The sequence below is a fragment of the Rhodovulum sp. DZ06 genome (genome assembly GCF_050586345.1).
GTDB lineage: Bacteria > Pseudomonadota > Alphaproteobacteria > Rhodobacterales > Rhodobacteraceae > JBOCEF01.
In genome coordinates this window covers 24,415-126,209 of the sequence record NZ_JBOCEF010000005.1, presented here as the reverse complement: position 1 = coordinate 126,209, position 101,795 = coordinate 24,415, and the positions used below count along the sequence as shown (strand labels likewise).

Sequence of the window (101,795 nt, the reverse complement as noted above, 5' to 3'; positions counted from 1 at the left end):
ACGCCGCCACGCCGCCACGCCGCCACGCCGCCACGCCGCCACGCCGCCACGCCGCCACGCCGCCACGCCGCCACGCCGCCACGCCCTGACGTGAAGCCCGCTCGGCCCCCGGCGTCCAGCCCTTTACGCCTGCCCCGCGCCGACCGCGACCAGGCCCGGCCCCATAGCGCCCCCCTCTCCCCCGCGCCCTCCGTTCAGTTCCGAGCGCCGGCCGCCGCGTCCCCTCTCGCGGCGCCCTGCCCCTGCCCACCCCGCGCCCGCGCGCCCCGGGCGCGCGCGGCCTGGCGAACGGGGGGCTTGTCCCCCCTGAGGCGGGCCGCCCCGCCTGGCCCCCGCCGTCCCCCGGCGGCGCATCACTCCGAAGGCCCGCGCCCCCCGAAACGCGAAGCGCCCCGCCGGTCTCCCGGCGGGGCGCTTTTTCGTTCCGTCCCGGCGCGTCAGCCCTGCGGCTGCGGGTTCAGGTCCGGGCCCTCGTCGCCGCGGGGGCGCTTGCCCGCCTTGGGGATCGAGGCGAGGCCGCTCGGCCCCGAGTCCACCGACCCGCCGCCATCGTCCGACCGGTCCAGCCGCTCGCCGCGGATGACCTTGTGGATCTCCTCGCCGGTCAGGGTCTCGTACTCCAGCAGCCCCTGCGCCAGGCGCTCCAGCTCGTCCGCGTGGTCGGTGAGCAGCCGCTTGGCGGTCTCGTACCCCGTGTCCACGATCCGGCGCACCTCGGCGTCGATGATCATCTGCGTCTCGGGCGAGACGTTGGACGGGCCCTGCTGGGCGCCCAGGTAGCTTTCCTGCTGGTTGGCGTAGTCGATATTGCCCAGCTTCTCGGAGAAGCCGAAGCGGGTGACCATGGCCCGCGCGATGCGCGACACCTGCTGGATGTCCGAGGAGGCGCCGGAGGTGACGTTCTCGGCCCCGAAGATCAGCTCCTCGGCCACCTTGCCGCCCATCGCCATGGCGATCTGGCTCTCGTACTTGGTGCGGGTGACCGAGAGCTGGTCGCGCTCGGGCAGCGACAGCACCAGGCCCAGCGCGCGGCCGCGCGGGATGATCGTCGCCTTGTGGATCGGATCATGCTGCGGGACGTGCAGGCCGACGATGGCATGGCCGGCCTCGTGATAGGCGGTCAGCTTCTTCTCGTCCTCGGTCATGACCATGGAGCGACGCTCGGCGCCCATCATCACGCGGTCCTTGGCGGTCTCGAAATCGTCCATGGTGACCATGCGCTTGCCCAGGCGCGCGGCGGTCAGGGCCGCCTCGTTCACCAGGTTGGCGAGGTCGGCGCCCGAGAAGCCGGGGCAGCCGCGGGCGATGACGCGCAGGTCCACGTTCGGCGCCAGCGGCACCTTGCGGGCATGGACCGAGAGGATCTTCTCGCGCCCCGCGATGTCGGGGTTCGGCACGGTGATCTGGCGGTCGAAGCGGCCCGGGCGCAGCAGCGCGGGGTCGAGCACGTCGGGGCGGTTGGTCGCGGCGATCAGGATCACGCCCTCGTTCGCCTCGAAGCCGTCCATCTCGACCAGCAGCTGGTTGAGGGTCTGCTCGCGCTCGTCATTGCCGCCGCCGAAGCCGGCGCCGCGGTGGCGGCCCACCGCGTCGATCTCGTCGATGAAGACGATGCAGGGCGCGTTCTTCTTGGCCTGCTCGAACATGTCGCGCACGCGGGACGCGCCGACGCCGACGAACATCTCGACGAAGTCGGAGCCGGAGATGGTGAAGAACGGAACCCCGGCCTCGCCCGCGATGGCGCGCGCCAGAAGGGTCTTGCCGGTGCCCGGGGGGCCGACCAGCAGCGCGCCCTTGGGGATCTTGCCGCCGAGGCGGGAATATTTCTGCGGGTCCTTCAGGAACTCGACGATCTCCTCGAGCTCCTCCTTCGCCTCGTCGATGCCGGCGACGTCGTCGAAGGTCACCTTGCCCGCGCGCTCGGTCAGCAGCTTGGCCTTGGACTTGCCGAAGCCCATGGCGCCGCGGCCGCCGCCCTGCATGCGGTTGAGGACGAAGAACCAGATGCCGATCAGGATGATCATCGGCAGCCAGAACGAGAGGGTGGACAGCAGGCCCGAGCTCTCCTGCGGCTCGACCTGGATCTCCACGTTCTTGGCGCGCAGGTCGTCGAGGATGTCGGCGCCCTGCGGCTGGATCGTCTGGAAATCGGCGCCCGAGACCATCTGGCCGCTCACGCGCTCTCCGTCGATCGTCACGCGGGTGACCTGGTTGTTCTCGACCCGCGTCAGGAAGTCGGAAAAGGTGATCCGGCTCGCCGACGCGTTCGACCCGCTCTCCTGGAACACGCTGAACAGCGCGACGAGGAGCAGGATCACGACGGCCCAGAAGGCGAGGTTCTTGGCGTTGCCCAAAGGTATCTCCACAGACACGAGGCGTCGGACGGACGCGGCGCGCGGGGGTGTCGCGCGACTCGCGTCCAAGGGGTTCCGCCCAACATAGGGTCGGGGGGCCGGGTTTCAACGCGGCTTTCACCGGCGCATCATCCGCGAAGGGCCCTTAGGGGGCGTTACTTCGTCCCACGATCATCATGAAGGACCGGCCCCGGCGCCGGGTCAGGATACGCCGCATGGGGGCAGCGGAGCAACGCGCCTGCGCGCATCAGCGCCGGGGCGGCGGCGCGGGCGGCGCGCGGCAGGGCCGCCCAGGCGGCGGGCGGGGTCCAGGCGCCATCCGCCCGGGCGCGCTTCAGGGCCGAGAGGCCCGCCGCCCCCAGCGCCCCCAAAACGCACCCCTCGGGCGGATTTTCCACCCGCCAGCGGCCGTCCCAGGCGGCGCCCGGGCGGGCCGGGACCGGGGGCGGCAGGGCGGCGGGCTCGCGGTGGATCAGCGCCGCCCCGCCGGCGGCCGAGGTCAGCGTGCCGGCCAGCGCGCGGGCGGGCATCGCCCCCTCCCCCGCCGCCTCCAGCGCATCGGCCAGCGGACCGAGCGCGCGGGCCCGCGGGCGCGCGCCCCCTGCGACGCGATGCAGCGCCCCGGCGAGGACCCGCAGCCGGATGTCGCGCGGCGCCGTCCGCCAGGCGGACAGATCGAGCCGCAGCGCCCCCGCCCCGGCGTCTTCGAGCGCCGCTGCGCTCAGCGCCTCCGCCTGCGCCTCGAGCGCCGCGCGCTGCCCGCGCAGCCGGTCCGCCGTCGCCGCCAGCCCCGCGGCGTCGATCCCCAGCGGCGCAAGGGCGGCGAGCGCGGCGCGGGCGCGGGGGCGGTCGTGGGAGAGGTCGTCGTTGGTCGGGTCCTCGACCCAGCCGAGCCCGTGGCGGCGGCACAGCGCCCGCAGCCCCTCGCGCGAGGCCCCGAGCGCGGGGCGCAGCAGCGGCAGCCCGGCCTCGGTCCGCGCGCTCTCGGCCATGGCCGAGAGCCCGTCCACCCCCGCCCCGCGGGCGAGGCGCAGCAGCAGCGTTTCGGCCTGGTCGTCCCGCGTGTGGCCCAGCAGCACCGCGGCGCAGCGCCCCGCCGCCCAGTCGGCCAGCAGGCGGCGGCGCGCATCGCGGGCGGCGGCGGCGAGGTTGCCCGCGGGCGCGCCGTCATGCTCCCAGGCCAGGATGTCGTGGGGAATGCCGAGCCCCGCGCAGACCGCCCCGGCATGGGCGGCCTCGGCGGCGCTTTCCGGGCGCAGGCGGTGGTCGATGGTGACGGCGTGCAGCGCCCTGCCCCGCGCCGCGGCCCAGTCCCGGGCGGCGAGGGTCAGCCCGAGGCTGTCGGACCCGCCGGAAAGGGCGACGCCCAGCGCGCCGTCAGGGGCCAGCCGGTCCAGCGCCGCGTGGATCGTCGCCTGCGCCGCGGCGGCGGCCGCGGCGTCCCCGGGGCGGTCCGGCCCCGGGGCGCGCCATGTCGGGGGCGGCGTGGGCGACGCGGCGGTCATCCCGCCCCGCCCGCTCAGCCGTCGCAGCCGAGGCGCGTCGCCTCCGCCGCCGCCCGCGCCAGCGCCTCGGCCGCGTTGGGGTGGCGGCGCGGCGCCTCGGACAGGGTCAGGCAGGCCTCGCCGACCTGGCCGAGCTTCTCGAGCGAGAGGGCGAGGCCGATCAGGCTCTCGGGCGCGCGCGCATTGCCCGGATGCTCGGTGATGTTGCCCAGGTAGACCTGCGCCGCGCGGCGGAAGTCATTGGTCAGGAACAGCGACTCGCCGATCCAGTGCTGCGCCTGGCCGGACAGCGGGCTGTCGGGATAGGCGCGGCGGAAAGCCTCGAGCTCGGCCCGCCCGCCCGCGGGATCGCCGGTCTGGATCATCCGCACCGCGGCGTCGAACTCGGTCTGCTCGGACACCGCCACCACCGGCGCGGTGGAGCCGGTGGCCTGCGCGGCCGTGGCGCCGGTCGACAGATCGCCCAGCGGCGCCGGGTCGCCGAGGATCGAGGGGTCGAGCCCCTGCTGCTCCAGCATCTGCGATTCCAGCGCGCCGATCCGCATCCCGCCGTCGCGGGCGACGCGGTCCAGCCGGTGCTCGAGCTGCTCCAGCCGCCCGTTCAGGCGCCGGATCTCTTCCTCGAGCTGCTGGATCCGCACCACCGCCTCGGAGCCCGCCGCCTGCTGGGCGTGGGCGGGGGCGACGAGCGCGGGGGAGACGGCCAGCGCCAGCAGGGCGGCGCGCGCCCGGGACAGGCCCCGGGCGCGCGCGCTGATCGAAAGGGCGGTCATCAGGACACCGGGCCCGGGCCGGCCATCACGGTCACGGCGCGGCGGTTCTGGGACCAGCAGGCGTCGGCCGAGCACAGCGCCTCGGGGCGTTCCTTGCCGAAGGTGACCGAGCGCAGGCGGGACGGGTCCACGCCCTCGGCCACCAGGAAGTTGCGCGCGGCGGCGGCGCGGCGGGCGCCGAGCGCGAGGTTGTACTCGCGCGTGCCGCGCTCATCCGCGTGGCCCTCGACGATGGCCGAGCGGGCCGGGTTGGCCATCAGCCACTGCGCCTGGGCGCGCAGGGTCGCCTGCGCCTCGGGCGACAGCGAGGAGCTGTCGGTGGCGAACAGGACGCGGTCGCCGATCTCGGTCTCGAAATACTCGATCGAGGTCGGGTCGAGCGCGCCCGCGGCGGCGTTGGCGCCGTTCGCGCCGGCGCCGGCCCCGAGGTTGGACAGCGCGGCGGCCTCCTCCTCGGTGGTGTTCGAACAGGCCGCCAGGCCCAGCGCCAGCAGGGCGGCGAGGGCGGCGCGGGAAAGGGAGATGCTGCTCATGTCTGTCTCCTCGGGGCCGGTCCGCGGGATCGCGGGCGGCCGGGGTTCTTGCCTTGAAAACGCGCCCCTTCCTCCGCCGCCCCGAACGCGGGGGGGGCGCGCGGCGGGGCGCGGGCCTCGCGCGGCTCTTACGGCCGCGGCGGGGACCAGGAGGGGTCGGAGGCCGCGGCGGGCGTGTCGACCCGCTTGAGCACCCGCCCGGTGGCATCGACGCGCCACAGCGCCGGGGCCCCGTTCGGGCCCGGCGTTTCACGGAAGAACATCAGGGCGCGCCCGTTGGGCGCCCAGGTCGGAGCCTCGTCGAGGAACGAGGCGGTAAGAAGGCGCTCCCCGGTCCCGTCGGTGGACATCACGCCCACGTGGAAGCGCCCGCCGAGCTGCTTGGTGAAGGCGATCAGGTCGCCGCGCGGGGACCAGACCGGGGTGCCGTAGCGCCCGTCGCCGAAGCTGATGCGCCGCCCCACGCCGCCGCCCGCGGGCATGACGTAAAGCTGCTGCGACCCGCCGGCGTCGGATTCGTAGACGATCCAGCGCCCGTCGGGGGAATAGGAGGGGGCGGTCTCGATCCCCGGCCCGGCCGAGAGGCGGCGCAGGCGGCGGTCCGAGAGGCGCATCTCGTAGAGGTCGGTGTTCCCGCCCTCGGTCAGCGACAGCGCGACGCGCGCGCCGTCGGGCGAGAAGCGCGGCGCGAAGGACATGTTGCCGAAGGTCCCCAGCGCCTCGTGCTGGCCGGTGGCGATGTCCATGATCCAGACCCGCGGCACGCCGCCCTGGTAGCTCAGGTACACCAGGCTGCGGCCGTCGGGCGAATAGCGGGGCGTCAGCACCAGGTCCTGCGGGCCGGTCAGGTAGCGCACGTTGGCGCCGTCCTGGTCCATCACCGCGATGCGCTTGACGCGGCGGCCCTTGGGGCCGGTCTCGTCCACGAAGGCGACCTGGGTGTCGAACCAGCCCGGCTCTCCGGTCAGCGCCAGGTGGATGGCGTCGGCGATCTTGTGGCCCACGCGGCGCGCGTCGGCGGGGGCGGCGCGCAGGCCGACGCCCGACCCGCTCTCGCGCCCCGACACCACGTCCCAGAGCTTGAAGCGCGTCTCCAGCCGCCCGTCGGGGGTCAGCGAGGCCTGCCCGACGCCGAGCGCGTCGGCGTTGATCACGCGCCAGTTCTCGAAGGCCGGGACGGCGGCGACGCCGGCGGGGGCCGACAGGTAGGCCTGCTGGTCGATCACCCGGAACAGGCCCGCGCTTTCGAGGTCGGCCTTGACCACGCCGCGGATCTCCTCGGCCAGCGCCTGCGCCTCGGGCGTGGCGGCGAAGGCGGGAAGGGCGATGGGCATGGGTTCGACCACGCCCTGGGTGATCTCGATGCGCAGCGGGCCGGGGGCCGCGTCCTGCGCCAGCGCGGGGGCGGCGGGCGCGGCGAGGGCGGCGGCGAGGACGAGGGCGGCGGCGGCGCGGCGGGCGAAGCCGATGCGGGGGGTCGCGGCGGAGGAGGGGGTCACATCGACACTCCGGATCCGGGGTTGAAGGTCACCTCGATCTCGCGCCAGCGGCCGTATTTCCCGGCCGGAAGGTTGAAGGGCTGCGCTTTCTTGAGCGCATCCCGCGCCGCCTTGGCGGCGATGCCGACGGCCGGGCCGGTGGCGGAGGAGGAAATCATCTCGGGCTCGCCCACGATGCGCCCCGCCTGGTCGAGGCGGATGCGCATGGTGACGACGAGGTCGCGGTAATTGGGCAGGCGCTCGAGCATGGAGGTGTTCCACCGCTTCGAGATGGCGGATTTGAGGCCGCCGATCTCGCCCGAGGTCAGCGGCGCGCCCACGGGCACGTCGGCGGCGCCGGCGTTCGCGGCATCGGTCCCCTCGGCGGCCTCCTTCGCGGCGGCGGCGGCGGCCTTCTGTTCGGCTGCCTTGGCGGCGGCGGCCTCGGCGGCTTTCCGCTCGGCCTCCTTCGCGGCGGCGGCCTCGGCGGCTTTCCGCTCGGCCTCCTTCGCGGCGGCGGCCTCGGCGGCCTTCCGCTCGGCCTCCTTCGCGGCGGCGGCCTCGGCGGCCTTCTGCTCGGCTTCCTTCGCGGCGGCGGCCTCGGCGGCCTTCTGCTCGGCCTCCTTCGCGGCGGCGGCTTCGGCGGCCTGGCGCTCGGCCTCTTCCGCCGCCTCGGCCTCGGCGGCGAGGCGCGCGGCCTCGGCCGCGTCCACGCGCTCCGTCGGACGCGCCACCGGCAGGCGCGCGGTGACCGGCGCCTCGGGGTCCGAGGCGATGTCGTCGGACTTCCCGGCCTCGCTGTCCTGCTCGGGGCGGTCGGCCTCGGTGATCTTCTCCTCCGACGCGGCCTCGGGGGCGGCGGCCTGGGCCTCCTCCGGCGCGGCGGCGTCGGGCGCGGCCTCGGGGTCGGGCGTCGCGCCCTCCACCGCCTCGTCGGCGCGGGCGAGCGTGTCGGATTCGGGGGCCGCGTCGGGCGCCTGCCTGTCCGGCGGCGGCGGCGGCGGGGCGGCGTCGGAATTGGTGCTGATCCCCAGCGAGGACGCGCCGCGGCGCATCCCCCCCAGCGACCCGCCGCCCGGCGAGGCGGGCGAGCGCAGCCCGGGCGAGGACATGCCCATCGAGGGCGCGGCCAGCCCCGGCCCCGCGGCCCCCAGCGACGGCGCGGCGGGGGCGAGGTCCGAGACCTCGGCCCGCTTCACGCGCGTGCGCACGATGCCGGTGAGGACGGCGGAAAGGTCCGGGAACTGCTCCTGGTCCGTGACGTCGCCATAGATGAACTCGGTCGTCGCCTCGGGGGCGACGTCGGCGGCGGCGGACATCGGGGTGTCGTCGAAGGTCGGCATCGGCGCGGCCATCGCCGCGACTTCGGCCACCGGCGCCTGGGGCGCCCGCGACAGCTTGGCGTCGAATTCGGCGGCCGAGATCAGCTCGACCTCCTGCATCTGCTCCACCGGCTCCGGCGGGCCCTGGAAGATGGCCGTGCCGAACAGCGCGAGGCCGATCAGCGCGCCGTGCACGGCGCCCGAGGCGAGCAGCCCGCCGCCGAGCGGTTCCGCCCCGCGCCGCCCGGTGATCGGCGGCAGCAGCGAGTCCCAGCCCCCGGGGGGCGGCGGCGGAATGTGGTCGGCCGGGTCCCAGTCCCCGCCCGCGGCGCGCGCGGCGACGACGTGGCTGGGCAGCACGGCGGCCTCGGACGCATTGGCGACGGGCGCGGGGCCGGCCGCGCCCGCGCCGAGGCCCGCCCCGGCGGTCGTCGCGCTCTCCGTCCTCGACTTGCGCCCGCCCCGGCTCACTGCGTGTCCTCCTCCGCGCCGCCCGCTCCCGCGGGATCGGTGACCAGGCCGATGGACCGGAAGCCCCCGGCGTTGAGCTGGCCCATGATCTCCATGACCCGCCCGTACTCGATGCCGCGATCGGCGCGCAGGAAGATCTTGTCATCCGCGCGTTCGGCGACCATGGCCTGCAATGTGGGGATCAAAGCCTCGGGCGCCACCTCCGCGGTCTGCACGAAGATGCGCCCGTCGAGCGCGAGCTGCAGCGACAGCGGCTCTTCCTCGGACTGCGGCAGCGGGTTGGCGTCGGTCTCCGGCAGCTCCAGCGGCACGCCGACGGTCAGCAGCGGGGCTGCGACCATGAAGATGATGAGCAGCACCAGCATCACGTCCACGAAGGGGGTGACGTTGATCTCGGACATGGCGCGGCGCCCGCGGCCCGAGCGTCGCCCGCCCCGTCCGCCGCTGCGCTTGATCAGGGGGCCGGACATGGGGTCAGCCCCGCTCGCGTTCGAGCTGGCGCGACAGGATGGCGCCGAATTCGTCGGCGAAGTTCTCCATCCGCGCGGTCAGCCGGTCGGCGTCGCCGGACAGGCGGTTGTAGAAGATCACGGCCGGGATGGCGGCGAGCAGGCCCAGCGCGGTGGCCAGCAGCGCCTCGGCGATGCCAGGGGCCACGACGGCGAGGTTGGTCGACTGCTGCGTCGCGATGTTCTCGAAGCTGTTCTTGATGCCCCAGACGGTGCCGAACAGGCCCACGAAGGGCGTGATGGACCCCACGGTGGCGAGGAAGCCGAGCCGCTCTTCCAGCGCTTCGGATTCGCGCGCCACGGCGACGGCCATGAACCGCTCGATCCGCGCGCCGGCGCCGGGGACGACGCCGCCCGGCCCCGCGGACTGGGACTTGCGCCATTCGTCCATCCCGGCGCGGAAGATGCGCGCGAGGGCCGAGCCGGGTTCGGCCCCGAGGCTCTCGTCCAGCTCGTCCAGCGGGCGGCCGGACCAGAACGCCTCCTCGAAGCCGCGGGCGGCGCGCAGCGTCTTGCGGAAGGCGATGAACTTGGTGACGACGATGGTCCAGGACCAGAACGAGGCGGCGATCAGCAGGACCATGACCAGCTGCACGGTCGGCGTCGCGCGCAGGAACAGGGCCTGGAGCGAGAAGTCGATCTCGGCCCCCGGCGGGGTTGCGGCGGCTGCGCCGCCGGCGGCGCCGATCGCGAGGACCGCGCCTGCAAGCATCGCGGCGCCCGCGATTCGGAAGTGTCCGGATTTCATGTCGACTGCCCTCACCGCCCATACACGCGCCGCGGGGCTGTCCCGCCCCGTCGGCCCAGCATCGAAACGAATCATGCGCCGCCCGCGCGGACGGCCCTGTTTCGAAGCGTTAATAACACCTCGGCAGCATAACGCACCCGGAACGGTTTCAACAGGTCGGGATGCGAGGTCGCGCTCAGGACGCCCCGCCGCCGCCGGCCTGCAACCGAAGGGCGTCGACCAGCCCCTCGCCCAGCATCGGGGCGAGCATGAGCGCCCCGTGCCGCGTCAGGTGGTTGGTGTCGCGGTAGATCGGCGTCGCGCCGTCGAAGGCGGGGCAGTCAAGCGGCCCGCACAGCGCCTCGGCCGGGTCGAGCGCGACGACGCCGCCGCCGCCGGGCGCCTGCGCCTCCAGCGCCTTCAGCGCCGCGCGCATGGCGGCGCCCCGCGCGGCATGGGCGGCGCGCGCGACGCCGCCGGGCGGCTCGCGCCCCCATTCGAAGGCCCGCGCGGCGACCGAGGCCACCCGGTGCGGCGGCTCCGGCGGCTGCAGCAGCACCAGGGGGACCGCGCCGGCCGCCCGCACCGCGCCGACCGCCGCGGCCAGGGCGTCCGCGAAGGGCGGCGGCGCCCCGACGAGGGAGGGACCGACCGGGTGCAGCGGCCGCGTCCCCGCCAGCGACGCATCCCCGCCCGGGAAGCTGGCCGCGACATGGTCCCAGCGCCCCGCCAGCAGCACCGCGCGCGGGCGCAGCCGGGCGACCAGCGCCTCCATGTCCCGGTTGAACGCCAGGCAGGGGCGGCGCAGCCCGTTCGCGGCCCAGGCCACCCCTGGCAGCGGCGCGCAACCGTTCGCGCTGAGCACGTAGCCCGACAGCCCCCGCGCCGCGGCCGCCCGCTCCAGCCCGGGCACGAGCGCCCCGGCATGGCTGTCGCCCCACACGATGAAATCGGGCCGGTCGCCCGGCGCGCCCAGCGCGCAGCTCACGAAGGCCGCGCGGACCCCGAAAGCGGCGCGCACGCATGTCCCCGGCGCCTCGGGCGCGGCCGCCGCGCCCGGCGCCCGGCCCTCGGACAGCGCGAGGGCGCCGTCGCTCCACCGGGACGGAAAGCCGTCGGTGCGCGCAAGCCCCATCCCGAGGACGAACAGCGTCGCCAGCACGCCCCCGCCGACCAGCAGCGTGCGGCGCGGGCTTCCCCAGCGCGCCCGCCGCAGCGGCCGCTCCACCAGGACCAGCGTCAGCGTCGCCAGCAGCCCCGACAGCGCCAGCGCGCCCAGCGCCCAGCCCGTCCCGTAATCCTGCATCGCCCAGGTGCGGGCATAGGCCAGCACCGGCCAGTGCCACAGGTACAGCGCGTAGGACACGAGCCCGACCAGCACCAGCGGCCGGAGCGCCAGCAGCCGGCCGCCCACCGTGTCGGGACCCGCCGCGATCACCAGCGCCGCGCCGAGGCAGGGCGCGAGCGCGATCACGCCCGGGAAGCGCATCCCCTCGTCCAGCAGCGCCACGGAGCCGAGGATCAGCGCCAGCCCGGCGATCGACGCCGCCTGCCTGCGCCGCCCCGCCAGCGCGGCGTCGACGGCGCCGGGCGGGGCCCAGGCCAGCATCATGCCCAGCCCCAGCTCCCAGAACCGCGTCGGCAGCAGGTAGAAGGCCGAGCGCGGAAAGGTCCAGGTCGCCGCCACGCAGCCGAGGAACGAGAGCGCGCACAGCCCCGCCGCCAGCCGCCAGGCCCGCTTCCCCGGGCGGCGCGCCATGAATGCCAGCAGCGCGGGCGCGACGAGGTAGAACTGCTCCTCCACCCCCAGCGACCACAGGTGCAGCAGCGGCGCCGCGTCCGCCGGCGCGGTGAAGTAGTCCAGCGACTTCATGAACCAGATGTTGGCCGCGAAACCGGCGGCCCAGGCCGCGGACCGGCCGAGCGGCGGCAGGTGTCCGGGCAGGTAGAAGACCAGCGCGGCGGCCAGCGTGGCGATCACCACCAGCGCCAGCGCCGGCAGCAGCCGCCGGGCCCGGCGGACATAGAAGCCGATATTAGGAGAAGGCCCCGCCCTCTAGCTCGCGCTTGATGATCGAGGAGATCAGGAAGCCCGAGATGACGACGAACACGTCCACCCCGACGAAACCGCCCGGCGCCCATCCGGGCATGGCGTGGAACAGCAGGACGGGCAGCACGGCGATGGCCCGCAGGCCGTCGATGTCGGGACGGTAGGCAATGGCGATCATCAGGGCGCAATCACGTTGGCGGCAGAGAATGGACGGAGAATGGGCGGAGCCTAGGCGGCCCCGCCCGCCTTCGCCATCGGGCGCAGGGGCGGCGCGCTCAGCGCATCCGGCCGAGCGCGGCGGCGGCCGCGTCCGGGATCCGCCGCGGCCCGCCGCCCTCTCCCATGCAGGCGATCAGCACCGCGGCGCGGAACAGGGGCTTTGCGCCCCTCAGAACCTCCTGGCGCAGGGTGGCCGAGGCGCGCTTGAGGGTCTCGGTGGTGGTCGTCACCTCGAGCAGGTCCTCGTAGCGGGCGGGGGCGAGCCAGTCGCATTCCATGGAGCGCACGACGAAGACGAGGCCGTCCTCGCGCATGGCGTTCTGGTCGATCCCCGCCTCGCGCAGGGCGTCGGAGCGGGCGCGCTCGATGAACTTGAGGTAGTTGGCGTGGTAGACGATCCCCGCCATGTCGGTGTCCTCGTAGAACACGCGGGTGGTGAAGCGGTGCATGGGGGCCCTCCGGCTGGGTCTGCCCGCCCGACCTGCCACGGGGCGGGGGCGGGCGTCCAGCGGGGCGGAGGGTTCAATCGGATTTGACGATGCCCGAGAAGCCCGCGACGGCGAGGAGCGACAGCGCCCAGCCCGCGGCGATGTGGAGCCAGAGGTAGGTGCGGGCCCACCAGCCGATGCTGTTGTACCACCTCTCGCCGTTCTTGCGCTCGTCCGGGATCCAGTGGGTCTGCATCTCGAGGTCGACGAGCGGGAACAGGGTGTCGACGGAGTAGACGAGGGCGTTGAAGCGCGGCCAGGAGGCGGCTTCGGGTTGCTTGGTGAAACAGTCGAGCTGGGATTGGCCCGGCAGGGCGCGGCCGGACAGCGCGGTCCCGTCATCACGTATCACGGCGCCGCCGAGCGGCGCCGCGCAGGCGACCCATTCGGGCGCGCGCAGCACGAAGGGGGAATTGGGTTTGATCGCGTCCTGTTCGGCGGCGATGAAGAACCCGAGGTCGCCGAGCGCAACGGCGACGAAAAGGTAGCGGAACGCGCGCAGCGACTTGTGCCCGAAGCGCACGGTTCGATCCAGGAGCGCCGTCCAGATGCCGAACGGGATCGTCGTCAGCCAGCCCAGGGGGCTGGCGCGCAGGCGCGAGTCGTGGCGCGCGGTGCGCAGGCGGCGCTCCTTGGCGATGAGAATGCGGCGCGCGTATTCGGGATGCCCGCTGTCCCGGAACACCTTGGCCAATTGCTCGAACGGGCCCGGGTGAAAGTCGGGCCCGGGGCGGGCGGTCGCGCAACCGTCCAGCCATTCAAGCCGGAAGACGGGCCGGAAGCTCCCGTCATCGCATCGTATCGTTCCGTAAGAACAGTCCACGAGCTGGAACCTGCACCAGCAGTCCCGTTCATCCTCGATCGCGCCGAAACTCGCGCCGGTGAAATTCACCACGCCTTTCGCGGAAAACCCGCTGCGCATGCAGACCGCCCCGTCGACACGGGCGCTGGAGAGGTCGAGGGCGGTCCGCCCGTCTCCATCGAAATCACCGCCGTAGCACTCGAGGTTCCCGTTGATCTCGGCGCCGATGAAGCGAACCGAGCCCACGGCGGAGAAGCGCTTGGCCCGCCCGGCGGCGCCCTCTTCGCCGTCTTCCGGCGGCGCGGCCCGCCCGAGGCAAACGGTGCCGGTGATCCGTCCGCGATCCGCGCTGAGGGCGAATTCGCCCTTGCCGTCGAGGCGCGCGCCATTGCAGTTGAGCGTGCCCCCGACCTGGGCCCCGATCAGGCGCACCTCGCCGTGCGCTTCAAAGCCCTCGCGCAGCGACACGTCGCCGGCGATGCAGGCCCGGTCGAGCTGAAGCGCGCGCGGCCCGCCCTCGGCCCCGCGGTCATGCCCGATCATCGTCGCGCCGTCGCAGTCGAGAGAACCGCCGACCTGTGCGCCGGGCAGCCGCACGGACCCTGACGCGTGAAAATCCTCGGACATCGCGATGCCGCCGCCCAGGGTGATCCCGTCGGCCTCCAGCGCCGCGCCGCCGCGGCCGTCGAATTCGGCGCCGGAGCAGTTCAGGGACCCCTTGATGTCCGCGCGCAGCAGCCTGACCGGCGCAGCGAAGACATGCGCGTCGATCAGGAACAGGCTTCCCGAGCACCTGAGCCGGTCGGCCGCGAAGCCCGGCATCGTCGATCCGTGAAAAAACAGCGAGCGGCAGGATGCCCCGCGCAGGTTGGGCGGCGCATCGAAGCTGCAGCTGACAAACCCGAGATCCCCGGAAAGCTCGGCGCCTTCCAGGTCCAGCGCCCCCTCGATGCGGGCGCCCGCGATGCGCAGTCCGCGCTTGGGAAGGGGGGCGCGCGGATCCTTCCGCAGCAGAAGGTGAAGCAGAACCTCGGCCCGCAGGGTGTCGTCGGGGCCCTGCGCGCCCGGCGGATGATCGCTGATCAGGATGACGCCCTGATGATCGACCTCGGCGCCGTCCCTCTGGCCGCGCAGGCGCTTGATCAGGCGAACCTCGGCCGGCAGGAGCGGATCGAAACGCGCTTGATCAGGCGCCTTCAGTCTGTCCCACCGCATCCTGTCACCCCTCGTCGAACAGCCCGCCCTGCTCCGGCGCCTGCGGCGCGGCCAACCCCAGGTGCAGCCACGCCTTCCGCGCCAGCATTCGGCCCCGCGGCGTGCGTTGAATCAAGCCCTGTTGAAGAAGAAACGGCTCGATGACTTCTTCAATGGCGTCGCGGGACTCGGAGAGGGCGGCGGCCATCGTCTCCACCCCCACCGGGCCGCCGCCGAAATTCTCGGCCACCATCGACAAATACCTGCGGTCGGCGCCGTCGAGGCCAAGATCATCCACCCCCAGCCGCGTCAGCGCCCGGTCGGCGATGGCGCGGGTGACGCGGCCGTCGCCCTCGACCACCGCGAAATCCACCACCCGGCGCAACAGGCGCCCGGCGATGCGCGGGGTGCCGCGGGCGCGGCGGGCGATCTCCTCCGCCCCGCCGGGATCGGAGGGGGCGCCCAGCATCTTCGCGCCGCGGGTGACGATGCTGGTCAGCTCCTCGACCGTGTAGAATTCCAGCCGCGTGGGGATGCCGAAGCGGTCGCGCAGCGGCGTGGTCAGCAGGCCGAGCCGCGTGGTGGCCCCGATCAGCGTGAAGGGCTGCAGGTCGATCCGCACCGTGCGCGCGGCGGGGCCCTCGCCGATCACGAGATCCAGCGCGAAATCCTCCATCGCGGGATAGAGGACCTCTTCCACCACCGGCGACATGCGGTGGATCTCGTCGATGAAGAGCACGTCGCGGGCGTCGAGATTGGTCAGGATCGCGGCGAGGTCCCCGGCCTTGGCCAGCACGGGCCCCGAGGTCATGCGGAAGTTCACCCCCAGCTCGCGCGCCACGATCTGCCCGAGGGTGGTTTTCCCGAGGCCGGGGGGGCCGTGGAACAGGGTGTGGTCCATCGCCTCGCCCCGCCGCCGGGCGGATTCGATGAAGACGCGCAGGTTGGCGCGGGCCTCGGCCTGGCCGGTGAAATCGTCGAGCGCCTGGGGCCGCAGGGCGCGGTCCTGGTCGCCGGGCTGTTCGTCCCGGTCCACGAGGCGGGCATCGCCTTCCGGGGGGCTGTCGAACGGGTCGTCGAACGGGTCGGTCATGGGCGGATCCGGGGATGGGCGGCCGGGCGCGGGGCGGGCGCGGCGGCGTCAGGGTCGCCGGGGGCGCGGCGGAAGGCAAGGCGCGGCGGGCGGGCCGCGGCGGCGCGGATCATCCCGCGGGGGCCAGCAGGCGCAGGGCGGCGCGGATCAGGGCGGCGGCGTCGGCGCCCTCCTCGGCCTCGGCGGCGCGGGCCACGGCCTCGGCCGCATCCCCGGGCGCATAGCCGAGATTGCCGAGGGCCGAGAGCGCGTCGGCCTGCGCGGCGGCGGAGGCGGCGCGGGCCGCGGCGGCGGCGTCGTCCTTCGGCGCCTTGGCGCGGCGGGGTTTCGGCGCCGGGGCCTCCTCCGCCGCATCGCCATCATCCAGAACCTCGGCCAGCCCCTCGCCCGCCTGGCGCGCGGCGGCGGCGCCCATGGCCATGACGGACGGGGCCTTGTCCTTCAGCTCGTTCACCACCCGCGCGGCGATCTTCGGGCCGACGCCCGGCGCGCGCTTGATGGAGGCCGCGTCGCCAAGGGTGATCGCGCGCGAGACCCCCTCCGGCCCCAGCACCCCGAGGATGGCCAGCGCGGCCTTGGCGCCCACCCCCTGGATCGAGGTCAGCAGCCGCCACCACTCCTTCTCCATCAAGGTCGGGAAGCCATAGAGCTGCATCAGGTCCTCGCGCACCACCAGCTCGGTATAAAGCGCCGCGCGCTCGCCGGGCCGCGGCAGGGCGCCGAGGGTGCGCGGCGAGCAGTGGACGACATAGCCCACCCCCGCCGCCTCGATCAGCGCGTGGTCGTCGGCCACGTAATCCAGCCGCCCGGAGATCTTCCCGATCATGCTCGTCCCCTTCGACGTGCCGCGCGGGCCCGGGTGCGGGCCGCGCCGTCCTTCCCTGCGCCGCGGCGGCGCCGCGGCGGCGCGCGCCGCCCCTCAGCGCCGCTCGGCCGCCGCCACCGCGGCGTCGAGCCGCCCGCCGAACCGCGCCTGGTGCGCGTGGCACAGCGCGATGGCCAGCGCGTCGGCGGCGTCCGGCCCGGCGATCTCCACCCCCGGCAGCATCATGCGCACCATGTGGTCCACCTGCGCCTTCTGGGCATGGCCGACGCCGACCACCGCCTTCTTCACCGCGTTGGGCGCGTATTCCGCCACCGGCAGCCCGGCCCGCGCCGGGACCAGCAGCGCCATCGCCCGCGCCTGCCCCAGCTTCAGCGTGCCCGCCGCGTCCTTGTTGACGAAGGTATGCTCCACCGCCGCCTGGTCGGGGGCGTGGCGGGCCACCACCTCGGTCAGCCCGTCGAACAGGCTCAGCAGCCGTGCGGCCAGGTCCGCGCCGCTCGAGGCGCAGACGCCGTTGGCGACGTGGCGGATCTTCGGGCCGCGCACATCGACCACGCCCCAGCCGGTGCGGCGCAGGCCGGGGTCCAATCCGATCACGCGGAAACTGTCTGGGGTCGTCCGGGTCATGATGACATGGCTAACACGCGCCGAGTCGGCACGAAAGGGGAACGTCGCGCGCCCGAAACGGCCCGGCGGTGCGAATCCGACTCGTCCCCGCCGGGGGGCGAGTCGCCCCGCCCAGTCCCTGAATCGCCCGCAAAGCGCCGAAACCGGCCCGCGGGCCCGGGAATTATCATTAAAATCTGTTGCGCCCGGCCGTCGAAAATCGATGACCGGTACGAAAAACGACACGCCGCAATGCATGCGCGACGCGCAGCCCCCGACATGCAGGGCGTGCAAGCCAGCCATGCATTCGGCTCCATTGTGCGCCCAGAAAACAGGCAGTAGATGCCCGCTCAGACGCCAGTTGTTGGCGCTCCCGATGACACCCAACACCCTTCCCTTCGTGGTCAAACCACTCGCTGCGGAGACTTCGCCATGACCGTCGCCACCTCCACCTACGCCCCGTTCGGCGCCGAAACCGTCCTCAAGCTCGTGAACGGCGTCGAGCGCGTTCTGCGCCTTGCCGGCCGCGTGTATCGCGGCCGCAACGCCCGCAAGGCGGCGCGCGCGCAGCTCAAGGCGATGAGCGTGAACATGCTCGACGATCTCGGCCTGGCCGGCCGCGCGCTGGACCGCCGCGTCCTCGGCGCCTGACGCCTTCCGGGCGGCGACGCGCGGCGCGCAGGAGGCTTTCCCCCGCGCGCCCGTCCCGTCCGACCCGCGCCGCTGCAGAGTTCGCAGCCGGCGCGCCCGTCCGGCCCGGGTCCCTGCCCCAAGGGTCCCCGGGCCGGACGCCTGGCCCTCCTTCCCATTTGCGAATGGGGGCCGCACGCCTCTCGGTCCCGCTTGCAGGTGCGGGTCGGGGACGGGACGCAAGCGCCCGAAGGCATGAAAAAGCCGGGCCCCCATGTCGGGGACCCGGCTTTTCTGTTGGCCGCGCAAGGCGAGGGGCCGCGACGCCCCCGCCCCCGCTCAGACCAGCGGCGGCTTGCGCAGCACCAGCGTGGTCCAGTCGCCCAGCACGATCCGCTCGGACCGCACGAAACCATTGGACAGGTAGCAGCTTTCCACCCAGGTCGCCTGCGGGTTCAGGATCCCCGACAGCACCGCGTGCCCGCCGGGGGCGATGTGGGCGAACATGTCCTTGGCCAGCCCGCGCAGGGGCCGCGCGAGGATGTTGGCGAACACCAGGTCGAACGGCGCGGCCTCGCGGATCAGCGGCGAGCGGAAGCCGACCGACAGCCCGGTGCGCACCCAGGGCGACAGCCCGTTGTGCTTGACGTTGGCGCGCGCGGTGCGCACCGCCACCGGGTCGATGTCGGTGGCGACGCAGGGCACGCGCAGCGCCTTGGCCGCGCCCATCGCCAGAACCCCGGTGCCGCAGCCGATATCGGCCACCCGCCGCGGGGCCCAGCCCTGGCGGATCAGCCCGTCCAGCGCCAGCAGGCAGCCGCGGGTGGTGCCGTGATGCCCGGTGCCGAAGGCCATCGCCGCCTCGATCTCGAGGCTCAGCTTCTGGCTGTCCACCCCGTCGCGGTCATGGGCGCCATGCACCACGAAGCGCCCCGCCTCGACCGGCGTCAGCTCGCGCCGCACCTGGGCGACCCAGTCGCGATCCTCCAGCTTGCTGACCGCGAAGGCCTTCGCGCCGTGCATGGCCGCGAGGATGTCGAGCTGCACCTCGTCCGGCTTCTCGCCGTAATAGCCGCCGACCTCCCACAGGCCGCTGCCATCCTCGATCTCCAGCACCGCGAGGGCGTGGGGCGCGATCGCGAGCTCCTCCATCGCTTCGCCGAGCGCATAGGCGGGTTTCTCGCCGGGGATGGTGGTCAGGGCGGTCCAGGTGGTCATGGCAGGGCCTTTCGGGGGCGTGTTCCGGGTGCGGAAGGCGGACCCTTGGGCGGTACTCCGCCCCGCGCGCGGGGTCAAGCGGAGGGGGCCGGGGGGCCCGGCCGCCGCACGCCGCATCCCCGGGGGATTTCAACAAGCGCAGCCTTCTTTTCGCCGCCGCCCTGTCCGCGGCGCCTGCCCTCGCCTACGCCGCCGTCACCGTGTCGATCCACGAAGCCGGCCCGGACGTCGTGATCGCCTGTTCCCGGTCGCTGATCCGGCCGACCATGGGCGAGACGCCCGTCCGTCAGCGCATCTCCGTCGTCGCCCCCACCTCGGACGCGCCGCTTCCCGCCGCCGCCCCGCTGCTGTTGTTGGGCCTTGGCGGACTCGCCGGACTGCGCGGGAAGGACCAAGGCCGAGGGCCAGGGCCCGGACATGCGAAGGGGGAGAGCCGCGGCCCTCCCCCGTCTGCACTTCGCCGGTCCCGCAGGTCAGAGCGCGTGCGGCCCCCCGACGCCCACCGGGCAGGACACGCCGGTCCCGCCCAGCCCGCAATAGCCGCCGGGATTCTTGGCGAGATACTGCTGGTGGTACTCCTCGGCATAGAAGAACTCGGGCGCTTCCATCACCTCGGTGGTGATGCTGGGGAAGCCCGCGGCGCGCAGGCGCCCCTCGTAGTCTTCCTTCGCGTGAAGCGCCGCGGCGCGCTGCGCCTCGGTGGTGGTGTAGACGCCCGAGCGGTACTGGGTGCCGACGTCCGCGCCCTGGCGCATGCCCTGGGTGGGGTCGTGGCCCTCGAAGAACACCTGCAGAAGCTCGCCGAAGCTGACCATCTCGGGGTCGTAGACCACCAGCACCACCTCGTTATGGCCGGTCATGCCGGTGCAGACCTCCTTGTAGGTGGGGTTCTTCGTGATCCCGCCGGTATAGCCCACGGCGGTGACCCAGACGCCGGGGGTCTCCCAGAACTTGCGCTCGGCGCCCCAGAAACAGCCCATGCCGAACACCGCCGCCTCGGCGCCGTCGGGGTACGGGCCCCGCAGCGTGCGGCCGTTGACGAAATGCGTCCGGGCGGTGGGAATCGGGTCGTCGCGCCCGGGGAGCGCGTCTTCGGCCGTGGGCATCTTGGGGTCGCGGCGTAGCCAGAACATGGGGGTCCTCCTTTGCCCCGGACCAATTAGGCCGGATGCGCGGGGCGGCAAGACTTTCGGAGGAGGCGGCGAAACCGGCGCGCCGCACCGGGGTACGAAAGCGCGGCCCGGGCCCGGATCAGAGGTATTCGCGCCGCCATTCGGGCCATTCCTCGTCCAGGAACCGGCGCAGCCGCCGCTTGCGCCGCAGCCGCCGGACCTGCGCCGCGACGAGGCCGAGCGGGAACAGCTCCACCCCCGCCGCGGTGGCGAGGCGCCGCCCCGCCATCTCCATCCCCAGCGCGGTGGTCGCGAGGCCCGAGTCGGGGTCGCGGAAGGCCTGCGCCTCGCCCCGCCCGCCGCGCGACTCGCCGCCGACCCACAGGTAGGCGGCCCCGGGCCCGCCATCGGGCATGGCGACCTTGCAGAAGGTCAGCACCTTGCCGGCGTTGGCGCAGGTCAGCTCGGCCGGGCGGTCATAGGGGGTCAGGGCCGCCTGCTGCACCAGCAGGTCCGCCCCCGACGGCAGCCCCAGCAGCCAGGCCGCCGCCGCCATCCCCAGCAGGAACAGGCCGAGGCGCCGCAAGGTGTTCGAGTACGGAACCGCGGCCTCTTCGGCCATGCGGTCGTAATGATCGTCGGCCTTGCTGCTGAAAAACATCGGGAACGCCCCTGGATACGCGTCGAATACTGCACCGGACCGTAGCCGCGCCGCCCGCGACCCACCAGCGTCGAAGCGCCGCCGCGCGCAGAACGAAAGCCGAACAGCCCTTCCCCTTCCGCCCCCCCGGCGCTATTTTGCCCGCCATGACCCATGGCGCGCCCAACGACCCGTATGACGACCTCGACGCCTTCGAAGCGTGGGATGACCGGAGCCTGTCGCAACGCGCGATGGCCGCCGCCCCGACGCCGTGGCTCGAGGGGCTCAACACCCCGCAGCGCGAGGCGGCGGAGACGCTGGACGGCCCCGTCCTGGTCCTTGCGGGCGCCGGCACCGGCAAGACCCGGGCGCTGACCTGCCGCATCGCGCAGATCCTCGCCTCGGGCCGCGCCAAGCCGTGGCAGGTGCTCGCCGTCACCTTCACCAACAAGGCGGCGCGGGAGATGAAGGGACGGCTCGGCCAGCTCATCGGCCCCTCGGTCGAGGGGATGAGCTGGATGGGCACGTTCCACTCGCTCTGCGTCAAGATCCTGCGGCGGCACGCGGAGCTTGCGGGGCTGGAGAACGGCTTCACCATCCTGGATACGGATGACCAGCTGCGCCTGATCAAGCAGTTGCTGGAGGCGGAGCGGATCGACCACAAGCGCTGGCCGCCGCGGCAGCTGGCGAACCTGATCGACCGCTGGAAGAACCGCGCCTGGACGCCCGCGCATGTGCCCGCGGAAGAAGCCTCGGCCTTCAACCGCCGGGGCGTGGAGCTGTACGACGCCTACCAGCAGCGGCTGCGCACGCTCAACGCCGTCGATTTCGGCGACCTGCTGCTGCATGTCGTGGAGATCTTCCGCAACAACCCCGACGTGCTGGAAACCTGGCGCGACCGCTTCCGCTATATCCTCGTCGACGAATACCAGGACACCAACGTCGCCCAGTACCTGTGGCTGCGGCTGCTGGCCGGGCAGCGCGCCAATATCTGCTGCGTCGGCGATGACGACCAGTCGATCTATGGCTGGCGCGGCGCGGAGGTCGGCAACATCCTGCGCTTCGAGAAGGACTTCCCCGGCGCCAAGGTGGTGCGGCTGGAGCAGAACTACCGCTCCACCCCCCATATCCTCGCCGCCGCCTCCTCGGTGATCCATGCCAACGAGAACCGCCTCGGCAAGACCCTGTGGACCGAGGAGGAGGCCGGGGAGAAGGTCCGCCTGATCGGCCACTGGGACGGCGAGGAAGAGGCCCGCTGGATCGGCGAGGAGATCGAGGCGCTGGAGAAGGGCACCCGCGGCCTCGACCCGGTGAACCCCGACCACATGGCGATCCTGGTGCGCGCGTCCTTCCAGATGCGCGCCTTCGAGGACCGGTTCCTGACCATCGGCATGCCCTATCGCGTCATCGGCGGCCCGCGCTTCTATGAGCGCAAGGAGATCCGGGACGCCATGGCCTATTTCCGCTGCGTGACCAACCCGGGCGACGGGATGGCGTTCGAGCGGATCGTGAACACCCCCAAGCGGGGCGTGGGCGACAAGGCGCAGTCGACCATCAACGAGTTCAGCCGCGCGAACGAGATCGGCCCCCTCGACGCCACCGCCACCCTGCTGGCCGACGGCGCCTTCAAGGGCAAGGCGGCGAAGTCGCTGGAAGACCTGCTGGCCATGCTCGCCCGCTGGCGTGCGCGGCTGGAAGCGGGGGAGAACCATGTCGAACTCGCCGAGGCGATCCTGGACGAGAGCGGCTATACCGACATGTGGAAGGCCGACAAGTCCCCCGACGCGCCGGGGCGGCTCGAGAACCTCAAGGAGCTGGTGAAGGCCCTGGAGGGGTTCGAGAACCTCGAGGGCTTCCTCGAACATGTCTCCCTGGTGATGGAGAACGAGCAGGAGGACGGCCAGCCCAAGGTCTCGATCATGACGCTGCACGCGGCCAAGGGGCTGGAGTTTCCTTGCGTGTTCCTGCCGGGCTGGGAGGACGGTCTGTTCCCCTCCCAGCGGAGCATGGATGAAAGCGGCCTCGCGGGCCTCGAGGAAGAGCGGCGGCTGGCCTATGTGGGCATCACCCGGGCCGAGAAGCTGTGCACGATCAGTTTCGCGGCCAACCGGGCGATCCACGGGCGCTGGCAATCCGCCCTGCCCTCGCGCTTCATCGACGAGCTGCCGGAGGCGCATGTGGAGGTGTTGACGCCCCCCGGCCTTTACGGCGGCAATTACGGCGCCGCCGGGCATGGCGCGCAGCGCAGCGGCGGGAGCGGCGGCTTCGGCGGCAATTTCGGCGGGGGCGGGAATTTCGGCGGCGGATCGCGGCTGGAGGAGGCGGCGACGCGCTCCGACGCCTACAACTCGCCGGGCTGGAAGCGGATGCAGGCCAATGCCGGGCGCCGCGGGATGCGCGCCCCGACCGAGGCGCGCAACCTGGTGATCGACGCCGAGGCGGTCTGCCCCTTCAACGTCGGCGACCGGGTGTTCCACCAGAAATTCGGCTACGGCACGGTGGAATACGCCGAGGGCGACAAGGTGACGGTGGCGTTCGAGAAGGCGGGCGAGAAGCGCGTCGTGGCGCGGTTCCTGAGCGCGCCGGACGACATCCCGTTCTGATCGGCGCCGGGCGCGGGTTGATTTCATCTCGCTTTCGTTGCAGCGCAATACTGATATGCAACCTGCGCAAACCGTTGCAGGACCATAATTAACCCTGCGAAAGTCCTGTTATTTCGCCGCACCGCATTGAAAAACGGGTGCGCCGCGGCATAGATTGGAGTCATTCCAGATTTCCCGACTCGGCCGCCCCCTCCCCGGGCCGCCGCGTCCCTATCCCGAGGATGATCCGATGCTGAACCGCCGCGTTCCCGACGTCACCTTCCGCACCCGCGTCCGCGACGAGGCCGTCGGCGGCCCGAACCCCTACAAGTGGGAAGACAAGACCACCGCCGACTATTTCGCCGGCAAGCGCGTGGTGATCTTCTCGCTCCCGGGCGCCTTCACCCCCACCTGCTCGACCTTCCAGCTCCCCGATTTCGAGAAGCTGTACCCCGAGTTCCAGGCCCAGGGCATCGACGCCATCTACTGCGTGTCCGTGAACGACGCCTTCGTGATGAACGCCTGGGGCAAGTCCCAGGGCATCCAGAACATCGGCCTGATCCCCGACGGCTCGGGCGAATTCACCCGCAAGATGGGCATGCTGGTCGCCAAGGATAACCTCGGCTTCGGCATGCGCTCCTGGCGCTACGGCGCCGTGGTCAATGACGGCGTGGTCGAGATGTGGTTCGAAGAGCCGGGCTACGCCGACAACTGCGGCGACGACCCCTATGGCGAATCCTCGCCCCAGAACATCCTCGAGGCCCTGAAGGCCGCGAAGGCTGAGAAAGCCGCCTGATATACGGGCGCAGTCGTCCGAAGCGATGACGCGGCGGCCGCGAAGGGACACCTTCGCGGCCGTTTCGCGTTTGCGGGGGGCGGGGAATGTCCGGGGGACCGGGGGTCAGGCGCCGAACGCCTCGACCAGCCAGTCCATCGCCGCCTGCACCCGCCGCGGCGGCGGGGCCGCGGCGGCCCGCGCCCCAGCCGTTCCGGGCCGCATCAGCCACAGCGCGGCGCCGAAGCGGCTCGGGGCCGCTTCCCAGCCCGGCAGCAGGTCCACGAGGCGCCCGGCCGCGAGGTCCTCCTCCACCAGCCAGTCGGCGAGGGCGGCGGGGCCCAGCCCCTCCACCGCCGCCCGGCGCAAGGCGGCGGCGGAGCTGAGCGCCAGCGGGCCGGAGACCGGGATCCGCCGGATCGCCTCGCCGGGGCGGCGCAGGCTCCAGGCGTCGCGCAGCCCGGCCATGGCATAGAGGAGGCAATCGACGCCGCGCAGCGCCTCGGGCCCGTCCACGGCGCGCCCCGCGGCCCAGGCGGGCGCGGCGCAGACCAGGTGCCGCACCGGGCGCAGGCGGGTGGCGGGGCCCTCCGGCTCCGGCCCCAGCCGCAAGGCCAGGTCCATCCCCGCGGCGGCCAGGTCCAGCGGCGCGTCGGTCAGCGACAGCTCCACCGACAGGCCCGGATGCCGCGCCCGCAGCGCGCCCAGCCGCGGCGCCAGCGCCCATTCCCCGAAGGCGGTCGAGGCGGTGATCCGCACAACGCCCGCGACGCCGCCCGCGCCCCGCCCCTGCCCCGCGATCTCGGCCCGCGCGGCGTCGAGCGCATCGAGCGCCGCCTCCGCGCCCTCCAGCAGCCGCGCGCCCTCGGCGGTCAGCGACATCGACCGCGTGGTCCGGTGCAAGAGCCGCGCGCCCGCCGCCCGCTCCAGCCCCGCGATGCGGCGCGAGAGGGTCGAGGCCTCCATCCCCAGTTCCGCCGCCGCCGCCGCGATGCCGCCGCGGCGGGCGACCACGGCGAAGCGGCGCAGGTCCTCCAGCTCCATTGCTGCGCCCCTCGCATGAATTCCGTGCCATACCTGCCATTTGTCAGGGGCGCGCGGCGGGCTACAAGTCCTTCCGAGGCAAGAACGACGAACGGAGCGAGCCATGGACCCCATCGACCTGACCGGCAAGGTCGCCCTGATCACCGGCGCGAGCCGCGGCATCGGCGCGGCCGCGGCCTGGAGCCTGGCCGAGGCCGGGGCCTCGGTCGTCCTGACCGCCCGCAGCGCGCCCGAGATCGAGGCGCTGGCGGCCGAGCTGCGCGCCGCGGGCTACGCCGCGCTCGCCGTCCCCTGCGACGTGAGCGACTACGCCGCCGTGGAAGCCGCGGTGAAGGCGACGACGGCCACGTTCGGGCGGCTGGACATTCTTCTGAACAATGCCGGGCTGATCGACCCGATCGCGCGGCTGGTGGACAGCGACCCGGCGGGCTGGACCAGGGTGATCGACGTCAACGTCAACGGCGTCTACCACGGCATCCGCGCCGCGGCCCCGGCGATGGTCGATGGCGGGATCGTCATCAACATCTCCTCGGGCGCGGCGACCGGGAACCTCGAGGGGTGGACGCATTACTGCGCCTCGAAGGCCGCGGTGCTGTCGCTGACCCGCGGCGCGGACCTGGAGCTGAAGGGACGCGGGATCCGGGTCGTCGGCCTGTCGCCCGGCACCGTCGCCACCCAGATGCAGCGGGAGATCAAGGCGAGCGGCATCAACCCGGTCTCGAAGCTGGAATGGGAGGACCACATTCCCCCCGAATGGGTCGGCAAATGCGTGGTCTGGCTCTGCGGCGACGCGGGCGAAGAGCACGCGGGCGGCGATGTGAGCCTGCGCGCCGACGCGGTGCGCGACGCGCTGGGGCTGCCGCGGCAGTGACGGCGCCCTCCGCGCCATGCCGAAACGCGAAAGGGCGCGGCCTCGGCCGCGCCCTTTTGCATGTCGCCCGGAAGAAGGCCGATCAGGCCGCGTGGGCGCCGTCGGCCAGCTCCTTGACGAAGGCCAGCACGTCGGCGGGCGCGTCGCCGCGGCCGATCCGGTCGACGATGGCCGAGCCGACCACCGAGCCGTCCGCCACCGCCGCGATGTCCCGGGCGCGCTCGGCCGTCTTGATGCCGAAGCCGACGCAGACCGGCAGCCCGCCGCCGGCGCGGATGCGCTCGACCTCGGGGGCCACCGCGGCGGCCGAGGCCTCGGCCGAACCGGTGATCCCGGTGATCGAGACGTAGTAGACGAACCCGGACGTGTTCTGCAGCACCTTCGGCAGGCGCGCGTCATCGGTCGTCGGGGTCGCGAGACGGATGAAGTTCAGGCCCGCGGCCTGGGCCGGGATGCAGAGCTCCTCGTCCTCTTCCGGCGGCAGGTCGACCACGATCAGCCCGTCGACGCCCGCTTCCTTCGCCTCCTCCAGGAAGGCGTCCACGCCCTTGGAATAGATCGGGTTGTAATAGCCCATGAGCACGATGGGGGTCGTGTCGTCGACGGCGCGGAAGTCGCGCACCATCTGCAGGGTCTTGTTCAGCGTCATGCCCGCTTCGAGCGCGCGCTGGCCGGCCAGCTGGATCGCCGGGCCGTCGGCCATCGGGTCGGTGAAGGGCATCCCGAGCTCGATGATGTCGGCGCCCGCTTCGGGCAGCCCCTTCACCACTTCGAGGCAGCGGTCATAATCCGGGTCGCCCGCCATGACGAAGGCGACGAACGCCTTGCGGCCCTCGTCCGAGAGACGCTGGAAGGTGGCGGGAATGCGCGACATCGGAACTCTCCGTCGATGGACCGGGGGCTGGAAAGCGCCGCCCGGGCAGGCTCGTCAGGTTGGAAAAGGGGCGCCCGCAGGCAGGCGCCCCCCTTTGTCGATCACTCGTCGTTCGAGCGGAAGTATTTCTTCTCGCGCGGGCGGCCGTCATAGCCGCGGTCGCCGCCGCGGTCGTCCCAGCCGCCGCGCTGCGGGCGGTCGCCCCGGTCGCCGCCCTTGTTCCAGCCGCCGCGGTCGCCGCGGTCGCCGCCCTTGTTCCAGCCGCCGCGGTCGCCGCCACGGTCGCCGCGATCGCCGCCCTTGTTCCAGCCGCCGCGATCGCCGCCCTTGTTGAACCCGCCGCGGTCGCCGCCGCGCCCGCCGAAGCCGCCGCGGTCGCCGCCGCGCTCGTTCTCACGGGCTTCCCACTTGTTCAGCAGCGCCTCGTGGAAGGTGTCGCGGCCGACCTTGCCCTCGTGGCACCAGACCACCGAGACGGCCTCGTCCTCGAAGGATTCAACAGCCATGCGCATGGAGCCGGAGATGAGGACCACCATGTCCCCGATTTCAAATTTGGACACGTAACGTTCCGCCTTGTCTTGCCGCCCCGCCGGAACCTTGCCGCGGGGCCGTGATTGCGCGCCGGATCCGCGGCGGCTCGGTCTGATCGGGGTCAGGCGCGGGCGTGTCCCGCCATCCTCCCCGGCTCCCTCGTCATGGGGTCTGTCGCCCCGTCTTGAACCGCCCCGGCGCATCTCGCCGGGAAACGGTCATTCCATCTCGGCGCCGAGCGCGTCGGCCACCGTGAAGATGTCTTTGTCGCCGCGCCCGCACATGTTCATGATCAGGTGCTGGTCGGCGGGCATGGTGGGCGCGAGCTTGGCCACGTGCGCGAGCGCGTGGGACGGCTCCAGCGCCGGGATGATGCCCTCGGTCTCGCAGCACAGCTGGAAGGCGTCGAGCGCCTCCTTGTCAGTGACCGAGACATATTCCACGCGGCCCGAATCGTTGAGCCAGGCGTGCTCCGGCCCAATGCCCGGATAGTCGAGACCGGCGGAGATCGAGTGCCCCTCGATGATCTGCCCGTCCTCGTCCTGCAAGAGGTAGGTGCGGTTGCCGTGGAGGACGCCCGGGCGGCCGCCGGTCAGGGACGCGGCATGCTCCATCCGGTCGTCGACGCCGTGGCCGCCCGCCTCGACCCCGATGATGCGCACCGAGGAATCGTCGAGGAACGGGTGGAACAGGCCCATGGCGTTCGAGCCGCCGCCGATGCAGGCGACGATGGCGTCGGGCAGGCGGCCGTCATTGCGCGACATGAACTGCTCGCGCGCTTCCTTGCCGATGATCGACTGGAAGTCGCGGACCATGGCCGGGTACGGGTGCGGACCGGCGACGGTGCCGATGCAGTAGAAGGTGTCGGCGACATTGGTCACCCAGTCGCGCAGCGCCTCGTTCATCGCGTCCTTGAGGGTGCCGCGGCCCGAGGTGACGGGGACGACTTCGGCCCCGAGCAGCTTCATGCGGAACACGTTGGGCTTCTGGCGCTCCACGTCGGTGGCGCCCATGAAGACCACGCATTTCAGCCCGAAGCGCGCGCAGACGGTGGCGGTGGCCACGCCGTGCTGGCCGGCGCCGGTCTCGGCGATGATGCGGGTCTTGCCCATGCGGCGGGCCAGCAGGATCTGCCCCAGCACGTTGTTGATCTTGTGCGCGCCGGTGTGGTTCAGCTCGTCGCGCTTGAGCCAGACCTGGGCGCCGCCGAAGCGTTCGGTCAGGCGCGGCGCGAAATAGAGCGGCGACGGGCGGCCCACGTAATGGGTCCACAAATCGTCCATCTCGGCCCAGAAGGTCGGGTCGGTCTTGGCCTTCTCGTACTCGGCTTCGAGCGAGAGGATCAGCGGCATCAGCGTCTCGGACACGAAGCGGCCGCCATAGATGCCGAAGCGGCCCTTCTCGTCGGGGCCGGTGCGGTAGCTGTTGAGGCCGTCTGCGGTCATGAGGCTCACCTGGGATCTTCTGGACGCACGGGGAAGGGCGCGGCCGGTCGGGCCGCGCGCGTGAACCCGCCTCTTACGCCGAAACGCGGGCCGCGTCCATGGGAACCGCACAGGGTGAGACGCGGTCGGGGAGGAGGGAATTGCGCGCGCCGCGGGTCGGCGAGGCGGGCGGCGGACCAGCGGGCGCGCAGGGGCGCGGCGGTCAGCAGGTCGGGGTTGGCCGACAGGAAGGCGTCGGCGTCCTGCCCCGGCGCCGCGCGTCCGGCCACGCGTCCGGCCACGGGGGGGCGGCCAGGCGAAGGGGAGCGCGGCGGAGCATGTCTCCGGCGCGCGCGGCTTGACCGAACGCCCGTGCAGGCGCAGCATTCTCTTATTTCAAGACCGGAGGCCGATAATGAGAGCCCTTGCGATCCGACCCGCCGCCGCCTTCCCCTTCGCCGCCCTCACCTGCGCCGCGCTCGCCGCGTCCCCGGCCCTGGGCGCCGGGTTCGACGGGAAGACGGTGGCGTTCCAGCATATTTTCCACGCCACCCCCTTCTTCGTGCAGGACATCACCGGCGGTCCGGGGGTGGAGGTGGCCGAATACTACAGCCTCGACCTCGACGGCGTGTTCTTCGAGGTGCAGCTCAACCCGCTCAACACCTTCGACCCGAACCAGGGCTTCAACGGGCCGGTGCTGACCGACGCCTACAACGCGCTGCCCGACATCCTCAGCGTCAAGCTGGTCTGGAGCACCTTCCAGAACACGCCCCTCGTCACCTGGACCGCGAACCAGATCGAGGCGGATCTCAGCCAGACGGGCGGGATCTCGGGCGCGGGCGCGCGCTTCGTGGTCACCTTCGGCCCCGAGGCGGACGTGCCGCTTCCCGCGGGCGGCGCGCTGGCGCTCACGGGACTGGCCGCGCTGGCCGCCGCCGCGCGCCGGCGGCGCGCTCGGCCCGCTCAGCCCAGCTCGGCGTAGACCGCGGCCTCCACGTCGGACAGAAGCTGCGCCGCGCCCGGCTCCATGAAGGGCAGGTGCTGCATCATCAGCACCGCGCAGATCCCCGAGGCCGGGTCGACCCAGAAATGGGTGTTCATCAGCCCCGCCCAGCCGTTCGACCCGGCCCGGCGGCGGCCCGGCACGTCCTGGTTCACCCGCATCGCCATCAGCGAATGCGACTTGGCGATGCCGGGGAAGAAGTCGATATCCGCCGAGGCGAGGCGGCTGACCGATTTGAAGGGCGGGATCAGCAGCGGGTCGGTGTGATCGCCGAGGAGCACCTCCACCCCTTCCTCGGACAGCACCCTTGCGCCGTCCAGCGCGCCCTTGTTCAGCAGCATCCGCAGGAAGCGCAGGTAGTCCGGCGCCGTGCCATAGAGCGCCTGCCCCATGCACCAGACCTCGGGCTGTTCGGGCGGGCCCGCGTCGATCGGCGCGAAGCCGTCCTCGCCGCGGGCGCAGGACGCCACCAGCCGCCCCGACATCTCGGGCGAGCATTCCACCGAGGTCGAGCTCATCCCCAGCGGGGCCAGCACCTCGCGCGCCAGGAACCCGTCGACCCGCTCGCCCGAGGCTTCCTCGATCACCCGGCCGAGCCAGTCGGTCGAGACGCCGTAGCCGAAGCGCGTGCCGGGATCGAAGGCCAGCGGGTAGGCGCGGAAGCTGTCGCGCGCGCCGACGCCCATCCCCGGCAGGCCCGAGGCCTTGAGGTAGCGGCGCTGCTCGGCGCTCCACATCTCGTAGACCGGGCCGGCGGTGTGGGTCATCAGCTGCCGCACCGTGGCGCGGGAGGCGGCGGGGCGCAGGATCGGCGTCTCGCCGTCGAAGCCCTCGAGCACCTGCAAATCGTCGAAGTCCGGCAGCAGCTCGCCCACCGGCCCGTCGAGGTCGAGCGAGCCTTCCTCGACCAGCCGCATCGCCGCCACCGAGGCCACCGCCTTGGTCATCGAGAACAGCCGGAACGTGGCGTCGAGGCCCATCGCAGGGCCGCGCGGGCCGCGCCGCCCATGGGCCGAGGCATGAACCGTCCCCGAGCTGTCGCCGACCATGACGACCGCGCCCGGGGCGGCGCCCCCGGCGATCGCCGCCTCGACAAAGTCCTGCACAGACCGCATCACGCTCTCCCGCTCTCCTCACGCGCGTCAAACGGTAGCAGGGGGGCGCGGCCGTGGCAAAGGCGTCCGGCGGATTCGGGAAAGGCGTTCAGCCCTTTGCCTCCGCGGCGCCCGCGGCGGCGCCGGTCGCGGCGGCGATGAAGGTGCGGATCAGGGCGGGGTCCTTGACGCCCGGGGCGCTCTCGACGCCCGAGGAGACGTCGAGCTGCCGCGCCCCGGTCAGGCGCACCGCCTCGGCCGCGTTCGCGGGGGTCAGGCCGCCCGCGAGCATCCAGGGCAGCGCCCAGCGCCGCCCCGCCACCAGCCGCCAGTCGAAGGCGAGCCCGTTGCCGCCGGGCAGGTCCGCGCCCTTCGGGGCCTTGGCGTCCACCAGCACCTGGTCGCAGACGGGCGCATAAGTCGCGATGGCGGCGAGGTCGGCTTCCTCGCGCACGCCGACGGCCTTCATCACCGGCAGCCCGTAGCGGGCGCGCAGGATGGCGACGCGGCGCGGGTCCTCGGACCCGTGAAGCTGCAGCATGTCGAGGGGGACGCGGTCCATGATCGCATCCAGCGTCGCGTCGTCGGCATTGACCGTCAGGGCGACCTTGGCGATGCCGGGGGGAACCTCGGCGGCCAGCGCGGCGGCCTGGTCCACGGTCACGTTGCGGGGGCTTTTCGCGAAGAACACGAAGCCGAGATAGGCCGCGCCGGCGTCCACGGCGGCGTCCCGCGCCCCGGCCGAGTTGATCCCGCAGATTTTCACGCGCATGGCTCTCCGCCCCTTCCGTCCCGGTTGCGGGGTTCATCTGCGCAGAGGGGCGGGCCGGGTCAACCCCCTGCCCCGCTGCGCCCGCGCGGGGCGGCCGGGCTTGGGGGGCGCAGGGCCCCCGCGCCGCCCGGCCGCGCGGCCCTGTCGGGCCGCCTGCGCCCCGCCCCCGCCGGAACGCGAAACGGCGGCCCCGTGGGACCGCCGCTTCTCGTCTCGCGTCTCGTCTCGCCCGGGGGCCGCCCGCTCAGGCGTGCTTGATCCCGAGGATGTCGTCATCCTCTTCGCCCGCCTTGCGCGCCAGCCGCTTGACCTCGCGGTCCAGCTTGGCCGCCTCGCGCTTGTAGGCGCGCTCGTTCTTGCGGTGATAGCTCTCGCGCAGGGCCTCGAGCACCAGGCCCACGATCACCCCCAGGAACAGCGCCGCGAACAGCCACACGAACAGCGGCATGGTGAACGAGGTCGGGAACCCGAGGTCGATATCGACCGGCAGCAGGTTGAGCGTCGCGCTCGCGCGGTTCGCCACCGCAAGCACCACCAGCGCGATGGCCACCAGCGCCAGGAAGAGGATTTTCAGAAGTCGCATGTTTCCGCCCTTTGGGTCGCCGCGCGGCCGGGCCTCGGCCCCGATCCGCGCCGCGACGGCTGTCAGTCGTCGTCGTCGTCGTCCCCGTCGTCGTCCGGCAGCTTGTCGTTGAGCCGCAGCCGCAGCTCCTTGCCCGTCTTGAAGAAGGGCACGTGCTTTTCCGGGACCGGCACGGATTCGCCCGTGCGGGGGTTGCGGCCCATCCTCGCCTCCCGCTTCTTCACCGAGAAGGCGCCGAAACCGCGCAGTTCCACCCGGTCGCCATTGGACAGCGCCGTGGCGATCTCCTCGAACAGCGACGACACGATCCGCTCCACGTCCCGGTGGTACAGGTGCGGGTTCTCTTCCGTCAGCCGCTGGATCAATTCGGACTTGATCACGACGCTCCCCTCCGTCTTCTACGCTTTCGCAGCGGCCCGCAACGGCAAGCCCCCCCAATGAGTTAGGGGCAGTATCGCCGGGCGCGGGCGGCTTGTCACCGCCCTAATATGCCCGAATCGCAGGGAAAATCGCCGCGAAAGCCGGTTTCGGCGGGTCAGGGGAGCACGGCCATCAGCCGCCGCCCCATCAGCGCGCGCTGCGCGGGCATGGGGAGGGTTTCGGGATCGAGCACCGATTCGGGGGTCCCAAAGCCGACCTGGCCGAGCAGCAGGCGCAGCAGCATCGGCTCCTCCTCCTCCTCGATCTCGGCGTCGAGAACGGGCGACGTCACCGCGTGCTCCGCCTCCAGCCACGCCGCCGCCTCGGCCTCGCCGCCGAGCGCGTCGATCAGCCCGGCCTCCAGCGCCATGCGCCCCGACATCACCCGCCCGTCGGCCACGGCGTCGAGCGCCGCGCCCGAAAGGCCCCGGCGCTCGGCCACCAGCCCGCGGAACCAGGCGTAGCCGTCGGCGATCATCGCGCGGTGGATCTCCAGCGCCGCCTCCGGCGTCTCGCCGAACGGGGACGGCTCGGCCTTCAGCGGCGAGCTCTTGAGCTCGTGCATCTCCACGCCGATCTTGTCCATCAGCCCGTCGAGCTTGGGGTACTGCATGATCACGCCGATCGAGGCGGTCATGGTGTTGCCGCGCGCGAAGATCCGGTCGGCGCCCAGCGCGGCGATGTAGCCGCCCGAGGCCGCGACCTCGCCCAGCACCGCGACGACCGGCTTGTCCTCGGCCAGTTTGCGCAGGTTCTGGAACAGGATCTCGGAGCCGGTCACCGTGCCGCCGGGGCTGTCGATGCGCAGCAGCACCGCCTCGACGTCGTCATCCCCGGCCAGTTCGGCCAGCAATTCCTCGCGCGCCGGGTCCGAGGCGAGCAGCCCCGTCAGCCAGACCCGCGCCACGTGCGGCCCGCGCGGGGCGTGCGGCTCGGGGCCCGCGGCGCCGAGGATCGCGATGAACACGACCACGGCGAAGACCCGCCAGAAGGTCACCCCCTCCCAAATTCGTGAGAGGATGCGCATCAACGGCGAAGGGCGCCGCTCATCGCGGCGCCCCCCATCGTTTTCGTCCCAGGGACCGGTCACTGGCCGATCACTCGTCCGAGCCCTGCTTCAGGGCGGCGGAGAGGATGTCGCCGAGCGACGCGCCGGAGTCGGACGACCCGTACTGCTGCACGGCTTCCTTCTCCTCGGCGATCTCGCGGGCCTTGATCGACAGGCCCAGGCGGCGGGCCGACTTGTCGATATTGGTGATCCGCGCATCGACCGAGTCGCCGACATTGAAGCGCTCGGGGCGCTGGTCGGCACGGTCGCGGGCCAGGTCGGAGCGACGGATGAACGACTTGAAGCCGGCGTGCTCCACCTCGATCCCGCCGTCCTCGATGGCGGTCACGGTGCAGGTCACGACCTCGCCGCGCTTCATGCCGGCGACGGCGCCGGTGAAGCTGTCGTCGCCAAGCTGCTTGACGCCGAGCGAGATGCGCTCTTTCTCCGGGTCCACGTCGAGCACCACGGCCTTGACCATGTCGCCCTTCTTGTACTCCTGGATCGCCTGCTCGCCGGGGGTGTTCCAGTCCAGGTCGGACAGGTGCACCATGCCGTCGATGTCGCCCTCGAGGCCGATGAACAGACCGAATTCGGTGATGTTCTTGACCTCGCCCTCGACCTCGGTGCCGGCCGGGAACGCCTCGGAGAAGTTGTCCCAGGGGTTCTTCATGCACTGCTTGAGGCCGAGCGAGATGCGGCGCTTGACCGGATCCACGTCGAGCACCATGACCTCGACCTCCTGGGAGGTGGAGACGATCTTGCCCGGGTGGACGTTCTTCTTGGTCCAGGACATCTCGGAGACGTGCACGAGGCCCTCGACGCCCGGCTCCAGCTCGACGAACGCGCCGTAGTCGGTGATGTTGGTCACGCGGCCCGGCAGCTTGGCGCCGGCCGGGTACTTCGCCTCGACACCCTCCCACGGATCGGCCTGAAGCTGCTTCATGCCGAGCGAGATGCGGTGGGTTTCCTTGTTGATCTTGATCACCTGGACCTTGGCGGTCTCACCGATGTTCAGGATCTCGGACGGGTGGTTCACACGGCGCCAGGCCATGTCGGTGACGTGCAGCAGGCCGTCGACGCCCCCGAGGTCGACGAACGCGCCGTAATCGGTGATGTTCTTGACCACGCCCTCGACGATGTCGCCCTCGGACAGGCGCGCCACGACCTCGGCGCGCTGCTCGGCGCGGCTCTCTTCGAGCACGGCGCGGCGCGACACCACGATGTTGCCGCGGCGGCGGTCCATCTTGAGGATCTGGAACGGCTGGGGCTGGCCCATCAGCGGGGTGACGTCGCGCACCGGGCGCACGTCGACCTGGGAGCCGGGCAGGAAGGCCACGGCGCCGCCGAGATCGACGGTGAAGCCGCCCTTGACGCGGTTGAAGATCACGCCCTCGACGCGCTCGTCCTTCTCGAACGCCTTCTCGAGGCGATCCCAGGCTTCCTCGCGGCGGGCCTTGTCACGCGACAGCACGGCTTCGCCGCGGGCGTTCTCGACGCGCTCGAGATAGACCTCGACCTCGTCGCCGACGTTGATTTCGGCGTCGTGACCGGGCTTGGCGAATTCCTTCAGCTCGACACGGCCTTCCATCTTGTAGCCGATGTCGATGAGCGCCGAGCCGTTGTCGACGGCGAGGACGCGGCCGCGGACGACCGAGCCTTCTTCAGGGGTGACGAGTTCGAAGGTCTCGTTGAGGAGGGCTTCGAACTCCTCCATGGATGCGGACGACATGTGAGTGCAGTACTCCGTAAGATCGTTTTTCGGGCCTGCCGGTTGGGTCCGGCGGTCTTTCAGACATTTGGATGGCGAAGGCACGAAACCGGACCCGCCCGCCGGAAGCTTTCCAGCGGCGCAGGCCCGTGTCCGGCGCGGCGGCCTCAGGCCCGGGGCAGACGCCCCGCGACCAGCTCGACCGCCTTCGCGATGGCGGCGTCTATACTCAAATCGGTCGTGTCGAGCAAGAGCGCGTCCACCGCGGCCCGCATCGGGGCCTGGTCGCGGGCGGCGTCGCGGGCGTCGCGGCGGCGCAGGTCGTCGAGCACCTGGTCGAAGGTGACGTCCTCACCCTTGCCGGTCAGCTCGGCGTGGCGGCGGGCGGCGCGGGTGGCGTCATCCGCCGTCACGTAAAGCTTCGCCTCGGCCGCGGGGCAGATCACGGTGCCGATGTCGCGCCCGTCGAGGACCGCGCCCCCGGGACGGCGGGCGAAGTCGCGCTGGAAGTCGAGCAGGGCTGCGCGCACCGCGGGGATGGCGGCCACTTTCGACGCCGCTTCCCCGGCCGCGCCGCTGCGCAGCCCCTCGGCCTTCAGGTCCAGCGCGGTGAGCGAGCGGGCGGCGTAGGCGGCGTCCGATTCGTCGAACCCCTCGCCCGCCGCCAGCCGCGCCTTCATGCCGGTGGCGCGGTAGAGCAGCCCGGTGTCGAGATGCACGAAGCCGAAGCGTTCGGCCAGCGCGCGGGCGATGGTCCCCTTGCCCGCGGCGGCGGGGCCGTCGAGCGCGACGGTGAAGCGGACGGGGGCGGCGGCAGGGGCGGCGGCGGGTTCGGTCATTCGGGCCTCCAGGGCTTGGCGTCCGAGGCGAGATCGCCGTATTCCCAGCGCGGCGCGGCCTCGCTGTCGGGGATCTCCTCCCAGTCGCCCTTGTCGGCGCAATAGATGTGGCCGGTCAGCGCCAGCCCGGTCTCGCCGTCCAGCATCCCCAGCGCGACGGAAATGTTGGGCGAGCTCTCCAGCTTCCAGAACATCTGGCTGCCGCAGGTCGGGCAGAAGCCGCGGCGGGCGCCGGGCGAGGAGGTGTACCAGCGGACCTCGCCCTCGATGGTCACCTCGGCCTCGGGGCAGCGGCCCGAGACGACGTGGTTGCCGGTCGCCTTGCGGCACTGGCCGCAATGGCAGGCAACGGGGTTGTGCAGCGTGTCGGCGACGGTGACGCGCACCGCGCCGCAGAGGCAGGATCCCTTGAGCATCAGGCGGCCTCCGGTTCATCGAGCGACGCGCCGAGGGCGGCCATCAGCGGGCGGAAGCCGGGGAAGGACGTGGCGATCGGCCCGGCGTCGTCCACCGTCACGGCGGTCTTCGCGGCGCAGCCGAGCACCAGGAAGGACATGGCGATGCGGTGGTCGAGCCGCGCCTCGACGGTCGCGCCGCCGGGGACGTCGCCCGCAAGGCCGTGCACGGTCATCGTGTCGGCGGTCTCCTCCACCGTCACGCCGCAGGCCTCCAGGCCCCGGGCCATCGCGTCGATGCGGTCCGATTCCTTCACCCGCAGCTCCTTGACCCCCAGCATCACGGTCTTGCCGGTCGCGAAGGCGGCGACGGCCGACAGAACGGGGTATTCGTCGATCATCGAGGCGGCGCGCTCGGGCGGCACCTCGACCCCGTGCAGCTCGGAATGGCGGGCGACGAGGTCGGCCACCGGCTCGCCCCCCTCCTCGCGCTCATTCTCGAACACCAGGTCCGCGCCCATCTCCCGCAGCGTGGTGTAGAGCCCGGCGCGGGTGGGGTTGAGGGACACGTTCGGCACCCGCACCTCGGAGCCCGGCGTGATCAGCGCGGCGCAGATCGGGAAGGCGGCCGAGGACGGGTCGCGCGGCACGGCGATCTCGCACGGCTTCAGCTCGGGCTGGCCGGTCAGGCGAATGCGGCGGCCGCCCTCGATCTCGATGACCTCCACCTCGGCGCCGAAGCCGCGCAGCATCCGCTCGGTGTGGTCGCGCGTGCGCTCGCCCTCGATCACCTCGGTGATTCCGGGCACGTTGAGGCCGGCGAGCAGCATCGCCGATTTCACCTGCGCCGAGGGCGTGTCCATGGCGTAGGTCACCGGCCCCGGCGCGGCGGCGCCGACCAGCGCCAGCGGCAGGCGGCCATGCGACCGGCCAACGGCGCGGGCGCCGAAATTGGACAGCGGGATGGTGACGCGGCCCATGGGGCGGGAGCGCAAGCTGGCGTCGCCGGTGAAGATCGCGGTCAACGGCGAGGTCGCCACCGCCCCCATGATCAGCCGCACGCCGGTGCCGGAGTTGCCGCAGTCGATCACGTCCTCGGGTTCCTTGAACCCGCCGACGCCGACGCCGCTCACGCGCCAGGCGCCGGGCCCGTCGCGAACCACCTCGGCCCCGAGGGCCTGCATCGCCTTGCCGGTGTCGAGCACGTCCTGCCCTTCGAGCAGGCCGGTGATCTTCGTCTCGCCGACCGTCATCGCGCCCAGGATCAGCGCGCGGTGCGAGACCGACTTGTCGCCCGGGATCTCGACCGTGCCGCGCAGGGGGCCGGACGGGGCGGCGGCGAGGGGGGCCTTGGGGCCGGAATGGGACATCTCGGGGTCTCCGTGGGGGCAGGCGTTGCGCGGGGAACGGGCCGGGCGCAGGTGTAGCGGGGCGGGCCGGGTGCGTAAAGAAGGGCGGGCGGCGCGGGCGGGCGGCGCGGGGGCGGGGCGTAAAGAAGGGCGGACGGCGGGTCGGGGGCGGGGGCGCCCCGCTCCCGCCCCGATCGGCGCGCAGAAAATGGGGGAATCGCCCCATCGCCCCGGCGGCCATGCGCGGCGATATGCTGGCGGCGCGCGTCCCCTTGCGGCGCGCCGCCGTGCCGACAGATGACCACGGAGACGCCGATGCCCCGCCCCGACGCCCCTGCCCGCCTTCCCGCCCCCTGTGGCGCACCCCGTGGCGCCCCCCGTGGCGCACCCTGTGACGCGCCCCTTCGCGCGCCGCGTCGCGCCCCCCTTTGCCCGCGCGGCCCCGGCGCCCTCGCCGCGCCGCTGCTTTCGGCCGCGCTTCTGTGCGCCGCCCCGCCCCCGGCGGCGCGCGCGCAGGAGGCCCCCGCCCCCGCCGTCACCCGCATCGAGATCGGGCAGAGCGGCGTCGCGCGCTACACCCTCTCGGCCCCCGGCGTCTCCGGCGACCGGCTGGCCTTCCAGGTCCCCGAGGACGCGGCCCATGACGTGCTCGCTTCCCTGGTCGTGCGCGACCCGGCGGGGGGCGTGGTGGACCTTCAGACCGACACCCCCGGCGCCCGCGGCGAGGCGCTGCGCGGCTCGCCCTTCTCGGGCGGGCTGCCGGGCGATGCCGAGGACCTGCTGCGCGCGCTGAGCGGCGAGGAGGTCACGCTGGCGGACGAGGACCGCTCGGTCGCCGGCCGGGTCCTGTCGGTCGCGCGCCGCACGGTGGTGGAAGACGGGGTGGAGCTGTCCCTTCCCGTCGCGCTGCTGCTGGCGGACGGGATGGCGGTGGAGGTCCCGATCCGCCCCGGCCTGCGCATCACCTTCCCCGAGGCGGCCGCGGCGAAGCTGGAGGCCGGGCTGCTGGCGGGGCGGGTCGACGCCGGGCGGCGGCGCTTCGACCTGCGCCTCTCGGACGGGGCCGCGCGGGCGGTGGAGCTGAGCTATGTCACCGAGGCGACGGCGTGGAAGAATTCCTGGCGGCTCTTGCTCGATGAAGGGCGCCTGCAGGGCTGGGCGGTGCTGGAGAACGTCTCGGGCGAGGATTGGGAGGGCGTCGCGCTGACCCTGACCACCGGCGCGCCGGTGGCCTATCGGCGCGACCTGCTGGACCCGCTGCGGGTGGCGCGGCAGGACCCGCCCTCGGACGCGCCCGTGCAGGTGCTGGCCAAGGCCGACCGCACGCGGCTGCAGAGCATGGGGCTGAGCGCGGGCTTCAGCGCCGCCGCCCCCGCGCCGATGGCGGTCGAGGCGGACATGGCGCGGGCCGAGCTGTCGGGCGCCGCGCAGGCGGGACAGGCGTTCTCCGAAGGGGGCGCGCTGCGCTACGCGATGCCGGTCCCGGTGACGCTGCCCGCGGGGCGCACGGCGAACCTTCTCTATCTCGACCTGCCGATCGCGCCCGAGATCCGCGGGTTGCACCAGCCCGCGCGGCGCGGCGGGCCGCCGGTGCTGCTGGCGGCCTCGATCACCTCGGACCAGGCGCTGACCTCGGGGCTGGTCTCGGTCCAGGACGCGCGCGGCTTCGTCGGCGACGCGCCCTTCGCCGGGATGCCCGCGGGGCAGACGCGCCTTCTGCCCTATGCCGCCGCGCTGGGGGCCGAGGTGCGCACCGAGGTGGAGGTGACCTTCGGCTACGCCAACCTCGCCCTCGCCGGGGACCGGCTGGCGCTGGACCAGGACGAGCTGATCCGCACCGCCTACACCGCCGAGCTGCCGGAGGGGGTGGACCTGTTCACCGTCGATCACCCGCGCCGCGGGCGCCTCGTGGACACGAACGGCGAGGTCGACCCGCGCGACGACCTGCGCCGGATCACCGTCGCGGCGTCGGACGGCGCGGCGGAGCTGTGGGTGACCGAGCGCGCCGGGTCGCGCCGCACGATCCCGTTCGGCGCGGCGCAGCTGTCGAACCTCGTGGCCGAGATCGACGCGGGCCGGGCCGAGGCGCCGGAGGAGATCGCCGCGACCCTGCGCGACGCGGCGGGACTGGCCGAGCGGGTGGAGCGGCTCGAGGCCGACGCTCGCCGGGCGCAGGACCGCTACGCCGCCCTCGGGACAGAGCAGGCGCGGCTGCGCGAGAACCTGCGCAGCGTGACCCAGGGGGCGCTGCGGGAGCGGTACCTCGCGGCGCTGGACCGGACCGAGACCGAGATCGCCGGGGTGCTGAAGGCGGTGGATGACGCGCGGGCCGAGCAGGAGCGGCTGCGCGGCGCCTTCCGCGACCTGCTGCGGTAAGGCCGCAGGGGCCCGCCGCGGGCGCGCCCCCGCCGCCGGGCGTCGGCGCCGGGGGGGCAGCGCCGGGCCGCGCGCGGGCGGGCGAGCGGGGGGCCTTGCGCCTCCCCGAGCCCGGCCGCTCCGCCCGCCGGACGCCCCGCCCCGGCCCCGACCCCGGCACCGGCCCGCGCGCCTGCCCGGACGTGGGGAGGATGCGGCCGCTCAGGGGGGACAAGCCCCCCGTTCGCGGCCGCAGGCGGCGGGACGCCGCCGGGCGCGTGCGGGACCGTTCCACCGAAACGCGAAGGGGCGGCGCCAGGCGGCGCCGCCCCTTCGTCATCAAGCGCCACGCGCTTACTTCCGGCGGAAGCGCAGGTAGCAGGGCGTGCGCCCCTCGCGCAGGGCCTTCGCCTCGTAGCGCGTGCGCACCCAGCCCTCCCAGGGCTCATTCCAGTCGCCCGGCCGCTCGGCCAGCCACTCGAACGCCGGGTGATCGAAGGCGGCGGCCAGCGAGTGGCGCGCATAGTCGGGGATGTCCGTCGCCACCCGCAGCTCGGCCCCCGGCCGCAGGACGGTCGCCAGCTGGTCGAGATTGTCCGGGTTCATGAAGCGCCGCTTGTGGTGGCGGGTCTTGGGCCAGGGGTCGGGGTACAGCAGGAACGCCCGGTCCATCGAGCCCGCGGGCAGCACGTCCATCAGGTCGCGCGCGTCCCCGGCATGGACGCGCACGTTCTCGATCCCCCGGTCGGTCATGTGCGAGAGCAGCATGGCGACGCCGTTGATGAAGGGCTCGCAGCCGATCACGCCGACATCCGGGTTCGCCTCGCCCACGCCCAGCATGTGCTCGCCGCCGCCGAAGCCGACCTCGAGCCAGATCTCCCGCGGGGGGGTCTTGAACATGGCCGCCGGGTCGATCTGCTTGCGCTCGGGGTTGTCGGCCCAGGTGACGTTCGGCACGGCGACCTCGGCCAGCGTGGTCTCCAGGTGCTCGACCTGGCCCTTGCGCAGGGTCTTGCCGTGACGGCGGCCGTGGAAGTTGCGCCAGGGGGCGCCGTCCTCGCGCTCGGGCCCGCCGCCGGGGGCCTCTCCGGGCGCCGCGTCGGGCAGCGCGGTGGAGGGCGCGGGGGCGCCCGCGCCGGAGGGCGCAAGAGCGCCGGTCGGTTTCGCGTCGTCGCTGGTCATCCGCCGTGTCCTCTGAGCTGCTTGGGCCGGGCGCGGGCCGCCAGGGGGCTTTTGTCACTTCTCGGGGGAAGGATGCAAGCCGGGCGCCCCCGGAACGAGGTCGACGCGCCGGTTTCCCGGCGCGCCGACCTCGAGAGTCATGGGATGGGGGGGTGTGGGGGGGAGGAAGGGGCTAGCCCCGCCGACGCAATGCGTCGGCCCCCCCACGTCGCCCGGGCGCCGTCGGCCGAAGGCCGGGCGCAACCGGGGCGCCCCCGCCCGGATCAGACCGCGGCCTTGAAGGCGTCGACGAGGTCCGTCTTCTCCCACGAGAAGCCGCCGTCCGCCTCGGGCGCACGGCCGAAATGCCCGTAGGCGGCGGTGCGCTGGTAGATCGGGCGGTTCATGCCGAGATGCTCGCGGATGCCGCGCGGGGTCAGGTCCATGACCTTGGCCGCCGCCGCCTCGATGGCCGCTTCATCCACGGTGCCGGTGCCGAAGGTGTCGACATAGATCGACAGCGGCTTCGAGACGCCGATGGCGTAGGACAGCTGCAGCACGCATTTCTTCGCCAGGCCCGCCGCGACGACGTTCTTGGCCAGGTAGCGCGCGGCATAGGCGGCCGAGCGGTCGACCTTGGTCGGATCCTTGCCCGAGAACGCGCCGCCGCCATGCGGGGCCGCGCCGCCATAGGTGTCGACGATGATCTTGCGCCCCGTCAGGCCCGCGTCGCCGTCCGGCCCGCCGATGACGAACTTGCCGGTGGGGTTCACGTGCCACTCGGTCTCGTCGGTCAGCCAGCCCTGCGGGATCACCTCGCGGATGTAAGGCTCCACGAGGTCGCGCACGTCGGCGGAGGACATCTTGTCGTCGATATGCTGGGTCGACAGCACCAGCGAGGTCACGCCCACGGGCTTGCCGTTCTCGTATCGCACGGAAAGCTGGGACTTGGCGTCCGGGCCGAGCTGCGCGGCCTCGCCCGACTTGCGGACCTCGGCCAGGCGCTTGAGCATCTTGTGCGCGTAATAGATCGGGGCGGGCATCAGGTCCGGGGTCTCGTCGACCGCGAAGCCGAACATGATGCCCTGGTCGCCCGCGCCCTCGTCCTTCTCGCCGGCCGCGTCCACGCCCTGGGCGATATCGGCCGACTGTTCGTGCAGGTGGCAGTCGATGGCGACGTTGCGCCAGGAGAAGCCCGCCTGGTCGTAGCCGATGTCCTTGACGCAATCGCGCACGATCTCGTCCACGCGCTGCAGCACCGAGTGGGGGCCGCGCACCTCGCCGCCGATCACGACGCGGTTGGTGGTGGCGAGGGTCTCGGCGGCGACGCGGGCGTAGGGCTCCTCGGCGAGGTAGGCGTCGAGGATCGCGTCCGAGATCCGGTCGCAGACCTTGTCGGGATGACCTTCGGAGACGGATTCGGAGGTGAAGACGTAGTTCTGACGGGCCACGTGCGTTGTTTCCTCGTACTCGAGCCCCGTGAAGGGCGAACCGGAAGACGCCCCGGTCCGGGGGAGGCCGGGGGCGGAAGGCCCCCTCCTAGGCGAGCGGGGGAAAGCGCGTCAAGCTGCGCCCGGGGCGGGGACGCCGCCGGGGGACGAACCGCGCCGGACCGTCGCGCCGATGCATCGCCGCCGCCTGTGTATTCACGATCTGTACAAGAACCGGGTTGCGGCGCCAAGGGCGAGGCAGGCGAGGATCGCGGCGATGGCGGGCCAGTCGCCGGTCCGGGCGTAAGGCGTCGGCGGGTCGGCGGGCGGCAGCGCGGCCTGCAGCGCGCCCGCCTCGTTCAGCGGCAGGGCCGCCAGCGTGCGCCCGCGCGCGTCGATCACCGCCGAGATGCCGGTATTGGCGGCGCGCACGACGGGCAGCCCCTGCTCGATCGCCCGCATCCGGGCCTGGTGGAAATGCTGCCACGGCCCGGCCGAGGCGCCGAACCAGGCGTCGTTGGTCACCTGCACGATCCAGGCCGGGCGGGCGGCGCCGCGCAGCACCTCGTGCGGGAAGATCGTCTCGTAGCAGATCTGGGGCTGGGCGCGCGGCAGCCCCGGCAGGTCCAGCGCCGCCGGGCCGGGGCCGGAGCCGAAGGAGGCCCCGACGAAGGCCCCGAGGCCGATCCGGTGCATGACCGAGCCGAGGGGGACGTATTCGCCGAAGGGCACCAGGTGGTGCTTGTCATAGCTCGCGATGATCTCGCCCGCGGGGGAGAGCGCCTGCACGGCGTTGCGCCACTCGCCCGTGCCGCGCGCGTCCACGCCGACCCGGCGCACGCCGAGGAGGACCGGCGCCCCCCCGGCGGCTTCGGCGATGCGCGCGCGCACCTCCGGCTCGCGCTTCAGCAGCCAGGGACCCGCGGTCTCGGGCCAGATCACCAGGTCGGGGACGGAGTCCCCCTCCGGCGCGGCGCTGAGGGCCAGCAGGCGGTCGAACCACATGGCGGCGAGCTCGGGGCGCCACTTGTCGGCCTGCGTCGCGTTGGGCTGCACGAGGCGCAGGACCGGCGCCTCAAGGCCGGGCGCGGGCGCGGCGGCCTCGCGCCCCGCGCCCCAGCTCCAGGCCGCGGCGAGGGCGGCGAGGGAGAGGGCGGCGGCGGCGAGGCGCGGGGGGCGGCGGCGGACAAGGGCGGCGGCGGCGGGCCCGAGGATCAGCGCGAGGCCCAGCCCGTGCGGGCCGAGGAAGGAGGCGGCCTGCGCAACGGGGGTCTGGGACAGGGCATAGGCCGGAAGGCCCCAGGGAAAGCCGGTGAGGACATGGGTGCGGGCGTATTCCACCGCCGCCATCGCCCCGGCGAAGAGGAGCGCCGCGGGCAGGCCGGACGGGGCGGCGGGGGCGGCGCCGGGGCGCGCCAGCCGCGCGGCGGCGGCGAAGGCGAGGCCCCAGAACAGGCCCAGCCCGGCCCCGAGCCCCGCGATGGCGAAGGGCGCCATCCAGCCATGGCGGGCGGCGTCGACGAAGAACGCCTCGCCGATCCACCACAGGCCCGACAGGAACGCGCCGGTCCCCAGCGCCCAGCCCGCGAAGAAGGCGGCAAGCGGCCCGCGCGCCGCCGCCTCGGCCCAGAGCAGCGCGGCGAGGCCCCAGCCCAGCAGGGCCGCGGGCCACAGCCCGTAGGGCGGCTGCGCGGCGGTCAGCAGGACGCCGAGCAGCACCGCGGCGGCGGCCCGGCGCAGGCCCGCGCGGCGGGGAGGGACGGCGCCTTCGGCGGTGAAGCCGAGGGCGGGGAGCAGGGAGGAGAAGGACATGCGGCAGGCGGCTCGGGCGATTGGGGGCGGAGGGTGGAAGCGTGCGGCGGACGCGCGGCCGGGCACGGTCCAGCGCGGGGCGCAGCATAGGGCGCCGCCGCGCGGGGCGCCCCCTCAAACCGGCGCGAGGCGTCGGCGGGAACGTGGGACGGATGCGCGCGGGGGGGCGGGAGGAGAGCGGCGAGAGGACGCCGGGACTGCGCGGCGGGCGGCCTGGATCGCCGCGGGCGCGCGGGACGGCGCCCCTGCCCCGGCGCGCCCGGCCCGGACGTCGCGCGCCCCGCGCGGCCCGGCGCAGGCGGGGCTGCGCGCGGCCGGGCGAGCGGGGGGCTTGCTCCCCCCGAGCCCGGCCGTCCCGCCGGTCTCCGGCCCCGGCGCGCCGCCCTGCCGGAGGGCGCGTGCGGCCGCTCAAGGGGGACGAGCCCCCGTTCGCGGCAGCAGGCGGCGGTCCGCCGCCGGCCAGGGCCCGGGCCGCGGCGCAGGATTGCGGCGGTTTACTCCGCCGCGCGCGGGATCGCCGAGGCGCCCGCCAGGCGCACCCGCAGCCGCTTGATGCGGCGCGGATCGGCGTCGATCACCTCGAACTCGTGCCCGTCAGCGTGCTGGATCACCTCGCCCCGGCCCGGCACCCGCCCGGCCATCACGAAGACCAGCCCGCCGAGCGTGTCCAGCTCCTCGTGCTGGCCGTCGGGCAGAAGGTCCACCCCCGCGGCTTCCTCGAAATCCTCGAGCTCGACCCGCGCGTCGGCGGCGAACACGCCGGGGGCGAGCTCCCGGAACCGGGCCTCGTCGGCCACGTCGTGCTCGTCCTCGATCTCGCCCACGATCTGCTCGATCAGGTCCTCGATGGTCAGCAGCCCGTCGACGCCGCCATATTCGTCGATCACCAGCGCCATGTGCACGCGCTGGCGCTGCATCTTCTGCAACAGCGCGCCGATCGGCATCGAGGGCGGGGCGTAGAGGACGGGGCGCAGGAAGCGGCGCAGGTCGAATTCGCCGTTCCCCTCGCCGAAGCCGTGATGCAGCGCGACGTCCTTGAGGTGCACGAAGCCCTGCGGGTCGTCGAGCGTGTCGACATAGACCGGCAGGCGGGTGTGGCGGGTGTCGCGGAACACGTCGAGGACGGCCTCCAGCGGCTCCTCGATCTCCACCGCCGCGATGTCGCCGCGCGGGACCATGATGTCATAGACCCGCTTGTCGCGCAGCTTGCGCACGTTGACGAGCATCTCGCGCTCGCCCGCGGCCTGCTCGGCGGCGGCCTGCTCGGGATCCGGGGCGCCCGGCTCCTCGGGCGGGGCGGCGGGATGCGGGCCGAAGCCGAACAGCCGCCCGAAGAGCGATCCGCGATGGCCGCCGCCCTCGGGCGCGGCGCGCATGGCCGCGGTCTGCGCCTGCGCGGCAGGCGCGGGGCCCGCGCCGCTACTCTGCCCCGGCTCGGCCGCCGAGGCTCCTCCCGGCGCACCGCCGCCGTTCTCGCCCACACTCTCCATGGTCCAGGTTCCGTCTCGTGCCTTTCAGTCGCTTGCAGCGGCCCGCCTCCCGGACCGCCTCGTCGGGGTTCCCCCCGACCGTCTCGTCGGGGTTTCCCCCGACCTTCGGGGTTCCCCCCGACCGCCGGGGACCATCCCCGGCCGTTGAAATCATCGCCGCCGCGCGGTCAGTCCACGGGCAGATAGGGATCGCGCAGGCCCATCGCCAGCATGGCGCGGGATTCCAGCCCTTCCATCAACTCCGCATCCGCGTCGGAAATATGGTCATAGCCGAGGCAATGCAGCGTTCCATGCAGCGCAAGGTGCGTCACGTGATCCGCAAGCGTCAGCCCCCCGGTCCGCGCCTCGGCGGCGCAGACTCCGAAGGCGAGGGCGAGATCGCCGATCTCCTCGGCCTCCTCGCCCGGCATCGGGTCGGGGTCCGGCGGGGCCGGGGGCGCGTCGCCCTCGGCCTCGGGCGCGAGGTCATGCGCGGGCCAGGACAACACGTTGGTCGGCCCCGGCTTGCCGCGATGGTCGAGGTTCAGCGCCGCGATCTCGGCGTCCGAGGCGAGCAGGACCGACACCGACCAGCCCTCCGCGGACAGCCCCGCCGCGGCGAACCCTGCGGCGCAGGCGCGGGCCAGCAGCCCCTCCGGGTCCGGCAGCGCGTCCCAGTCCGGGTCCTCGAGCGCGAGGTCGATGCGCGGCCAGGCGGGGCCCGAAGGCTCGGGCTCCGGTTCGGCCGCGGAAGGGGCCGCAGAAGGGCCCGCGGAGGGGGACGCGGCGGTCATGCCTCCTCGCCGGAGACGCCCTGGGCCTCGCGCCGATACGCCGGGTCGCGGCGCGGCGGCGGGCCGCCGACGGGCTGGCCGCCATCGCGGTCATAGGCCTCGATGATCCGGGCGACGAGCGGGTGGCGCACCACGTCCTCGGCCGCGAAGCGCACGAAGCCGACGCCCTTCACCCCGTCGAGGATCCGCGCCGCGGCGACGAGGCCCGAGGGCACGCCGCGCGGCAGGTCGATCTGGCTCACGTCGCCGGTCACCGCCATGCGCGATCCTTCCCCGAGGCGGGTCAGGAACATCTTCATCTGCATCTCGGTGGTGTTCTGCGCCTCGTCCAGCACCACGAAGGCGTTGGAGAGGGTGCGCCCGCGCATGAAGGCGAGGGGGGCGATCTCGATCTTCCCTTCCTCCACGTGCCGCTGCACCTGGCGCGGCGGCAGCAGCGCGTTCAGCGAATCGTAGAGCGGCTGCATGTAGGGATCGACCTTCTCCTTCATGTCGCCGGGCAGGAAGCCGAGGCGCTCGCCCGCCTCGACGGCGGGGCGGGAGAGGATGATCTTGTCGACCCGGCCCTCAAGGAACATCGACACCGCGGCGGCGACGGCGAGATAGGTCTTGCCGGTGCCCGCGGGCCCGAGGCCGAAGACCAGTTCATGCTTGAACAGCAGGCGCACGTAATCGGCCTGGTGGGGCGTGCGCGGCTCGACCGTCTTCTTGATGGTGCGGATGGCGAGGGCGCCGCCCGCGAACATCTCCAGCTGGTCGGCCTGGCCGCCGCCGCCGGCGCCGGGCGCGGGGGCGGGCGGCGCCTCGCCGAAGCGCAGGGCGGCGTCGACGTCCCCCGGCTCCACCCCGCGGCCCTCCTTGAGGCGGCGCCAGAGGGCCTGGAGCGCGTCGGACGCACGGCCGCGCGGCTCGGCCCCGCCATGCAGGACGAGCTGGTTGCCGCGGCGCACGATGACCGCGCCGGCGGCCTTCTCGATCATCACCAGGTGGGCGTCGTGGGGGCCGCACAGGTCGATGAGAAGGCGATTGTCGGGAAACTCAAGGACGGTCTCGCCCGCCTGGGGCGCGCCCCGCTCCTCCATCAGGAGGGCGCCGTCTTCGGGCTGTCGGCTCTGCGCCAAGGGCGCTCCTTTCGGTCGGATCAGGTCCCGTTGGGGGACGGCCCGCGCCGTCCATTGGAAAAAGGGTGGCCCAGGACGGCGCATTGGGCAAGAGGCATGGCGCCGCTTGGGGGTCGCAGGGGCGCGGGCGCCGCAGGTGGTGGCGCCCGGGGCGCGGTCTGCGCAAAGCGCGGGCAGGCGGCGGACGGCGCGGGGCGGCGGCGCGCGGTCGGCGGGACGGCGGGGCGCTTCACCCCGGGGATCCGCCCGCCAAGGGGGAACGCGCCCCCGTCGCGGCCGGGGCGTCGGCTGCGCCGCCGCGGGCGCGCGCCCCGCCCGGCATCCCCTGCCCGGCGCCCTCCGCCCGGCCGCCCGCGGTCAGGCGCCCTCCGCCCGGCGCCCCCCGCCCGGCGTCCCCTGTCCGGCGCCTTTCGCCCGGCCGCCCGCGGTCAGGCGTCGCGGCGGGTGGTCCAGGGCAGCGGGGCGACCTCGATCCCCTCCTCGGCCAGCTCCTTCACCTCGGCCCCCGAGGCCTCGCCATAGATCGGGCGGGCGTCGGCCTCGCCCTCGTGGATCGCGCGGGCCTCGCGCGCGAAGCGGCGGCCGACATTCTCGGCATTCGCCTCGACCTTCTCGCGCAGGGCGCGGATCGCGGCCTCGAGCTGCGAAGAGGGGGCGGAGAGCGCGGCGCCGCCGGGACCCGGCGCGGGGGCCGGCGCGGGCGCGGCCGGGGCGGCGGGCGCAGCGGCGGGCGCCGGGGCGGCGTCCTTGCGGGTGGCGGCCGAGACGGCGGGGGCCATGATCGCCTTCTCCACCTTCTCGCCGCCGCAGATGGCGCAGGACAGCAGCCCGTCCTGCTTGAGGGCGTCGAAGGCGGCGCTGGAGGCGAACCAGCTTTCGAAATGGTGTCCGTCCGCGCATTTCAGGGCGTAGCGGATCATGGCGGGGCTCCATCCTCTCGGGGCGTCGGAACAGTCTGCCTTGCGTAAGTATATGATGATTCCATGAAGGCAATCCTGCTTCGCGCCGCCGCATGGGCCGTGCTAGGGCTGGCCCTTCCACGCCCCTTCCTGCACGAGGCCCACCCGCCGTGATCCCCGCGACCCTCGCCGCCCTGCTCCCCGCCCTCGGCGCCTCCGCCGGGGGGCTCGCCGCCGCCGCCTCGGGCGCCTCGTTCGGGGCCAGCGCCGCGGCGATCCTCGCGGGGCTGGGGGGCGGGGCGCTGGTCGCCTGGCTCGACCGCCCCTCGGCCGCGGCGCGGCAGCGGGCCGCCGACGCCGAGGCCGCGGCGCATGACGCCGAGCTGCGCGCCGCCCGCGCCCGCGCCGACGCGGCCGAGCGGGCCATCGGGCTGGGGCGCCGGGCGCTGGCCCGCCTGCCCCGCCCGCTGCTGCTGGTGGACCAGGACGGGCGGGTGATCTTCGCCAACCCCGCCGCGCACACGCTGTTCGAGCGGCTGCGGGTGGGCGAGCACTATTCCATGACCTTCCGCAATCCCGACTTCCTCGAGGCGCTGTCCGCGGCGCTGAACGGGGGCGAGGTGCACAGCTTCGACTTCACGCTGCACGGCGACCGGGGGCTGGTGATCCGCGCGCATCTCGACGGCGAGGTCGACCTCGGCGGCGATCCCGGCGCGCGCCACGTGCTCTGCCTGTTCGAGGACCGCACCCAGGAGATGCAGTCGATCCGCATGCGCACCGACTTCATCGCCAATGCCAGCCACGAGCTGCGCACGCCCCTCGCCTCGATCCGCGGCTTCCTCGAGACCCTGCAGGGCCCGGCGAAGGACGACCCCGAGGCGCAGGAGCGGTTCATGGGCATCATGCAGGCGCAGGCCGAGCGGATGCAGCGGCTGGTGGACGACCTTCTGTCGCTCAACCGCATCGAGCTGAACCAGCACATCCGCCCCTCGGACGAGGAGGCGTTCGGCGCGGTGGTGCGCGACGTGCTCGACGCGATGGAGCCGATGGCGCGGGAGCGGGGGGTGGAGGTGATCGCCGGGGCGTTCGACGAGGGGCCGGTGGTGCGCTGCGACCGCCACCAGCTGTCGCAGGCGCTGAGCAACCTGGTGGAGAACGCGCTGAAATACGGCGGCGGCAAGCCGGTGCGGGTGTTCCCCGAGCCGCCCTCGCCCACCCATCCGGGCCTGGTGGGCGTCACCGTGGCCGACAGCGGCGAGGGGATCGCGCGCGAGCACCTGCCGCGGCTGACGGAACGGTTCTACCGCGTCTCGATCAAGCGCAGCCGCGACCAGGGCGGCACCGGGCTGGGGCTGGCGATCGTCAAGCACATCCTGGCCCGGCACCGCGGAGAGCTGACGGTGCGCAGCGCGCAGGGCGCGGGGGCGGCCTTCACCATCTGGCTGCCCGCGCTGGGCGGCGCGGCCTGGGCGACGCCCGGCGACCCGACCCCGGTCCCCGGGGCGGCGCCGGACGCGGGCGCGGCGGTCGAATTCTCGGGGCCGGGGGCCGAACGGCGCCCGGCGGAAGGCCCCGCGACGCCGGCGCCGTTCCAGCTCTGACGCCCGGCAGGCGCGCGGGTGGGGGCGGGGGCGACGCTGCGACGGGCGACGGCGTGCGCGGCGGCGCGCGGGAGCTTCGGGCGGGATTCTTCGTTTCGTTCCCGTGGGTCACACGGATGACATGGGCCGCGGATAGGGTGCCGTAACGTCCCTCCCCCCGCCCCTGCCGGACCTGCCGCGCCATGAACGCTTTCGACCGCCCCAGACCCCGCCGCTTCGATGCGGAGCAGGCGCGCCTCTGCGCCGCCGTCGCCGCGCTCGGCGGCGGGGCGGAGCTCGCGCTCGACCAGGCGCTGGCGGCGCTGGCGCGCGAGGACGCGGTGGCGCTGGAACTGGCCCGCGCCCGGGCCCGGGCCCTCGATCCCGCCGCCGCGGCGCTGGAGGGGCGGGTGACGCAGCTTCTCGCGCTGCGCCAGCCGGTGGCGGGGGACCTGCGGGCGCTCCTCTGCGCGATCAAGGTGATCGCGGCGCTGCGCCGGGCCGCCGGGATCACCGCCGGGCTGACCCCCGCGGGGGCTGCGGCGGGGGCGCGGATGACCACGGCGCTGGACCGGTTGGGCCGGTCGGTGCGCGCGCAGCTGTCGGACGCGCTGACCGCCTGGCAGCAGGAGGACGTGGCCGCCGCCCGCGCCGTGCGGCGGCGCGAGGACGGGATCGACGGGCATTACGACGCCATCCTCGCCGCCGCGCGGGCCGAGATGCAGGCCAGCCCCGCCGCCGTGGATGCGGGGGCGCGCTGGATGCTGACCGCGAAGGCGCTGGAGCGGATCGGCGACCTTGCGGCCGAGATCGCCGGGGCCGCGCTGCGCCAGGCGCAGGCGCCGCTGGACCCGGCGCCGAGCCGGGACGCAGGCGCCGGGGCGCAGGCCGAGGGCGCCCGGCGCGACGGCATCCCCCGTGACGACGCCTCCTGCGACACCCCCTGCGACCACGCCCGGCGCGACGAGGCCTGGCCTGCGGATGGCGACGCGGCCCGGTCGAGGGCCGCGGCCGATCCGGGCGCCGCGAGGACCGGGGCGCCCGCCGCCCGGCGCCGCGCCCTGCCCTGAGCCCCTCGGCCGACCGGCGCCCTTCAGCGCCCCCCCGGCCCTGCCGCACAACAAAACGCCCCGCCCCGGGAACCCGGGGCGGGGCGTTTGAGTCTCTCCTGCCTCCCTGCCCCCGGCGGCGCCGGGCGGGCGGCGGCTCAGCGCGAGCGGCTGCGGTCGCGCCGCGCGCTCATCGGCTGGAAGGCGACGGCGACATGCGCCTCGCAATACGGCTTGCCCGGCTGGCTCTGCAGCCCGCAGAAGAAGAAGTCGTCGGTCGCCGGGTCGCCCATCGGCCACTTGCAGGTGCGCTCGGTCAGCTGCAGCAGCGAGATCCGCTTGGCCTTCTTCTCGACGGCCTCGAGGTTGCGGCGCGCTTCCTCGGGGACCTCGGTCGACAGGTGCGTGGCGGCCGAGGTGCCGCCCACCGGCACCGGCGGCGTGGTCTCGGGCGCCGAGGGCGCGGCGGCGGCGGGCGCCGGGGCCGCGCGCGGGGCGGGCGCGGGCTCGGGGGCCGGCTCCGGCTCGGCCGCGCGGGCCGGGGCCGCGGGCGGCTCTTCGGCCTTGGCGGCGGGTTCGGGCGCGGGGGCGGCGGCGGGCGCCGGGGCCTCGGCCGCCGGGGCGGCGGCGTCCTTGGCGGCGCCGCGGGCGCCGGTGCGGTTGGACAGCCCGAGGCGGTGCACCTTGCCGATCACCGCGTTGCGGGTGACGCCGCCGAGCGCCTTGGCGATCTGGCTGGCGCTCTTGCCTTCGTTCCACATGGCCTTGAGGGCCTCGACGCGCTCGTCGGTCCAGGACATCGGTCGCTCCTTGCTGGGCCGGGGGCCGGGGGGAGCTGTCCGGGGCGCGGGGGGCGCGGGGGACGCGCGCGCGGCTCTCGGGGCCAGCCGCCCCCGGCGCGCAGGCGCCGGGATCGGGGGGACGCGAAACCGGCCCCGTCGCCCTCCCGCCGGGGAAGGACGCCGCGGCCGGTCCGCTTGATCATCTGCGCCCTATTCTAATCTCCCTGCGCGGCGAAGCAAGGCGGGCCGGGCGACGCCGGGCGAGAGGCCGCGCCCGGGCGGGCGCCCGCCGCCGCCCCCCCCCCCCGCGCAAGGCCGGCGCGCAAGGCCCCGCGCAGGCGGCGGCGAAAAAACTGGCGAATCCCGCCCCGGCGCCCCATCTCCTCGGACCCGGCCCGCGGGGCGACGCCCCGCCCGCCCGGCTTCCGCCCGACCGCTTTCCGCCCCCCGGAGGACGCAGCATGACCGATCCCGCCGCCCCGACCCAGGTCCAGTCCGCAGCCCCGGGCGCCTCCGCCCCCCTCGCCGCCGGCCTTGCGCCCGAGGCGCCCGGCTTCGGCGCCCGCCGCTTCGGGCGCTGGAACGCGCTGGGGGCCTGGACGCTGTGCCTGCGCGAGGTGCGGCGCTTCACCAATGTCTGGACGCAGACGCTGCTGGGGCCGGTGATCACCGCCGCGCTGTTCATGGCCGTGTTCACCCTGGCGCTGGGGACGCGGCGGGGCGAGGTGATGGGCCTGCCCTTCGCCGCCTTCCTGGCGCCCGGCATCGTGATGATGCAGGTGATCCAGAACAGCTTCGCCAATACCGCGAGCTCGATCCTGATTTCCAAGATCCAGGGCAACATCGTCGACACGCTGATGCCGCCGCTCTCGGCGACCGAACTTCTGATCGGCTATGTCTTCGGCGGCGTGGCGCGCGGGATGTGCGTGGCGGCGGCGGCGGGGCTGATCGCCTTCAGCGTCTCGGGCGTGGTCCCGGCGCACCCGCTGTGGCTGCTGTGGTTCGCCTTCGCGGGCGGGGCGATGATGTCGCTGCTGGGCATCCTCGCCGGGCTGTTCAGCCAGAAATTCGACCAGATGCAGGCCTTCGTGAACTTCGTGATCACGCCGCTGAGCTTCCTGTCCGGCACGTTCTACACCCTCGACGCCCTGCCCGGCTGGGCGCAGGCGGCGGCCCATGCCAACCCGATCTTCTGGCTGATCGACGGGTTCCGCCATGGCGCGCTGGGGGTCTCGGACGGCTCGCCCTGGATCGGCTTCGCGGTGACGCTGGGCGTGATCGCGGCCCTCGCGGCGCTGTGCCGGCAGCTGTTCCACACCGGCTGGCGCCTGAAACCCTGAGCGGCCGGGGGCGGGGACGGCCCCGCCCCCCCGCCGCCCCTCCCCGCGCATTGACGAAAACCCGAGACCTCCGGCAGTATCCGAGAGGCGCCCGAGTGAATTCCGGCGATCTGTTCGGAGCGTGACGGCGCATTTCACTTTTCGTTCACTGCAAGGTTTTCTGAAAATGTCGATATACGCCCGCCGTTTCTGCGCTGCATCCGTGCTCTTCTTCGCGGCGCCTGCCGCCGCCCTCGCCGCGCCGCTCGCGCTGGAGGGCGCGGTGACCAGCGCCGCCTTCACCGCCGGGTCCTACAGCTTCGGCGCCCCCGGCACGCCCGTCACGGTCAGCTTCGAGGGGACCGGCGGCGCCCTGCCCGGCCCCTCGGCCGCCGGGACGGTCGACCTCTCGGTCTCCAGCGCCGATTTCAGCTTCAGCCTCAGCGACGCCCCCGTCGGGGTCCCCGACGGGTTCACCACCGCGCTCACCGTCACCACCGAGCGGATGCGCCTGTCCGGCGCGGGCGGCGGCTATTCCTGGCCGGGCTATGCCGGCCACACCCTTACATTTGAGCTGGAGATCACCTTCGCGGCGCCGCTCGCCTCGGCGCCGGGCGCCTATGCCGGGCTGATGGCCGCGCTCGCCGATCCGGGGATCAGCGCGACCTTCTCCGCCTCGGGCGATTTCGACACGCTCGACGGCAGCGCGTTCGGGTTCTACGAGGCGGCGCTGGCCCCGGCGGCCGCGGACGTGCCCCTGCCCGGCCCCGCCGCGCTGCTGGCGCTGGGGCTCGGCGCGCTCGGCCTGCTGCGCCGCCACAGGGGCTGAGGCGGGGACTGAGGCGGGGCTGAGCGCACGCCGCCCGGACAAGCCCGGCCGCCCCCCCGCCGCGCCGACGCAAAACGCCCCCGCGGAGCCTTCCGCGGGGGCGTTTCTTCGCATCGACGAGCGCGAGGGACAGTCGCCCGCGCCGATGACCCAGAGATGGCCCGATCAGGCCGCCTTGTCGAGGGCGCGCGGCGCCGATTCAACCGCCTCGGCGTCGTTTTCAACCGGCGCGTCAGCGGCCTCGGCGGCCCAGGCCTCGCCCTCCACAAGCTCAGCGTGCAGGGCGCGGATCGCATCCTCGCGGCGGTCGCACGGGACCATCAGCATCACGTCGACGCCGCGCCCGTTCTCCTGCGCCGCCGACACCTCGATGCCGGCCGAATCGCAGGCGGTGAGCGCCCGGCGGAGCGGCCCGAGGCCGGTCAGCTCGCGCCCGATCGCGGACACCAGCGCCAGGCGGCGGGCCCGGACGCGGGCGGCGGGGAACGCCTCGGCCACGTCCTCGGCCACGCGCTTGGCGCGCTTCAGCGGCCCCTGCACGTAATGCGTGATCGTGTTGGCGTTCGAGGACTTGGCCACGATCCACAGCTTGTGCCGGGCCAGCGCCTTCAGGATCTCGGCGTCATAGCCCTTCACCCCGACCATGTCCTGCTCGAACACCTCGATCTCGGTGACGTCGAGGCCGGTGACCATCTCGACCCGCGCGGGCCCGCCCAGTTCGGCGTCGATCACCGTGCCCGGGTCCTCCGGCTCGAACGCGTTGGCGACGCGCAGCGGGATGCCCGCCTGGCGCAGCGTCTTGGCCGCCCGCGGGTGGATCGCCTCCATCCCGAGATTCGAGAGCTGGTCGGCCACGTCGTAGTTCGTCCGCCCGATCTTGCGCACGTTCTCGTGCCCCACGATCTTCGGATCGGCCGAGGACAGGTGGAACTCCTTGTGGATCACCGCCTCGCGCGCGCCGGTCTGCGCGGCGATGCGGGAGAAGGTGACCTCCGAGTAACCGCGGTCGAAGGTGCTCACCAGGCCCTCGCGGCACTGGGCGTAGCCGGTGACGATGGGCATCTGCGAGGCGAAATCCACGCCCTCGAAGGCCTGCGCGATGCGCTGCTCGAGATCGGGCGAGGTCTCGTCCCGCCAGCCCGACAGGTCGATGAAGCGCGCGTTGACGCCGCGGCGGCGCAGCAGCAGCGCGGTGTTATGCGCCGAATGCGCCTCGCCGAGGCCCGACAGCAGCTCGCGCACCGTCATCAGGTGCTCGTCGAGCTTGAAATGGCCGTAGGAGCAGAGCCGCCCGAGATCGATCAGGCAGTTGCGGGCGCCCTCGATCCGCTCGCGCACGAAATTGTCGGCGATCTCGCGGTCGGCCGGGTCGGTGACCAGGCGGGCGTTGACCTCGATCATCGCGGCCATGGCTTCGTCCAGCGCGCGCATCCACTCGGCCGCGCCGTCCTCGCCCGCGAAGGCGCCGTAGACGCCGGGCGCGCCGGTCTTCTTGTTCTCGAGCAGCTTGTCCGTCATCCCGCCATAGGCCGAGACGACGAAGACGCGGCCATAGACGTCGGCCGTGTCGCGGCCCCCGATGAGAAGGGTGTCGATCAGCTCGTCCGTGCGGCTCATCGAGGTGCCGCCGATCTTCTCGACGGTATGAGCGTTGGGCGTATGGGTCATGTGGATTTCCGGGGCGTCTCGGCCCCGGTCCTTGTCTGTGGTCGCGTCAGGCTCGGTCCGGTCGCGCGCGCCCCAAGGGGGCGCGGCGCGGCCATGGATCGGCGCGGCCTCAGGCCGTCTCCGTCTCTTCCGCCGGGGCGTAGGAGCCGTCCTCGCGGTGGACCTCGGTCCCGGTCACGGGCGGGTTGAAGCAGCAGGCGAAGACGCAGGTGGTGCGGCAGCGCAGGGTGTGCTTGTCGTGGAGGTTCAGCGCGTACATCACGCCGGGCTTGATCTGGTGGACCTCGCCGGTGGCCAGGTCCTCGATCTCGCCCTCGCCCGAGACGCAGTAGACGCTCTCGAAATGGTTCTTGTAGTGGAAGGTGTGCTCCGAGCCGCCCTCGATGGTGGTGATGTGGAAGCTGAAGCCCATCTTGTCGTCGGCCAGCAGCATCCGCACGGATTCCCACTTGGCGTCGGCCACGCGGCGGTCGGTTTTCTTCGCTTCGTTGAAGTCGCGGATGATCATGTCGGTCTCTCCTCGTCGGTCGGGCGGCCTGCGCGCGGCATGGCGGCGGCGCCCCGATAATTCGGTGCGTTTCGGCGTGGTCGGCGCCCCCCGGGGGTGGGGAGCGCCGGACCGGGTCACTCGGCGGCGATCTTCGCGGCGGCCGAGGGCGCGCAGGCGTCGGTCGCCTCTTCCAGGATCGACAGGCCCTGCTCGAACAGCCCCTCGTCGATGGTCAGCGGCGCGAGCACCTTGACCACCTCGTCATGGGCGCCCGAGGTCTCGATGATCAGGCCCATCTCGAAGCACCTGGCGCAGATCTCGGCGGCCAGCTCGCCCGAGCCGACATCGACGCCCTGCATCATGCCGCGGCCCTTGAGGCGCCCGCCGGTGCGTTCGGCGATGCGCGACAGGCGCGCGGTCAGGATCTCGGCCTTGCGGGCGATCTCCTTCTCGAAGGCGTCGCCCGACCAGAACTTCTCCAGCGCCACGCGGGCGGCGACGAAGGCGTGGCCGTTGCCGCGGAAGGTGCCGTTGTGCTCGCCCGGCTTCCACTGGTCGAGATGCGGACGCAGCAGCAGCGCGGCGAAGGGAAGGCCCATCCCCGAGAACGACTTGGCCAGCGGGATCAGGTCCGGCTCGATGCCCATCTCCTCGAACGAGAAGAAGGTCCCCGAGCGGCCGCAGCCCGCCTGGATGTCGTCGGCGATCAGCAGCGCGCCATGCTTGCGCGCGAGCTTCTCGATCCCCTGCAGGAAGCGCTTCGAGGCGTCGTTGAGGCCGCCCTCGCCCTGGATCGGCTCGATCAGGAACGCGGCGGGCGCATCGATGCCCGAGGACGGGTTGTCGAGCATCGCCTCGATATAGGCGAGGCTGTCGACGCCCTCGATCGCGCCCTCATACGGCAGGCGGGTGACGCCGTTCAGCTCCACCCCCGCGCCGCCGCGCTTGCCGGCGTTGCCGGTGGCGGCCAGGGCGCCCAGGGTCATGCCGTGGAAACCGTTGGTGAAGGCGATGACGTTGGTGCGGCCGGTGACCTTGCGCGCCAGCTTGAGCGCGGATTCCACCGCGTTGGCGCCGGTCGGGCCGGTCATCATCACCTTGTGGTCCATGCCCCGCGGCTCGAGGATGATCTTCTCGAACGCCTCGAGGAACGCGGCCTTGGCGCCGGTATGCATGTCGAGGCCGTGGCTGATGCCGTCGGCCATGATGTAGTCGACGACGGCCTGCTTCATGTCCGGGTCGTTATGCCCGTAGTTCAGCGAGGAGCAGCCGGCGAGGAAGTCGATGTACTCGCGGCCCGCCGCATCCCGGAGCGTCGCGCCCGAGGCCGAGACGAACTCGGTCGGGAACGAACGGCAATAGGAGCGCACCTCGGATTCGCGGCGCGCGAACACGGCGGGCACGGGTTTCGGAGCGGTCTCGGCGGCGGTCTGGGTCTTGTCGGTCATGATGTCGTTTCCTTGTGCGCGGCCCGCGGGCCCCTCGGTCCGGGGGCCCGGCGCGGCGCCGATGGGGCGCCGTCCGCGGGGATGTTTCGTGTGGTGAAGGATCGTGCGGCGCGGCGGGCGGGGGCGGGTCGGGCCCCCGGCGCGGCGCGTCAGGTCACGAGCCTCAGGCGGCTTTCCGGGCGAGCGCGCCGAAAGGGCCGATCTCCGCCATGACTTCCGTCTCGTGCTCTCCGCCGAAATGGGCCTCGCGCTCGAAATGCGGCTCGCCCTCGATGGGGGCCTCCATGCGGCGCGCGAAGCTGCGGAACAGCGCCCAGGACGCGTCGTTGTCCGGGGTGATGGTGGTCTTCATCCGGCGGACGCCGCGGCAGACCTTGCGCGCCACCAGCTTGTCGAGCATGCGCCCCGCAAGGCCCATGCCGCGCGCCTTCTCCGAGACCGCGACCTGCCAGATGAACAGCACGCCCTCCTCGGCCGGGGGAAGATAGGCCGAGATCCAGCCGAGGACCTCGCCGTCCTTCTCCGCCAGGATGCAGGTGTCGGCGAAATGATCGCACTGCAGCAGGTTGCAGTAGAGGGAGTTGTCATCGAGCGGCCCGCAGGAGCGAATCAGCTCCCACACGGCTTTCCCGTCCTCGGGCTCCGGGGCGCGGAACACCAGATCGTCGGAAGTCGCGGCGGTTTTCGCTTCGGCGATGGACATGGCTACCTCTGAAATCGCTTCGGGACGCAAAACATACGTGCTTCGATTTCATTTTCAAGGGCGAAGGATATGATGGATTTGCAACGCGATCTGCGCCCGCGTTTCACGTTAAAATTCAATAGGATGCTGACATCATGAAACGTTCGCTTCGCGAAATAAATTTCGCGCAACGAAGGTTTCGCCCTTCGCAGCTGTCAAGGGCCTGAACGAATCCCGCGCCGGGCGCCTTGCGCTTCGCCGCCGGTTCCGCGACGAGAATGAAAAGGGTGGTCACCAGCCGGAGGGGGCGATGGAAGACAGGGTGGACAGCAGCCTCCGGGCGCTCAGGCGGATTCTGCACGCGGCCGACACCGCCTCGCGCAGCCTGGCGCGCGAGACGCGGATGACCGGGCCGCAGCTGATGGTGCTGCGCATCCTCAAGGAAAGCGGCGAGGCCACCGCCAAGACCATCGCCCAGTCCGTCGGCGTCGCCCAGGGCACCGCCACCGCGCTGATCGACAAGCTCGAGAACCGCGGCTTCGCGGTGCGCAAGCGCGGCGAAACCGACCGCCGCCAGATCTGGGTGCAGCCGACCGAGGCCGGGCTGGCCGCGCTCGACGCCTCGCCCGACCCGCTGCAGCTGACCTTCGCCGAGAAGTTCGGCAAGCTCGAGGACTGGGAGCAGGCGATGCTGGTCGCCGCGCTGGAACGGGTGGCGATGCTGATGGACGCCAAGGACCAGGACCTCGCCCCCATGCTGCATGTCGGCGAGTTGACCGAGGGCCCGCCCGGCGGCGAGGGCTGAGTCCTGCGCGCATCGCTTCCGCGCATATGGGGCGCCCCTGCATGTCGTGAGCGGCCCGCCCCCCTACCCAACGACTCGCGGCGCCCCTATAGTGGCGGCGGCCCTGAGCGGAGGAGACCCCATGCGCTGCCCCTTCTGCGGAAATACCGACACCCAGGTGAAGGACAGCCGTCCCGCCGAAGACCACGCCGCGATCCGCCGCCGGCGCTTCTGCCCCGAATGCACCGGGCGCTTCACCACCTATGAGCGGGTGCAGCTGCGCGACCTCACCGTCGTCAAGCGCAACGGGCGGCGCGAGGATTTCGACCGCGACAAGCTCTCCCGCTCGATCCGCATCGCGCTGCAGAAACGCCCGGTCGAGACCGACCGGGTGGAGCAGGTGATCTCGGGCATCGTGCGGCGGCTGGAAAGCACCGGCGAGACCGACGTGCCCTCGGACAAGATCGGCACCATCGTCATGGAGACGCTGGCCCGGATCGACACCGTCGCCTATGTCCGTTTCGCGAGCGTTTACAAGAACTTCCAGGAAGCCGACGATTTCGAGACCTTCGTCGCGCAGCTCCGCCCCCCCGCGGACGCCTGACCCGGCCCGGAGGCCCTCCATGACCGGTTCCGCCGCCCCCCGCGCCGAGGATGCGCGGCACATGGCCCATGCGCTCTCGCTCGCCGCGCGCGGGCTGGGGCGGGTCGCCCCGAACCCCGCCGTCGGCTGCGTGATCGTCGCCCGGGGCCGCGTGGTCGGCCGCGGCTGGACCCAGCCCGGCGGCCGCCCCCATGCCGAGACGATGGCCCTGGCGCAGGCCGGCGCGGCCGCGCGCGGCGCGACCGCCTATGTCACCCTCGAGCCCTGCGCCCACCATGGCCGCACGCCCCCCTGCTGCGACGCGTTGATCGCCGCCGGGGTGGCCCGCGTGGTCTGCCCGCTGCAGGACCCGGACCCGCGCGTCTCGGGCCGCGGCTTCGGGCGGCTGCGCGACGCCGGGGTCGCGGTGGAGATCGGGCTGATGGCCGCCGAGGCCGAGGCGGCCCAGGTCGGCTTCCTGACCCGCCTGCGCCGCGGGCGGCCCCACCTGACGCTGAAGCTGGGCGCCTCCCTCGACGGGCGCATCGCGCTGGCGAGCGGCGAGAGCCAGTGGATCACCGGCCCCGAGGCGCGGGCCGAGGCGCACCTCTTGCGCGCCCGTTCCGACGCGATCCTGGTCGGCTCGGGCGCCGCGGTGGCGGACGACCCGGCGCTGACCTGCCGCCTGCCGGGGCTCGAGGACCGCTCGCCCGACCCGGTGGTGTTCGACGGGCGCGCGCGCCTGTCCCCGGACACGCAGCTGGCCCGCACGGCGGCGGCCCGCCGGGCGCTGCTGCTGCACGCGCCCGACGCCGACCCGGTGCGGGTGGGGGCGCTGAAGGCGGCGGGGATGACCTGCGCCGCCCTGCCCCGCGGCGCGGACGGGATGCTGGACCTGGCCGAGGGGCTGTCGCTGCTCGGCGCCCGCGGCGTCACCCGCGCGATGTGCGAGGGGGGCGGGATGCTGGCCGCCGCGCTGCTGAAGGCGGACCTGGTGGACGAGCTCTGGTGGTGCGCCGCCGGGATGGCGCTGGGGGCCGAGAGCCGCCCGGGGATCGGCGACCTGGGCCTCGCGCGGCTGGCCGACGCGCCGCGCTTCACGCTGGTCGAGCACCGGCGCCTCGGGGCCGACGTGCTGTGCCGCTGGGCGCGGGCAGGCGCCTGAACGAATCCCCAACAGTTGCGTCATGTAATGGGCTTTTTTTCTTGATGAACACTTGAGGGCTCCTCGAATCAGCTCGAATGCTCCTTAATTGACGACCTCCAGCCCAGAGGAGTTTTCAAGATGATTCAAGTATCCAAAGCCTTGTGCGCCGCCCTGTTCGGGGCGCTTTCCCTCGCCGCCCCCGCCGCCGCGATGACGATCGAGATCGATCTCGTCGCCATGCCGATGACGACCTCGCTGACCTCTCTCGACCCGTTCTTCTTCTCCACCGACGCGTCCGGCGGGTTCTACGAGGAGTATGTCAACGACACGTCCGAGACCTTCACCGACTTCCACTTCGAATGGACCCCGGCCACCGACGCCCCGCCGGAGACGGACGGGCACGGCCTGATGACGGACGACTCCGCCACCACCAGCTCGGCCGATTTCGAGATCGGGACCGGCTCGGGCATCGCCCCCGGCATGGGCTTCTTCATCAACGTCGCCGGCTTCCCGCCCGGGACCGAGTTCACCGCCTGGCCGACCACGGACGCCGCGCCGCGCGACGTGCCCCTGCCCCCGGCGGCGGCGCTGCTCGGGCTCGCGCTCTGCGGGCTCGGCGCAGCCTCGTCCCGCCGCGGCGCCTGACGCCCCCACCACACGCAAAAGCGCCCGCCGGATCGCTCCGGCGGGCGCTTTCATTTCAGCCGTGAGGCGGGGCCTCAGGCGGCCTTCTTCTTCTTCACCGAGGCCCAGAGCTTCTTGTTGGTCAGGTACAGAAGCACGGCCAGCAGGGCGATGTAGAGGAAGTTGCGGATGCCGGCCGCCTTGCGGTCATGCATCTTCGGTTCCGCCGCCCACATCAGGAAGGCGGACACGTCCTCGGCCATCTGTTCCGCGGTCGCCGGGGTGCCGTCGGCATACTCGATCAGGTCGTCCGACAGCGGCGGGGTCATCGAGATCCAGCCGCCCGGGAAGGTGTGGTTCCCGTAGAGGATGGTCCCGGCCTGGGTCTTCTCCTCGCCGGTGTAGCCGGTGAGCAGCGAGTAGATGTACTCCGGCCCGCCGGTGCCGTTGAGGAGCTGGTTGATCCCGAGGCCCGCGGGGCCGTGGAAGCCCGCGCGCGCCTTGGCCATCAGCGACAGGTCCGGCGCGTTCATGGAGGTGTTCTCCGGGAACTTGTCGGTCGGCTCGGCCGGTCGAAGATCGCCCGGCTCGCCTTCTTCGTCCGCGACCTCGTAGAGGGCGGCGAGGGCCTTGACCTGCTCCTCGTCATAGCCCGGGCCGCTTTCCTCGCCGAGCGAGCGGAACGACACGAACTTCATGCCGTGGCAGGCGGCGCAGACCTCGTTGAACACCTGCAGACCGCGCTGCAGCTGAGCCTGGTCATAGGCGCCCATCGGGCCCTCGAACGAGAACGCGACGTCCTCGATGTGGCTCTCGCCCCCGCCGGCGGCCATGGCCGAGGCGGGGAGGGCGGCGACCACGGCGGCCGCCAGGATGCGGGAAAGTTTGGTCATCATTCTACCTTTCCTGCCAATCACTCGGCCGGGGAAGAAGCGTACTTCTTCGCCATGTCGGCTTCGAAGGCTTCCTCGATGGTCGCCGGCTGCGGCAGCGGCTTCTCGATCACGCCCAGCAGCGGCAGGATGATCAGGAAGTAGCCGAACCAGTAGGCCGAGGCGATCAGCGAGATGGTCGCGTAGGGCTCCTCGGCCGGCATGGCGCCGCACCACATCAGGATGAAGAAGTCGAGCACCAGCAGCCAGAACCACCACTTGAACTGCGGCCGGTAGCGGCCGGAGCGCACGCGGGAGGTGTCGAGCCAGGGGGCCAGGGCCATGACGACGATCGCGCCGAACATCGCCAGGACGCCGCCCAGCTTGCCGTCGATCGGCAGGATCATGATCAGCCAGACGTCGTCGGTGATCGAGCGCAGGATCGCGTAGAACGGCAGGAAGTACCATTCGGGCACGATGTGCGCCGGGGTCACCAGCGGGTTCGCCTCGATGTAGTTGTCCGGGTGGCCGAGGTAGTTCGGCATGAAGAACAGGAACGCCGAGAAGACCAGCAGCACGACCGCCAGGGCGAACACGTCCTTGATGACGTAGTAGGGCCAGAACGGAACGGTGTCCTTCGCGGCCTCTTCCTTCGACCCGCGGCGCACTTCGACGCCGGTCGGGTTGTTGTTGCCCGTGTGGTGGAAGGCCCAGATGTGGACCGCGACCAGCGCGGCGATCACGAAGGGCAGCAGGTAGTGCAGCGAGAAGAACCGGTTCAGCGTCGGGTTGTCGACGGCGAAGCCGCCCCACAGCCATTCGACGATCGGCTGGCCGACCAGCGGCAGCGCCGAGAACAGGTTGGTGATCACGGTCGCGCCCCAGAAGGACATCTGGCCCCAGGGCAGCACGTAGCCCATGAACGCGGTCGCCATCATGGCGAGGTAGATCAGGATGCCGATGATCCACGTCACCTCGCGCGGGGCCTTGTAGGACCCGTAGTAGAGGCCGCGGAACAGGTGCAGGTACACCGCCACGAAGAACAGCGAGGCGCCGTTGGCGTGGGCGTAGCGCAGCAGCCAGCCGCCGTTCACGTCGCGCATGATGTGCTCGACCGACGCGAAGGCGAGGTCCACATGCGGGGTGTAGTGCATCACCAGCACGATGCCGGTGGCGATCTGCAGCACGAGGCAGAAGGCGAGGATGATGCCCCAGATCCACATCCAGTTGAGGTTCTTGGGCGTGGGGATCATCAGGGTGTCATACGCCATGCCGACGATCGGCAGACGCGCATGAAGCCACTTCTCGATGCCGGTCTTCGGCTCATAGTGGTCGTGAGGAATTCCGCTCATTCGTCCGCTCCTCAGCCCAGCTTGATCACGGTGTCCGACGCGAAGGTCGCGGTCGGAACGGGAAGGTTCTCGGGCGCCGGACCCTTGCGGATGCGGCCGGCCGTGTCGTAGTGCGAGCCGTGGCAGGGGCAGAACCACCCGCCGAACTCGCCCGCGCCGTCGCCCAGCGGCACGCAGCCCAGGTGGGTGCAGACGCCCATCATCACCAGCCAGGTGCCGTCGGCGTCCAGGGTCCGGTTCTCGTCCGCCGCCGACGCGTCGGCGGCGTCATTGGCGTTGCGCGCGTTCTGGTCGGGCAGCGCCGACAGCGGCGTCTCGCGGGCCGCCTCGATCTCCTCGGCGGTGCGCTTGCGGATGAACACCGGCTTGCCGCGCCATTTCACGGTCAGCTGGGTGCCTTCTTCCATATCGCCCACATCCACCTCGATCGAGGCGAGGGCGAGCACGTCGGCGCTCGGGTTCATCTGGTCGACAAGCGGCCAGACGGCGGCGCCGACGCCAACGGCGCCCGCAGCGCCGGTGGCGACGTACAGGAAGTCGCGGCGGGTCGGTTCGACGTCCGTTCCTTCGTGGGCCACGTTTGGTTTCCCCTATCCTTGCGCCCGGGCGGGGCCGGGCAATTCCCTCGCGCCTTCCCTTGCGAAGGCGCCGTCGGCACGCGCGCATGCTTTCACGCGCGACGCCGCACGAGCCGTGCATTTTCCCGCGTCCGGCCGGGGGAAGATCCCTGGGGTCCGGCTGGGCGCGGAAGCATGCGCGACGACGCGGCGCGGCCCGAAGGCCGAGTCCGTCCCGGTCGGGGGAATATCGCCCGCCCCCGATCCGGTCCAGCGGACTTTGCGACGCACAGCCGTCTTGCGACGATCCGCGCGTCTTTCCAGCCCCCCTTTCCGCGGCCTTTCCGCCCGGCGGCGCGCCGGTCCGCGCCGCGGTCACGATGCAGCAAGACATCGCCCCCAGAATGGCCCCGCCTGTGACGCGCAACCCGGAGGAGCGCCTGGATGGCCTGGCCGCCGGAGCGGATCGTGTGCCTGAGCGAGGAAACCGCCGAGACGCTCTACCTCCTGGGGGAGGAAGCGCGGATCGTCGGCGTGACCTCCTATGCCCAGCGCCCGGCGCGGATTCGGGCGGAAAAGCCCCCGATCGACGTTTTCGCCCCCGATGCGGCGCGAATCCTGTCGGATCTGCGCCCCGACCTCGCCCTCGCCTGGTCGGAACTCCAGGCCGACGCCGCCGCGGCGCTGGCCCCCTGCGGGGCGGCGACTCATGTCTTCAACCAGCGCGACGTGGCCGGGATCCTCGCCATGATCCGCATGCTCGGGGCGATGACCGGCGCGGCCGAGAGGGGCGCGGCGCTGGCCCGGCGGCTCGAGGCGCGGATCGCGGCGATGCGCGCCAGCCCGCCCGCGCGGCGGCCCCGGGTATGGGTCGAGGAATGGGATTCGCCGCTGATCGCCGGCCCGGCCTGGGTGTCGGAGCTGGTGGAGATCGCGGGGGGCGAGGACGTCGCCGCGCACCTGCGCCGCCGGCGCGACGCGCTGGACCGAATCATGTCGCCCGACGAGGTCGCCGCGATGCGCCCCGAGCTGGTGATCGCCTGCTGGCGCGGGCGGCGGGCGCGGCCGGGGGCCGTGTTCGGCCGCCCCGGCTGGGCGCTGACGCCCGCGGGCCGGGCCGGGCGGCTCTGGGATGCGCCGGCGACGCTGCTGCTCGCGCCAGGACCCGCGGCGCTGACCGACGGGCTCGACGCCATCCGCGCCGCGGTGCTGGACGCCGCCTCGGGCGCCGACCCGCACGGGGACGAGCGGGCGGGCCCGTCGGCGGGCGTCTCGGCGGTCGAGGCGTTCGACCGGGATCTCGCCCTCGACCTCGGCGTGGACCTCGCGCACGACCGCGGCGCGGACCTCTCGCATGACGGCGGCGGCTTCGGCGACGGGACGGGGGTCGAGGACGCCGCCCGGTCCTCGGCCGGACGGGGGCCCGGGGCCGGGCCCGGGGCCAAGCCTGGGCGCGGGTCGGGGCGCGCGCCCGGCCGCCCCTGACCCCTCAGCCGTCCTTGAGGACCAGCGGCAGGCCCGCGGCCACGAACTCCACCCGGTCCGCCGCGGCGGCCACGTCCTGGTTCAGCCGCCCCTGCGCGTCGCGGAAGGCGCGCGACAGCGCCTCCATCGGCGACAGGCCGAGGCCGATCTCGTTCGACACCGCCACCACCCGGCCCGGCGCGACCGCGATCGCGCCCAGCAGCACCGCGGTCTCGGCCCGCAGGTCGCGGCCGTGATGCATCAGGTTCGACAGCCAGAGCGTCAGGCAGTCGAGCAGCACCACCCCCCCGGGCCGGGCCGCGCGCAGGATCGCGCCCGCGACGTCGAGCGGCGCCTCGACCAGCGCCCAGTCGTCGCCGCGCTCCTCCTGGTGCAGGCGGATGCGCTCCGCCATCTCGTCGTCCAGCGCCTCGGCGGTGGCCAGGAACACCCGCGGCGCCCCCTCGGCCAGCGCCAGCGCGCGCGCGCTCTTGCCCGAGCGCGCGCCGCCCAGGACCAGCGTCAGATGCGCCATGATCCCTCTCCCCTCTTCACAAGCCGGGGCCCCCGCCCCGATGCCGCGCCGCCGCAAGCCGCCGGGCCGCCGCGCGCCGCGCAATCCTCGCCCGCCCCGCGCCGCCCGCGCGGCGCGGGCGGGCGAGCGGGGGGCGTCACGCCCCCCCGAGCCCGTCCGCCCCGCCGCCGCGCGCCTCCCGCGCCGGCAGCGGCGTCGGCGCGGCATACTCCACCGCGCGCGCGAACGCATCTTTCATCCCGAGGCCCTGGCGCAGCATCCACGCCGCCCGGATCGGCCCGGCATGGCAGACCAGCACCGCGCCCGCGGCCGCATCGGCCAACGCCGCGCCGACCCGCTCGGCCAGCGCGCCGAAGGACTCGCCCCCCGGCGGGGCCAGCCGCCACGGATCGGCGGCCCACGGATCGCTGACGGCGCGGTCGAGCGCGTCCCAGCGCGTCCCCTCCCACGCGCCGAAATCCAGCTCGTGCAGGCGGTGGTCCACCCGCACCCCGACGCCCAGCGCCTCGGAGAGCGGCCCGGCCAGCGCCAGCGCCCGCTCGGCCGGGCTGCTGACCAGCTCGGGCGGCGACAGGCGCAGCGCCAGAGCGCGGCGGCAGGCGTCCTCGATCTGCCGCGCGGCGACATCGGCGAAGGGCGGGTTGGAGCGGCCATAGACCACCCCGTCCGCGTCCATCTTCGGGTGCCGGAACAGGGTCAGGCCCGGCCCGGAGGCGGCGGCGCGCAGCGCCGCGATGTGATGGTCGTCGGGGTCGCGCATCAGGACGCTCCCAGCAGCGCCGAGAGCGCCAGCAAGGCCGCGACGTGGGTCGCCTGCTCGGTCGCGCCCAGCACGTCGCCGGTATAGCCGCCGAGCCGCGTGACGGCCCAGAGCGCCATGGTGAAGCCCCCCGCGATGGCGGCGGCGAGGGCGAAGACCGCCGCCTCCGGCCCCAGAAGCCCAAGCGCGAGCGCGGCGGCCATGGTCCCCGCGGCCAGCGCCTCGGACCCCGTCACGCCGCCGGCGATGTCCTTGGCGGCGTCTCCGCTGCGCGCGTTGCGGCAGGCGGCGAGCACCGCCGTCGGCGCGGCCCGGGACAGCGCGTGGCACACCACCAGCGCCGCGGCGCCCGCGGCCGCGTCCAGCGAGGCCAGCGCCGCCCAGCGCAGCAAGGCCGAGACCAGCATCGCCGCGGCGCCGTAACTGCCGATGCGGCTGTCGCGCATGATCTCCATCGCCCGCTCGCGCGTGCGCCCGCCGCCGAGCCCGTCGATGCAATCCGCCAGCCCGTCCTCGTGCAGCCCCCCCGTCGCCAGCATCGAGGCGGCCAGCGCCAGCCCCGCGGCCACGGCGGGCGGAAAGGCGGAGGAGGCGAGGAAGTAGACGGCGGCGCAGATCAGCCCGACCAGCGCCCCGGCGGTGGGGAAATGCCGGGCCGCGCGGGCCAGGCGGTCGTCGGACCAGCCCATGTCGGGCGCGGGAAGGCGGGTGAGGAACTGCACCGCGGCGACGACCAGCGCCGCCTCGGCGCCCGCCCGGGCGCGCAGGCCGGACCCGGCGGGACCCGCCGCGGCCGGACCCGGCGCGGCGCCCGCTTCGGGCGCGCGCTCCTCCCCGCCGCCGCTCATGCGTCCTTGTCCGAGACGCCCGCGCTTTCAAACGTCGCCATGTCGCGCAGCATGTCGCAGGCGGCGCGCAGCAGCGGCAGGGCCAGCAGCGCGCCGGTGCCCTCGCCCAGCCGAAGGTCGAGGTCCAGCAGCGGGCGCGCCTCCAGCGCCTCGAGCATCAGGCGGTGGCCCGGCTCGTGGCTGCGATGGGCGAAGATCACGTGCTCGGCCGCCTCGGGGCGCGCGCGCAGGGCGGCCAGCGCCGCGGCGGTGGAGATGTAGCCGTCCACCACCACCGCGCAGCCCCCGGCGGCGCCGCCGATCACCGCGCCCGCCATGGAAGCGATCTCGTAGCCGCCATAGGCCGCGAGGGCGTCGAGCGGGGCCAGCTTGCCCCCGTCCGGCAGGCGGCGGGCGGCGGCGCGCGCCAGGATCTCGCGCTTGCGGTCCACGCCGGGGGCGTCGAGGCCCGCGCCGGGGCCGGTGAGGGGGCCGAGATCGATCCCCTCGATGGTGTGGGCCACGAGCGCGGCGGCGGCGGAGTTGCCGATCCCCATCTCGCCCAGCAGGATCGTGCGCACGCCCGCATCGGCGGCCTCGGCCGCAAGGTCCGCGCCGAAGCGCAGGGCGGCGGAGAGCTGCTCGGCGCTCATCGCGTCTTCCTGCGCGCTGTTCTTCGTGCCCTTCGCGATGTTCGCGCGGCGCAGCGCCGGGTCCTCGGGCAGGTCCGAGGCGACGCCCGCATCGGCCACCACGACCTCCACCCCGTTGGTGCGGGCGAAGACGGTGGACGCGGCGCCGCCGGCGAGGAAGTTCATCACCATCTGCGCGGTGACCTCCGAGGGCCAGGCCGACACGCCCTCGGCCACGATCCCGTGGTCCCCGGCGAAGAGCAGCAGCCGCGCGGGATCGGCGGACGGCCTCTCATCATCCTGCGCCAGCGCCATGCGCAGCGCGGCGGCCTCGATGGCGCCGAGCGAGCCCTGCGGCTTGGTCTTGGCGTCGAGCGCGGCCTGGATGCGGTCCGAAAGGCCTTCGGCGGCGGCGGGGATGACGAGATCGGACAGCATGGGCGGGCTCCGCGCGGTTGGATTGCGCGCAACGGCATGCCGTGGGATGCGCGCGGGGTCAAGGCGAGGGGCGACGCATCGGGGCCGCGGGGCGACGGCGATGGGCAGGCGGGCGCGCTCGGCCGGCCCGACGCCCGGGCGGGCGCCGCTCTCGGGGGAGCGGCCGTCGAGCTTCGAGGCCGGGCGCCGCCTGCATCGCGGGACCGGCTGCGACCCCTCCCCCGAACCGGCCGAGATGTTCCTCTCCATCGCCGCCGAATACGGAATCGAGGACGGCCCCTGGCGCGGAACCCGTCCCCCGCCCGGCGCCGTTCCGCCCCGATTTCGCCGCCGCGCCGCCTGCACGCTGACTGAACGCCTCATTCGGAGTTCATGGCAGGGTTATCAGTATCCAAATACCCATTTCCGGGTTTCATGAATTTTGAGGGAGGGTTCGCCCATGCCTGGTTCCATCGACGCGTTCGTGTTCAAGATCCCCGCCGCCGGCCCCGACAGCCTGCCGGTGTTCGAAGACCCCATTTTCGGCTTCCAGCCGCCGGGCGACGCCTTCGAGGACCCGATCTTCGGCAAGAAGGTGCTGCCGGTGTTCGAGGACCCGATCTTCGGGTTCGAACCTCCGGGCGAGGCGTTCGAGGACCCCATTTTCGGCAAGAAGGTCCTGCCCGTGTTCGAAGACCCGATCTTCGGCTTCCAGCCCCCGGGGGCCTTTTTCGAAGACCCGATCTTCGGGTGACCCGAGGCGGGGGGCGCCCCCCCGCCCCCTTCAGGCCAGCGGGCCGTGCACGAACCAGCCGCCCGCCATCTCGCCCCCCAGCGCCTCGAACAGCCACAGGCGGCGGCCCTCGGCCGTCTCCACCCGCCAGTAATCGCGCGGGCCCGAGCGCCATTCGGGGTCGTCCAGCCACCATTCGGGCGCGATTCGCTCCGGGCCTTCGGCGAAGGCGCAGACGTGATCGGCCCGCCGCCAGCGGAAGACCGCGGGCGGGCGGCCGGGCGCCAGCACCGCCGCGGGCTCGGGCCGCCACAGCAGCGGCGGGCGCGGCGCGGGGGGGGCGGGCCAGCCGGGGGGCTGCGGCTCGGACCACGCCGCGGGGACCACGAGGGCGGTCTTCTCGGGCAAATGGCTCTCGGCCGCGTGGAACCGGGTCAGCCGGTCGAGGCCGATGCGCGCGCCGATCCGGCCCAGCAGCTCCGCGAACCCGTCGCCGCCGCCGGGATCGAGCCGCGCCGCCGCCTCGGCCGCCGCCGCGGCATGGCCCGCGTGCTGGCGGGCGGCGAGCGGCTCGGCCAGCGCCGCCTCGAGGCGCACCGCGTCGACGCCATGGCCGGGGTCCAGCCGCTCCAGCGCCCGTTCCAGGATCCGGCCGATCACCGCCGGATCGCGCGAGGGGCGGGCGAGGCCGACCTCCTCCCACTGCCCGCCGCCATCGGCGCGGCGGATCGCGGCGCGCAGGCGGCGCGCGCCCATGCCCTGCGCTTCCAGGCGGGCGCAGAGCGCCTGCGTCACCCGCTCGAACGCCGCCGCGATATCGGGGGCGAGGCCGATCGGGTCGGGCAGCGTCAGGCGGGCCGAGAGGGGCGCGCGCTGGGGGGCGGGGGAGATCGGCTCGGGCGCCAGCCCCATGGCCTGGTCGAGGCGCAGCACCAGGTCGGCGCCGAAGCGGCGGGCGAGGGCGGCGCGGGACATGGAGGACAGATCGCCGATGCAGCCGAGCCCCAGCCGGGCGAGCGCCTGCGCGGTGTCGGGCGGGATCCGCAGCGCCGCGACGGGCAGCGCGGCGAGCGCGGCGCGGGGCGCATCGGGCGGCGCGATGGCGAGGGCGAGCGGGCGCGGGGCCGGGACCGGCGCCGCGGGGGCCGCGGGCCGGGGGGGGCGGGCCGGGGCCTCGGCCAGCCCGGCGGGAGCGGAGACGTCCCCCCCCGCCCCGCCGCGCCGCGCCTCCGCCCCGCGCGCCTGCGCGCCCGGCGCCGGGGCGCCCGCCCCGATCCGCGCCGCACCCGCGCCGCCCGCACCGCCTCCGCCGCCCCCCGCCCGCGCCAGCGGGTTCCGCCGCGGGGTGCGCGACCGGGTGGCGTGGGCGTCGGCGGCCACGTCGTCGCCGGACCGTCCCGAGGGCGCGCGGATCCCCTCCCCCGCCGCCGCCCCCGCCGCATAACGCGCCAGTCCCCAGGCCGCCCCGCGGGTGTCGGCGATGCCGATCCGGGCCGAGAGGCCCATGCCCTCCAGCGTCTCCAGCATCCGCCGGGCCATCCGCTCTTCGCCCCCGAACAGGTGCGCGCAGCCGGAGATGTCGAGCGCCAGCGCCGCGTCCCCCGAGGGGATCTGCGCCGCCTCCCGCCCCGCCGCCTCGGCCCCCGAAGCGCCCGAAGCCCCCGCGGCCACCCGCGCCGCCGCGCCGCCGCCCGCGCGGCGCCCGGCCCGGCGCGCCCGGCCCGCGGCCTGCGCCGCCTCGGCCGCGCGCCGCCCGCCGCCCGCGCCCATGCCGCGCCCGCCCGGAGGAGCCCCCGCCTCCAGCGCCGCCCAGGGCGTCCAGCGCCCGGCCCAGCGCAGCAGGCCCGCCCGCGCCCGCGCCTCCTCGTCCGGGCGCCAGGGCAGGCTGCGCAGCCCCGGCAGGATGGCGCGCGCGTCGCCGAGACTCATGCCCGGCGCCAGCCCCTCCGCCGCCGCCTGCGCATCGGGGCAGAGCAGCGTCGGAACCCCGCGGATCTCGGCCGTCACGGCGAAAGGGGTCGGGTCCGGGTCGCGCCGCGCCAGCCGGTCGGCGGCGAAGCGCGGCAGCCAGAGCGAGAGGATGCGGCGGGCGCGGGCGGGGGACATCGGGGCTTCTCCGGGACCATGGGGCCGACTGGGGGGGGCGCGACTCGGGCGCCCCTTTGTTCCCATTTTGTTCGCGCGCAACACCAAGGTCGAGTCCTCCCGGCGCCGTCCTGCGGAAGCCCCTCCCGCCCGCGCCCGCGCGCCGCAGCCGCACGGGGTTCCCGGGGGCCGCCGCGGCGGGCACCCTGCCCCCACATTTCCCATGCGCAGGAGCCGCAGATGACCCGCCTTTCCCCGCCCGAAGCGGTCGTGTTCGATGTCGGCAACGTGCTGGTGGAATGGGACCCCGGCCGGGTCTATGCCGACCTGCTGCCGGACCCGGAGGCCCGCGCCGCCTTCCACGCCCGCGTCGACCTCTCCGCCATGAACATCGCCGGGGACCGCGGCCGCCTCGCGCCCAATGTCGCCGCGCTGGCCGAGGCGCATCCCGAGGACGCCCACCTGGTCCACCCCTGGTACGCGCGGTGGGAGGAGATGTTCGCCCCGCGGATCGAGGGCAGCTTCACCCTGATGGCCGCCCTGCGCGAGGCGGGGGTGAAGGTGTTCGGCCTGACCAATTTCGCCGCCGACACCTGGGCCGGGAAAGCCACGCAGATCCACCCCGAGCTGGCGGCCTTCGACCTGGTGGTGGTCTCGGGCGAAGAAGGCGTCATCAAGCCCGAGCCGCGGATCTACGAGATCCTCGAGGAGCGTTCGGGCCTCTCGGGCGCGCAGCTGTTCTTCGCCGACGACAAGCCCGAGAACATCGCCGCCGCCGAGGCGCGCGGCTGGCGCGGGCATGTCTTCACCGGGCCGGAGGGGCTGGCCGAGGCCCTGCGCGCCGCCGGCCTGCCGGTCTGACGGGCGCGCGCAAGAGGAGGGACGGCATGGAAGGGCGCATCGCGATCATCGGCTGGGGCTCGCTGATCTGGGACCTCGACGACCTCGCCCCGCATGTCGAGGGCGCGTGGCGGATGGGCGGCGGCCCGGCGCTGCCGCTCGAATTCTCGCGCATCTCGCCGAAGCGGCTGATGGGGCTGGCGGTGTGCATCGACGAGGGCTGGGGCGCGCCCTGCCCGACCCATGCCATCCGCTCGGCCCGCCGGGATGTGGCGGCGGCGCGCGAAGACCTGGCGCGCCGGGAACGCGCGCCGCTGGGGCTGATCGGGCAGGTCTGCCTGCGCACCGGGCTGGCGGAGGGGCCGGGCGCGGGCGTGGTGGCCGACTGGGCCCGCGCGGTCGGCGCCGCGGGGGCGGTCTGGACCGGGCTGCGGCCGAATTTCGCCGAGCATGCGGGCCGCGCCTTCGACCATGACGCGGCCGAGGCCTGGGTGCTGGGGCTGGAGGGCGCCAGCCGGGACGAGGCGGTGCGCTACCTTGAAAACGCGCCCGCCCAGACCGACACGCCGCTGCGCCGCCGCCTCGCCTCCCGCGACTGGTGGCGGGCCGAGGCGGCGCGGGTGGCGGCGCTGGATGCGCGGACGGGCGCCTAGCCCCCGTTCATCACCCGAAATCCTCGGTCATCAGCGCGACGACGCCCATCGCGACCAGCCCGGCCATGCCGAGGTTGAAGGCCCTGAGCCGCCACCCGTCCCCCAGCCAGCGCCCCGCGGCCTTGCCGAACAGGGTCCAGGCGTGGGTGGAGCTGAGGCCCGAGACGAAGAACACCGCCGCCGCCGCCGCGGCCTCCTGCACCGGGGCGGCGCCGGAGGCGAACTGCGCCAGCACCCCGAGGCACATCATCCAGGCCTTGGGGTTGATCCACTGGAAGCCCGCGGCCTCGAGGAAGCTCAGCGGGCGGCCCCGGGCGCGGCCCGAGCCGGGGGCCGGGGCGGTGGCGATCTTCCACGCGATATAGAGCATCGCCGCGGCGCCCGCCCAGCGCAGCCCCTCGCGCAGGATCGCGCTGCGCTGGAACGCCTCGCCGAGGCCGAGGCCGATGGCGAAGCACATCACGCAAAAGCCGATGGTGACCCCGAGCAGGTGCGGAAGCGTGGCGCGATAGCCGAAACGCGCCCCCGAGGCGGCGAGCATCGCGTTGTTCGGCCCCGGGGTCCAGGACCCGGCGAAGGCGAAGGCGGCGAGGGCGAGCAGCGTCTCGGCGCCCAGCGGGTCGGGCGCGGCGGGGACGGACGCGGCGGGGACGGACGCGGCGGGGACGGCCTGGGCCGCCGCGACGAGGGCGAGCTCTCCGGCCAGGGCCAATGCAGTCATGCGCCATCCTCCCCGCGCGCTTGCGTCAGCCACCCTGACCCAATTCAGGGCGCAACCATGCGCCGGGGCGCCCGCCCGCGGCAATCCCGCGGGGCATGAAGTTCGGTGATGGGGGCGATCACGCCTCCCCGGCGCCGCCCTCGGGGATCGAGGCGAGCAGCGCCGCCTTGTCCGGCGCGAAATCCGCGGCGAGCCAGGCCGCCTGCAGCCGGTTCAGCGCCGCGCCCAGCGCGGGGCCGGGTTCGACCCCGCGGGCGATCAGGTCGCGCGCGGTCACCGGGAAGGCGGCCGCGGCGCCGCGGGCGATCTCGGCCTCCAGCGCCGCGGCGGCGGCGGGGGTCAGCAGCGCGCCGGCGCCTGCGGCGGCGATGAGCGCGGCGTCCCGGGCCGGCTCCGCCCCGTGCCGCCAGGCGGCGATGGCGGGCGGCTCGGCGGCGGAGAGGCACTCGGCGATGCGCTCAAGACCCCGCGCCTCGGCCCGCGACAGCCGCCAGGCCTCGGCCAGCCCCAGGCCGGGGCCGTCGGGGAAGGCCCCGGTCGCCGCCCGGCCAGCGGCCATCCCCGCCGCCGCCCGCCGGGACCAGGAGGGCGCGACGCCCGCCGCCTGTTCAGCCGCGACCAGCGGCGCGATCGCCTGCGCCTCGAGCCCCGGCGCGGCGCGCATCAGCGCCCCGCAGGCGGCCATGGCGCAGAGGGCGGGGGCCGGGTCGGGCGCGGCCAGCAGCTTCTTCATCTCGGCCCCGATCCGCTCGCGCGACAGGCGCTCGATCCCCTCGGCCTCGGCCGCGCAGGCGGCGAGCCCCTCGGGGTCGATCCCGCCCCCCGGGTCGCCGAACCAGGCGTGGAAGCGGAAGAAGCGCAGGATGCGCAGGAAATCCTCGCGGATCCGCTGCTGCGCGTCGCCGATGAAGCGCACCCGGCGCGCGCGCAGGTCCGGCAGCCCGCCCAGCGGGTCCACCAGGTCCCCCTCCGGCGTGCAATAGAGCGCGTTCATGGTGAAGTCGCGCCGCGCCGCGTCCCGGGCGATGTCGTCGGTGAAGGCCACCACCGCGCGGCGCCCGTCGGTGGCGACGTCGGCGCGCAGGGTGGTCGCCTCGATCCCCACGCCCTTGTGGACGGCGGTGACGGTGCCGTGCTCGATCCCCGTCGGCACGGCGCGCAGCCCGGCGGCGGAGAGGAGGCGCATCGTGTCCTCGGGGCGCGCGTCGGTGGCCATGTCGATATCGGTCGCCCCGGCCCCGAGAAGCGCGTTGCGCACGCAGCCGCCCACGAACCAGCTGCGCGCGCCCCCGGCGGCGAGGGCGGCGGCCACGGCCTGCGCCGCGGGGGCGCGCAGCCAGGGGGCCGAAAGGCGCGTCGGCGCGGCGGGATCGGGCAGGTCTCTGGTCATGGCCGAGAGGCTTCGCACGCCCCCGCCCCCCGCGTCCAGCGGCGCGCGCCGGGCCGCGACAAAGCGGCGTGCAGGGGCGCGACAAAAAGGAAACCGGGGCGCGGGGCGGGTCGATCCCGCTGGACCTGCGGGCCGCGGGCGCGCATCATGGGGACATGCCCGCCGCCCTGCCCCTGTCCGCCCTCGCCGCCCCGGCCGACGCCGCCCCCTCCGCCCCGGACCTGGCCGGACCGGCCGAGGCCAGCGGCGCGGACCGAATCGCGCTGGTCGACGCGCTGGAGCGTCTGAAGGACGGGGTGGACCTGTTCGGGATGCCGCTTCTGCGCCCCGACGCGCGCGGGGAATTCGCAAACCGGGCCGCGCATGTCGCGGCGCTGCGCGGCGACATGGCGGCGATCCTGGCGCTGGAGGCCGCGGGCGCCGACCTGCGCGCCCCGGGGGCCGAGGGACTGCCGCCCGCCGCCCTCGCCCTGCGCGCGGGCCGCACCGACGCCGCCGCCGTGCTGCGCGCCTTCGCCGAGCCGCGCGCCGCCGATGCGCCGAGGCGCCGGGCCCGCCGCCTGCGGCTTGTGCCCGACCGGGCCGAGCGCGCCTGACAGGTCCCAGCGGCCGACTTTCGCTGACCGGGATCCAACCGTTCGGGATGCGCCCCGCGCCCGTCAGTCCGGCGCGCCGCCGCGGGGCCGCCGCGGGGGCATGTCGGCGCGGTCCAGCACCCGCGCCTCGGCCGAGGCGACGCCCATCGGGTCGCCCGAGGGCCGCAGCCCCTCGCCCGGCAGCGCCGCGCCGGGGCCGACGCGGCCCTCGGCCAGCGCCTGAAGACGGTCCGAGAGCCCCACCAGCATCCGCGCCGTGGCGCCCCAGATGTACCGCCCCTCCCACGGGATGGCGTAGAAATACCGCCGCTTGCCCTGCCAGTCTCGGCTGTCGCGCCGCCGGTTGGCCGGGTCCATGAGGAAGGAGAGCGGCGGCTCGAACACCTCGGCCACCTCGCCCGGGTCGGGGCGCGGCACGAAGGCCGGGTCGACGATGCCCACGAAGGGGGTGATGGCGAAGCCCGTGCCCGTCTCGTGCCCGTCGATCTCGCCCAGCAGGCGGACCATCGAGGGGGGCAGGCCGATCTCCTCCTCCGCCTCGCGCAGGGCCGCGTGGGCCAGCGACGGGTCCGAGGGGTCGAGCTTGCCGCCCGGGAACGCCACCTGCCCCGAATGGGCCTTCAGGTGGTCCGAGCGGCGGGTGAGGATGACGCGCAGCTCGCCCTCCCGCTCCACCACCGGGCAGAGCACCGCGGCGGCGCGCAGCCTGGGCCGCCCGCCCGAGAGGGCGGGACGCAGGTCGGGGTTGAGGTCGTAATCCGAGGTGCCCGCGTCCTGGGCCCGCGGCGCGGCGACGGGTGACGCAGGGTCAGGCGCATCGCCCGCGACCGCCCGGGCCAGAAGGTCGATGGAAAGGGGTGCGCGTGTCATGGCCGGGAAGATGGCGCGGCGGGGGCCCGGCGGCAAGCGCCCCCGGGCCCCCGCGGCGCCGCAGCGCGGGAATGGCCGGGTTGCGCGCCGGGAAAGAAAAGGCGTCAGCCTTGCTGCGACAGCCGCGCCCGCGCCGCGTGGAACACCGGCGCGAGGGCGGCCGCGTCGACGCCAGGCGCCTCGCCCACCGCCGCCTCCACCGCATCGAGGATCTCGGGGGCCGGCCGGAAGCGCATGTCGCGGCGCGGGCGGCGGATGCTGGGGTGGTCGCGCGGCACGGTCCGGGCGGCGAGCCATTCGGGGTCGAGATACGCGGCCTCGGGGATCAGCGCCGCGGGCGGCTCTCCCGCCTCCTGCGCGGCGTCCAGCGCCCCGCGCCCCAGCCCGTCCCCTTCGAACAGAACCATGAGCACGGGGTCCGCTTGCCCATGGGAGGCGGCGGCCTCGCGCAGCGCCTGCGCCACGCGCTCGGGCGGCGCTGCGCCGGGCAGCATCGGGAAGCCGAACAGGAACATCCCGCCCCCCTCAGAACATCCGCAGGTCCAGCGTCGGGTCGCCGTCGTCGTAATCCGACAGCTCCAGCCCCGCCGCCGCGGCGATGGCATTGAGCGCGGGGACGATGATCTCCCGCTCATCCGTCTCCAGCAGCCCGCCGCCGCGCGCCTCGTCGAGATCGTTCAGCGCCCGCACCGCCTCGTCGAGCTCGGCCTTCACCGCGCGCCGCGTGTCCGCCGCCCCGGCCTTCGCGGCGAAGCGGCGGATGATCGCGGCGACCTCGGCATGGGCCTCGGCGTCGTGGGCGGGCATGTCCTCGTCGTCGAAAAGGGGCTCCCACGCCTCCTCCAGCTCGGCGATGCAGGCGGCGGCGCGGGCGGCGATCAGGCCGGTGTCGGGGGTCCCGGTCATGGCGCTCAGAGCCCCATCGCGTCGGCCCCGGCCAGCGGGAAGAATTCCCCGCCCGAGCGCAGGCCGAACAGGCGCGCGCCGCCTTGCTCCTCCACCTCGCCGATCTCCACCAGGCGGTAGAAGCTCTTGCGGTCGATCAGCGCCTCGAGGCCGCGGCGCACGTGAACGTAAGGCGAGGGCTCGCCGGTCTCGGGGTCCTTCTCAACCCGAATCGGGTTCTCGGGGCCCGCCGCCGTCTCGTCGCCGACATTGGTCGTGAAGGTGATGACCTGGGCGTTCCCTTTGCCGTCCACGCGGAAGTCCACGGCGACGAAGGGGGCGTCGTCAACGGTGATGCCGACCTTCTCGACCGGGGTCACAAGGTAGTGACGACCGTCTTCGTATTTCAGCACCGAGGCGAAGAGGCGCACCAGCCCCTCGCGCCCGATCCGGCCGCCCTCGTGCCACCAGGACCCGTCGCGCTTGATGCGGATGTCGAGGTCCCCGCGATAGGGCGGGTTCCACAAGTGTACGGGCGGCGGGCCCTTTTTCGACGCGGCGCCGATGGTCTTCGCCAGCCCCTCGGCCGCGCCGGTCCCGTCCGCGCGGGGGGCGCCGTTCGCGGCGGCGCTCTCGGACACGTGACCCTTTTCGACCATCGGAACCTCCCTTTGCGGCGGCGGCGCGACGTGCGCGGCTGTTGGACAAGCTACATGTTCAGCTTAGACTTTCCACACAAGACCACGCGCGCGCCCCCCCGCGGGGGGCCGCGCCGCACGGATGCCGCCCAGGCTGCTCAGACGTCGCGCAGGCGACGCCCCCGCGAAGGACGCCCGATGACCGAACATGACGACCTGCTGCCCAGGATCGAAGCCCTTGGCGAAACGCTGACCGGCGCGCGCGCGCAGATCGCCCGCCGCGTCATCGGCCAGGAAACGGTGGTGGAGCTGGCGCTGACCGCCCTCCTCTCCGGCGGGCACGCGGTGCTGGTCGGCGCCCCCGGCCTCGCCAAGACCCGGTTGGTGGAGACGCTGGGCGCGGTGATGGGCCTGAATGCGGGCCGGGTGCAGTTCACCCCCGACCTGATGCCGGCCGACATCCTCGGGGCCGAGGTGCTCGAGGACGCGCCCGGCGGCGGGCGCGCCTTCCGCTTCATCGAGGGGCCGATCTTCACCCAGCTTCTGATGGCGGACGAGATCAACCGCGCCTCGCCGCGCACCCAGTCCGCGCTTCTGCAGGCGATGCAGGAGAAGCACGTGACCGTGGCGGGCCAGCGGCGCGACCTGCCGCCGCCCTTCCATGTCCTCGCCACCCAGAACCCCATCGAGCAGGAGGGCACCTATCCGCTGCCCGAGGCGCAGCTCGACCGCTTCCTTTTGCAGATCGACGTGCCCTACCCGACGCTGGACGCCGAGCGGGCGATCCTGATGGCCACCACCGGCATCGACGACGCCGAGGCGCAGGCCGCGATGACCGCCGAGGGGCTGATGGACGCCCAGCGCCTCGTGCGCCGGATGCCCGCCGGGGAACAGGTGGTCGAGGCGATCCTGCGCCTCGTGCGCGCCGCCCGTCCGGGGGAGCCGGAAGCGAGCGACGCCGTGAACGCCTCGGTCTCCTGGGGCCCGGGGCCGCGCGCGGCGCAGGCGCTGATGCTCTGCGTGCGGGCGCGGGCGCTGCTGGAGGGGCGGCTGGCCCCCTCGGTGGCGGACGTGGCCGCGCTGGCGCGCCCGGCGCTGGTGCACCGCATGGCGCTGACCTTCTCGGCCAAGGCCGAGGGGCAGACGCTTGAGGCCGTGATCGACCGGCTGGTCGAAGAGGCGCTCGGGCTGGAGGCCGCGGCTTGAGCGACGCCTCCTCCTCTTCTCCCGCGGGCGCGCGCCGGACGGATGCGGACACCCCCGCCTGGCTGCGCCGGGACGCGGAGCGGATCTCGGGCGCGCTGCCGCCGCTGCTGGCCGAGGCCGAGCGGCTGGCCGCCAGCGTCGCCGCGGGCGTGCACGGGCGGCGGCGGGCCGGGCCCGGGGAGAGCTTCTGGCAGTACCGCCAGGCCATGCCCGGGGACCCGGCGACCGCCATCGACTGGCGCCGCTCGGGCCGGTCGGACCACATGTTCATCCGCGAGATGGAGTGGGAGGCGGCGCAGACCGTCGCCATCTGGGCCGACCTGTCGCGCGGCATGAACTGGAAATCGGACATGGCCCCCCGCACCAAGCGGCAGCGGGCGGCGCTGTTGTCCATGGCCCTCTCGGTGCTGCTGGTGCGCGGGGGGGAGCGGGTGTCGCTGCTGTCCACCGACGCCGAGGCGCCGCGCTCGGGCGAGACGCAGCTGACCCGCATCGCGCTGGCGCTGGCCGAGGAGGGCGGGCGGATGACCGCCGCCATGACCGAAGACGATTTCGGCGCCCCGCCCCGCGCGCCGATGGTGCGCGGCGGCAAGGCGGTGTTCTTCTCGGACTTCATGGGCCCGCGCGAGGATGCGCTGGCGGCGCTGCGCAACGCCTCGGACCGCGGCGTCCAGGGCGCCTTCGTGCAGATCGTCGACCCGGCGGAGGAGGCGTTCCCCTTCGACGGGCGGCTGGTCCTCACCTCGGCCGGCGGATCGGTGGATTTCGAGACCCACCGCGCCCGCGGCCTGCGCGAGATGTACAAGAAGAAGCTGGCCGAGCGGCGCGACGAGCTGTCGGACGCCTGCCGCGCCGCGGGCTGGCGGTTCGAGATCCACCGCACGAACGAGAGCCCGCGCAAGGCGCTCCTGTGGCTCTACGGCGCCATCGGCGGGGGGATGCGGTGACGGCCGCACGCCCCCTTCCCGGCGCCCGCGCCGCCTGCGGCGCCGCCCTGCGCCCTGCGCCCGCGGCGGGCGGCGCGCGCCGCCCCCTTGCGGCGCGCGGGTGTGAAGCGGCCTCCCGCGCCCCCCTGCCCGTCCCGCGCCCCCCCCGCGCGCCCGGCCCGGAGAACCCCCTCGCATGCTGACCCTCGGCCCGCTGGCCTTCCTCAACCCCTGGCTGCTGACCGCGCTCGCCGCCCTGCCGGTGCTGTGGATCCTGCTGCGCGCCACGCCCCCGGCGCCGAGGCGCCAGGTGTTCCCCGGCGTGCGCCTGCTGCTCGGGCTGCGGGACGAGGAACGCATGCCCGACCGCACGCCCTGGTGGCTGCTGCTGCTGCGCCTCGCGATGATCGCGGCGCTGATCGTGGCCTTCGCCCGCCCGGTGCTGAACCCGGCGCGGCCGCTGGCCGAGGGCTCGGGCCCGGTGCTGGTGCTGATGGATGGCGGCTGGGCCTCGGCCCCGGATTGGGAGGACCGCCGGGCGCGGGCGCTGGAGGCCGTGGAACAGGCCGACCGCGCGGGGCGTCCCGTCGCCTTCCGCCGCATCGCCGCCCCCGTCGGCCCGGGCGATCCCCTTGAACTGCGCGCCGCCGGCGACTGGCGCGGCGCGGTCGAGGCCGCGACCCCCTTCCCCTGGGCGCCGGACCGCGCCGGGTTCATCCCGGCGGTGGAAGCCTTCGCCGCGCGCCCGGCGGCCGAGGGCCTCTCGATCGTCTATCTCCATGACGGGCTGGCGCATGAAGAGGCCGACGGCCTCGCCGACGCGCTGACCGCCATCGCCCCGACCACCATGATCGGCCCCGGCCGCACCGCGCTGGCGCTGCGCCCGCCGACCCTGACGGACGGCGCGCTGACCGCCACGGCCCTGCGCGCCCAGGGCGGGGCCGAGCGCGCGGTCGCCGCCGTCGCCATCGGCCGCTCGCCCGAGGGCGCGGACCGCCGCCTCGCCCGCGCCGAGGCGCTGTTCGCGGAGGGCGAGACCGAGGCGACCCTCGTCTTCGACCTGCCGCTGGAGCTGCGCAACAACACGCGCCGCATCGCGCTGCTGTCCGGCGCCTCGGCGGGGGGCGTGACGCTGGCCGACGACGCGGTGCGCCGCAAGCGGGTGGGCCTCTTGTCCGGCGCCGCCGAGGATGGCGCGCGCCCGCTGACCTCTCAGCTGCACTTCCTGCGCCAGGCGCTGGTTCCCACCGCCGAGGTGATGGAGGGGCTGGTCCCCGAGATGATCGAGACCGGCGCCGACGCGCTGATCCTCGCCGATATCGGCGCCTTCCCGGATGAAGAACGCGCCGCCCTGACCGAATGGGTCGAGGGCGGCGGGCTGCTGGTCCGCTTCGCCGGGCCGCGGCTGGCCCGGGCCGAGGCGGAGCGGCGCGACCTTGAAGAAGACCCGCTCCTGCCCGTGCGCCTGCGCGCCGGGGGCCGGGCCGTGGGCGGCGCCATGAGCTGGGGCGCCCCGCAGCCCATCGCCGCCTTCCCCGAGGCTTCGCCCTTCGCCGGGCTGACCCCGCCCGCGGACGTCTCGGTGTCCCGCCAGGTGCTGGCGCAGCCCGGGCCGGACGTGGCCGCGCGCACCATCGCCTCGCTCGCCGACGGAACGCCCCTGGTGACCATGGTCCAGCGCGGCGAGGGGCGGGTGGTCCTGTTCCATGTCACCGCCAATGCGGAATGGTCCTCGCTGCCGCTCTCGGGCCTTTTCGTGCAGATGCTGGAACGGCTGGCGCTGGCCGCGGGAACCGGCGGGGCCGACGCCGCCGCGGCGGACCCGGAGCTGACCTGGACGCCGACCGTCGTGCTCGACGGCTTCGGGCGCGAGGCCGACGCGGACCGCGCCGCGGGCGTCCCCGGCGCAAGGCTCGCCGAGGGGCGGCCGGGCCCCGACGCTCCCCCGGGCATCTACCAGGCGGGCGCGCGGGCGCTGGCCCATAACGTGACGGGGCCGGAGACGGTGCTGGCGCTCGCCCCCCCGCCCCCCCCGAGCGCGAGCGCCGACAGCCTCGGGCGGGCCGAGGAGCGGGACCTGAAGGGCCCGCTGCTGGCCCTCGCCGCGCTCTTGCTGGCGCTGGACGCCGCCGCCTCGCTCTGGGTCTCGGGGCGGCTGCCGCGGATCGGGGCGCGGGCCGCCGGGCTGGCGCTGGCCGCCGGGCTGGGCCTTGCCGCCGTGGGCGAGGCCCGGGCGCAGGCCCTGCCGCCCGAGGTGGAGGCCCAGCGCCTGCCCATGCAGCTGGCGCAGGTTCCGGGCGTCGACACCCCCGCCTTCGGGACCGGAGAGCCGCCCGCGGGCGCCGCCGAGGCGGCCCGCCGCCGCTCCGAGGACGCGCGCGCCATCGCCGCGACCACCGACACGGTGCTGGCCTATGTCATCACCGGCGACGCCGCCGTCGACCGCATGTCCGAGGCCGGGCTGCGGGGCCTGTCCCGCGTCCTCGCGTCCCGCACCGCGGTGGAGCCCGCCGACCCGATCGGCGTGGATCTCGAGCGGGACGAGCTCGCCTTCTACCCGATGATCTACTGGCCGGTCTCGCCGGGCCAGGCCACGCCCTCGGACGCGGCCTATGAGAAGCTGAACGCCTTCACCCGCACCGGCGGCATGATCGTGTTCGACACCCGCGACGCGCACCTGTCGGCGGGGATGGGCGGCGGCACGCCCGAGGGGCGCGCCCTGCGCCGCCTCGCCGCCGCGCTGGACCTGCCGCCGCTGGAACCGACGCCCCAGGACCACGTGCTGACCCGCACCTTCTACCTGCTGAACGATTTCCCCGGCCGCTGGACCGGCGGCGAGACCTGGCTCGAGGCCGCGGTCGAGCCCGACGCGGCCGAGGGCCGGCCCTTCCGCAACCTCAATGACGGGGTGACGCCGGTGATCATCGGCGCCAATGACTGGGCCGCGGCCTGGGCGGTGGACAGCTCCGGCTCGTTCCTCGCGCCCACCACCAGCCTGCGCCAGCGCGAGATGGCCTTCCGCTTCGGCGTGAACCTGGTGATGTACGTGCTCACCGGCTCCTACAAGTCCGACCAGGTGCACGTGCCCGCGCTGCTCGAACGACTGGAGAACTGAACACGCGGGGGCCGCGCGCCGGTCCCCGCGACACGCCCCGGCGCGCGCCTCACCCGCGCGCGCGCCCGTGCGCCCCCGATGCGCCCCCGGCCATCCCGCCGGAGCCCCACGACGACCCGAGGAGAGTCCATGAGCGCCGCGCTCGAATTCTCGCCCCTGCTGCCGCTGCCGGTGATCGCCGTGCTGGCGGCCCTGTCGCTGCTGGCCGCCGTGCTGCACCTGTGGCGCGGCTCGCCCGGATGGGGGCTGCGGGCGCTGGCCGCGCTGGCGATCCTCGCCGCCCTGGCCGGCCCGTCCCTGAAGCAGGAGATCCGCGACCCCCTGCCCGACGTCGCCTTCCTGGTGGTGGATGAAAGCGCGTCGAACCGCATCAACGGGCGCGACTTGCAGGCCCAGGCCGCGGCCGGGGAACTGTCCGAGGAACTCGCCGCCCTCGGGGCCGATCCGACCGCGCCGCTCGAATGGCGGCTGGTGACGGTGCGCGACGCCCCCGAGGGGGCCCGCGGCGCCGACAAGGGCACGCAGCTGGTCGCCGCGCTCGAGGCCGCCTCGGCCGAGGTCGCGCCCGACCGCATCGCCGGGGCGATCCTGGTGACCGACGGCCGCGCCCACGATTCCGAGCGGTTCGACGGCTTCCCCGCCCCGGTCCATGTCCTGCTGACGGGCCGCGCGGACGAGTGGGACCGGCGCCTGGTGCTCGAAACCGCCCCCGCCTTCGGGCTGGTCGGCGACACCGTGCAGCTGCAGTTCCGGGTCGAGGCGCTGGGCGAGGCGCCGCCCGAGGTCTCCGGCTCGGCCCGCGTCGACATCCAGGTGGACGGCAAGCTGGCCCTGTCGCAGCCCATCCCCGTGGGCCGCCAGGTGACGCTGGCCCTGCCGGTGGAGCATGGGGGCGCGAACGTCGTCTCGCTGTCCATCCCCGCCGCCGAGGGCGAGCTGACCGACCGCAACAACGCCGCCGTCTTCACCATCAACGGCGTGCGCGACCGGCTGCGCGTGCTGCTGGTCTCGGGCGAGCCGCATCCCGGGGAGCGCACCTGGCGCAACCTTCTGAAGGCCGACCCGTCCGTCGACCTCGTCCACTTCACCATCCTGCGGCCCCCGACCAAGCAGGACGGGGTGCCGGTGTTCGAACTCTCGCTCATCTCCTTCCCGACGCGGGAGCTGTTCATGGAGAAGATCGACGAGTTCGACCTGATCATCTTCGACCGCTACCGCCGCCGCGGCGTGCTGCCCGACGCCTATATCCGCAACGTGGCGCGGTACGTGGAGAATGGCGGCGCGGTGCTGGTCGCCTCGGGGCCCGCCTTCGCAGGCGTGGAATCGCTCTGGCGCACGCCGCTGCAGACCATCCTGCCCGGCGCCCCCACCCCGCGGGTGATCGAGCGCGGCTTCCTGCCCGAGATCACCGAGGTGGGCCTGAAGCACCCCGTCACCGCCGGCTTGCTCCCCGAGGACCTGCCCGAGGGCGAGGCCCCCTGGGGCCGCTGGTTCCGCATGGTGCAGATGGAACGCGCCTCGGGCGAGGCGGTGATGCAGGGCGCGGGCGCGCCGCTGCTGATCCTCGACCGGGTGGGCGAGGGGCGGGTGGCCGCCCTCGCCTCGGACCACGCCTGGCTGTGGTCGCGCGGCTACGAGGGGGGCGGGCCGCAGGCCGAGCTGCTGCGCCGCCTCGCGCACTGGCTGATGAAGGAGCCGGAGCTGGAGGAAGAGGCGCTGACCGCCGAGGTCTCGGGCGACCGGGTCCGCGTCTCGCGCCGCTCGCTGAGCGCGCGGCCCACGCAGGTGACCGCCGCCGCGCCCTCGGGCGCGCTGGTGACGGCCGTGTACGAGGAAACCGCGCCGGGCCGCTGGACGGCGGAGTTCGAGGCGCGCGAGCAGGGCCTGTGGCGGCTCTCGGACGGCACGCTCGAGGCGGTGGCGGCGGTGGGTCCGCCCGCGCCGAAGGAGTTCGAGAACCCGATCAGCTCCGCCGCGCCCTTGGAGGCCGCGGTGGACGCGACCGGCGGCGGCGCGCTGCGGCTGGGCGCGGACGGCGCCGCGCCGGACCTGCGCCGGGTGCGCGAGGAGAGGGTGTCGGCGGGCCGCGGCTGGATCGGCCTTGCGCGGCGCGAGGCCTATGCCGTGCGCGACGTGTCGCTGACGCCGCTGGCGCCGGGCTGGCTGATGCTGGCGCTGGCGGGGCTGCTGACCGTCGGGGCCTGGCGGGTCGAGGGGCGCTGACGCGCCCCCGCGGCGCGGGAACATCGGGGGCGGGAGGGGGCGGATCCCCCTCCCGCCCCTTCTGTTTTCCCGCCTTCGGTTTTCCGGGCCGCCCGCGCCGGTTTCAGGCGTCGCGATCAGGCTGGAAGATATTCTTCGCGGCAGGGCCCGCGGACCCCTTCCCGAACGCCCCGGAGAGGCGCAGATTCATCCCTGCGCCGGGAGAGTCGGCGCGCTTCGGGATGCAAGGATCCCCGCCATGACCAGCAAGAAAAAGTGGAAAGAACCCAAGGGCGTGACCACCGTCGCCGGTGTGATGGCCGCCAAGGCGCCCGGCGCCCGCGCCGCCGCCGCGCCCGCGCCCAAGCCCGCGACCAAGCCGGGGGGCAAACGGGGCCGCTGAGCGCCCGCCCCCGCGCAGATCCCGGCGCGCTCCGCAGCCCCGGGACGCGGCGCAAGGGCCTTTCCCTCGCAGGTCCGACCGCCGATGCGGCGACGCCCGGAAGAGCGCCCCTCTTCCGGGCGTTCGCATGTCCGGGCCTTCGCAGGTCCGGGGGTGGGGAAGCGGCGGCCCCGGCGGGCGCCCCGCCGCGGGTCTCAGCCCCCCGGGGACCCGCCGGACCCGCCGGGCGCGTCCCCGCCCGCCCCGCCCAGCCCCGCGCGCCCCGAGACCAGCCGCGCGGCATCCGCCATCGGCAGCAGCGGCGACGCCCCCGAGGGGGTGGCCAGCCAGCGCGGGCGCCATTCCGGCGCGAAGCTCTCCTTGAAGGCGCGCAGCTCCTCGAAGCCGCCGAAGCTCCCGCCATGGCGGAAGATCACCGCGCCGAACCGCGCCCAGGGCCGCCCGCCCCGCGCGGCGCCCAGCCCCGGAAGCGGCGCGGTCCCGAGGCTGAACCGCCGCGCCCCGCGCGCCTTCATCTGCAGCATCGCCCCGGCGAACAGGAACGCCATCGTCCCCTCGGGCGCATCCTGCGCCAGCCGCGCCAGGTCGATCCCCGCCGCGGCGCCCTCCGCCCCCGCCCCGTCCGCCGCCGTCATCACCACGGCGAAGCCGACCGGGCGCCCCGCGCGCCGCACCACGGCCAGCGGCCAGCGGTTCAGCCAGGCCGGGTCGAACCGGCCGGCCGAGAACCCTTTCTCGCCCCTGCCGCGCGCGGCGAGCCAGGCGTCCGAGATCTCCGCCAGCGCATCGAGCAGCGCGGGGGCGTGCGGCGGGCCGTGCAGCTCGAACGCCAGCCCGGCGCGCGCGGCCCGGGCATGGGCGCCGCGCAGCGCGTCGCGGCCCGGGCCCTCCGGCGAGAAGCGCGCCAGGTCCACCACCGCCTCCTCGCCCATCCGGTGCAGCTGCATCCCGAGGTCGAGCATCACCGGCGCCTGGCCCTCGTCCACGTCGTAGAACACCGGGCGGGCGCCGGCGCGGCGGGCCTCCTCGACGAAGTCGAAGGCCACGTCCTCGGCCGCGCCCACGGGGCCGACCGGGCCGCCGAGCGCGATCCAGGACCCGCCCGAGACGTCGAACATCACGAAGGCGTCGCGCGCCTCGCTGAACATCAGCGCCTTGTCCCCGGTCAGCGCGAAACCCGCGTCGGGCGCGGCGCCCCGGCGCAGGACCGACGCGGCCGCCGCCAGCCCGGCCGGGCCGGGCCGCGCCGGGCGCAGCCGCGGCGCGCGCAGCAGCAGCAGCAGCGCCCCCGCCCCGACCGCGAGGCTGACCAGCAGCCCCGCGCGCAGCGCCCGCGGCGCGGCCTCGTCCCGCGCGAACTGCCACCACAGTTCGTGCGCGTAGGGCGTGCTCTTGTGCGCGAAGAACAGCACGAACCCCACCGCCGCGATCCCCGCCAGCGACAGCGCCGCCCAGGACGGGCTGAAGGCGGCATGGGTCAGCACCGAGCGGCGGCGGAACGCGCCGCGGAAGGGCCAGAGCAGCGCCATCCCCAGGACCAGGGTCGCGGCCTGCCCCGGCTCGACCCCCTGGACCAGCGCCACGGCGGCGCCGACCGCCATGGCGAGGACGCTCAGCCACAACGCCCCCGCGCTGCGCCGCGCCAGCCCCGAGGACAGCACGATGAGCAGCGCGCCGAGCGCGCTCTGCAACAGGACCGAGCCCTCGAGGAAGGCGAGCGGGAACAGCGCCTCGGCGGTCTCGGCCGCCTCGGTCACCGGCGGCAGCAGCGCCGAGAGCGACATCCACAGCCCCGAGCCGAACACCATGACCGCAAGCAGGAACGGCGCCGCCGGGGCGAGGGCGCGGAAGGCGGGCGAGAGGATCGCGAAGACCCGCCCCGCGGCGCCCCCCGCCGCCCGGCCGCCGAAGGACCGCCAGGCCTCGAAGCCCGACATCGCCGCAAGGGCGACGGCGAAGGGCGCGAGGTAATAGACGAGGCGATAGAGCAGCAGCGCGGCGGCGATCTGCTCGACCGCCGATCCGGGCGGGAAGGCGGCGATGACCACCGTCTCGAACACCCCCACCCCGCCCGGGACGTGGCTGATCACCCCCGCCATGGTCGCGGCGGCGAAGACCGCGAGGAAGGTGGCGAAATCCGGCGCCCCCGCGGGCAGCAGCAGGTAGAGCGTGAGCGCCGAGAAGCAGATGTCCCCGAGGCTGATCGCCAGCTGCGTGGCCAGCAGCCGCGGCGTCGGGGCCAGGAGCGAGAAGCGCCCGACCGTCAGCCGCCGCCCGGTCAGCGAGGCCCAGAGCACCGGCGCGGCCACCGCGGCGAGCCCGAGGCACGCGACGAGGCGCGTGGTCCCGGGCCCGAAGGGCAGCACGGCGGCCAGCGCGCCGGGATGGATCGCCAGCGCCCCGAGCCCCACCAGCGTCGCCGCCACCCCGAAGGCCATCGCCGCGAAGGTCGACACAGCCGCCACGTCGAACCCGTCGAGCCCGAGCCCCGCGTAGAGCCGCCAGCGCACCGCGCCGCCGGACACCGCGTTCAGCCCGACCGTGTTGCCGAAGGCGTAGGCGAGGAAGCCCCCGCTCATCGCCACGGGCGGCGGCAGCGGCTTGCCGATATGGCGCAGCGCCGACCAGTCATAGGCGGCGAGGCACGTGTAGCCCGCGAAGGTCGAGACGAGGGCGGCGGCGATCACCGCCGGCGACGTGCCGCGGATCTGCGCCGCCACCGCCTGGATGTCGACGGGCGCGAGCAGGCGCCAGAGCGCGTAGGCCCCGAGCGCGAACAGACCCAGCGCCAGCGCGTAGGGCGCGGCGGCGCGCAGCCGCCCCGCCGGGCCCCGCGGCTGCGGCGCGGCAGGCGCGTCCTCGAGGCGTTCGACGAGACCGACGGGCGGGCCGCCGGGAGGGCCGCCGGGGGGAGCGCCGGGAGGTCCCGGGTCAGCGGAGTGCTGCATGGGGTCGGGCATGGCCGCGGCGCCTCCTTGAAACCGGCCCGGCGGGCCGCGCGGCCCCGCAAGCGGACCGGGGCCGGCCGGCCCCGCAAGCAGGACAGGCCCGGGCGGCTCCGCAAGCGGGACGGACCCGGGCGGCCCCGCAAGCAGGACAGGCCCGGGCCGGCGCCCCGGGACGCATCACGAGGGCCGCCCGGATCGCGCCGGGCCGCACGGGGCGCGGCAGGGCGCGCGGCACGGGACGCGGCACGGGACTGGGCACTGGACGGGGCACGGGGCGCTGGACGGCCCCCCGCACGCGGTCCCGCCCCGGGGCGCGCATCCGGGGGCGGCGGGCGGCGCGGCGCACCGGCGGCCCCTCATCCCCAGCGCTGGACCAGCCCCGCGACGCCGTCCATGGCGCCGTCCTGAAGCTCGCGCGCCAGGATGCGGTCGGGGTTGGTCGGGGGCGGGAACTCCACCCCAAGCGCCAGGTCGCGGCGAAAGCCGAAGCGGCGGTAATAGGGCTCGTCCCCCACCAGCACCACGCGGGTCCAGCCCGCCTCGCGCGCGCGGTCGAGCGATTCCATCATCAAGAGGCCGCCCAGCCCCTCGCCATGCCGGGTCGGGTGGACCGCCACGGGTCCGAGCAGCAGCGCCGGGACGCCCGGGCCCGGCGCGTCCGGGACGGGCGGCGGCGGGGCGGGGCGGGCGGCGGGCGGGTCCGCGTCCCCTGCGGCGGCGCCCTCGGCGGCGGCGTCCGCGTCCCCGGCGGCCCCTGCGCCGCGCCCGTCCTCCTCCGCCCCGGGCGGCGGGGCGATGCGGATCGGCCAGTAGCGGATCGCCCCCGCCACGGCGTCGTATTCGTCGCGCATCAGCAGGCACAGCTCGGCCACCGGGTCCACCCCGTCGCGCAGCCGGTAGGAGCTGAGCGCGGTGCGGCCGGGGGCGAAGGCGGTGTCATAGAGGTTCTCGACCTCGTGCCAGTCCGCGGGCGTCTCACGGTAGATGCGGAACATGGGGCGGGTGCTGGCTCCTGGCTTCGGCGCGGTGGCCCATAGTCTTAGCGAAGCGCGCCGCGCTTGCACAGGGCCGCCCTCGCCCGCCCCCCGTCGCCCTCCGCCGCGCCCCCCATCGCGCCCCCGCGACCGCCCCGTGACCGGCCCGCGACCGGCCCCCGACCGGCCCCGACTGGCCGCGGCGGCCCGGGCGCGCTACCTGTGAGCGCGCCGCGCGGCCCCCGCGCCCCACCCATCGCGCCCCATCATCGCCCGGCGCCGGCCCGGCGGGCCGCCCCGCCCCCGGCGCCCCGACAGGAGACTTCCCCCGTGCACTACCGCATCGCCGACGGCCATCCCCTGCCCCACAACCCGTTCAAGGCCATCGTCGCCCCGCGCCCGATCGGCTGGATCTCCTCGGTCGACGCCGCCGGGCGGGTCAACCTCGCGCCCTATTCCTTCTTCAACGGCATCGCCGACGACCCGCCGATGGTCATGTTCTCCTCGCTCGGGCGAAAGGTGGGCCGGGACGAGGCGAAGGACTCCGTCTCCAACATCGAGGCGACGGGCGAGTTCGTCGTCAACGCCGCCGACTGGGCGCTGCGCGACGCGATGAACGTGTCCTCGGGCGGCTACGCGGCCGAGGAGGACGAGTTCGAGCTGGCGGGGCTCGAGAAGGCCGGGAGCCTCGAGGTGCGCCCCCCGCGCGTCGCCGCCGCCCCCGCGGCGCTGGAATGCGTGCTCGACCGGATCGTCGAGCTGCCCGCGTCCGCGGCCGGCCTGCCGAACCGGATGGTGATCGGGCGGGTGGTCGCCGTGCACATTCGCGACGACGCCCTGACCGACGGGATGTTCGACATCGCCAAGGCGCGCTTGATCGCCCGCTGCGGCTACCGCGATTACCTTTCGGTCGATTCGCTGTTCCAGATGACTCGCCCCAAGGGCGGAGATCGCGAGGCGCTGGGCTCTTGAGTCCAGTGTCGCTGAAGGCCCCTTCAGCGTTTCCGCAGGCAGGCCGGAAAAGCCACCGGATCTTAACTCCTGTATACGGGCTTTAACCACCGCAAGACTGTGGAACGCCCCGAAAGGGGGTCGAAATCGGGGTAAACGCCGCTTTCACCGCGATAATCCCCCCACATTAACCCGCGGAATACCGGCCCGGGGCCATTGTCTCCCCACAGGAGACGCGGACGTATCCACCACCCACCGCAGACCCTGGCCCCGGAGGCGCGGCGCAGTCAGCCGCCTCTCCGGATCCGGACCGAAACGGCCGCGTCGGCCGCCGAAGCCCGGAAGCGCCGAGACCCGATGTGTATCAGGGACCCGGCGGATGTGAGCGAGCGTAAGTGCGTGCCCCTGCGTCACAGGCCATGTTCGGCCGAAGGGGAAGCAAGGGCCGCGTGGCCCGCAGCGTCGAGTGCAGAGCGTAAGGTGCGCCGCCCGCGTCAAGGGACGGCAAGCGTAGAGTGAAACGGCCGGGCGCGTCTGATCCGGCCAGCGTCGAGAGTGCAAGTCGGATGCGTCTGGTCCGACCCGCGTGAGGGAAGATGCCGGCGACGTTCGATCCGGCAGGCGTCGAGTGAAGTGTTCCAGCCGGGGCTCGTGGGACCCGGCGCGCGTAAAGTGAAGGCGCCGGGCGCGTTGATCCGGCAAGCGTGAGTGTTCCGGTCGCAGGCGTTGCAACGCGGCCAGGCGTAAGACCAGGGGATCGCACGGTGTTCGCGGTCCGCGTTCGTGAAGTTCCGCCGCGCACGTGCCGCGCGGCAGGCGTGAAGTCGGTTCCCGCGCGTATCGGTGGGACAAGCGTGAAGCGTGGTCGCAAGCGTCAGGTGCGACGGCGTATCAGCATCCCGCCGGCGTCAGGGGGCGGACAGCGTAGGGTCTCGGTCGCGGCGTTTCGGGCGACAAGCGTAGAGTGTAAGCAAGGTGCCGACGCGTATGGTCGGTGGAAACGGTTCGGAGCGGTCGGTAAGCCGTGTCCGTGAACGCCGAGAAAATGCGGCGAGGTCCGGCGACCGTCCGGAGACGCGCAGGAAGTCCGAAGGCGAGTTCGCGAAGCGCGCCGCACGGGGACCGACGGCCATGCAAGGGTCGTCGGCCCCGCGCCAGCCCCCCAGGGGGCGCGGGGCGAAGCCCCTCCGCGCCGAGGCGCGAAAACCTCTCCCGACCAGCCTCTCCCGATCAGCGGCGAAACCGGCCCCCGGCCCAACGCCCCAGGCCCAACGCCCAAGGCCCCATGTCAAAGGCCCGAGACCCCAGGCGGCTCGCCCCCAAGGCGCAGCCGGCGTTTTGCTTCGCGCCGCCGCCGCCAGGATCCCCCGCCGCACGCGCCCGGCCCGCCGCGCCGCGCCGGCGCCGCGCCCGCCGCGGGCGGACCGCCGGGGGCGCGGCCTCGCCGGCGTCTCAGTCCAGCACCGCGCCCGGGTTCATGATCCCCAGCGGGTCCAGCGCCGCCTTGATCGCCCGCATCGCCGACAGCTTCGCCGGGTCCGAATAGCGCTTCAGGTCCTCGGTCTTCAGCCGCCCCACGCCATGTTCCGCGCTGTGCGAGCCGCCCATCTGGTGCACCAGGTCATGCACGCAGCGCTTGATCGCCTCGCGCTGGTCCGCGTAATCGCCGCGCGACCGGCCCTGCGCCGGGAACACGTTGTAATGCAGGTTCCCGTCGCCGAGATGCCCGAAACAGTTCACCCGCAGCCCCGGGTCGATCCCGGCGATGGCGGCGGTCACGACCTCGATGAACCCCGCGATCCGGGTCAGCGGCACCGAGACGTCATGGCTCGACACCGCCCCCACGCGCCGGTTCGCCTCGGGCAGCATCTCCCGCACCATCCACATTTTCTCGCGCTGGGCCAGGGAGTTGGCGAGGGCGGCGTCGAGCACCAGCTCGGCCTCCATCGCCTCTTCCAGCGCCGATTCGAGCCGCTCCTGCATCTGCGCCCCCGCGGCGCCCGAGACCTCGGCCAGCACCGCCCAGTCCGGCGTCTCGATCGGCAGCTGCACCTCGGGGCAATGCTCGGCCTCGAAGGCGAATCCCTGGCGCGACATCAGCTCGAAGGCCGAGACCGTCTCGCCGAACCGCGCCCGCAGGTGGTGCAGCAGCGCCAGCGCCGCCTCGGGGCCCGGGACGGCGCAGAAGGCGGTCGCCGATTCCTCGGGCCGCGGGACCAGCTTCAGCGCCGCGCCGGTGATGATCCCCAGCGTCCCCTCGGAGCCGATCAGCAGGTGGCGCAGGTCGTAGCCGGTGTTGTCCTTGCGCAGCGTCTTCAGCCCATGCAGCACCGAGCCGTCGGGCAGCACCGCCTCGACGCCGAGGCACAGGTCGCGCGCATTGCCGTAGCGCAGCACCTGCACCCCGCCCGCATTGGTCGCGAGATTGCCGCCGATCCGGCAGGACCCCTCGGAGGCGAGCGAGAGCGGGAACAGCCGCCCCGCCGCCTCCGCCGCCTTCTGCGCATCGGCCAGGGTGACGCCTGCATCGACGATCAGCGCGTCTTCATCCGGCAGGCTCTCGCGGATGCGGGTCATGCGGTCGAGCGACAGCAGCACCGGCGCCGGGCCGTCCTTGACGATCTGCCCCAGCACCAGCCCCGTGCCCCCTGACCACGGCACGATCCCGACCCGCGCCCCGGCGCAGAGCTTTACGAGCGCAGAGACTTCCTCGGTTCCGGCGGGCCGCGCGATCACCGCCGCCTTGCCTTCCCAGCGCCCGCGGGGTTCTTCGAGGAACCCCGGCGCGTCCTCGGGGCGTTTCACCCCCTGGGGGCCGAGCAGGGCCGAGATCTTCTCCAGCAGCGCGGCGTCGGGGGCGTTGAGGGGGGCGCGGTCGGTCATGGCGGCTCTCCTTGCAGTCGGCGTCTTTACGGGCGGCGGAGGCCGCTGGATGACTGGCTTTATTGCGGGCGGGGCGCCGCGGCGCGGCGCAGGCGGTCGTTGACGGCGGCGCCGAGGCCCGCCTCGGGCACCGGCGCGACGGCGAGGCTCCCGCGTCCGCCCAGCGCCGCGTCGAGGGCGCGCAGCGCCGCGAACAGCGCCGCCGCCGCCTCGGCCGGATCCCCGGGAGGCGAGAGGTTCATCCGCGGGCCGTCATGCGCCTCGATCCCCTCCGGCTCCGGCCCGAAGCCGAGCCAGCCTTCGCCGGGACGCGGGGCCTCGGCGTTCAGCCGCACCGCCGCGCCGGGCGCGTAGTGAGAGGACAGCATCCCCGGCGCCTCGGGGGCCGGGTCGACGCCCGGTTCGGCCTTCAGCCCCGGCGCCTCGGCGCCTTCTACAAGCGGGCTTCCGTCCGCGGCGCGCAGCCGGTCGCCGAGCACCATGCGAAGGTCCTCCGCCGACACGCCGCCGGGGCGCAGCAGCCGCGCGGTTCCGTCCGCCTCCACCGCCAGGATGGTGCTTTCGACGCCCACCGCGCAGGGCCCGCCGTCCAGCACCGCGTCGATCCGGCCCGAGAGCCCGTCCAGCACGTGATCCGCCGTCGTGGGGCTCACCCGCCCCGAGACATTGGCCGAGGGCGCCGCGATGGGCCGCCCCGCCGCCGCCAGCAGCGCCCGCGCCACCGGGTGCGCCGGGCAGCGCAGCGCCAGCCGCGCACCGCCCGCCGTCACCGCCGGGGCGATGCCGCAACCGGGGCGCAGGGGGGCGACCAGGGTCAGCGGCCCGGGCCAGAACGCCTCGGCCAGCGCCTGCGCAGGGCCCTGCATCTCGATCCACTCCCCCGCCTGCGCGGGATCGGCGATATGGGCGATCAGCGGATTGAAGCTCGGGCGGCCCTTGGCGGCGTAGATCGCACCCGCGGCGCCGGGATTCGTGGCGTCGCCGCCAAGGCCGTAGACCGTCTCGGTCGGGAAGGCCACGAGGCCCCCGGCGCGCAGGATCCGCGCGGCCGCCTCCACGCCCGCCGCATCCGCGGCCAGCCGCAGGGTGGTCCCGCCGCCCGATCCTCGCTCCGCCCCAGCCGTCATCGATCCCTCGCCTTCCCCCGCCTGCGGCGCGCCGCCGCGTTCCGTCGCGTCCCGCTCGGGCAAGCCCGGCCTGAAATAAAGCGTTGCATTGCGTTCCCCTTGAAGGAGAACGCCCCCCGCCATACCGTTCGCGCCGATAAACCGGGCGACGGCCCGGCCCGGGACGCGCGGCGCCTGACAGCGACGCATAGCGCCCCGGGCCGCGGTCCGCAAACGTCCCGGCCGTTTGCCAGGAGGAACCCCGCATGCCCTACGCCGCCCCCGTGCGCGAGATGAGCTTCTGCCTCTCGAACGTCATCGGCCTCGACAAGCTCGCCGCCACCGCCCGCTACGCCCATGCCGACGCCGAGACGGTGCAGGCGATCCTGGGCGAGGCCGCCAAGCTGGCGGACGAGGTCTTCGCCCCCCTGCGCCGCAATGGCGACCTGCACCCGGCAGTGCTGGAGAACGGCGTCGTGCGCACCTCGCCCGGCTTCAAGGAGGCCTATGCGCAGTTCGTCGAGGGCGGCTGGGCCGGCGTCACGGCGCAGGAGGACTCGGGCGGCATGGGCCTGCCCATCGCCGTCGGCACCTGCGTGAACGAGATGATGGCGGGCGCCAACCTCGCCCTCTCGCTCTGCCCGCTGCTCTCCGCCGGGCAGATCGAGGCGCTGGAGCACCACGCCTCGGACGAGCTGAAGGCCATCTACCTGCCCAAGCTGACCTCGGGCGAGTGGAACGGGACCATGAACCTGACCGAGCCGGGCGCCGGTTCGGACGTGGGCGCCCTGCGCTCGAAGGCCGAGCGCAACGATGACGGCACCTACGCGATCTCGGGCCAGAAGATCTACATCTCCTGGGGCGACAACGACATCACCGGCAACGTCGTGCACCTGGTGCTGGCGCGCCTGCCCGACGGCAAGCCGGGCACGAAAGGCATCTCGCTCTTCGTCGTGCCCAAATACATCCCCGATGCGGACGGGAACCCGGGCGAGGCGAATTCGCTGCGGGTCGTCAGCCTCGAGCACAAGATGGGCCTGCATGGCTCCCCGACCTGCGTGATGGAGTTCGACGGGGCGAAGGGCTGGCTCGTGGGCGAGGAACATGACGGCATGGCCGCCATGTTCACCATGATGAACAACGCGCGCCTCGGCGTCGGCGCCGAGGGCGTGGCAGTGGCCGAGGCCGCCATGCAGCACGCGCTGGCCTATGCGCAGGAGCGCAAGCAGGGCCGCACCCCGGTGGGCGACGGCAACGGGACCATCGCCGACCATGCCGACGTGAAGCGGATGCTGATGACCATGCGCACGCTGACCGACGCCTCCCGCGCCGTGGCGCTGGACTGCGCCTTCAGCCTCGACATGGCCGTGGCCGCCGAGGACGAGGCCGAGCGCAAGGCCCACAAGGCCCGCGCCGCCTTCCTGACCCCCATCGCCAAGGCCTTCGGCACCGATGTGGGCTGCGAGGTCTCGGATCTCGGCGTCCAGGTCCATGGCGGCATGGGCTATGTCGAGGAGACGGGCGCGGCCCAGTTCTTCCGCGACGTGCGCGTCACCGCGATCTACGAGGGGACCAACGGCATCCAGTCCATGGACCTCGCCGCCCGCAAGATGATGGATGGCGGCGCCGCCGCCCGCGCCCTGCTGGCGGAGATCGAGGCGACGGCCAAGGCGCTGGAGGGCACGTCGCTGGACGATCTCGCCATGCCGCTGCGCACCGCGGCGGGCCAGGTGGCGGCGGCCACCGAGGCGCTGCTGGCGCAGGAGCTGAACGACCGCTTCGCCGGCGCCGTGCCGTTCCTGCGCCTCTGGGCGCTGGGGCTGGGGGCGCATTACCACGCCAAGGGCGCGCTGGCCGCCGCGGGCGGGCATGAGGGCGAGACCCGCGCGGCGCTGGCCCGGTTCTTCGCCGCGACGCAGCTGCCGCTGATCCCCGGCCTCGCCGCGCAGGCGGGGATGGGGGCCGCGCCGCTCTACGCCCTGCCCGCCGAGGCGCTGGCCTGATCCATGGGCGCAGGCGGGGGGAGGCGTTTCGGCGCAAGTCCCCCCGCCCGCGCCATGCGATGATAGGATCGCGAAACGGACCCGGCGCGGACGCCGCGCCGAACCGCTCTCCGGGCCCCGGCGTCTGCGCGCCGGGGCCCGCGTCATGACAACGGAGGCCCGCGCGCCCTTGCACTTCCCCCACGAGACCCCGCCCGAGAACGGAACCGCCATCCGCGTCGCCGAGGGCGTGTTCTGGGCGCGCCTGCCGCTGCCCATGCGGCTCGACCACGTCAACATCTACCTGATGGACGACCGGCTGCATGGCGGCCCGGGCTGGACCGTGATCGACACCGGCTTCCGCGGCCGCACCACCCGCGCCGCGCTCGAGGCGATCGAGGCGCAGGTGCTGGACGGGGCGCCGATCTGGCGGGTGATCGTCACCCATCACCACCCGGACCATGTCGGCTCGGCCGGGTGGTTGCTGGAGCGGCACGGGGCCGAGCTCTGGACCACCCGCACGGCCTACATGCTGACCCGGATGCTGCAGCTCGACCATCACGAGACGCAGCCGCAGGCGAATATCGACTTCTACGTCCAGGCGGGCGCCCCGGCCGAGCGGCTGGAGGCGTATCGCAACGCCGAGCCCTTCAACTTCTCGCGCACCACCGACCCGCTGCCCATCGGCTATCGGCGCATCCGCGAGGGCGGGACGGTGCAGATGGCGGGGCGGCGCTGGCAGGTGCTGACCGGCGAGGGCCACGCGGCGGAACATGCCACCTTCTGGTCCGAGGATGACGAGCTGGTCGTGACCGGCGACCAGGTGATCCCGGGGATCTCGTCGAATCTCGGGGTGCATCCGAACGAGCCGCTGGCCGACCCGGTGGGCGACTGGCTGGAGAGCTGCGCGCGGTTCCGCGACCACGCCCGCGCCGACCAGTACGCGCTGCCCGGCCACAAGCTGCCCTTCGTCGGCATCCCCGACCGGCTGCGGCAGCTGATCGACAACCACCGCAACGCGCTCGACCGCCTGCGCGCGCACTTGAAGGAGCCGCGGCGGGTGGCGGAATGCTTCACGCCGGTCTTCGGGCGCGAGCTGGACGCGGCGGTGTTCGGCATGGGGCTGATCGAGGCGCAGGCCCACATGAACTACCTGCACCTGCGCGGCGAGACGGCGCGGGAGAAGGACGCGGGCGGCGCCTGGCTCTACCGCATGGCCTGAGCGGCGGAGCGGGCGTCTTCGGGGGGCGTGAAGCCCCCGCTCAGCCGCCCGCGCCGCGCCCCTGGCCGGCGCGCCCGGACGCGGTGGGGCGCCGGCGCGGCAGGGCGCAGGGCGCGGCGGGGGCGGGGGCGGGACCGGGCGGCCTGGCGCCCCCGCTGAAGGACGCCGCGCCCGAAGGGCGATGGCGGCCGGAAGCCCGGCGGACGCCGCCCGCGCCGCCCCGGTCGCGAAGCGCCGCCGCCTGTCGCCGCGCGCACCGCCCTCCCTGGTCCTCTTGCGCCTCTCCTGCGCCCCTCCTGCGGCCCGCCTCCGACCATCGCCCCCGCCGCCGCGCCCTTCGCCCTTTCCGCGCCGCCCCGCCTCGGCCATGCTGCGCGTCCCGCCGCCCGCGGCGCGCCCCCGCGCCCGACCGCCCTCCCCAGAGCCCCGAGAGACCCCGCCATGCCCCTTCGCCGCTCCCTCGCCGCCCTGCGCGGCCTCGCGCTCGCCGCCGCCTCGGCCGCGGCGCTCTCCGCCTGCGCCCCCGCCCCCGGCGGGCCGCCCAGCGCGGCGGATGTCCGCTCGGAACAGGCGCAGAGCCGCGAGCTGCTCGCCCGCCTGCAGAGCGAGGACAAGATCATCCATGACCGCCGCGCCGACGGCTATATCGACGCCCTCCTGGCCCGGGTCGAGGCCCAGCGCGCCCCCGGACTGCCGCCCCTGCGCGGCGCCATCGTCGCCGATGCGGACGTCAACGCCTTCACCACCGGCGGCGGCTATGTCTTCGTCAACGCCGGGATGCTCGCGGCGCTGGAGAACGAGGCCCAGCTGGCCATGGTGCTGGCGCACGAGGCCGCGCACGTGGATCTCGGCCATGTCTCCGCCGGGCGGCGCAACCGCCAGGCGGTCAGCGTGGTGGGCGCCATCGCGGCCATCGGCGGGGTCGCCCTCGGCGCCCCGGCCGAGCTGGTGCGCCCGGTGGTCGGCCTCGGCGCCCAGGCCGCCGTCTCGGGCTTCACGCGCGAGCAGGAGCGCGAGGCCGACCGCCTCGGGGCCCGCTACCTGCACGGCGCCGGCTGGTCGGTGATCGAGGGCGCGCGCAGCTTCGAGGTGCTGCGCCGCCTGTATGGCGACGGCGGCGGCTTCCTCGCCTCGCACCCCGCCTCGGCCGAGCGGCAGCAGGAGCTGAACGCCTATGCCCGCGCGATCGGGGCCGGGCGCGGCGACGTGAACCGCGAGGCGCACCTGCGCGCGACCCGTCGGATCCGCAGCGACGTGCTGGCCTATCTCGACGAGGCCGGGCGCACGAAGGAGGCCGCCCAGGTCCGCCGCAACATGCGCTGAGCGGCCGGGCCTCGCGCCCGGCCGGACACCCAGTCGCGCGCCCTGCTGCACAACGTCTCGCACAACGTGTCGCTCGCCCTGTCGCGCCCGCCCCCGGCCCGGGGGCGGGCGCCGGTTTGTTTACCCCCGGCGGGCATGATGCGGGCATGACCGGACCCGCCCCGCACGACCCGCCCGAAGACGCCCCGCGCCCCGCCGCAGCCAAGGCCGAGAGGCCCGCCACCGGCGCGCCGGGACGCGCCGCGCCAGGGGCCGCCCCACGCGCCGCGCCGGGAGCGGCGCCGAGGGCCGCGCCCCCCGCGCCGCCGCCCGGCATCCGCAAGCGCAAGGCCGCGCAAGGCGAAGCGGACACGGCGCGGGCCGACCAGGCCCCGCGCGCGGCCGCCCCGGCGCCCGGGCGCGCCGCCGCCGCCGCGAAGACCGCGCCGGCGGCCAGCTCCCCTGCCTCGCCGAAGCGCGCCGACCAGGCCCCGCCGACCGCCGTCTCCGGCCCGGCGGGGGCCGCGACGCCGCCTGGCGCGCGCAAGTCGGCCGCACCCACGGCTCCGCCGCCCTCTCGGGAAAAGTCGCCCCCTGCGGCGTCGGCGCCGGCGGCAGCTTCCCGCCCGGACGCCGCGCTCCGGGGCGCCCCGCAGACCGACGCCCCGCAGACGGACGCCTCGCAGACCGACGCTCCCCGGACCGAAGCCGCGCAAGCCGATGCGCCCTCGCCGGACGCCGCCCCCGCGGCATCCGCGCCCGCCGACGCCTCCACCGAAGCCGAAGCCGAAGCCACCCAGAAGGGCGAGCGCGGCTACCACCATGGCGACCTGCGGGCGGCGCTGCTGGACGCCGCGATGACGGTGCTGGAGCGCGACGGGGTCGACCATTTCTCGCTGCGCCGGGTCTGCGCCCATGCCGGGGTCAGCCACACCGCCAACCGCAACCATTTCGGCGATGTCGCGGGGCTGCGCGCCGCCGTCGCCACGCTCGGGTTCAAGCGGCTGGGGATCGCGCTCGCCGCCGGGGCCGCCGCCGCGGGCCCCGCCAGATCGGACGGCGCCGCCGCGGTGATGGAGGCCTATGTCGCCTTCGCCCGCGGCGCCCCCGACCTGTTCCGCCTGATGTTCCAGCTGCGCCCGGCGGATGACCGCGACGGGACGGCGGCCGAGGCCGCGCGCGCCGCCCTCGCCGCCTTCCACCGCGCCGCGCGGGGGCTGGAGCTCGCCACGCCCCTGCCGCCGCTCGAGGACGGGCGCTCGCCGGGGATCTACCTGTGGACGCTGGCGCATGGGCACGCGCACCTGGCCGTCGGCGGCGGCCATGCGCTGGCCGCGCCCGAGCTCGAGGGCGCAGGCGACCTGCCGCCCGAGCCGGACCCGCGCATCGCGGCGGCCCGCAGCAGCGCCGGCCGCGCCGCCCGCCGCCATCGCGACGCGGCGGCGGCGGCGGGACGGGCGCGGCCCGCGCTGCCGACGCTGCCCGACGCGCCGCCGCGCGAGGAGGCGCCCGAGGCGCCGCCGCCCAGGCCCTCGCCGCTCGCGGCGCCCGAGTTCAGGCGGATCGCACCGCGGATGCGCTTCTCGCAGCCCTTCGCCTTCGAATCGCTGAACGCGACCCCGGGGGCGCCGCCCCTCGCCACGCCGAAGGAGCGTCGCTGACCCCCGGCGCCCGGGCCGGAGCGGCGCGCCCCCGCCGAAGGACGCGGCGCCCGAAGGGCGACGGGGCCGGAGGCCTCGGGCCGGGCCTTTTCGCCGAACCGAAGGCGCGGCGGCGGAGGGGGATGCCGCGCGAGAACGCCCCGGGGGCCGCGACGCCCGGCGGACAGGCCGCCCGGCGCCGCACCGCCTGCCCCAA

The 101,795-nt window shown here is 74.2% G+C and carries 90 protein-coding genes; 29 read left to right on the top strand and 61 right to left on the bottom strand.

What is annotated here, in order from left to right; all coding sequences use genetic code 11:
• Positions 1 to 437 precede the first annotated feature (437 nt).
• The 15 genes from ftsH to ruvC form a co-directional block, all read right to left on the bottom strand.
• Positions 438 to 2,354 (bottom strand): ATP-dependent zinc metalloprotease FtsH, encoded by a 1,917-nt coding sequence (gene ftsH / locus ACQ5SO_RS04130; RefSeq protein WP_430940311.1) that lies wholly within the window; start codon positions 2,352 to 2,354, stop codon positions 438 to 440.
• 155 nt (positions 2,355 to 2,509) lie between these two features.
• Positions 2,510 to 3,859: a tRNA lysidine(34) synthetase TilS gene (gene tilS / locus ACQ5SO_RS04125; RefSeq protein WP_430940310.1), complete on the bottom strand. Its 1,350-nt coding sequence runs from the start codon at positions 3,857 to 3,859 to the stop codon at positions 2,510 to 2,512.
• Positions 3,860 to 3,873: 14 nt separating this feature from the next.
• Entirely contained in the window at positions 3,874 to 4,632 is a 759-nt protein-coding gene (locus ACQ5SO_RS04120) for a tetratricopeptide repeat protein (RefSeq protein WP_430940309.1), read from the bottom strand.
• Positions 4,632 to 5,165: a peptidoglycan-associated lipoprotein Pal gene (gene pal / locus ACQ5SO_RS04115; RefSeq protein WP_430940308.1), complete on the bottom strand. Its 534-nt coding sequence runs from the start codon at positions 5,163 to 5,165 to the stop codon at positions 4,632 to 4,634. Before pal ends, ACQ5SO_RS04120 begins: the two co-directional genes overlap by 1 nt.
• A 128-nt stretch (positions 5,166 to 5,293) precedes the next feature.
• On the bottom strand, positions 5,294 to 6,634 hold the full coding sequence (tolB, locus tag ACQ5SO_RS04110) for a Tol-Pal system beta propeller repeat protein TolB (RefSeq protein ID WP_430940338.1): 1,341 nt from the start codon (positions 6,632 to 6,634) through the stop codon (positions 5,294 to 5,296).
• A gap of 26 nt (positions 6,635 to 6,660) precedes the next feature.
• Entirely contained in the window at positions 6,661 to 8,436 is a 1,776-nt protein-coding gene (locus ACQ5SO_RS04105; RefSeq protein WP_430940307.1) for a hypothetical protein, read from the bottom strand.
• On the bottom strand, positions 8,433 to 8,906 hold the full coding sequence (gene tolR, locus ACQ5SO_RS04100) for a protein TolR (protein ID WP_430940306.1): 474 nt from the start codon (positions 8,904 to 8,906) through the stop codon (positions 8,433 to 8,435). Before tolR ends, ACQ5SO_RS04105 begins: the two co-directional genes overlap by 4 nt.
• A 4-nt stretch (positions 8,907 to 8,910) precedes the next feature.
• Positions 8,911 to 9,693, bottom strand: a complete 783-nt coding sequence (gene tolQ, locus ACQ5SO_RS04095; RefSeq protein WP_430940305.1) for a protein TolQ — start codon at positions 9,691 to 9,693, stop codon at positions 8,911 to 8,913.
• Positions 9,694 to 9,868: 175 nt separating this feature from the next.
• A complete protein-coding gene (locus tag ACQ5SO_RS04090; RefSeq protein ID WP_430940304.1) occupies positions 9,869 to 11,656 on the bottom strand; it encodes an acyltransferase family protein in 1,788 nt (595 codons plus the stop codon).
• Positions 11,657 to 11,708: 52 nt separating this feature from the next.
• Complete coding sequence (locus ACQ5SO_RS04085; RefSeq protein WP_430940303.1) at positions 11,709 to 11,900, bottom strand: hypothetical protein; 192 nt, start codon at positions 11,898 to 11,900, stop codon at positions 11,709 to 11,711.
• Positions 11,901 to 11,997: 97 nt separating this feature from the next.
• On the bottom strand, positions 11,998 to 12,390 hold the full coding sequence (gene ybgC, locus ACQ5SO_RS04080; protein WP_430940302.1) for a tol-pal system-associated acyl-CoA thioesterase: 393 nt from the start codon (positions 12,388 to 12,390) through the stop codon (positions 11,998 to 12,000).
• Between the two features lie 73 nt (positions 12,391 to 12,463).
• Complete coding sequence (locus ACQ5SO_RS04075; protein WP_430940301.1) at positions 12,464 to 14,446, bottom strand: hypothetical protein; 1,983 nt, start codon at positions 14,444 to 14,446, stop codon at positions 12,464 to 12,466.
• Positions 14,447 to 14,450: 4 nt separating this feature from the next.
• Complete coding sequence (gene ruvB, locus ACQ5SO_RS04070) at positions 14,451 to 15,518, bottom strand: Holliday junction branch migration DNA helicase RuvB (RefSeq protein WP_430940300.1); 1,068 nt, start codon at positions 15,516 to 15,518, stop codon at positions 14,451 to 14,453.
• A gap of 109 nt (positions 15,519 to 15,627) precedes the next feature.
• The gene (gene ruvA / locus ACQ5SO_RS04065; RefSeq protein WP_430940299.1) at positions 15,628 to 16,344 is read right to left on the bottom strand and encodes a Holliday junction branch migration protein RuvA; all 717 of its coding nucleotides are present in this window, start codon (positions 16,342 to 16,344) and stop codon (positions 15,628 to 15,630) included.
• A 93-nt stretch (positions 16,345 to 16,437) separates the two neighbouring features.
• Complete coding sequence (gene ruvC / locus ACQ5SO_RS04060) at positions 16,438 to 16,971, bottom strand: crossover junction endodeoxyribonuclease RuvC (protein ID WP_430940298.1); 534 nt, start codon at positions 16,969 to 16,971, stop codon at positions 16,438 to 16,440.
• A gap of 411 nt (positions 16,972 to 17,382) precedes the next feature.
• Here ruvC and ACQ5SO_RS04055 point away from each other — a divergent pair, with 411 nt between their 5' ends.
• Entirely contained in the window at positions 17,383 to 17,601 is a 219-nt protein-coding gene (locus ACQ5SO_RS04055) for a hypothetical protein (protein ID WP_430940297.1), read from the top strand.
• 318 nt (positions 17,602 to 17,919) lie between these two features.
• Here the strand turns inward: ACQ5SO_RS04055 and ACQ5SO_RS04050 are convergent, their stop codons facing one another.
• The 3 genes from ACQ5SO_RS04050 to ACQ5SO_RS04040 all read right to left on the bottom strand — a co-directional run bounded on the left by ACQ5SO_RS04050 (position 17,920) and on the right by ACQ5SO_RS04040 (position 20,571).
• A complete protein-coding gene (locus tag ACQ5SO_RS04050) occupies positions 17,920 to 18,798 on the bottom strand; it encodes a 50S ribosomal protein L11 methyltransferase (RefSeq protein ID WP_430940296.1) in 879 nt (292 codons plus the stop codon).
• A 473-nt stretch (positions 18,799 to 19,271) separates the two neighbouring features.
• Positions 19,272 to 19,931, bottom strand: a complete 660-nt coding sequence (gene msrA / locus ACQ5SO_RS04045) for a peptide-methionine (S)-S-oxide reductase MsrA (RefSeq protein ID WP_430940295.1) — start codon at positions 19,929 to 19,931, stop codon at positions 19,272 to 19,274.
• A 118-nt stretch (positions 19,932 to 20,049) separates the two neighbouring features.
• Positions 20,050 to 20,571: a hypothetical protein gene (locus ACQ5SO_RS04040; protein ID WP_430940294.1), complete on the bottom strand. Its 522-nt coding sequence runs from the start codon at positions 20,569 to 20,571 to the stop codon at positions 20,050 to 20,052.
• Between the two features lie 146 nt (positions 20,572 to 20,717).
• On the opposite strand from ACQ5SO_RS04040, the gene ACQ5SO_RS04035 reads away from it, so the two are divergent.
• Positions 20,718 to 23,153: an ATP-dependent helicase gene (locus tag ACQ5SO_RS04035; RefSeq protein ID WP_430940293.1), complete on the top strand. Its 2,436-nt coding sequence runs from the start codon at positions 20,718 to 20,720 to the stop codon at positions 23,151 to 23,153.
• 229 nt (positions 23,154 to 23,382) lie between these two features.
• On the top strand, positions 23,383 to 23,928 hold the full coding sequence (locus ACQ5SO_RS04030; protein ID WP_430940292.1) for a peroxiredoxin: 546 nt from the start codon (positions 23,383 to 23,385) through the stop codon (positions 23,926 to 23,928).
• A 105-nt stretch (positions 23,929 to 24,033) separates the two neighbouring features.
• Here the strand turns inward: ACQ5SO_RS04030 and ACQ5SO_RS04025 are convergent, their stop codons facing one another.
• The gene (locus ACQ5SO_RS04025; RefSeq protein ID WP_430940291.1) at positions 24,034 to 24,951 is read right to left on the bottom strand and encodes a LysR substrate-binding domain-containing protein; all 918 of its coding nucleotides are present in this window, start codon (positions 24,949 to 24,951) and stop codon (positions 24,034 to 24,036) included.
• Positions 24,952 to 25,054: 103 nt separating this feature from the next.
• On the opposite strand from ACQ5SO_RS04025, the gene ACQ5SO_RS04020 reads away from it, so the two are divergent.
• On the top strand, positions 25,055 to 25,822 hold the full coding sequence (locus tag ACQ5SO_RS04020) for an SDR family NAD(P)-dependent oxidoreductase (protein ID WP_430940290.1): 768 nt from the start codon (positions 25,055 to 25,057) through the stop codon (positions 25,820 to 25,822).
• Between the two features lie 82 nt (positions 25,823 to 25,904).
• Here ACQ5SO_RS04020 and trpA read toward each other — a convergent pair whose 3' ends face one another.
• The 3 genes from trpA to trpB all read right to left on the bottom strand — a co-directional run bounded on the left by trpA (position 25,905) and on the right by trpB (position 28,672).
• Complete coding sequence (gene trpA, locus ACQ5SO_RS04015) at positions 25,905 to 26,696, bottom strand: tryptophan synthase subunit alpha (RefSeq protein ID WP_430940289.1); 792 nt, start codon at positions 26,694 to 26,696, stop codon at positions 25,905 to 25,907.
• A 101-nt stretch (positions 26,697 to 26,797) separates the two neighbouring features.
• Positions 26,798 to 27,256: a hypothetical protein gene (locus ACQ5SO_RS04010; RefSeq protein WP_430940288.1), complete on the bottom strand. Its 459-nt coding sequence runs from the start codon at positions 27,254 to 27,256 to the stop codon at positions 26,798 to 26,800.
• Between the two features lie 189 nt (positions 27,257 to 27,445).
• On the bottom strand, positions 27,446 to 28,672 hold the full coding sequence (gene trpB / locus ACQ5SO_RS04005; RefSeq protein WP_430940337.1) for a tryptophan synthase subunit beta: 1,227 nt from the start codon (positions 28,670 to 28,672) through the stop codon (positions 27,446 to 27,448).
• A 394-nt stretch (positions 28,673 to 29,066) separates the two neighbouring features.
• Between trpB and ACQ5SO_RS04000 the strand changes: the two genes are divergently transcribed.
• Complete coding sequence (locus ACQ5SO_RS04000; RefSeq protein WP_430940287.1) at positions 29,067 to 29,633, top strand: hypothetical protein; 567 nt, start codon at positions 29,067 to 29,069, stop codon at positions 29,631 to 29,633.
• On the opposite strand, the gene ACQ5SO_RS03995 is transcribed toward ACQ5SO_RS04000, so the two are convergent.
• The 9 genes from ACQ5SO_RS03995 to aroA form a co-directional block, all read right to left on the bottom strand.
• Positions 29,615 to 30,769 (bottom strand): serine hydrolase domain-containing protein, encoded by a 1,155-nt coding sequence (locus tag ACQ5SO_RS03995; protein WP_430940286.1) that lies wholly within the window; start codon positions 30,767 to 30,769, stop codon positions 29,615 to 29,617. The two genes, ACQ5SO_RS04000 and ACQ5SO_RS03995, sit on opposite strands and share 19 nt — an antisense overlap.
• Before the next feature lie 88 nt (positions 30,770 to 30,857).
• Positions 30,858 to 31,520, bottom strand: coding sequence for a phosphoribosylanthranilate isomerase (locus ACQ5SO_RS03990; RefSeq protein WP_430940285.1), 663 nt, complete (start codon positions 31,518 to 31,520; stop codon positions 30,858 to 30,860).
• Positions 31,521 to 31,764: 244 nt separating this feature from the next.
• The gene (locus tag ACQ5SO_RS03985; protein WP_430940284.1) at positions 31,765 to 32,103 is read right to left on the bottom strand and encodes a LapA family protein; all 339 of its coding nucleotides are present in this window, start codon (positions 32,101 to 32,103) and stop codon (positions 31,765 to 31,767) included.
• A 62-nt stretch (positions 32,104 to 32,165) separates the two neighbouring features.
• Complete coding sequence (gene ihfB / locus ACQ5SO_RS03980) at positions 32,166 to 32,483, bottom strand: integration host factor subunit beta (protein WP_430940283.1); 318 nt, start codon at positions 32,481 to 32,483, stop codon at positions 32,166 to 32,168.
• A 155-nt stretch (positions 32,484 to 32,638) separates the two neighbouring features.
• Positions 32,639 to 33,520, bottom strand: a complete 882-nt coding sequence (gene sppA / locus ACQ5SO_RS03975; protein WP_430940282.1) for a signal peptide peptidase SppA — start codon at positions 33,518 to 33,520, stop codon at positions 32,639 to 32,641.
• Between the two features lie 100 nt (positions 33,521 to 33,620).
• A complete protein-coding gene (gene rpsA / locus ACQ5SO_RS03970) occupies positions 33,621 to 35,303 on the bottom strand; it encodes a 30S ribosomal protein S1 (RefSeq protein WP_430940281.1) in 1,683 nt (560 codons plus the stop codon).
• Between the two features lie 146 nt (positions 35,304 to 35,449).
• Entirely contained in the window at positions 35,450 to 36,121 is a 672-nt protein-coding gene (cmk, locus tag ACQ5SO_RS03965) for a (d)CMP kinase (RefSeq protein ID WP_430940280.1), read from the bottom strand.
• Entirely contained in the window at positions 36,118 to 36,537 is a 420-nt protein-coding gene (locus tag ACQ5SO_RS03960) for a GFA family protein (protein WP_430940279.1), read from the bottom strand. The genes cmk and ACQ5SO_RS03960 overlap by 4 nt, the downstream gene beginning before the upstream one ends.
• Complete coding sequence (gene aroA / locus ACQ5SO_RS03955; protein ID WP_430940278.1) at positions 36,537 to 37,886, bottom strand: 3-phosphoshikimate 1-carboxyvinyltransferase; 1,350 nt, start codon at positions 37,884 to 37,886, stop codon at positions 36,537 to 36,539. Before aroA ends, ACQ5SO_RS03960 begins: the two co-directional genes overlap by 1 nt.
• A gap of 294 nt (positions 37,887 to 38,180) precedes the next feature.
• Between aroA and ACQ5SO_RS03950 the strand changes: the two genes are divergently transcribed.
• Positions 38,181 to 40,241, top strand: coding sequence for a hypothetical protein (locus ACQ5SO_RS03950; protein WP_430940277.1), 2,061 nt, complete (start codon positions 38,181 to 38,183; stop codon positions 40,239 to 40,241).
• Positions 40,242 to 40,574: 333 nt separating this feature from the next.
• On the opposite strand, the gene trmB is transcribed toward ACQ5SO_RS03950, so the two are convergent.
• From trmB to ACQ5SO_RS03915, 7 genes are all read right to left on the bottom strand, one after another.
• Complete coding sequence (gene trmB, locus ACQ5SO_RS03945) at positions 40,575 to 41,402, bottom strand: tRNA (guanine(46)-N(7))-methyltransferase TrmB (protein ID WP_430940276.1); 828 nt, start codon at positions 41,400 to 41,402, stop codon at positions 40,575 to 40,577.
• 263 nt (positions 41,403 to 41,665) lie between these two features.
• A complete protein-coding gene (gene metK / locus ACQ5SO_RS03940) occupies positions 41,666 to 42,832 on the bottom strand; it encodes a methionine adenosyltransferase (RefSeq protein ID WP_430940275.1) in 1,167 nt (388 codons plus the stop codon).
• 195 nt (positions 42,833 to 43,027) lie between these two features.
• The gene (gene lnt, locus ACQ5SO_RS03935; protein WP_430940274.1) at positions 43,028 to 44,623 is read right to left on the bottom strand and encodes an apolipoprotein N-acyltransferase; all 1,596 of its coding nucleotides are present in this window, start codon (positions 44,621 to 44,623) and stop codon (positions 43,028 to 43,030) included.
• Positions 44,624 to 45,117: 494 nt separating this feature from the next.
• Positions 45,118 to 46,113, bottom strand: coding sequence for a hemolysin family protein (locus ACQ5SO_RS03930; protein ID WP_430940273.1), 996 nt, complete (start codon positions 46,111 to 46,113; stop codon positions 45,118 to 45,120).
• Between the two features lie 167 nt (positions 46,114 to 46,280).
• Positions 46,281 to 46,886, bottom strand: coding sequence for an rRNA maturation RNase YbeY (gene ybeY, locus ACQ5SO_RS03925; protein WP_430940272.1), 606 nt, complete (start codon positions 46,884 to 46,886; stop codon positions 46,281 to 46,283).
• A complete protein-coding gene (locus tag ACQ5SO_RS03920) occupies positions 46,883 to 47,968 on the bottom strand; it encodes a PhoH family protein (RefSeq protein WP_430940336.1) in 1,086 nt (361 codons plus the stop codon). Before ACQ5SO_RS03920 ends, ybeY begins: the two co-directional genes overlap by 4 nt.
• A 467-nt stretch (positions 47,969 to 48,435) precedes the next feature.
• A complete protein-coding gene (locus ACQ5SO_RS03915; RefSeq protein WP_430940271.1) occupies positions 48,436 to 48,927 on the bottom strand; it encodes a DUF1178 family protein in 492 nt (163 codons plus the stop codon).
• Positions 48,928 to 49,076: 149 nt separating this feature from the next.
• Between ACQ5SO_RS03915 and ACQ5SO_RS03910 the strand changes: the two genes are divergently transcribed.
• Both ACQ5SO_RS03910 and ACQ5SO_RS03905 read left to right on the top strand, forming a co-directional pair.
• The gene (locus tag ACQ5SO_RS03910; RefSeq protein ID WP_430940270.1) at positions 49,077 to 50,507 is read left to right on the top strand and encodes an ATP-binding protein; all 1,431 of its coding nucleotides are present in this window, start codon (positions 49,077 to 49,079) and stop codon (positions 50,505 to 50,507) included.
• Positions 50,508 to 50,689: 182 nt separating this feature from the next.
• The gene (locus ACQ5SO_RS03905) at positions 50,690 to 51,556 is read left to right on the top strand and encodes a phosphate signaling complex PhoU family protein (protein WP_430940269.1); all 867 of its coding nucleotides are present in this window, start codon (positions 50,690 to 50,692) and stop codon (positions 51,554 to 51,556) included.
• 137 nt (positions 51,557 to 51,693) lie between these two features.
• On the opposite strand, the gene ACQ5SO_RS03900 is transcribed toward ACQ5SO_RS03905, so the two are convergent.
• A complete protein-coding gene (locus ACQ5SO_RS03900) occupies positions 51,694 to 52,335 on the bottom strand; it encodes a GcrA family cell cycle regulator (protein WP_430940268.1) in 642 nt (213 codons plus the stop codon).
• Between the two features lie 443 nt (positions 52,336 to 52,778).
• Between ACQ5SO_RS03900 and ACQ5SO_RS03895 the strand changes: the two genes are divergently transcribed.
• Both ACQ5SO_RS03895 and ACQ5SO_RS03890 read left to right on the top strand, forming a co-directional pair.
• Complete coding sequence (locus ACQ5SO_RS03895; protein WP_430940267.1) at positions 52,779 to 53,657, top strand: ABC transporter permease; 879 nt, start codon at positions 52,779 to 52,781, stop codon at positions 53,655 to 53,657.
• A 166-nt stretch (positions 53,658 to 53,823) separates the two neighbouring features.
• A complete protein-coding gene (locus ACQ5SO_RS03890; RefSeq protein WP_430940266.1) occupies positions 53,824 to 54,465 on the top strand; it encodes a hypothetical protein in 642 nt (213 codons plus the stop codon).
• 165 nt (positions 54,466 to 54,630) lie between these two features.
• Here ACQ5SO_RS03890 and ACQ5SO_RS03885 read toward each other — a convergent pair whose 3' ends face one another.
• From ACQ5SO_RS03885 to ectA, 4 genes are all read right to left on the bottom strand, one after another.
• Positions 54,631 to 56,133: an aspartate kinase gene (locus ACQ5SO_RS03885; protein ID WP_430940265.1), complete on the bottom strand. Its 1,503-nt coding sequence runs from the start codon at positions 56,131 to 56,133 to the stop codon at positions 54,631 to 54,633.
• 109 nt (positions 56,134 to 56,242) lie between these two features.
• Positions 56,243 to 56,641, bottom strand: a complete 399-nt coding sequence (locus tag ACQ5SO_RS03880; protein WP_430940264.1) for an ectoine synthase — start codon at positions 56,639 to 56,641, stop codon at positions 56,243 to 56,245.
• 116 nt (positions 56,642 to 56,757) lie between these two features.
• On the bottom strand, positions 56,758 to 58,071 hold the full coding sequence (gene ectB, locus ACQ5SO_RS03875; protein WP_430940263.1) for a diaminobutyrate--2-oxoglutarate transaminase: 1,314 nt from the start codon (positions 58,069 to 58,071) through the stop codon (positions 56,758 to 56,760).
• 163 nt (positions 58,072 to 58,234) lie between these two features.
• The gene (gene ectA, locus ACQ5SO_RS03870; protein WP_430940262.1) at positions 58,235 to 58,774 is read right to left on the bottom strand and encodes a diaminobutyrate acetyltransferase; all 540 of its coding nucleotides are present in this window, start codon (positions 58,772 to 58,774) and stop codon (positions 58,235 to 58,237) included.
• Positions 58,775 to 59,063: 289 nt separating this feature from the next.
• Between ectA and ACQ5SO_RS03865 the strand changes: the two genes are divergently transcribed.
• The 4 genes from ACQ5SO_RS03865 to ACQ5SO_RS03850 all read left to right on the top strand — a co-directional run bounded on the left by ACQ5SO_RS03865 (position 59,064) and on the right by ACQ5SO_RS03850 (position 61,912).
• Complete coding sequence (locus ACQ5SO_RS03865) at positions 59,064 to 59,558, top strand: MarR family winged helix-turn-helix transcriptional regulator (RefSeq protein ID WP_430940261.1); 495 nt, start codon at positions 59,064 to 59,066, stop codon at positions 59,556 to 59,558.
• Positions 59,559 to 59,679: 121 nt separating this feature from the next.
• The gene (gene nrdR, locus ACQ5SO_RS03860; protein ID WP_430940260.1) at positions 59,680 to 60,141 is read left to right on the top strand and encodes a transcriptional regulator NrdR; all 462 of its coding nucleotides are present in this window, start codon (positions 59,680 to 59,682) and stop codon (positions 60,139 to 60,141) included.
• A gap of 19 nt (positions 60,142 to 60,160) precedes the next feature.
• The gene (gene ribD / locus ACQ5SO_RS03855; RefSeq protein ID WP_430940259.1) at positions 60,161 to 61,285 is read left to right on the top strand and encodes a bifunctional diaminohydroxyphosphoribosylaminopyrimidine deaminase/5-amino-6-(5-phosphoribosylamino)uracil reductase RibD; all 1,125 of its coding nucleotides are present in this window, start codon (positions 60,161 to 60,163) and stop codon (positions 61,283 to 61,285) included.
• Positions 61,286 to 61,405: 120 nt separating this feature from the next.
• A complete protein-coding gene (locus ACQ5SO_RS03850; protein ID WP_430940258.1) occupies positions 61,406 to 61,912 on the top strand; it encodes a hypothetical protein in 507 nt (168 codons plus the stop codon).
• Positions 61,913 to 61,986: 74 nt separating this feature from the next.
• On the opposite strand, the gene ACQ5SO_RS03845 is transcribed toward ACQ5SO_RS03850, so the two are convergent.
• From ACQ5SO_RS03845 to petA, 3 genes are read right to left on the bottom strand one after another with little or no spacing between them, the layout of a single operon-like run.
• Entirely contained in the window at positions 61,987 to 62,784 is a 798-nt protein-coding gene (locus ACQ5SO_RS03845; protein WP_430940257.1) for a cytochrome c1, read from the bottom strand.
• Positions 62,785 to 62,804: 20 nt separating this feature from the next.
• A complete protein-coding gene (gene petB, locus ACQ5SO_RS03840; protein WP_430940256.1) occupies positions 62,805 to 64,115 on the bottom strand; it encodes a cytochrome b in 1,311 nt (436 codons plus the stop codon).
• 11 nt (positions 64,116 to 64,126) lie between these two features.
• The gene (gene petA, locus ACQ5SO_RS03835; RefSeq protein ID WP_430940255.1) at positions 64,127 to 64,693 is read right to left on the bottom strand and encodes a ubiquinol-cytochrome c reductase iron-sulfur subunit; all 567 of its coding nucleotides are present in this window, start codon (positions 64,691 to 64,693) and stop codon (positions 64,127 to 64,129) included.
• Positions 64,694 to 65,116: 423 nt separating this feature from the next.
• On the opposite strand from petA, the gene ACQ5SO_RS03830 reads away from it, so the two are divergent.
• On the top strand, positions 65,117 to 66,157 hold the full coding sequence (locus ACQ5SO_RS03830) for an ABC transporter substrate-binding protein (protein WP_430940254.1): 1,041 nt from the start codon (positions 65,117 to 65,119) through the stop codon (positions 66,155 to 66,157).
• A 4-nt stretch (positions 66,158 to 66,161) separates the two neighbouring features.
• Here the strand turns inward: ACQ5SO_RS03830 and cobU are convergent, their stop codons facing one another.
• The 4 genes from cobU to cobT form a co-directional block, all read right to left on the bottom strand.
• Positions 66,162 to 66,671 carry a bifunctional adenosylcobinamide kinase/adenosylcobinamide-phosphate guanylyltransferase gene (gene cobU, locus ACQ5SO_RS03825; RefSeq protein WP_430940253.1) on the bottom strand — a complete coding sequence of 170 codons (510 nt, stop codon included), beginning with the start codon at positions 66,669 to 66,671 and terminating at the stop codon, positions 66,162 to 66,164.
• Positions 66,672 to 66,807: 136 nt separating this feature from the next.
• Positions 66,808 to 67,431, bottom strand: a complete 624-nt coding sequence (locus ACQ5SO_RS03820; protein ID WP_430940252.1) for a histidine phosphatase family protein — start codon at positions 67,429 to 67,431, stop codon at positions 66,808 to 66,810.
• A complete protein-coding gene (gene cobS, locus ACQ5SO_RS03815; protein ID WP_430940251.1) occupies positions 67,431 to 68,279 on the bottom strand; it encodes an adenosylcobinamide-GDP ribazoletransferase in 849 nt (282 codons plus the stop codon). Before cobS ends, ACQ5SO_RS03820 begins: the two co-directional genes overlap by 1 nt.
• Entirely contained in the window at positions 68,276 to 69,328 is a 1,053-nt protein-coding gene (gene cobT, locus ACQ5SO_RS03810; protein ID WP_430940250.1) for a nicotinate-nucleotide--dimethylbenzimidazole phosphoribosyltransferase, read from the bottom strand. The genes cobS and cobT overlap by 4 nt, the downstream gene beginning before the upstream one ends.
• Before the next feature lie 439 nt (positions 69,329 to 69,767).
• Between cobT and ACQ5SO_RS03805 the strand changes: the two genes are divergently transcribed.
• Positions 69,768 to 70,061, top strand: a complete 294-nt coding sequence (locus tag ACQ5SO_RS03805; RefSeq protein ID WP_430940249.1) for a hypothetical protein — start codon at positions 69,768 to 69,770, stop codon at positions 70,059 to 70,061.
• Between the two features lie 30 nt (positions 70,062 to 70,091).
• Here the strand turns inward: ACQ5SO_RS03805 and ACQ5SO_RS03800 are convergent, their stop codons facing one another.
• Positions 70,092 to 72,146 carry a Y-family DNA polymerase gene (locus ACQ5SO_RS03800; protein ID WP_430940248.1) on the bottom strand — a complete coding sequence of 685 codons (2,055 nt, stop codon included), beginning with the start codon at positions 72,144 to 72,146 and terminating at the stop codon, positions 70,092 to 70,094.
• Positions 72,147 to 72,365: 219 nt separating this feature from the next.
• On the opposite strand from ACQ5SO_RS03800, the gene ACQ5SO_RS03795 reads away from it, so the two are divergent.
• Together ACQ5SO_RS03795 and ACQ5SO_RS03790 are read left to right on the top strand one after the other, a co-directional pair.
• Positions 72,366 to 72,986 (top strand): HAD family hydrolase, encoded by a 621-nt coding sequence (locus ACQ5SO_RS03795; protein WP_430940247.1) that lies wholly within the window; start codon positions 72,366 to 72,368, stop codon positions 72,984 to 72,986.
• 26 nt (positions 72,987 to 73,012) lie between these two features.
• Positions 73,013 to 73,618: a hypothetical protein gene (locus ACQ5SO_RS03790; RefSeq protein ID WP_430940246.1), complete on the top strand. Its 606-nt coding sequence runs from the start codon at positions 73,013 to 73,015 to the stop codon at positions 73,616 to 73,618.
• A 10-nt stretch (positions 73,619 to 73,628) separates the two neighbouring features.
• Here ACQ5SO_RS03790 and ACQ5SO_RS03785 read toward each other — a convergent pair whose 3' ends face one another.
• Positions 73,629 to 74,339, bottom strand: a complete 711-nt coding sequence (locus ACQ5SO_RS03785) for a LysE family translocator (RefSeq protein WP_430940245.1) — start codon at positions 74,337 to 74,339, stop codon at positions 73,629 to 73,631.
• A gap of 118 nt (positions 74,340 to 74,457) precedes the next feature.
• Positions 74,458 to 75,729, bottom strand: a complete 1,272-nt coding sequence (locus ACQ5SO_RS03780; RefSeq protein WP_430940244.1) for a CCA tRNA nucleotidyltransferase — start codon at positions 75,727 to 75,729, stop codon at positions 74,458 to 74,460.
• 68 nt (positions 75,730 to 75,797) lie between these two features.
• Here ACQ5SO_RS03780 and ACQ5SO_RS03775 point away from each other — a divergent pair, with 68 nt between their 5' ends.
• Positions 75,798 to 76,325 carry a hypothetical protein gene (locus tag ACQ5SO_RS03775; protein ID WP_430940243.1) on the top strand — a complete coding sequence of 176 codons (528 nt, stop codon included), beginning with the start codon at positions 75,798 to 75,800 and terminating at the stop codon, positions 76,323 to 76,325.
• Positions 76,326 to 76,388: 63 nt separating this feature from the next.
• Here ACQ5SO_RS03775 and ACQ5SO_RS03770 read toward each other — a convergent pair whose 3' ends face one another.
• The 4 genes from ACQ5SO_RS03770 to ACQ5SO_RS03755 form a co-directional block, all read right to left on the bottom strand.
• Positions 76,389 to 77,195 (bottom strand): CoA pyrophosphatase, encoded by an 807-nt coding sequence (locus ACQ5SO_RS03770; protein ID WP_430940242.1) that lies wholly within the window; start codon positions 77,193 to 77,195, stop codon positions 76,389 to 76,391.
• Between the two features lie 104 nt (positions 77,196 to 77,299).
• Positions 77,300 to 77,710 carry a hypothetical protein gene (locus ACQ5SO_RS03765; RefSeq protein WP_430940241.1) on the bottom strand — a complete coding sequence of 137 codons (411 nt, stop codon included), beginning with the start codon at positions 77,708 to 77,710 and terminating at the stop codon, positions 77,300 to 77,302.
• 10 nt (positions 77,711 to 77,720) lie between these two features.
• On the bottom strand, positions 77,721 to 78,101 hold the full coding sequence (locus ACQ5SO_RS03760; RefSeq protein ID WP_430940240.1) for a hypothetical protein: 381 nt from the start codon (positions 78,099 to 78,101) through the stop codon (positions 77,721 to 77,723).
• 5 nt (positions 78,102 to 78,106) lie between these two features.
• Positions 78,107 to 78,739: a DUF1285 domain-containing protein gene (locus ACQ5SO_RS03755; RefSeq protein ID WP_430940239.1), complete on the bottom strand. Its 633-nt coding sequence runs from the start codon at positions 78,737 to 78,739 to the stop codon at positions 78,107 to 78,109.
• Positions 78,740 to 78,916: 177 nt separating this feature from the next.
• Between ACQ5SO_RS03755 and ACQ5SO_RS03750 the strand changes: the two genes are divergently transcribed.
• The 5 genes from ACQ5SO_RS03750 to ACQ5SO_RS03730 all read left to right on the top strand — a co-directional run bounded on the left by ACQ5SO_RS03750 (position 78,917) and on the right by ACQ5SO_RS03730 (position 86,570).
• Complete coding sequence (locus ACQ5SO_RS03750) at positions 78,917 to 79,924, top strand: AAA family ATPase (RefSeq protein ID WP_430940238.1); 1,008 nt, start codon at positions 78,917 to 78,919, stop codon at positions 79,922 to 79,924.
• On the top strand, positions 79,921 to 80,871 hold the full coding sequence (locus ACQ5SO_RS03745) for a DUF58 domain-containing protein (RefSeq protein WP_430940237.1): 951 nt from the start codon (positions 79,921 to 79,923) through the stop codon (positions 80,869 to 80,871). The genes ACQ5SO_RS03750 and ACQ5SO_RS03745 overlap by 4 nt, the downstream gene beginning before the upstream one ends.
• Positions 80,872 to 81,046: 175 nt before the next feature.
• Positions 81,047 to 83,965, top strand: coding sequence for a DUF4159 domain-containing protein (locus ACQ5SO_RS03740; protein ID WP_430940236.1), 2,919 nt, complete (start codon positions 81,047 to 81,049; stop codon positions 83,963 to 83,965).
• Positions 83,966 to 84,094: 129 nt separating this feature from the next.
• Entirely contained in the window at positions 84,095 to 86,188 is a 2,094-nt protein-coding gene (locus tag ACQ5SO_RS03735) for a hypothetical protein (RefSeq protein ID WP_430940235.1), read from the top strand.
• A 238-nt stretch (positions 86,189 to 86,426) separates the two neighbouring features.
• Positions 86,427 to 86,570, top strand: coding sequence for a hypothetical protein (locus ACQ5SO_RS03730; RefSeq protein WP_430940234.1), 144 nt, complete (start codon positions 86,427 to 86,429; stop codon positions 86,568 to 86,570).
• A gap of 194 nt (positions 86,571 to 86,764) precedes the next feature.
• On the opposite strand, the gene mprF is transcribed toward ACQ5SO_RS03730, so the two are convergent.
• Both mprF and ACQ5SO_RS03720 read right to left on the bottom strand, forming a co-directional pair.
• Entirely contained in the window at positions 86,765 to 89,530 is a 2,766-nt protein-coding gene (gene mprF / locus ACQ5SO_RS03725) for a bifunctional lysylphosphatidylglycerol flippase/synthetase MprF (RefSeq protein ID WP_430940233.1), read from the bottom strand.
• Between the two features lie 344 nt (positions 89,531 to 89,874).
• Positions 89,875 to 90,513: a GNAT family N-acetyltransferase gene (locus ACQ5SO_RS03720; protein ID WP_430940232.1), complete on the bottom strand. Its 639-nt coding sequence runs from the start codon at positions 90,511 to 90,513 to the stop codon at positions 89,875 to 89,877.
• A gap of 309 nt (positions 90,514 to 90,822) precedes the next feature.
• Here ACQ5SO_RS03720 and ACQ5SO_RS03715 point away from each other — a divergent pair, with 309 nt between their 5' ends.
• Positions 90,823 to 91,464 (top strand): flavin reductase family protein, encoded by a 642-nt coding sequence (locus ACQ5SO_RS03715; protein ID WP_430940231.1) that lies wholly within the window; start codon positions 90,823 to 90,825, stop codon positions 91,462 to 91,464.
• 1,431 nt (positions 91,465 to 92,895) lie between these two features.
• Here ACQ5SO_RS03715 and ACQ5SO_RS03710 read toward each other — a convergent pair.
• Positions 92,896 to 94,326 (bottom strand): FAD-binding oxidoreductase, encoded by a 1,431-nt coding sequence (locus tag ACQ5SO_RS03710; protein WP_430940230.1) that lies wholly within the window; start codon positions 94,324 to 94,326, stop codon positions 92,896 to 92,898.
• Between the two features lie 59 nt (positions 94,327 to 94,385).
• The gene (locus ACQ5SO_RS03705; protein ID WP_430940229.1) at positions 94,386 to 95,453 is read right to left on the bottom strand and encodes an L-threonylcarbamoyladenylate synthase; all 1,068 of its coding nucleotides are present in this window, start codon (positions 95,451 to 95,453) and stop codon (positions 94,386 to 94,388) included.
• Positions 95,454 to 95,698: 245 nt separating this feature from the next.
• Between ACQ5SO_RS03705 and ACQ5SO_RS03700 the strand changes: the two genes are divergently transcribed.
• The 4 genes from ACQ5SO_RS03700 (at position 95,699) to ACQ5SO_RS03685 (ending at position 101,599) form a co-directional block, all read left to right on the top strand.
• Positions 95,699 to 97,435: an acyl-CoA dehydrogenase family protein gene (locus tag ACQ5SO_RS03700; protein ID WP_430940228.1), complete on the top strand. Its 1,737-nt coding sequence runs from the start codon at positions 95,699 to 95,701 to the stop codon at positions 97,433 to 97,435.
• A 145-nt stretch (positions 97,436 to 97,580) separates the two neighbouring features.
• Positions 97,581 to 98,636, top strand: coding sequence for an MBL fold metallo-hydrolase (locus ACQ5SO_RS03695; RefSeq protein WP_430940227.1), 1,056 nt, complete (start codon positions 97,581 to 97,583; stop codon positions 98,634 to 98,636).
• A 441-nt stretch (positions 98,637 to 99,077) separates the two neighbouring features.
• The gene (locus tag ACQ5SO_RS03690; RefSeq protein WP_430940226.1) at positions 99,078 to 99,959 is read left to right on the top strand and encodes a M48 family metalloprotease; all 882 of its coding nucleotides are present in this window, start codon (positions 99,078 to 99,080) and stop codon (positions 99,957 to 99,959) included.
• 146 nt (positions 99,960 to 100,105) lie between these two features.
• Entirely contained in the window at positions 100,106 to 101,599 is a 1,494-nt protein-coding gene (locus tag ACQ5SO_RS03685; RefSeq protein ID WP_430940225.1) for a TetR/AcrR family transcriptional regulator, read from the top strand.
• Positions 101,600 to 101,795: the final 196 nt, after the last annotated feature.

Bases quoted from the DNA above. Each gene is read 5' to 3' on its own strand.
- ACQ5SO_RS03890 (WP_430940266.1), top strand. From the start codon at position 53,824: ATGTCGATATACGCCCGCCGTTTCTGCGCTGCATCCGTGCTCTTCTTC.
- ACQ5SO_RS04020 (WP_430940290.1), top strand. From the start codon at position 25,055: ATGGACCCCATCGACCTGACCGGCAAGGTCGCCCTGATCACCGGCGCG.
- cobU (WP_430940253.1), bottom strand. From the start codon at position 66,671: ATGGCGCATCTGACGCTGGTCCTGGGCGGCGCGCGCTCGGGCAAGAGC.
- ACQ5SO_RS04055 (WP_430940297.1), top strand. From the start codon at position 17,383: ATGACCGTCGCCACCTCCACCTACGCCCCGTTCGGCGCCGAAACCGTC.
- ACQ5SO_RS03790 (WP_430940246.1), top strand. From the start codon at position 73,013: ATGGAAGGGCGCATCGCGATCATCGGCTGGGGCTCGCTGATCTGGGAC.
- ACQ5SO_RS03950 (WP_430940277.1), top strand. From the start codon at position 38,181: ATGCCCCGCCCCGACGCCCCTGCCCGCCTTCCCGCCCCCTGTGGCGCA.
- ectA (WP_430940262.1), bottom strand. From the start codon at position 58,774: ATGTCCATCGCCGAAGCGAAAACCGCCGCGACTTCCGACGATCTGGTG.
- ACQ5SO_RS04040 (WP_430940294.1), bottom strand. From the start codon at position 20,571: ATGTTTTTCAGCAGCAAGGCCGACGATCATTACGACCGCATGGCCGAA.
- ACQ5SO_RS03900 (WP_430940268.1), bottom strand. From the start codon at position 52,335: ATGTCCTGGACCGACGAGCGCGTCGAGGCCCTCAAGGCCATGTGGAAC.
- lnt (WP_430940274.1), bottom strand. From the start codon at position 44,623: ATGTCCTTCTCCTCCCTGCTCCCCGCCCTCGGCTTCACCGCCGAAGGC.
- ACQ5SO_RS03690 (WP_430940226.1), top strand. From the start codon at position 99,078: ATGCCCCTTCGCCGCTCCCTCGCCGCCCTGCGCGGCCTCGCGCTCGCC.
- cmk (WP_430940280.1), bottom strand. From the start codon at position 36,121: ATGACCGAACCCGCCGCCGCCCCTGCCGCCGCCCCCGTCCGCTTCACC.
- ACQ5SO_RS03685 (WP_430940225.1), top strand. From the start codon at position 100,106: ATGACCGGACCCGCCCCGCACGACCCGCCCGAAGACGCCCCGCGCCCC.
- ACQ5SO_RS03800 (WP_430940248.1), bottom strand. From the start codon at position 72,146: ATGTCCCCCGCCCGCGCCCGCCGCATCCTCTCGCTCTGGCTGCCGCGC.
- ACQ5SO_RS03905 (WP_430940269.1), top strand. From the start codon at position 50,690: ATGAACGCTTTCGACCGCCCCAGACCCCGCCGCTTCGATGCGGAGCAG.
- ACQ5SO_RS03930 (WP_430940273.1), bottom strand. From the start codon at position 46,113: ATGGAGAGTGTGGGCGAGAACGGCGGCGGTGCGCCGGGAGGAGCCTCG.
- msrA (WP_430940295.1), bottom strand. From the start codon at position 19,931: ATGTTCTGGCTACGCCGCGACCCCAAGATGCCCACGGCCGAAGACGCG.
- ACQ5SO_RS03830 (WP_430940254.1), top strand. From the start codon at position 65,117: ATGGCCTGGCCGCCGGAGCGGATCGTGTGCCTGAGCGAGGAAACCGCC.
- ACQ5SO_RS03735 (WP_430940235.1), top strand. From the start codon at position 84,095: ATGAGCGCCGCGCTCGAATTCTCGCCCCTGCTGCCGCTGCCGGTGATC.
- ACQ5SO_RS03850 (WP_430940258.1), top strand. From the start codon at position 61,406: ATGATTCAAGTATCCAAAGCCTTGTGCGCCGCCCTGTTCGGGGCGCTT.
- ACQ5SO_RS03820 (WP_430940252.1), bottom strand. From the start codon at position 67,431: ATGCGCGACCCCGACGACCATCACATCGCGGCGCTGCGCGCCGCCGCC.
- ACQ5SO_RS04085 (WP_430940303.1), bottom strand. From the start codon at position 11,900: ATGATCGCCATTGCCTACCGTCCCGACATCGACGGCCTGCGGGCCATC.
- ACQ5SO_RS04000 (WP_430940287.1), top strand. From the start codon at position 29,067: ATGAGAGCCCTTGCGATCCGACCCGCCGCCGCCTTCCCCTTCGCCGCC.
- ruvB (WP_430940300.1), bottom strand. From the start codon at position 15,518: ATGACCGACCCGTTCGACGACCCGTTCGACAGCCCCCCGGAAGGCGAT.
- tolR (WP_430940306.1), bottom strand. From the start codon at position 8,906: ATGTCCGGCCCCCTGATCAAGCGCAGCGGCGGACGGGGCGGGCGACGC.
- ACQ5SO_RS04050 (WP_430940296.1), bottom strand. From the start codon at position 18,798: ATGACCACCTGGACCGCCCTGACCACCATCCCCGGCGAGAAACCCGCC.
- ruvC (WP_430940298.1), bottom strand. From the start codon at position 16,971: ATGACCCGGACGACCCCAGACAGTTTCCGCGTGATCGGATTGGACCCC.
- ACQ5SO_RS03920 (WP_430940336.1), bottom strand. From the start codon at position 47,968: ATGGAGGAGCGGGGCGCGCCCCAGGCGGGCGAGACCGTCCTTGAGTTT.
- tolQ (WP_430940305.1), bottom strand. From the start codon at position 9,693: ATGAAATCCGGACACTTCCGAATCGCGGGCGCCGCGATGCTTGCAGGC.
- ACQ5SO_RS03695 (WP_430940227.1), top strand. From the start codon at position 97,581: ATGACAACGGAGGCCCGCGCGCCCTTGCACTTCCCCCACGAGACCCCG.
- ACQ5SO_RS03760 (WP_430940240.1), bottom strand. From the start codon at position 78,101: ATGACCGGGACCCCCGACACCGGCCTGATCGCCGCCCGCGCCGCCGCC.
- ACQ5SO_RS03770 (WP_430940242.1), bottom strand. From the start codon at position 77,195: ATGACACGCGCACCCCTTTCCATCGACCTTCTGGCCCGGGCGGTCGCG.
- ACQ5SO_RS03740 (WP_430940236.1), top strand. From the start codon at position 81,047: ATGCTGACCCTCGGCCCGCTGGCCTTCCTCAACCCCTGGCTGCTGACC.
- ACQ5SO_RS03990 (WP_430940285.1), bottom strand. From the start codon at position 31,520: ATGCGCGTGAAAATCTGCGGGATCAACTCGGCCGGGGCGCGGGACGCC.
- mprF (WP_430940233.1), bottom strand. From the start codon at position 89,530: ATGCCCGACCCCATGCAGCACTCCGCTGACCCGGGACCTCCCGGCGCT.
- ACQ5SO_RS03795 (WP_430940247.1), top strand. From the start codon at position 72,366: ATGACCCGCCTTTCCCCGCCCGAAGCGGTCGTGTTCGATGTCGGCAAC.
- ACQ5SO_RS04120 (WP_430940309.1), bottom strand. From the start codon at position 4,632: ATGACCGCCCTTTCGATCAGCGCGCGCGCCCGGGGCCTGTCCCGGGCG.
- ACQ5SO_RS03885 (WP_430940265.1), bottom strand. From the start codon at position 56,133: ATGACCCATACGCCCAACGCTCATACCGTCGAGAAGATCGGCGGCACC.
- trpA (WP_430940289.1), bottom strand. From the start codon at position 26,696: ATGTCGCGCATTCCCGCCACCTTCCAGCGTCTCTCGGACGAGGGCCGC.
- ACQ5SO_RS03710 (WP_430940230.1), bottom strand. From the start codon at position 94,326: ATGACCGACCGCGCCCCCCTCAACGCCCCCGACGCCGCGCTGCTGGAG.
- ybeY (WP_430940272.1), bottom strand. From the start codon at position 46,886: ATGACCGCCGCGTCCCCCTCCGCGGGCCCTTCTGCGGCCCCTTCCGCG.
- ACQ5SO_RS03785 (WP_430940245.1), bottom strand. From the start codon at position 74,339: ATGACTGCATTGGCCCTGGCCGGAGAGCTCGCCCTCGTCGCGGCGGCC.
- ACQ5SO_RS04035 (WP_430940293.1), top strand. From the start codon at position 20,718: ATGACCCATGGCGCGCCCAACGACCCGTATGACGACCTCGACGCCTTC.
- ACQ5SO_RS03915 (WP_430940271.1), bottom strand. From the start codon at position 48,927: ATGATCCGCTACGCCCTGAAATGCGCGGACGGACACCATTTCGAAAGC.
- ACQ5SO_RS03880 (WP_430940264.1), bottom strand. From the start codon at position 56,641: ATGATCATCCGCGACTTCAACGAAGCGAAGAAAACCGACCGCCGCGTG.
- ribD (WP_430940259.1), top strand. From the start codon at position 60,161: ATGACCGGTTCCGCCGCCCCCCGCGCCGAGGATGCGCGGCACATGGCC.
- nrdR (WP_430940260.1), top strand. From the start codon at position 59,680: ATGCGCTGCCCCTTCTGCGGAAATACCGACACCCAGGTGAAGGACAGC.
- ACQ5SO_RS03780 (WP_430940244.1), bottom strand. From the start codon at position 75,729: ATGACCAGAGACCTGCCCGATCCCGCCGCGCCGACGCGCCTTTCGGCC.
- ruvA (WP_430940299.1), bottom strand. From the start codon at position 16,344: ATGATCGGGAAGATCTCCGGGCGGCTGGATTACGTGGCCGACGACCAC.
- ACQ5SO_RS03755 (WP_430940239.1), bottom strand. From the start codon at position 78,739: ATGGTCGAAAAGGGTCACGTGTCCGAGAGCGCCGCCGCGAACGGCGCC.
- ectB (WP_430940263.1), bottom strand. From the start codon at position 58,071: ATGACCGACAAGACCCAGACCGCCGCCGAGACCGCTCCGAAACCCGTG.
- ACQ5SO_RS03705 (WP_430940229.1), bottom strand. From the start codon at position 95,453: ATGACGGCTGGGGCGGAGCGAGGATCGGGCGGCGGGACCACCCTGCGG.
- ACQ5SO_RS04030 (WP_430940292.1), top strand. From the start codon at position 23,383: ATGCTGAACCGCCGCGTTCCCGACGTCACCTTCCGCACCCGCGTCCGC.
- ACQ5SO_RS03750 (WP_430940238.1), top strand. From the start codon at position 78,917: ATGACCGAACATGACGACCTGCTGCCCAGGATCGAAGCCCTTGGCGAA.
- ybgC (WP_430940302.1), bottom strand. From the start codon at position 12,390: ATGCACCGCTTCACCACCCGCGTGTTCTACGAGGACACCGACATGGCG.
- trmB (WP_430940276.1), bottom strand. From the start codon at position 41,402: ATGACCAGCGACGACGCGAAACCGACCGGCGCTCTTGCGCCCTCCGGC.
- ACQ5SO_RS03865 (WP_430940261.1), top strand. From the start codon at position 59,064: ATGGAAGACAGGGTGGACAGCAGCCTCCGGGCGCTCAGGCGGATTCTG.
- ACQ5SO_RS03960 (WP_430940279.1), bottom strand. From the start codon at position 36,537: ATGCTCAAGGGATCCTGCCTCTGCGGCGCGGTGCGCGTCACCGTCGCC.
- ACQ5SO_RS03845 (WP_430940257.1), bottom strand. From the start codon at position 62,784: ATGACCAAACTTTCCCGCATCCTGGCGGCCGCCGTGGTCGCCGCCCTC.
- cobS (WP_430940251.1), bottom strand. From the start codon at position 68,279: ATGAGCGGCGGCGGGGAGGAGCGCGCGCCCGAAGCGGGCGCCGCGCCG.
- ACQ5SO_RS03730 (WP_430940234.1), top strand. From the start codon at position 86,427: ATGACCAGCAAGAAAAAGTGGAAAGAACCCAAGGGCGTGACCACCGTC.
- petB (WP_430940256.1), bottom strand. From the start codon at position 64,115: ATGAGCGGAATTCCTCACGACCACTATGAGCCGAAGACCGGCATCGAG.
- ACQ5SO_RS03765 (WP_430940241.1), bottom strand. From the start codon at position 77,710: ATGTTCCTGTTCGGCTTCCCGATGCTGCCCGGCGCAGCGCCGCCCGAG.
- ACQ5SO_RS03895 (WP_430940267.1), top strand. From the start codon at position 52,779: ATGACCGATCCCGCCGCCCCGACCCAGGTCCAGTCCGCAGCCCCGGGC.
- ACQ5SO_RS03805 (WP_430940249.1), top strand. From the start codon at position 69,768: ATGCCTGGTTCCATCGACGCGTTCGTGTTCAAGATCCCCGCCGCCGGC.
- ACQ5SO_RS04075 (WP_430940301.1), bottom strand. From the start codon at position 14,446: ATGCGGTGGGACAGACTGAAGGCGCCTGATCAAGCGCGTTTCGATCCG.
- ACQ5SO_RS03700 (WP_430940228.1), top strand. From the start codon at position 95,699: ATGCCCTACGCCGCCCCCGTGCGCGAGATGAGCTTCTGCCTCTCGAAC.
- ACQ5SO_RS03985 (WP_430940284.1), bottom strand. From the start codon at position 32,103: ATGCGACTTCTGAAAATCCTCTTCCTGGCGCTGGTGGCCATCGCGCTG.
- cobT (WP_430940250.1), bottom strand. From the start codon at position 69,328: ATGCTGTCCGATCTCGTCATCCCCGCCGCCGCCGAAGGCCTTTCGGAC.
- aroA (WP_430940278.1), bottom strand. From the start codon at position 37,886: ATGTCCCATTCCGGCCCCAAGGCCCCCCTCGCCGCCGCCCCGTCCGGC.
- tilS (WP_430940310.1), bottom strand. From the start codon at position 3,859: ATGACCGCCGCGTCGCCCACGCCGCCCCCGACATGGCGCGCCCCGGGG.
- ACQ5SO_RS04025 (WP_430940291.1), bottom strand. From the start codon at position 24,951: ATGGAGCTGGAGGACCTGCGCCGCTTCGCCGTGGTCGCCCGCCGCGGC.
- pal (WP_430940308.1), bottom strand. From the start codon at position 5,165: ATGAGCAGCATCTCCCTTTCCCGCGCCGCCCTCGCCGCCCTGCTGGCG.
- ACQ5SO_RS03720 (WP_430940232.1), bottom strand. From the start codon at position 90,513: ATGTTCCGCATCTACCGTGAGACGCCCGCGGACTGGCACGAGGTCGAG.
- rpsA (WP_430940281.1), bottom strand. From the start codon at position 35,303: ATGTCGTCCGCATCCATGGAGGAGTTCGAAGCCCTCCTCAACGAGACC.
- ACQ5SO_RS03995 (WP_430940286.1), bottom strand. From the start codon at position 30,769: ATGCGGTCTGTGCAGGACTTTGTCGAGGCGGCGATCGCCGGGGGCGCC.
- trpB (WP_430940337.1), bottom strand. From the start codon at position 28,672: ATGACCGCAGACGGCCTCAACAGCTACCGCACCGGCCCCGACGAGAAG.